We start from the raw sequence: 90503 nt of genomic DNA on the forward strand, positions 1-90503 counted from the left end.
ATCGACGAACTTGCCGTCGACCAGCGTCAGGTGGGGCCAGATCAGACCGTCACAACCACCCCGGAGTGTCGCGGCCGGGGCCAGATCAGACCGTCACAGTGGGGCCAAATCAGAGTGTCATTCCCACCGGAACCCACGCATACGGCAGCGCCTGCCCACCCAGCTCGAGCCGCAGCCGTCGAAAGAACACGCCGACGTCCGCTCTGACCTGTCGCGGATCATGGCAGCCATCCCCGGCATAGGTCATCGTTCCCAGCCGGTTCAGACCATTCGCCGCGCAATACCGGCGTAACCTGCCCCGAGCCCGCCGACCCGCCTCCAACGCGGCCCGCTCCGGATCAGCAGCCGGACCACCACCACCGCCGCGCCGCCCCTCACGGGCAGCCTGGAAACAACCCCCAGCCTCACCCGCATCCGGATACAACCGCAGCACCCACGCCGCCTGGACCTGATCGCCCAAACGGTCAACAGCATCCCTGCCGCCCACTCTCGCCCCTCATGTCACGAACCCGACAGACGGCTGGAACCGACAGCAGCAGAAGAGAAGAAAGTGATGTTGACGGCCCAGCATCCCGGCCTCGCTCCGGGTGGGCCCCACATGTCAACGGCAAGCGATTAGAGCGGGGGCGCTGGCCTCCTAGCGCCGCTCGGTCCCTCTAGGCGGACCCCTCCATCAGAATCAGGCCACGACCTAGAGCGCACCGTATCGGCCTGGCACCAGTAAAGCGCCCAGAACTACACCCGTGCAATACGACCCTGGTCTGATCCCCAACCTCAAGCCCGCCGGTCCGGGCGTTCTGGCCCGTCGGGCGGCCCCCAACCGCCCTCGCTCCGCTCGGGCGGCCGGGGACCCCTCGCCGCCCGCCACGCCGGGGGTGGGAACGCCCGCCCCGACCGGCTCCACCCCACCACGCAGCCCCGACGAGTTGTGTTGCTAGTTCAAGTCAAGCGCACCGGCCGAGCCGCCGCCTCGCTCATCGCCGTCGCATGGGCACAGGGTCATCCCAGACCCATCGCCCTGATCTTTGCGAATGCCTGCAGGCCGGGATCATCCCTAGATAGGCCGAACCGATTGTTATGGCTTCCAAACATAAACACAGGAGAGGGTACAAATATCCGCTCGCCCGCAAAGAATGCGCAGCCAGCACCCTCCAAGCTAACGCCCGACACGAAGAAGTCATCGTTCTCATTCTTCAAGCCCTGCTGGTTCGTCACTGTGAAATGGTAACCATTTGCCCAGAAATCGCCTCGGACGAGCTCGATGTCCGTAGGGTCGAGCTTCATCTCTACAAGGACCCGCTGACCGGAATTGCGAAGAATCAGTCTCGATCCAGACATGCTCGCATCCCAGACGCCGGTCGAGATCCTCATCTCACCATTCCTGATCAGTAGAAACGGCAGGTTGTCTCGCGTGCAGAGCCGTACCATTAGCCCGAGATGGCCAGTCGCATCCTTGCGTACACCGAAGACCGTGCCCCCGTCTACATTGATCGCGTCCACTCGCTTGCGCGCCGGATCCTTTATCAGGTCGGAAACGATACGCACTGTGCTAAACCCGACCGAAAGATGACTCAGATCGTAGTAATTGCTCGTTTGGCCGGTCATCTGTCGACCACTGTTGTGAGGCGATAATGATTGCGCCTGGACCCTGGCAGTGCTCAGACGACCAGATGTCTTGTGTTGGTGGTGGGTCGGGCAAAGAAGCGTGATGTTGTGCTCCTCGTGCTTCTTCACAACCGAGTATTCGATTATATGGTCGTAATGGTAGACCGGGCAGCCGCAGAAGACGCATCCAAAATGGCAGCGCTTCCTGACAGCTCGTTTGATAGCTTCGGGGATGGCCGGTCGACCAGTCACAGATGAACCTCCCACGCACCAAGCGTAGGGTTTCCGTCAAGCGGTGCAGCCATGATCGGACCCAGATAGGCGAACCCGCTTCAGCCCACACGCACCGTCGGCAATGTCCGCACCTGGCGAGGGTCGACGAAAACGCCCCCCGCCAGTTCGCCCGAAAGTGGGCGTCTTCAATGCCTTCGCGTGCGGCCCTCGGGCGTGGGTGGAAGCGGGCGTATTGCGACTTGCGAGGTTGCCAGTTCATGCCAAGTGGCCAGAAGGCGGCCGGGATCCACGATGATACCGGCATGCAGACAGCCCAGTTTGAAGCAAGCGTTGTGGCCGTGGTCAACGCGCTCCGCGCCGGTTCACCAATGGAAGACGACCGCATCGAACTCAAGCGGGACTGGCCGGACCCTGAGAAGGCACGGCAACTCGCCGGGGCCGCAAACAGGGTCGCTGGAGAGTACCTCACTTACATCATTGGCATTGACGAAACCGGGAAGACCTTTCCGATTGGGAATGTTGACCCTGCGACATGGTGGTCGCAAATGCAGGCGCATTTTGACGAAGTTAGCCCCCAGTTGGTTCAGCAGTGCGCAGTCCACGTTTCGGAAAATGAGGTTGTGATGGCGCTACGGTTCTTGTCGGACCGAGCGCCCTACGTTATTAAGCTGGCAAACGCAGGTCGCTCCGAGCGGGAGGTGCCAATGCGCGACGGAACGCGGACGAGGAGCGCATTCCGTCACGAGCTATTGCGCCTCCTCTACGAGCCCTCGCTCGTGCCGACCTTGTATGCACTCGAGGGGAGGCTAAGCCTTAGCGAGCCGTCCGTCGACCCATACTCGAAGACATCCTCGCCGATGCAGATGTCCTTCAGCGCGCGCATCTACTTCGAATGCTCGCGAGACGCGCAGGTATTCATGCCACACCACCAAATGTCGATTGAGCTCGCGGGTGGCGGCATAGAGCGTAGCCTCGGAGAGGTCTTTTGGTTCTCCCCAAAGGAATTAGCGGGACAGCACCGAGGGGCCATATTGTGGCCGGACGGCATAGAACTGCGGGGCCCTGGCGTTGCCGAGATTAATGGCGTGTGGCAGTTCCCCGACTTGTCGATAGACGACTTCGCACATACCACCGTTTTGCATGTGCGGTTGTCGCTTGCCGTCGCCGGAACAAGAGCGGCCACGCTTTCGATGGAGTGCGGGAATCGCAAGGTCTCCGAACTCTTCGGCGGCAAGCGGAGCGTCAGCTGGTCACTCGCGCCCTAGGCCCCGTCCGTGTGATGCGACACATTGGGCAGATTCGCAACTAGCGAGGTTCGACAATGCCGTCGGGCCGCCCGCCCACCACGGGGTGATTCCCACTCACAGCGCAGCGCGCCACGCGAACGGCCCCAGGTGCCGGACGCGTTCCGTGGCCGCCGCCACCGCACGCTCAAGGGCGGCCACCCGATCCCGTCCGGACGCCAGCCCGTGGCAGTACGCGCCGTGCAGCACGTCGCCCGCGCCGACCGTGTCGACGGCGGCCACCGGCTCGGGAACCACGGTTCCGGACGCCTCCGCCGTCCACCACTCCAGCGGCGAGCCGCCGTTGCTCACCGCCACCAGCCGCGGCCCGGACGCGAGCAGCTCGCGGGGGGCCAGTCCGGCCGGATGCACGTAGTCCGCCGAGCAGATCACGTCCGTGGCGAACGCGAACACGTCGTCGAACACCGGCTTGTGGGAGCCCGCGTCCACCACCACCAGCACGGACCCCGCGGCCAGCGCTGCCGAGCGGCACAACGGCTCGTGGTGGCCGTCGACCAGGACGACGTCCACCCCGGACAGGTCGGGGCCCGCGATCTTCCCGAAGGCCACCTGACGCCCGGAGCCGCTCACCACGGCCCGCTCGCCGGAGCCGGCCCCGAGCAGCACCGTGGACGGGGCCAGTTCGAAGCCCGGCGGGGCGACGTCGACCACCTCGACCCCGGCCGAGGCCAGGTCGGCCGCGACGAGCCGCCCCGCAGGGGAGGTGCCGATCGCGGTCCACAGCCGGGCGTGCCCGCCGAGCGCGGCGAACGCGATGGCCGCCACCGCCGCCGGCCCCCCGGCGGCCAGCCACGACTCCCCGGCGACGGTCTTCTCGTCGGCCCCGGGCAGCCGGTCCACGCGCTGGACGACATCGAGCGTGGCCAGTCCGACGAACAGGCCGCCGACGCTCACGGCAGTTCGTCCGCCGAGATCTCGACCACGCAGAGCGCGGAGCCCCCGGGGGCCTCGAGGATCGCCTTCCCCGTCCGCACGGCGCGCGCGCGGGCGCCGGAGGACTCCAGCCGCTCCACCTCCGCGGCGAGGTCGTCGGTGGCGATGTGCAGGTGCGAGGTCACCGTGCTGGCGACCTCCGCGGGCTGGAGGCGGACGTCCAGGGGCCAGCCGGCGGCCGGACGCAGCGCGGTCTCCGGCTCGTCCACCTCGACCCACTCCCCACCGAGCAGTTCCTGGAAGAACGCGACCTCCTCGGCGTACCGCTTGCGGGGCACGTCCAGGCAGAACCGGCTCACCCGGCTGTGGTGCCCCGCCGGCCACCGGGTCACCGGCGCGACGCGGGACGAGGGGTGCCGCACCAGGCAGAACGTGAAGCCCGCCGGCGACCGCATCACCACGTAGCCGTGCGGGGACTCCTCCACGAGCTCCCCACCGGCGGCTTCGAGCGCCTCCGCCCTCGTCCACGGGTCGTCCACGTGCACGTCCAGGTGCAGCCGGGTGGCCCCGTCGCCGAGTCGCTGGACCTTCAGGAAGTCGTCGCCGGACGGCGGGACGAGCGTCGCGAACTCCCCCGCCTCCCCGCGGGGGACGGACAGCGCGTAGCCTGTCGCGGCGCGCCAGAAGCCCACCCCGGCGTCGAACTCACCGGCGGGGTAGTCCAGGAACACCGTCAGCCAGAACGGTGCCGCGCCGGACGCGGTCACGAAGACGCCAGTGCCCGGCTGCGGTCCCTGGCGGCTTCCATCGCGGTCATGAAGGCCGCCTTGACCCGGTGGTCCTCGAGCTCGCGCAGCGCGGCCGCGGTCGTCCCGCCCGGTGAGGTGACCCGTTCCCGCAGCACGGTCGGGTGCTCACCGGAATCGGCCAGCAGCTTGGCCGAGCCGTACATGGTCTGCACGACCAGCGTGGTGGAGATGTCGCGGGGCAGGCCGAGCATCACGCCGGCGTCGATCATCGCCTCGACCACGAAGAACAGGTAGGCGGGCCCGGAGCCGGAGATCGCGGTCACCGCGTCCTGGTACTTCTCCGGGACGGTGACCACCTTGCCGACCGCCGACATCAGGTCGGTCACGTGCTGGAGGTTCTCCGCCGTCGCCGAACTGCCGGCAGAGATGGCGGCCATGCCCTCGTCGACCTGGGCCGGCGTGTTCGGCATCACCCGGACGACGGCGGTGCCCTCGGGCATCGCGGCCTCGATCTGGCCGGTGGACAGACCCGCGCACAGCGAGACGACGAGCGTTCCCGGCCGGATCGCAGCGCCCACCACGGGCAGCACCTCACCGGAGTCCTGGGGCTTGACCACGATCACCACGGTGTCGGCGTCGGCGCAGGCCTGAGCCGTGTCCGCGGTGTGGATGTGGTGCCGGTTCTCCATCTCGGCCAGCCGGGGCGCGTGGCGGTCGGACGCCGTGATCTGGCCCGGCTCCCAGCCCGCGCGCAGCAGCCCGGCGATCAGGGTCTCCCCCATCACGCCGGCGCCGATGACCGCCAGCCTGGTCATCGCGCGACCAGTTCCGCGATCTGGACGGCGTTGAGCGCCGCTCCCTTGCGCAGGTTGTCGCTGGTGACGAACAGCACCAGGCCGCGTCCGCCCGGCACCGACTGGTCGGAGCGGATCCGGCCGACGTAGCTCGGGTCCGTCCCGGCGGCCTCGCGCGGGTTCGGCACGTCGGTCAGCACGACGCCGGGCGCCGTGGCCAGCAGGCCGGTGGCCCGGGTGACGCTGATCTCCTCCGCGAACTCGGCGTGGATGCTGAGGCTGTGCCCGGTGAACACCGGGACGCGGACGCAGGTGCCGGCCACCAGCAGGTCGGGGATGTGCAGGATCTTGCGCGACTCGTGGCGAAGCTTCTGCTCCTCGTCGGTCTCGAGGTTGCCGTCGTCGACGATCGACCCGGCCAGGGGGATCACGTTGAAGGCGATCGGCTTCACGTACGGCGCCGGGTCGCCGGCCGGCACGGCCGAGCCGTCCAGGGCGAGTCGTGCGGGATCCACGGCCGCGGCGGTCTGGTTCGCCAGCGCAAGGACGCCCTTCGCCCCCGAACCGGAGACGGCCTGGTAGGTCGCCACCACGAGCCGCTGGAGCCCGGCGGCGTCGTGCAGCGGCTTGAGCACCGGCATCGCGGCCATCGTGGTGCAGTTCGGGTTCGCGATGATGCCCTTGGGCGGGTTCACCGCGTCCTCCGGGTTCACCTCGGAGACCACCAGCGGGACGTCGGGGTCCTTGCGCCACGCGGAGGAGTTGTCGACCACGATCGCCCCTGCGGCGGCGACCCGCGGCGCGAACTCGCGCGACATCGTCGCACCGGCCGAGAACAGCGCCAGGTCGAGCCCGGAGAAGTCCGCCGTGGCGGTGTCCTCCACGATCACTTCGCCGCCCTTCCAGGCCAGCGCCTGGCCGGCCGAACGGGCCGAGGAGAAGAACCGGATCTCGTCCACCGGGAAGTCGCGCTCCGCCAGCAGGGTCCGCATCACGCCACCGACCTGGCCGGTCGCCCCAAACACTCCAACACGCATGGCCAGCAGCCTACCGAAGCCGGGTCCCGTCCTCGCGGTTGCGCGTGCCGGGCGTGAGACCGGTTCAGCGCATGATCTCGCGGGCGAACCCCCGGTACTGGGTGCCCTTCATGGTCACCGTCCCCCGGTCACCCACGACCAGCAGCCCGTACTCGCCGGCCGGGACCTCCAGTTCGAAGCGCTCGCCGCCGGGCTGCTCGAACGAGATGTAGTGCCGCTGGGTCACCGTGGACTCGCCCCCGCCGGAGGTCTCGATCCTCTTGTCGACGATCGCCGCCACCGCGCTGACCTCGGGCGATGCCTGGTTGCGCGCCGACTGCCGGACGCTCTTCACCACGGCGAGGACGATCGTGCCGAGCACAACGGCGAACACCACGAAGAACAGCACCATGAAGACGCCCATGAAGGCGAAGGACGGTCCCATGGGGAGAGCGTAGCCACCGGCACCCGCGGCGCAGGGGAACTACAGCCAGTCGACGTACGGGGCCAGCAGCGAGTAACCGACGAACGCCACCAGGTCCAGCAGGAAGTGGGCGGCCACGAGCGGGCCCACCCGTTTGAACCGGAGGTAGGCAAGGCCGAACACCACGCCCATCACGATGTTGCCGACGAAGCCGCCGAAGCCCTGGTAGAGGTGGTAGCTGCCCCGCACCAGCGCCGAGGTGAGCAGCACCACCCACATCGGCCAGGCGAGCTGCCGGGCGCGCACGAACCAGAAGCCGACGATCACGACCTCCTCGAGCACGGCGTTCATCGCGGCTGCGCCGATGAGCACGGGCACCGTCCACCAGTTCTCGCCGAGATTCGCGGGGGCGACCGTCGTGTTGAGGCCGAACGTCCGCGCAACCAGGTACAGGCCGAGGCCGGGGATGCCGATCGCCGCGGCCAGGGCGAAGCCCCAGCCGAGGTCGAAGCGCGGCCGGCGCAGGTCGAAGCCGATCGCGTGACGGTCGGCGGTGCGCTGGAGCAGGTAGAGCGCCAGCAGCGCCGGCACGAGCGGGAACGCGATGCCGGCCAGCTGGTAGGCGAGGTCGAGCCAGGGACGGTCGGGAACCACCTGGTTGTTGATCGTGGTGGTCTGCTGGTTCAGCGCCTGGCCGCGGGTCAGCTTCTCGATGATCGACAGCACCGAGTAGACCGCCGACTGCCCGAGCGAGACGCCGAGCACCAGCAGCAGCTCGATCCCGGGCCGGACGCGGTCGGTGGCCGGCAGGACCGCTGTCGGTGCGGTGTCGCCGCTCACCGTGCCTGCCCGACCGGGGACGCCAGGTGCTCACGGGCGAAGGCGAGGCTGCCGGCGAGGGCGGTGCGGCGCTCGGCGCGGGTCAGCCCGCGGGTGCCCACCTCGACGACGACGTGCCCGCCGAAACGGAGGGCCGCGAGCTCGGCGAGCACGCCGGCGGCGTCCTGGTCGCCCTCCCCGGGCAGCAGGTGGTCGTCCGCTGCGCCGTTGGTGCCGTCGGTGAGGTGCACGTGCGCGAGGCGCTCGCCCCAGTCGCGCACCAGCTCGACCGACGACTGCCGGGCCGTGGCCGCGTGGGACAGGTCGAGGGTGAGGTGCTCGCAGTCGAGTTGCGACACGTCCCAGCTGGGCGAGTAGGCGCGGACGTCACCGCCGCCCGGACCCCTCCATGGGTACATGTTCTCCACCCCGATCGTGATGCCGGTGGTGGCCTCGAGCCGCCGCACCCCCTCGGTGAAGCCGGACGCGTAGCCGCGCTGCCACCGGAACGGCGGGTGCACGACGACCACGTCCGCCCCCAGCTGGTGGGCCGCCATCGCCGCCCGGTCGAGCTTCTCCCAGGGGTCGGGGCCCCACACGCGCTGGGTGAGCAGCAGCGTGGGCGCGTGCACTGCGTGCACCCGCACCTCGTGGTAGTCGGACAGGCGTTCGACCGCGTCCACATCCGCGGACGTGGGGTCGGTGCCCACCATGAGCTCCAGGCCGTCGTAGCCCAGCTCCCGCGCGAGGCTGAACGCCGCGGCGGTCGACTCCGGGTAGACCGAGGACGTCGACAGCAGCACCCGCGGCGAAGGGGCTGGTCGGTGCGGCACGCGTCCATGGTAGGCGGCGTCGACGGGGCCCGCCGGGGTCCGTCCGCGTGGGACGGCCCCGCCCCGATTCGCGTCTGGAAAGGCAGATCGTCACAATGGGGGCATGCACGTCGATCATCTGACCTTCGCGGTGGGATCGGCCGGGCTTGCCGCGGAGACCGAGCGTCTCGGTGCCCTGCTCGGTGAGCGGTTCCGCGACGGCGGTTTCCACCCCAGGTTCGGCACCCGTAACCACATCCTCCCGCTGGCCGATGACCGTTATCTCGAGGTCGTCGAAGTGCTGGAGCACCCCGCGGCGGAGAAGGCCGCGTTCGGCCAGGCCGTGCGCGCGCGCTCGGAGATGGGCGGCGGCTGGCTCGGCTGGGTGGTGTCCGTCGACGACCTCGCCCCCTTCGAGGAGCGGCTCGAGCGAGAGGCCGTCACCGGCTCCCGCCACTTCCCCGACGGCCGCCTGCTCGAGTGGCGCCAGCTCGGGGTCAAGGGCCTCATCAGCGACCCGCAGCTGCCGTACTTCATCAAGTGGGACTCCGACCCGTCCGTGCTCCCGAGCGCGCTGAAGGGCGACATCCGGCTCGACCGGATCGAGATCTCCGGCAGCCGCTCGCGCGTGGAGGAGTGGCTCGGCCACGAGGTCGGCGACGAGTTCGACGGCGTCCGCATCAAGTTCAGCTCGCAGAACGGCCAGCCGGGCATCATGTCGGCCACCTTCATCACGCCGAACGGCAAGATCAAGATCTAGCGTCCTCGCCCGGGCACAGCACTGTCAGTGCCCGCCCCTAGCGTGGGGCCCATGGCGAAGAACGCGAGTGCCCCCTACCGCTGCTCCGAGTGCGGCTGGACGGCCCCGCGCTGGGTCGGGCGCTGCGGGGAGTGCCAGGCGTGGGGCAGCGTCGCGCAGTCCGGGGCACCCACCACCACCCGCGTCGCCTCCTCCGCCCCGACGGAGTCCGCGCTCCCGATCGGGCGCGTCCCGCTCGACGACGCCCGCGCCGTCCCCACCCGCATCGGCGAGCTCGACCGGGTGCTGGGAGCAGGGATCACGCCAGGGGCGGTGATCCTGCTGGCCGGCGAACCGGGTGTGGGCAAGTCCACCCTCCTGCTCGAGGTGGCCAACCGCTGGGCACGGACGGGGCGGCGCACCCTCTACATCACGGCAGAGGAGTCGGCGGCCCAGGTGCGGCTGCGGGCCGAGCGCACCTCCGCGGTGGTCGAGGGGCTGTACCTCGCGGCGGAGGACGACCTGGGGACCGTGCTCGGCCACGTCGAACAGCTGGAGCCCGAACTGCTGGTGCTCGACTCGGTGCAGACCGTGCAGGTGCCCGAGGTGGACGCGGTCGCGGGCGGGGTCGCCCAGGTCAAGGAGGTCACCGCTGCGCTGGTGCGGGTGGCCAAGCGGCGCGGCATGCCGGTGGTGCTGATCGGGCACGTCACCAAGGAGGGCACGGTCGCCGGCCCACGCACGCTGGAGCACCTCGTCGACGTCGTGCTGTCCTTCGAGGGCGACCGCAACGGGGGCTTCCGGATGCTGCGGGCCACCAAGAACCGGTTCGGCCCGGCCGACGAGGTGGGCTGCTTCGAGATGGTGGAGTCGGGGATCCGGGAGGTCACCGACCCCAGCGGGCTGTTCACGTCCCACCACGGCGAGCCGACGCCGGGCACCTGCCTGACGATCTCGCTCGCGGGACGCCGTCCCCTGCTCACCGAGGTGCAGGCCCTCGTCGCCCCGAGCGCCGCGCCGGTGCCACGACGGGTCACCCACGGCGTGGAGGGCACCCGCGTGGCGATGATCCTCGCCGTCCTCCAGCGGCGGGCCGGCGTGCGCCTGCACACGAGGGAGGTCTACGTCTCCACCGTGGGCGGGGCGCGGATCTCCGACCCCGCCACCGACCTGGCCACGGCCATCGCGGTCGCCTCAGCCGCCCAGGACCACGCCTTCGACCGCCCGCTGGTCGCCCTGGGCGAGGTCGGGCTGTCGGGCGAGCTGCGCCGTGTGCCCGGCCTCGACCGCCGCCTCGCCGAGGCGGCGCGCCTGGGGTTCCCGGTGGCCATCGTCCCGCCCGGGGTGAGCACGCGCGTGCAGGGCATCCAGGTGGTCGAGGCGGCCAGCGTCGCGGCCGCGCTCAGCATGCTCGGCCTTCGTCAGCGCGGCGGTGCGCCGGAGCGGGCCGACGGCGTCCGCCCCCGCTTCACCGTGCTCGACGGCGGCTGGCTCGAACCCGGGGCGTGACCGGGCTCAGGAGGCCTTGCTGACCACGAACACCTGGCGCGCCTTGGCGTTGTCCGCGAAGGCGGCCGAGGCCACGTAGGTGCCCGTCCCCAGCACAGCCTTGGCCGTCTTGCAGCCGGCCGCGGACCGCGCCACCGGCCAGGTGATGCTGAACTCGTAGGACTTCTTCGACTTCAGGGTCGTCTTGTGGGTCGGCACCCACTTCGCGCAGTGCTCGGTGGTCCAGATGCGGTCGGTGCCGCTGGTCACGGTCAGGCTGAGGGTGGAGGCCGAGAGGTTGAGCACGCAGGGGTCGCCGCCGTTGTTCGTCACGGCCAGCCGGAACGGCTGCTGCGCGTCCTGCTTCACCTTCTGGTAGCCGGCGAGCGTGAGGCTCGAGTTCGTGGCGTCGCAGGCCAGCGGCCCGGACGGCGTCGGCGAGGCGCTCGGTGAGGCCGATTCTGTCGGCGTCGGCGCGGTGGTGACCGGGGCACTCGGGCCGGCCGGTTCGGCCGCGACGGGGCCGGGCGCCTGCGGGCGGAACACCCAGATGCCGGCCGCGATCAGCGCCACCGCTGCCAGCACCAGGGCGCCGCGCCGCGCCCAGTAGACCCAGGCCGGCTGGGAGCCGACCGGATGGAACAGCGAACCCATGGCCTCAGGCTAGGTTGCCGGGCGCCCGGCCCGGCCGCACCACGCCGGGGCAGGGCTGCCTGCGCCGAGCACGGACCGGGTAGCGTGGGTCCGACCACAGACCGATTCGCGGAGTGACGAATGACCGACACCAACGCCGGCCAGGCAGGCGGCAGCCCGGCGGAGCAGACGATCCCGCTGGTACCCGACGCCGGCTTCGCCCAGCCCGCCCTCCCGCCGCTGCCGGAGGAGACGCTCGTCGACCCGATGGCCACCGTCGACCCCTGGGCCTCGGGCCCCGGCCTCGGCCAGGAGCGGGCCGCCGAGCCCACCCGCCCGCTCCCCGACATCGTGGCAACCCAGCCGATCCCTTCTGTCCCGGCGGCTCCGGCCCCCGTGGCTCCGGCGCCGCCCGCTCCTGCCGGGCCGGCCTTCCCCGCGCAGCCCTCCGTCGGCGGGTACGGCGCGCCGGCCGACTACCCCCGTCCCGCCCCGTCGTGGACGGCGCCGCCCACCGTGGCACCCACCCGTCCCGCGGCCACCTACGCGCAGCCGCCGTACGCGGACGCCTACCCCGAGCCGAACGGCCCCGCCGCCAGCATCGGGAACCAGCCGTACCCCACGTACGCCGCGAGCGGCTACGCCGGACAGGCGTGGCAGCCGGCGATCATCGACCCGGTCGCCCACGACTACGGCTACCGGGGCGCGCCGGCGTCCCCGCACCCCAACGCGGCCATCTCCATGGTGCTGGGGATCCTGGGCATCGTGGCCTTCGGCCCGCTGGCCCCGATCGCCTGGTACCTCGCCGCCCGCGGTCGCAGGGAGATGTCCTACGACCCGGCGCGCTGGCGCCCCAGCGGCATGCTCACCGCCGGGCTGGTCCTCGGCATCATCGGCACGGCCCTGCTGGGCCTCGGCGTGCTGTTGGTCCTGCTGATGATCGGCGCGCTGGCCACCTTCGGGCCGTAGACCGGCCGACGCCTCCCCGGACGCGACGAGGGCCCGACCATCACCTGGTCGGGCCCTCGTCCGTCTCGGGTCAGCTGGACTGGCCGAGATCAGCCGTGTCCGGCAGCGGCGCCTTGGCCACACCGTTGAAGGTGAAGGCCATTTCCGAGCCCTCGGGCGCGACGTCCACCACCACGATCTCGCCGGAGTGCACGTCGCCGAACAGGATCTTCTCGGCGAGGATGTCCTCGATGTCGCGCTGGATCGCGCGACGCAGCGGACGGGCGCCGAGCACCGGGTCGAACCCGCGCTTGGCGATCAGCGCCTTCGCGGCAGGGGTGAGCTCGATGCCCATGTCGCGGTCCTTCAGCCGGACCTCGATCTCGGACACCATCAGGTCGACGATGCGCTCGATATCGGCGTTGGTGAGCTGGTGGAACACCACGATCTCGTCCACGCGGTTCAGGAACTCGGGACGGAAGTGCTGCTTCAGCTCGTCCGACACCTTCGCCTTCATCTTTTCGTAGCTTCCGGCCTCGTCGGAACTCTGGCTGAAGCCGAGGTTGACCGACTTGGAAATGTCGCGCGTGCCCAGGTTGGTGGTCATCACGATCACCGTGTTCTTGAAGTCGACCACGCGACCCTGGGCGTCGGTCAGGCGACCTTCGTCGAGGATCTGGAGCAACGAGTTGAAGATGTCCGGGTGGGCCTTTTCGATCTCGTCGAACAACACCACGCTGAAGGGCTTGCGGCGCACCTTCTCGGTGAGCTGGCCGCCCTCTTCGTAGCCCACATATCCGGGCGGCGAACCGAACATCCGCGAGGCGGTGTGCTTCTCGGAGTATTCGCTCATATCGAGGGTGATCAGGGCGTCCTCGTCACCGAACAGGAACTCGGTCAGCGCCTTGGTGAGCTCGGTCTTCCCCACGCCCGACGGGCCGGCGAAGATGAACGAACCGCTGGGACGCTTCGGGTCCTTCAGCCCGGCGCGGGTGCGCCGGATCGAGCGGGCGAGCGCCTTGACCGCGTCGTGCTGGCCGATGTAGCGCTTGCCGATCTCCTCCTCCATCTTCATCAGCCGCGAGGACTCCTCCTCGGTCAGCTTGAAGACCGGGATGCCGGTGGAGCTGGACAGCACCTCGGCGATCGCCTCCTCGTCGACCTCCGCCGGCATGTCGGAGTCGCCGAGCTTCCAGGCCTCCTCCTTCTCCGCGCGGGCGATGGTGAGCTTGCGCTCGTCGTCACGCAGCCGGGCGGCCAACTCGAAGTCCTGGGCGTCGATCGCGGCCTCCTTCTGGAGCCGGACGGCGGCGATCCGCTCGTCGAACTCGCGCAGGTCGGGCGGGGCGGTCATGCGACGGATCCGGAGCCGCGCGCCCGCCTCGTCGATCAGGTCGATCGCCTTGTCGGGCAGGAAGCGGTCCGAGATGTACCGGTCGGCCATCTGGGCGGCGGCGGTGAGCGCGCCGTCGGTGATGGTGATCCGGTGGTGCGCCTCGTACCGGTCGCGCAGGCCGCGCAGGATGTCGATCGTCAGCGCGATGGACGGCTCGGCCACCTGGATCGGCTGGAACCGCCGCTCCAGGGCCGCGTCCTTCTCGATGTACTTGCGGTACTCGTCGAGCGTGGTCGCGCCGATGGTCTGCAACTCGCCCCGGGCCAGCATGGGCTTCAGGATCGAGGCCGCGTCGATGGCTCCCTCGGCAGCCCCCGCACCCACCAGGGTGTGGATCTCGTCGATGAAGAGCACCACGTCGCCGCGGGTCTTGATCTCCTTGAGTACCTTCTTCAGGCGCTCCTCGAAGTCGCCGCGGTACCGGGAGCCGGCCACCAGCGCACCCAGGTCGAGGGTGTAGATCTGCTTGTCGCGCAGGGTTTCGGGGACGTCGCCGCGCACGATTGCCTGGCTCAGGCCCTCGACGACAGCTGTCTTGCCCACGCCGGGCTCGCCGATCAGCACCGGGTTGTTCTTGGTGCGGCGCGACAGCACCGTCATCACCCGCTCGATCTCCTTCTCGCGCCCGATGACCGGGTCGAGCTTGTTCTCGCGGGCGGCCTGGGTGAGGTTGCGTCCGAACTGGTCGAGGATCGTCGCCGCTGCGGCCGACTGGCCGGCCTCGGGCGCCCCGGACGTGGCCGCCTCCTTGCCCTGGTAGCCGGACAGGAGCTGGAGCACCTGGTTGCGGACGCGGTTGAGATCGGCGCCGAGCTTGATCAGCACCTGGGCCGCGACCCCCTCGCCCTCGCGGATGAGGCCGAGCAGGATGTGCTCGGTGCCGATGTAGGGATGGTTGATCTGGAGCGCTTCGCGCATCGAGAACTCGAGCACCTTCTTCGCCCGTGGGGTGAAGGGGATGTGGCCGGTCGGGGCCTGCTGGCCCTGGCCGATGATCTCCTCGACCTGCTCGCGCACGGCCTCGAGCGAGATGCCCATGGACTCCAGCGCCTTGGCCGCCACGCCCTCACCCTCGTGGATGAGACCGAGCAGCAGGTGCTCCGTGCCGATGTAGTTGTGGTTGAGCATGCGCGCCTCGTCCTGGGCGAGCACGATGACTCGCCTGGCGCGGTCGGTGAACCGATCGAACATGCTGGGACTCCTTCATTCCGGCGGAGCAAGCGCAGCGTGAATCGGTGGATTCCGGCCTGGCTCGCCTCTTCAGCTTAGTCAACGCAGGCCCCCACCCATTCGTTCCGCTGTTCGCCCGCGGCTCAATCGGTGCGGCGGACCCGTCCACTGCCCGGCCGGTGGACGCAGCCCGCCCCCGGCTCGACGATGCGAGCCGGGGGCGGAAGGGCGGGTTGCTGCGACTTCTCCGGGTCAGCTGTGAGCGCGCTCGTAGGCCTCGCGGACCTCGGCGGAGACGCGGCCACGCGCGGAGACCTGCATTCCCTGGGCTGCTGCCCAGGCGCGGATATCCGTGGCGGCGGTGCCGGAGGACTTACGGCGGCTGGAGCCGGCGCGACGGGCGGAACTGTTCCGGTCGCGCTCGCCGGCGGCGATGAAGGGCGCAAATGCGTCCCTCAGCTTCTTGGCGTTCTCTGTGGAGAGATCGATGCTGTAGTTGATTCCGTCGAGGGCGAAGGCGATCGTCTCGGCGGCTTCGCTCCCATCGATGTCGTCAGTGTGGATGACCTGCACCCGCTTGGCCATGTCGGTCCTTTCGAAGAAGTCGTCGCAGCGCGACTTGGTTATTGGCTGCCCCAATAGCGACGCCAGCATATACCTGGGTGCACTTCCCGCAAACTGACCGGGGTCTATTCCCCATTTATCGCCGCGCAAACCCCACGCCTGCGCCGGCGGAGCCACCGGGCCTCACCGATCGAATCGCGGGGACGCCGGCACCCAATTCCGCACGCCGGGAATCAGGGCATCACCGGGCGCGGATAAGCACTATTGCACCGGCGTGCCCCGTCGCGCTCGGGAGGGGGCTCAGGCGTGCTGGCGCTGCTCGCCGGGGAACTCCGGCGGGTTGGCCAGCGCCTGCAGTTCGACCACGGTGGGGGCGGCGTCGCCGTCCCACAGGTCGACCGCGTCACCGCGTCCGGAGACCCGGCGCGGCAGGGCAAGGACCTCCGCCTCCGCCGCGGCCTGGTGCTCGGAGAGCTGCACCTGGAGCGCGGCCTTGTCGCCGCGCAGCTGGGCGGCCTCCTGCGCCAGCCGGGCGGACTCCGCCCGGGACATCGTCAGCTTGCTGCGCAGCTCGCCGTTGCGGGCCTGGAGCACCTGGAGCAGCCGGACGTGCTGGACGCGCTCGGCGTGCAGCTTCTCCCCAGCCCGCCGGGAATCGGCGGACTGCTGGGCCATCATCGTGGTTCGCGTCACCCGGAGTTCGCGCCAGGCGAAACCACAGGCGAGGAAGCCACCGATCACGGCAACCGCGACCCCTGCACGAACCATCCAGACCCCGCCGAAAGCGGCGGCAACTGCGACGACGGCCGTGGAGAGCAACGAGAGCCACGCGTAACGGCGCAGCGGGGAAGGATTCGCTTTTCTCGGCGTGACGGCGGTATTCACGCCCCGGAGTCTAGCTAGGGGTATCCGCACTTCCCGGAATGTCGGGCGGCGTGGCGTCCTCGTCCGGGGGACCCGGAATTCGGCACGCACGTTCGAGGAACGCGCCGGCGACGCCGAGCGCGACGCTGGCCACCACGGCCGCGGCGGAACTCACGACGATCTCCCGGGGCAGGCTGGCCTCCAGGCGCGACCAGAAGTAGGCCGCCACCGCGGCATAGCCGCCGGCGAGCCCCGCACCGGCCAGCAGGCAGGACTTGCCCAGCACGAGGAGGGCGACCGCGCGTCCGGGGGCGACGGGCTGGCGCCGCACCTGGATCATCCGGTGGGCCAGCACGGCCTGCGTCCCCACCACGGCGGCGAGGACGGCGATCGCCAGGGTGACCATCAGCGGGAGGCGCGGCAGCTCCGCCCCGAACTTGTCCAGGGCGGTGAACAGCGACCAGCCGACGCCGGCGCCGACCACCACGGCCACGCCGACCGCCTGCCAGCCGGTCGGTCGCACCGTCCCCGGGCTGCGATCGGACGGGGGCATCACTCCACCCGGAGGTCGTCACGCCGGCGCACGCCGGTGGCGTCCAGCCCGGCGAGCAGGTCGGCCACCCGGCCGTGCCCGACCAGCTCCGCGTCCGGCTCGACCTCGAGCCAGGGCGCCAGCACGAACGCCCGCTCGTGGGCCCGCGGATGGGGAAGCGTGAGGTTCTCGCCGTTCAGCACCCGGTCGCCGACAGCGATCAGGTCGACGTCGACGGTGCGCGGCCCCCCGGGCACGACGCGGACGCGCGAGTACGCGTCCTCGATCGCCAGGGCGCGCTCGAGCATCACCATGGACGGCAGGGTGGACTCGGTGACCACCACGATGTTCAGGAAGTCGGGTTGTTCGACCAGCCCGACGGGCGTGGTCTCGTAGACCGAGGACACGCCGGTGATCTTCAGGCCGGGGGTGGCGCGCAGGGCGCCGACGGCGCCCTGGAGGTACTCGAAGCGGTCACCGAGGTTCGACCCCAGGGAGAACACCGCGACCCTCAGCGGCGCCATGCCGGACAGGGTGTCGACGTCGAGGTAGGTCATGCGGGCTTCCTCCTGGTGATGCTGACGGCGACGTCCGCCACCGGGACCGGCAGCGGCGCCTGCGGCTTGTGGACGGTCACCTCGACCGCCGCGACGAGGTCCTCGGCCAGGCAGGTCTGGGCGACCCGCTCGGCGAGGGTCTCGATCAGGTCGAGCGATCCCTCCCCGGCGACGCGGGCGACCCGCTGCGCGAGTTCGGAGTAGTCGACGGTGGTGGCCAGGTCGTCGGTGTCGGGACGGGGACGCAGGCTGCAGCACAGGTCGATCACGAACAGCTGCGGAGTGACCTTCTCCTCCGCGTACACGCCGTGGCGCGCGGTCACCTCCAGGCCGGTCAACCTGATCTGGTCGGGACGGTCCATGCAGCCACCTCCTCTGCGCCGACCCTACCGTCCGGCGCGTCCCTCCCGCTGGGGCTCCGTCGCCAGGCGCCCGGCGACGGCGATCGCGTCCCGGTGGGGCCGGGCCGTGTGCGTCCGCACGCCCCAGGCGCCGGCCGCCGCGACCAGCGCCGTGATGGCGACGCCGGCGTCCTCACGCTCGCGGACAGGGCGCGGCTCGTCGCCCTCGGCGAGCAGGGCACCGAGGAAGCGCTTGCGGGAGGCGCCCACGAGCAGGGGCTGGCCGAGGGCCGCGAGGGCGTCCAGCCGGCGCAGCAGGGCCCAGTTGTGCGCGGCTGTCTTGGCGAAGCCGAGGCCCGGGTCGAGGACCACCCGGTCGCGCCGGATGCCCGCGGCGAGCGCGGCGGCGAGGCGTCCGGAGAGCTCCGCACAGACGTCGGCCACGACGTCGTCGTAGACGGCGAGGTCGGACATCGTCTCCGAGTGGCCGCGCCAGTGCATGGCGACGTACGACGCCCTGAGGTCGGCCACGGTCGGCAGCATCGCGGGGTCCGCGAGCCCGCCGGAGACGTCGTTCACCAGCACGGCGCCGGCGTGGACGGCCGCCGCGGCCACCGCCGCGCGCATGGTGTCGACCGAGACCGGCACGCCGGCGGCGGAGAGCCGCTCGACGACCGGGACGACCCGCGCGAGTTCGGTCTCCACGTCCGCGCGCTGGGCGCCGGGACGGGTGGACTCGCCCCCCACGTCCACGATGTCGGCCCCCTCTGCGTGCAGGGCCAGCCCGTGCGCGACCGCCGCCTCCACGGCCAGGAACTCGCCACCGTCGGAGAACGAGTCCGGGGTGACGTTGAGGATGCCCATCACCAGGGTGCGTCCGGGCTGCGGCAGCGTGGTCACCGCGAAAGCCTAACGAACCCCACCCTCGCCCGCTCCTCCGGCCGCTCCCCGCCGTCCGCCCCCGTCCGCGGCCCGCGGCCGCCCCACCCCGGCCCGCCCCCCAGGTCCGCGTTCGCCCCCGAGTGCAACTCCCGCTACCGGAATTCCGGTAGCGGGAGTTGCGATCGGCAGCAAACGCGGGGGTGGGGACGTCAGCCGATGATCAGGCTCATCGCCTCTGCGCGGGTGGCGGGGTTCGCCATCACGCCGCGGACGGCGCTGGTGACGGTCTTCGCGCCGGGCTTGCGGACGCCACGCATCGTCATGCACAGGTGCTCGCACTCGATCACCACGATCACGCCCTGCGGGCTGAGGTGCTTGACCAGGGCGTCCGCCACCTCGGACGTCAGGCGCTCCTGCACCTGCGGCCGCTTGGCGAAGGCGTCTACGAGCCGCGCAAGCTTGCTGAGCCCGGTGATGCGTCCGTGCGAGGGGATGTAGCCGACGTGGGCCACGCCGGTGAACGGCAGGAGGTGGTGCTCGCACGTGCTCCACACCTCGATGTCACGCACCAGCACCATCTCGTCGTGTCCGAGGTCGAAGGTGGTCGAGAGCACCTCCGCCGGGTCGGACCGCAGCCCGCTGAACATCTCGCCGTACGCCTTCGCCACCCGCATCGGGGTGTCGCGCAGGCCGTCGCGGTCAGGGTCCTCCCCGACGCCGATCAGGATCTCGCGGACGGCTGCCGCCACCCGCTCCAGGTCGATGCCCACCTCAGGCTCCCGGCTTGTCCTGTGCGCCACCGTCCTTGCCGGTGGATTCGGTGGACGGGGCCTGCGGCGGCGCGAACGGGTGCCCGCCGTGACCGTTGCCCTGCGGGTCGCCGGCCACGGGCTGCTGACCGTAGGGAGCCTGGCCATAGGGGGCCTGGCCATAGGGGGCCTGGCCATAGGGGGCCTGGCCGGACGGCGGCTGGGGCGGGTAGGGACCGCCCTGCGGCCATCCGCCGTAGGGCGGCTGGCCCGGGTAGCCCTGCTGCGCCATGGGCGGCTGCCCCATCGGCGGCTGCGCGTACGGCGGCTGGCCGTAGCCGAAGCCCGGCGGCAGCTGCTCGGGGCCGCCCGCCGGCACCGGGACGGGTGCGGGCTCCGGAGGGAGCACCCGCTCGGGCGGGTCCACCGGAGGGATCGAGCTGGGCTTGCGGGTCTCGGACCCGGTCCAGGCCGGACGCTTCGGCCAGCGCTTCATCGGCTCGAAGATCTTCGCGACCTGCTCCTTGTCGAGGGTCTCCTTCTCGAAGAGCTGGCGCACCAGCTCGTCGAGCACCTCGCGGTTGGCCTCCAGCACGTCGAACGCCTCCTGGTGGGCGTTGGCGATCAGCCGCGCCACCTCGGCGTCCACCTTGGCCGCGACCTCCTCGGAGTACTCGCGTGAGGACCCGGCGCCGTAGCTCATGCCGAGGAACGGCTCGTGGTCGCCGGAGCCGAGCTTGACCGCGCCGAGGGCCTCGGTCATGCCGTACTCGGTGACCATCGCCCGGGCCAGCTTCGTGGCCTTCTCGATGTCGTTGCCGGCGCCGGTCGTCGGGTCGTGGAAGACCAGTTCCTCCGCGGCACGACCGCCCAGCATGTAGGCCAGCTGGTCGAGAAGCTCGCCTCGGGTCTGGGAGTACTTGTCGTCGTCCGGCATCACCATCGTGTAGCCGAGCGCGCGGCCGCGAGGCAGGATCGTCACCTTCTGCACCGGATCGGTGCCGGGCATCGCCGCAGCCACCAGGGCGTGCCCGCCCTCGTGGTAGGCGGTGATGAGCAGCTCGCGCTCGTTCATCACCCGGCTGCGCTTCTGGGGCCCGCCGATGACCCGGTCGATGGCCTCGTCGAGCTGCGGCTTGCCGATGAAGCGGAGGTTCATGCGCGCCGTCAGCAGTGCCGCCTCGTTGAGGACGTTGGCCAGGTCGGCACCGGTGAAGCCCGGCGTCCGCTTGGCCACCGACGACAGGTCGACGTCGGGCGCCAGCGGCTTGTTCGCGCCGTGGACGCGCAGGATCTGGAGGCGTCCCTTCATGTCGGGGGCCTCGACGGGGATTTGCCGGTCGAAGCGGCCGGGACGCAGCAGCGCCGGGTCGAGCACGTCGGGACGGTTCGTGGCCGCGATCAGCACGACGCCGCCGTGGACGTCGAACCCATCCATCTCGACCAGCAGCTGGTTCAGCGTCTGCTCGCGCTCGTCGTGCCCACCGCCCATGCCGGCGCCGCGGTGGCGTCCCACGGCGTCGATCTCGTCGATGAACACGATCGCAGGCGCCGCCTCCTTGGCCTGCTCGAACAGGTCGCGGACGCGGGACGCGCCGACGCCGACGAACATCTCGACGAAGTCGGAGCCGGAGATCGAGAAGAACGGCACCCCGGCCTCGCCCGCAACCGCACGGGCCAGCAGCGTCTTGCCGGTTCCGGGCGGCCCGTACAGCAGCACGCCCTTGGGGATCTTGGCGCCGACAGCCGTGAACTTGGCCGGCTCGGAGAGGAACTCGCGGATCTCCTGGAGCTCCTCGATCGCCTCCTCACAGCCCGCGACGTCGGTGAAGGTGGTCTTCGGGGTGTCCTTGCTGGCCAGCTTCGCCTTCGACTTGCCGAAGCCGAGCACGCGGTTCCCGCCGCCCTGCACGTTGTTCAGCATGAAGAAGAACAGCACGCCCAGCACCAGGAACGGCAGGACGCTGAACAGGAACGTGCTCCACAGGTTCGGCTGGGCGGGCTGGCCGTTCCACGAGTCGAGGGTGCCGGCCGCCTTGCGCTCGTTGAGCGCCTGGATGATCTGCTGGCTCTGGTCGCCCACCCAGTACGCCCGCAGCTTCTGCGGCGGCGTGTCCTTCGTCGTCACCCTGATCGACTGCTCGCCGTCGGTGAGCACCACCTCCGCCAGCGGGGTGTTGCTGTTGATCAGGGCGACCACGTCGGAGGTGGGCTTGTCGGTGTAGCCGCCGACGTTGCCCCAGGCCTCGATGACGAGGACGATCGCCACGATCCCGAGCACGGCCCAGGTGAGCGGGGAGCGGAAGAACCGGTTGGGTTTCATTACCTGCCTTCGTCAGCGGCGCGGTTGCGCACATAGGACGATACCGAAGCGCGCAACCGGCTCCGGCGGTCCCGCCCGCTGGTCGGGGCGGGGTCAGCTGTAGACGTGAGGGGCCAGGATCCCGACGTCGGTGAGGTTGCGGTAGCGCCCCGCGTAGTCCAGGCCGTAGCCCACGACGAACTGGTTGGGCAGGTCGAAGCCGATGTACTTCACGTCGATCTCGGCCTTCATGGCGTCCGGCTTGCGGAACATCGCCATGATCTCCAGGCTCGCCGGGTTGCGGGACGCGAGGTTCTGCATGAGGTAGGTCAGCGTGAGCCCGGTGTCGATGATGTCCTCCACCACCAGCACGTGGCGTCCCTCGAGATCGGTGGAGAGGTCCTTGAGGATGCGCACCACGCCGGAGGACTGGGTGCCCATGCCGTAGGAGGAGATCGCCATCCAGTCCATCGCGCAGTCGATGTGCAGCGTGCGGGACAGGTCGGCCATGACCATCACCGCGCCGTTCAGCACGCCCACCAGCAGGGGGTTTTTGCCCGCGTAGTCGCGGTCGACCTGCGCGCCGATCTCGGCGAGGCGGGTCTCGATGTCGGCCTTGGTGTAGAGGACCTCGGACAGGTCGGCGGTGATGTCAGCGGAATCCACGCGGAGACCTTACCCCCGTGACGAAGCCGGCGGTCGCCCCGGCCCCGGCGGTGAAACCCGCAGCCGGCCGTCGACGCGCCGCACCCGCAGCCCGGGCACGTCCGCCCCGCGCTGGCCGTGCCAGGCGGTGACCAGCGCGTCCACGGCCGCGACGTGACCCGCCGTCACGTCGGCGGCGCCGGCCTCGCGCAGCCAGTCCCGCAGGACGCGTCCCCGCAGCGCGGGCGGCAGCGACGCCAGCCAGTCGCAGGCCGGTTCCGGCTCCGGGTGGGACGCCCGTTCGGCGGCGGCGAGGGCGTCCAGGAGGTCGGCGTCGGCGCGGACGAGCGTGGCGGAGCGGGCGAGCGCCTCGGCGATGCCCGGCCCGAGCTCGGCCTCGAGCAGGGGCAGCACGCGCGCGCGGACCCTCACCCGCGTGAAGCGGTCGTCCGCGTTGTGCGGGTCGAGCCACGGCTCGAGGCCCAGTTCCGCGCAGGCCCTCCGGGTGGTCTCGGCGCGCACCCCGAGCAGCGGACGGACGACGCGCCCGCGGCGCGCCGGCATCCCGGCGAGCGACCGTGCGCCCGACCCCCGGGCCAGCCCCAGAAGGACGGTCTCCGCCTGGTCGTCGAGAGTGTGGCCCAGCAGCAGGTCGTCACCACCGGCGGCCTCCTCCAGCGCCGCGTAGCGGGCCTGGCGCGCTGCGGCCTCCGGACCCTCGCCGGAGGCGTCCACCTCGACCGTGAGCACCAGGGCCGGCAGTCCCAGCCCGGCCAGCCGCTCGGCGACCAGCGTGGCCACCGCGTCCGAGCCCGGCTGGAGGCCGTGGTCGACCACGGCCGCGCGCACGACGACGCCCGTGCGCCGCGCCACCACGGCGGCCGCCGCGGCCAGCGCCAGCGAGTCGGGTCCGCCGGAGCAGGCGACGAGGGCCGGGCCGGTGAGGGCGGCCTCGACCGCCCGCACCACCTCGAGGGTCGCGGGTCCGAGCGCCCGGCGGGCCATCAGATCCGGTGCAGCCACAGCTGCGGGTCGTGCACCTCGTGGAGCGTCGGCAGCAGTCCGGGCGCCTCGAACGCCCGGTTGAGGGTCTCGACGCCGGCGGCGTCGATCACCTGGCGGCAGAACCCCGCACCGTCGCGGTACTGCTCGCGCTTGAGGTCGAACCCGAGGAGCCGGCGCACCCAGCTGCCCCACCCCTTCTGGTCACGGCGCGACTCGAAGGCCCTGCGGATCGCCGGGTAGCTCGGCACGACCGCCGTGCCGACGCGGTCCATCATCACGTCGGCGTGGCCCTCCATCAGCGACATGACCGCCGTCACCTGATCGAAGGCCTCCCGCTGCGCGGGGTTGGCGATGAGGTCACGCACGCTCGTCGGGCGTCCGGCCTCCGGCCAGCCGAACCGCAGCTCGTCACCCTCGAGGAGCTCGGCGAACAGGCCGAGCAGGTGGCCGCGCAGCCACGGGGCGTGCCCGAACTGGAATCGGTGGGTCTCCTCGTGCAGGCACACCCACAGCCGGAAGTCGGACGGGACCGCGCCGAGCTCGCGCTCGACCAGCAGGACGTTGGGGGCGACGAGCAGCAGCCGAGACGGGTCGGAGAACGGGTCGAACTGGCCGAGGATGCGCGCCGCGACGAGGGCGAACACGCCACCGGCCTGGGCGCCCAGGGCACGGGCGCGGACGCGGGCCACCGCCGAGTCGGGCTCGTGGGCGCCGACTCCGGCCAGCATGGCACTCGCCGAGCCGCACACCGCCGTGACCCAGCTGGCCCGGTCGACCACGAGCACCTCCGCCGGCGCGGGACGATCCAGGCGGGTCACCTCCGCGATGTGGCCGGTCGCCCGGGACGCGGCGTCCCGCAGGTCGGCGACCAGGCCGGCGATCTCGGACGGGCCGGCGTCCGGCCCCGGATGGACGAGCGCCCTGCCGGTGCTCGCTGCGAAGGGCCAGTCGACGACGGGCAGGTGCTCCATGGCTCCACCCTACGGCGCGGCCGGGAGCCGCAGGAGGACGCGCGGGGTCAGCGGCAGCCGCAGCGCACGAGCGCGGCGGCGGAGCGGTCGAGCCAGTTGTAGGCGGTGTTCTGCCCCGCGGTCCCGTTGGCCATCGCGGCGAAGACCAGCCGGGCGCCGTCCGCCGTGGTCAGGTAGCCGGCCAGGCTGGCCACACCGACCAGCGTCCCGGTCTTCGCGCGGACGTTGCCCCGGGCGATCGCCTCCGAGCTGTCGTCGAACCGGTCCTTCAGCGTCCCGTTCTCTCCGGCCACCGGGAGCCCGTCGGCCACGGCGCGGAGCTCCGGCGTGTGCACGGCGAGCAGGAGGGCCCGGGCCAGCACGGACGGCGTCACGCGCGAGCGGTCGGACAGGCCGCTGCCGTCGCGCAGCACCATGCCGTCGTCCCACAGGTCGTGGTCCTTCAGCCAGGCCGTGATCGCGGCGGTGGCGCCGGCGAAGCTCGGCGTCCGGCCGGTGGCGAGGGCCACGTGGCGCGCGAGGACCTCCGCCGCGGCGTTGTCGCTGAGCCGCAGGGTGCGCGCGATGACGGCCGACAGCGGCGCCGAGGACACCGACGCCACCGTTGCCGCCCCGTCGGGAGCCTCCTGCGGCCCGACGACGGTGACCCGGATGCCCTGCTTCTGCAGCCGCTTCGCGAAGGCGGTGGCCGCGGTGCGGGCCGGCTGCGGGTCGGAGCGCCACTGGTCGAAGCGGCCCTCCCCCACCATCAGCGGGGTCACCCGGGACAGGTAGCCGCGCCAGCGCGACTTCCACGCCGGGTTGAAGTCGGGGCCGGAGAACAGCGTGTCGTCGTAGCCCAGGCGCACCTTCGTCACCCCGGACGCCGCCAGCGCCTCCGCCGTGTGCACGGCGAGCGTCTGGAGCGAGGCGGGCTTGGTGGCCGAGGTGGAGGTCTTGTCCGTGAGCAGCGGGTCGCCGCCCCCGACCAGCACGATCCGTCCCTTTGACGGGCTGACCACGCTCGTGGTGAAGGTGTGGTCGGCGCCGAGGGTGTCCACGGCGGCGAGGGTGGTCAGCAGCTTCAGCGTCGAGGCCGGGGCCAGGGGACGGTCGGCGCCACGGTCGGCGAGCACGGCGCCGTCATCTGCCAGGACGGCGATCCCGCTCCGGGCGATGCCGGTCCGTGAGACCTTCGCCAGCCGGGCGGCGAGCTTCTCCGGATCGGGGACGGGGGCCGGCGTCGCGGACGCCGGGGAGGCGTCCGGGGCGGTGGGCCGGACGACGGCCGGGCCCTGCGCAGGACCGGCGGAGGCGGGGGTGCAGCCGACGAGGAGGACGGCGCACACAGCGGCGGCGATCACGCCGGGACCGGCCCGTCCGGGACGTCGCCGGGGTGACCCCACCCTTGTCGGGGCCCCGGCTAGCGATAGGCTCGGCTCACACATCGAGAACCCATCATGACAGAGAGGCTCAGATGACTCCGACGGAACGCCCCAGCTTTGCACGCCCCAAGATTCAGCCGAGCCTCCACTTCGACGTCACGATCGAGATCCCGAAGGGCACCAAGAACAAGTACGAGATGGACCACCACACCGGCCGCATCCGGCTGGACCGGACGCTGTTCACCTCGACCCAGTACCCGAACGACTACGGCTTCATCGAGGGAACCCTCGGCCAGGACGGCGACCCGCTGGACGCCATGGTGCTGGTTCCCGAGGCCACTTTCCCCGGCGCCCTCATCGAATGCCGCGCGATCGGCATGTTCCGCATGAAGGACGAGATGGGCGGCGACGACAAGGTGCTGTGCATCCCGGTCGCCGACCAGCGCCAGCAGAACCTCAAGGAACTCACCGACCTGGCCAACCTCGCCCTGCTCGAGATCGAGCACTTCTTCTCCGTCTACAAGGACCTCGAACCCGGCAAGTCCGTCGAGGGTGCGGTCTGGGTCGGCCGCGCCGAGGCCGAGATGGAGATCCGCTCCAGTTGGGAGCGCGCCCGAGGAACCTCCTACGAGAACGAGTTCACCAGGGACTGAGCCCGGCGATCTCGATGGCCACCCGCGGCGAACCGAAGGCACACCGGCTGTACCTGCTGCGCCACGCGGACGCCGCCAACCACGGCCTGGACGCCCGGGACGTCTCCCGGGAGCTCAGCCCGAAAGGACGGACGCAGGCGCGCGAGGTCGGTGAGGTGCTCGGCCCGCAACGGGTCGAGCTCGTGCTCAGCTCGTCCGCCACCAGGGCCCGCCAGACCACGGAGCTGCTGAACCTGCGCGCCCCGATCCGCTACCTCGACCGGCTGTACAACGCCGGCACCCGCCAGCTCCTCGCCGAACTGTCCGGGGTGGAGGACCGGGTACTGACGGTCCTGGTGGTCGGCCACGCGCCCGGCATCCCGGCCCTTGCCAGCAGCCTCGCCGACCGCCGGCACTCCAGCGGTGAGGCGTTGTCGATGATCCGGTACAACTTCCCCCCGGCCACGCTGGTCGGGCTGGAGTTCTTCGGCGGCTGGTCGGCGCTGGCGGAGGCCCGGCTGTTCACCGCCCGCCACCCCTGAGCTACTCGAAGAGCCCGCGCGCGATCCAGTCGCCCTTGCCGAACCCGCCAGGGATCGCGAACACCGCCGAGCCGACGGCGTGCGTCCAGTCGTTGAGGGCGTCGCCGGCATCCAGCCGGTTCTGGATGGGCACGAACTGCTGGGCGATGTTGGCGCAGAAGGCGAGGAACACCAGACCCGCGGAGGTCGCGGGGCCGTCCCCGGAGGCCTCGGTGAGGGTGTAGTTCAGGCCGCGGCGCAGGATCCGGCGGCCGTTGTTCTCCAGCGGGTGCGAGCGGCGCGCGTGCGCGTCGAGGGCGATCACCGGCGCGCCGGCGGCGTCCGTCGCACCCAGGTCGAGCGCGTCGGTCTCGAGGGTCCCGGTGAGCGGGGCGCCGGTGTCCAGCCGCCGTCCGATCACCTTCTCCTGGCGGTCGCGGGTGGTCCGGTCCCAGAAGTCGAGGTCCATCTCGATGCGGCGCACGACCAGGCAGGTGCCCCCGGCGAACCACGGCAGGGGGTCGTCGGCCCACACCGCGGCGTCGAGGTCGGGGCCGGTGGGGTTGCCGGTCCCGTCGAGCTGGCCGAAGAGGTTGCGCCCCGTCACCGGCGCCCCGCTGGCGTCCGTGCCCCGCCAGGAGCCCTCCTGCACCCAGGCCGGGCGTGCGAAGGTGGCCGCGTCGCGGGTGAGGCGACGGGCGACGTAGTCCACGGTGGTGGCGTCGTCCGCGGCCACGATCGCGAGCACGTCGCCGCCGTTCCAGCGGTCCTGGAGCCGGTCGTGACGCATCGCCGGGATCTCGACGAAGCCGTCGGGACGCCGCCGCAGCAGGCCCGGCAGGGTGAACACGCGCGGCCCCAGCCCCACCGTGACGCTCAGCGAGACCCCTGAGCGGGCCAGCTCGGGCGTGGGATCGCCCGGCACCGGCGTGCCGGCCATGGCGGACTGGATGTCGCCGCTCCACAGCTTGAGCAGCTTCACCAGGGGCTCCACGGCCAGGTCGTGCAGGCTGAACGCCAGCAGGCGGGTGACCGCGGGGGTGGGGGTGACGATCCCGGCCTGGTGCACCTCGTGCGGTGAGTAGTCCCTGCCGACGACCGTCTCGACCGGCGCGGACGCAGGGGCGCCCGCACGCGCGAGGGCGGCACCGGCGAGGCCGCCGGCCAGCGCCCCGGCACCGGCCGCTCCGGCGTAGCCGAACAGCCGTCGGCGGCCGAGGCCGGGCTCCATCCCGTCCCCGGCCGGCGGCACGCCCGGCTCGTCCGGCATCAGGCCGACGGGCTCATGCTCGGCATCGGGGAGTGGTAGTGGTCCTCCTCCTCGACGAACTCCTTCACCGGCGCGGTGACCGGCAGCGAGCTGCCGTCGGAGAAGTGCAGGGTGAGGTTCACCTCGTCGCCGACCGCCAGCTCCTTCTTCAGCATCATCAGCATCACGTGGTAGCCGCCCGGGGCGAGGTGGAGGTGGCTGCCGGCGGGGACGACCGCGCCGTCCTTCGCCTCCTGCATCACCATGGCGCCGTCCTTCATCACCATCTCGTGCACCTGCACCATGCCGGCGTCCGCGTAGTCGGCGCCGACCAGCTTCACGTCCGTCTCGCCGGAGTTGACGATGGTCATGAAGGCTCCGGTCATGCTCGCGTCCTTGGCGCCGGTGGTGGTGCGCACCCACGGGCTCTCGACGATGAGCATGGACGTGGCTCCCGCGGACGCCGTCCCGGCCGCCGACCCCATCGGCGCCGGTGCCCCCGGGGTGGAACTCGCGCAGCCGGTGGCGCCCGCGAGGGCGACCAGGACCGCCACGCCGGTGATCAGCCTTCGCATCACATCTCCCTCATCTCTGTGCGGTCATTCTTGCCGACTCCCGCCGTGCGTGCCCAACGACGAGTCCACCGAACCCCCGGCGCGCGACGCCGGTCGCCACTAGCGTGGGAGGAACGGAGGCGGGCTCGTCTCGACGCACGGACAGGATACCCCCTAGGGTATGCTTCGGTCGTCGGCGGAGCTGCCGGCAGAAGGAGTGGTAATGGCAGAGGTCGTCATTCTGGGAGCGGGGGTGTCAGGCCATACCGCCGCACTGCACCTCCGTCGCCTGTTGGGCAGGCAGCACACCGTCACCGTGGTGTCGCCGAACTCCCAGTGGAACTGGATCCCGTCCAACATCTGGGTGGGCGTGGGCGAGATGGGCAAGTCCGACGTGGTGTTCCCACTCGCCCCGGTGTACGCGAGGAAGGGCATCGGCTTCCACCAGGCGAAGGCGGTCGCGATCCGGCCGAAGGGCGACCGGGACGACTCCCGCGGCGCGGTCGACATCGAGTTCACCTCGCCGGACAAGGCGGGGACGACCCAGCGGATCCGCTACGACTACCTGATCAACGCGACCGGCCCGAAGCTGCGGTTCGAGGCCACCGAGGGCATGGGTCCCGGCGGCTACACCCAGTCGGTGTGCACGGCCGACCACGCCGTCGAGGCCAACGAGAAGCTGCGCGAGGTGATCGCGGTGCTGAAGACCGGCACCCCGCAGACCCTGGTGATCGGCATGGGGCACGGCACCTGCACCTGTGAGGGCGCGGCGTTCGAGTACGTGTTCAACGTCGACCACGAACTGCGCGAGGCCGGCGTCCGTGACCTCGCCCGGGTGGTCTACCTGACCAACGAGGCGGCCCTGGGCGACTTCGGCGTCGACGGCATGGTGTTCGACCAGCAGGGCTTCCAGACCACGAGCGAGCTGTGGACGGGCTCCCTGTTCCGCGAGCGCAACGTCGAGGCGATCCTCGGGGCGCACGTGTCCAGGGTCGAGGACGGGCTGATCCACTACGAGACGCTCGACGGCACCACGCACACGCTCGGCTTCGACTTCGCGATGCTCATTCCGCCGTTCGGCGGCGTGCCGCTGAAGGCGTTCGACGCCGACGACAACGACATCACCGCCGAGATCTTCGCCCCGTCCGGCTTCATGAAGGTGGACGCCGACTACACCGCCAAGCCCTACGAGGAGTGGCGCGCGGAGGACTGGCCCACCACCTACGCCGCGCCGGGCTACGACAACGTCTGGGCGGTCGGGATCGCGTTCGCTCCTCCCCACCAGATCTCGCGGCCCAGGAAGTCGGCGAACGGGACGATGATCGCGCCCTCCCCGCCCCGCACGGGCATGCCGTCGGGCGTGATGGGCAAGACCGTCGCCATGACCATCGCCGACCGCATCAAGAACGGCCCCGGCGCCCCGGCACACACCGCCTCCATGGCGCGGATGGGCGCGGCGTGCGTCGCGTCGGCCGGCACCGGCCTCACGAAGGGTTCCGCGGCGGCGATGACCATGCTGCCGGTCGTGCCCGACTACCAGCGCTTCACCACCGGACGCGACGAGCGGGAGACCCGCGGCGAGCTCGGCCTGCACGGCCACTGGGTGAAGCTGATGCTCCACTACCTCTTCCTCTACAAGGCCAAGGCCCGTCCGGGCTGGCAGCTGATTCCGGAGTGACCATGACACACCTGACCATGCACGAGCCCACCGGCGGCGGCGACCCCGTGGTCGACCTCTCCGGTGCCCCCCTGCCGACGAAGAAGACCCTGGACATGCGGCGCAACCTGCCGTTCCAGTTCACCCGGTTCCTGGCGTTCAACTCCCGGATCATGCGGATGGTGATCAAGGGCCACCACTAGGCCCGTCCGGACGACGAACGAGGCTGCCACCCGTGCGGGTGGCAGCCTCGTGTCGCGTCGGGTGCGGGCCGTTCAGGCCAGCGAGAGGAAGAGCTTCTCCAGGGAGGCGGTGTCGACGCCGCCCTCGGGGCCGGATTCGGTGATGCACTGGCGCAGGCCCGCCGCGATGACGGCGAAGCCGGCCCGGTCGAGGGCCTTGGAGACCGCGGCGAGCTGGGTGACGATGTCGGCGCAGTCGCGTCCGTCCTCGATCATGCGGATGATGCCGCCGATCTGTCCCTGCGCCCGCTTCAGCCGCTTGAGCACTCCGCTGAGCTCGTCGGTGTCGAGTTGCATGCTTGCGGCCCCTTCGGTCTGGCGGATGAGAGCGATCATACCGGCCGGAGTATGGGCCGAGGGGCTCATGCGGTCGTCTCCGCCGCCTGCTGTTCGGCCAATTCGGCGCGAACGGCGTCCATGTCTGCGGCGCGGACGGCGCCGATCAGCTCCTCCAGCGCGGGCGCGGGCATCGCGCCGGGCTGGGCGTAGACGAGGATGCCCTCGCGGAACACCATCAGGGTCGGGATGGACATGATCCGGGCGGCACCGGCGAGCTCACGCTCCGCCTCCGTGTCGACCTTGCCGAACACCAGGTCGGGGTGCTGCTCCGAGGCCGCCTCGAACACCGGCGCGAACATCCGGCACGGTCCGCACCAGGCGGCCCAGAAATCGACGAGCACGATGTCGTTGTCCGACACGGTCTGCTCGAAGTTGGCGGCGGTCAGGGTGGTGGTGGCCATGCGAACTCCTTCTCTGTATACCCCCTAGGGTATCACGAACGCTGCGTCGCCCGCCGGTCAGGGCCGTGCGGGACGACCCGGAAGCTCGATCCAGAACGTCGAGCCCTGACCGGGGACGGAGTCCACACCGTAGCGCCCCCGGTGCGCGGTCACGATGGCCGCCACGATGGCCAGGCCCAGGCCGGACCCACGCTCACCGGTGTCCCGCACCCGGTAGAAGCGGTCGAACACCCGGGGCAGCTCCTGGGGCGGGATGCCGCGACCCCGATCGGCAACCAGGACGCGGACCACGGGTCCCCGCTGCTCGGCCGAGAGGGTGACGGGCGTGCCGTCGTCGGAGTACTTGACCGCGTTGGCCACCAGGGCGGTGAGCGCCTGGCGAAGACGGTCGGAGTCGGCCAGCACGCCGGTGGCCCCCGACCGCTGGACGGTCACCCGGCGTCCCGGCTCACGCACCCGCAGGTCGGCGGCCAGGTCCTCCAGTACCTCCCCCAGTTCGAGCGGACGCAGGTCCAGCGCTGCGCCGTCGCTCAGCGCCGTCAGGTCCAGCAGGTCGTCGACGATCCGTCCCATGCGACCGGCCTCCGCGTTGATCCGGCGCATCGCGTCCGCCACCTGATCCTCGCCGACTAGGCCGCCCTGGGCGTAGAGCGAGGAGTAGCCCCGCAGGGTCGTCAACGGCGTCCGCAGCTCGTGGCTGGCGTCGGCGACGAAGCGGCGCAGCTGCTCCTGGCCGGCGGACGTGGTGGTGACCATCGCGTTGAAGGCCGCCCCCAGCCGTCCCGCCTCCGTCGCCGGGTGGTCGGTCTCGACAAGGACGGGGTCGCGTCCACCGGTGGCGGTGACGTGCTCTGCCGCCGCGGTCAGCCGGGCGATCGGGCGCAGCCCCAGCCGGTCCACCCAGTAGCTCACGAGCAGGGTGATCGCCGCCACCGCGAGCCACGCCAGCGCCAGGGCGATGACCAGCCGGCGCGAGGCCGCCTCCACCCCGCCCATCGACAGCGCGACGACCACCGTCCGCTGGGCCAGCGGCGCCTCGACCAGCCGGACCCGCTCGCCCGACCCCCCGGTCGTGGCACGGGTCACCGGGCCGGCGTCCCGCTCGTTGCCCAGCAGCACCGGCACCAGGCCGGGCTCCGCGTCGGGGGCGAGCACGGTGTTCAGCGTCCCGTTCAGCTTGTGGATGCCGACGTAGACGTCGGTGAGCAGGTCGGCTGCGGCGCCCGTCCCTGCCTCCGCCCGGGTCGAGACCGCGACCAGCGCCTTCGTGTTCGCCGAGAGGACGCGGAGGCGCTCGTCCACCTGCGAGACGAGGTACGACCGCTGCACGAGGGCCACGCCGGCGAAAGCCAGCGCGACGACGACCAGCAGCGTGCTGATCGCCACGACGAGCCGGCGGCGCAGGGTCATCACGACTCCCGGACGGCGTACCCGATGCCGCGCACCGTGTGGATCAGCCGCGGCTCCTGGGCGTCCACCTTCTTGCGCAGGCTGGAGATGAAGGACTCGATGATCGCCGACTCGCCACCGAAGTCGTACTGCCAGACCTGGTCGAGGATCTGGCCGCGGGTCACCACGCGTCCGGCGTTGGCCATCAGGCAGGCGAGCAGCTTGAACTCGGTGGCGGACAGCGTGAGCTCGCGCCCGCCCCTCCAGACGCGGTGCGCGTCGGCGTCGAGCACCAGGTCGGCCACCTGCCAGCGGGACGGCTCCGGCTGGCCGCCGCGGCGTCGCAGCGCCACCTGGACACGCGCGACCAGCTCTTCCAGCGCGAAGGGCTTCACCACGTAGTCGTCGCCGCCGGAGGTCAGCCCGCGCACGCGGTCGGACGTCGTCCCGCGCGCGGTCAGGAAGATCACCGCCGCCTGGCTGCCCGCGGCGCGCAGCCGGCGCAGCACCTCGTAGCCGTCGAGGTCGGGCAGCTGGATGTCGAGCACGACGACCTGCGGGTCGAGCGTGGCGGCCGCGGCCAGCGCCGCCGCTCCGGTGGCGGCGGACTCCACCGTGCAGCCCTGGAGCCGCAGCGCTGCGCCGACGAGGAACGAGATGTTCTCCTCGTCGTCGACCACGAGCACGCGAGGGCCGGCTGTCTCCACGGGTACAAGATGCCAGCAACCGCCACCGCGGACGAGCCGACCCGCACCGGCTTCCAGCAGATCTCCAGCTTTCCTTGACGCCGCCTCCAGCCCGGCCCGCCAGTCTCGTCACGAGAGCACACCGGGAGGGGAAGTCATGAGGTTCGTCCGGTCCATCGTCGCGGGAGCCGCCGTCGTGGTCGCCGGAGGCGTCCTGTACGCCGGCCAGGCCGCAGCGGACCCGTCCACGCCGACACCGTCGCCCACCGCGTCCACGGCCGTGGGGACGGCGGCGGCCCGGGGCGCGGGCGTGGCCTGGTTCTACCGTGCCCTGACCGTTGACCAGCGCCGGTGCCTCGCCGACGCGGGACTCCAGCGTCCCAAGGGTGCGCTGAGCGATGCCCAGCGCACCGAGCTCGCCGGCCAGGTGCGCGCCGCGCTGAAGGAATGTGGGGTCGAGCTTCCCGACAAGCTCGCCGGGCGCGACCGCCTGGGCTTCGGCTGGGCGTCCCTGAGCGTCGAACAGCAGCGGTGCCTCGCCGGCACGGAGCTCACCCGTCCATTCGGACGCCTCACCGACGCCCAGCGCGCCGCCCTGAAGCAGTCCCTGGTGGACGCCGCCGCCGCGTGCGGCGTCGCCCGCTGAGGCGGCCCGCGTCCCGCCCTGTCGCCGCGCGCCCGCCCCGCCGAGGGCCAGCCTTCCCCGCCGAAGGCCAGCCTTCCCCGCTGAAGGCCAGCGTTACGGCCGAGGGCCAGCCTTACCCGCCGAGGGCCAGCGCTACGGCCGAGGGCCAGCACCGGTGCACTGGCCCTCGGCGTCAAGGCTGGCCCTCGATGCGAATGATCCGTATCGGCGAATCAGGGCCTCCATCCGACGGACGAGCCGCCGCCGTCCACGACCTGCGTGCGTCGGCCGTCGCCGCCCGGTCCGTCACGCCCCAGGGCCAGCGTTACGGCCGACGGCCAGCACCGGTGCACTGGCCCTCGGCATCAAGGCTGGCCTTCGACACGAGAGGCTGGCCCTCGACACCAGAGGCTGGCCCTCGACGCCGGAGGCCGGCCGTCGGCGGGGGAGGCGGGCCCTCGACGTCGGAGGCGGGCGCTCGGCGGTGCGGGCTCGCCGACGACGGCGGGAGCTGCGCCCGACCCACGGACGCCGGGCGACGGAGTCCGGAAACGGCAGGTGCCGGGCCCCCGAAGGGACCCGGCACCGTGCGTGCGGGACGATCAGCCCTTGGTCAGCGGACCGAGGGTGGCGTCGTTGGCGTAGACCTCAGCAGCGTTGTCCTTGGTCACGATCACCGGGGCGATCAGGTAGGACGGGACGACCTTGACACCGTTGTCGTAGGACTTGGTGTCGTTGACCTCAGGGGTGCCACCGGCCTGCAGCGCCTGGACCATCTTGATGGACTGGGCGACGAGGAGGTTGGTGTCCTTGAAGATGGTCGAGTACTGCTTGCCGGCCATGATCGACTTGACCGACTCCACCTCGGAGTCCTGGCCGGTCACGACGGGCAGCGGCTTGCCGGCGGCGTCCACCGAAGCCATGGCCGCGCGGGCCAGGGTGTCGTTCGGGGAGAGGATGCCGTCGAGGTCGGCCTTCTGGTAGAAGCCGGAGAGCACGGTGTCGAAGCGCTTCTGCGCGTTCTCGGCCTTCCAGCCCTGGGTGACGACCTGCTCGAAGCTGGTCTGCTTCGACAGGACGGTCAGCGTGCCGTCGTCGATCTTCGGCTGGAGGACGCTCATGGCGCCCTCGAAGAAGACCTTGGCGTTGTTGTCGTCCGGCGAGCCGGCCATCAGTTCGACGTTCCACTTGGTCTTGTCGCCCTTGCGAGCCTTGAGGCCATCGAGCAGCGCGGTGCCCTGGAGCACGCCGACCTTGTAGTTGTCGAACGCGACGTAGTAGTCGACGTCCGGGGTGTTGGTGAGCAGGCGGTCGTAGGCGATCACGGTGATGCCGGCCTGCTTCGCCGCGGCGAGCTGGGTGCCCAGCTGGGAGCCGTCGATGGCGCCCACGATCAGGACCTTCGCGCCCTTCTCGATCATCGCGGTGATCTGGTTCTGCTGCTCGGTCACGCCGCCGTTGGCGAACTGCACCGTGCCCTTGAACCCGGCAGCGGTGAGGCCGTCGTTGAACAGCTTCTCCGCGAGGACCCAGTTCTCGGAGGTCTTCTGCGGCATCGCCACGCCGATGACGGCGTCCTTGGCGAACCCGGCTGCTGCACCCGATGCACTGCCACTGGCGGCCGGGGTCTCGGTGCGACCCCCGCCACAGCCGGTCAGAGCCAAAGCGCCCGCGGCCGCGAGCACAACCGCAGCCTTAGCGAACTTCTTCATCCCTACCTCTTTCTTCTTCCGGCAGCCGACTTGGCTCTCCCGGTTCCACCCGGCCACCCCTGCGTGGCCGGGAAGTCTTGCGTGACCGTCAGCTCAGCGCATCTCGGTCGGGTTGGCGCCCGCCTGCTCCTCGAGCAGGCCGGCCTCGGCCGGCGTGGTGGTCGCGGCCTCCTTGTTGCGGGCGAACATCCCGGTGATGGACGCCTTGCCCTGGCGCTTCTGCCACACGTCGAGCGCGACGGCGGCCAGCAGGACCAGGCCCTTGATCATCTGGGTGACGTCGGAACCGGCGCTCATCAGCTGCAGGCCGTTGTTGAGCACGGCCATCACCAGGCCACCGATGATCGACCCGATCACCGTGCCCACGCCGCCGGAGACCGCCGCGCCACCGATGAACACGGCGGCGATCGCGTCCAGCTCCCAGCCCACGCCGTCGAACGGGCCGGACGCGGTGGAGCGGCCGACGAACATGATGCCGGCGAACGCCGCCAGCACGGACATGTTCAGCATGACCAGGAAGTACGTGCGCCGGGTGTTGACGCCGGAGAGCTCCGCCGCGAGGCGGTTGCCACCGACGGCGTAGATGTGGCGACCGGTGACGGTGCGCTGGGTGACGAACGTGTAGAGGATCACCAGCGCGGCCAGGATCAGGCCGGGGACGGGGAAGGAGGTGCCCGGACGGCCGGAGCCGAACATCCAGGTCAGCCAGCCGACCACGACGGCCAGCAGCGCGATCCGGACGATGGTCACCCAGAACGGCGGGACCTCGGCGTTCACCTTGATCAGCGCACGGCGGTTCCGCAGCTGCATCCACACCAGGACGGCGATCGTGATCAGGCCCAGCAGCAGCGTGGAGTTGTTCATGCCGGTGTTCGGGCCCCACTCCGGCAGGTAGCCCGCGCCCAGGTACTGGAAGTCCTTGGGCACCGGCACGGTCAGCGACTTGCCGATGAACTGGTTGGCGCCGCGGAAGAACATGTAGCCGGCCAGGGTCACGATGAAGCCGGGGATGCCCATGTAGGCCACCCAGAAGCCCTGCCAGGCGCCACACAGCGCACCGATGGCGAGGCCTAGCAGGACGCCGGCCCACCACGGGATGCCCCAGTCGCGCATGGCGATCGCCACGACGATGCCGACGAAGGCCGCCACGGAGCCGACGGCCAGGTCGATGTGGCCGATGACGATGACCATGACCATGCCGATGGCCAGCACCAGCACGTAGCTGTTGCCGTTGATGAGGTTCATGAGGTTGGTCGGCGTGATGACCAGGCCGCCGGTCATGAGGTGGAAGAAGATCGCCAGCGCGACCAGGACGAACAGCATGCCGAACTGGCGCAGGCTGCCACCGAACAGTTTCTTCAGAGCTTCCATCGTTGTCTCTCCCCGCAGCTCAGGCTGCGCTCTTGGTGGTGTTCGGGATGAGGGTCATCAGCCGCATCAGGTCCTCCTGGGTGGCCTCGGCCACGTCCAGGCACCCGGTGATGGCACCCTGGCTGACCGTGTAGATGCGGTCGCACGTGCCCAGCAGTTCGGGCAGCTCGGAGGAGATCATCATGATCGCCTTGCCCTGGTCGGCGAGGGCGTTCATGATCCCGTACATCTCGTACTTGGCCCCCACGTCGATGCCGCGGGTGGGCTCGTCGAGGATCAGCACCTCGGGCTCGGTGAACAGCCACTTCGCCACGACGACCTTCTGCTGGTTCCCGCCGGAGAGCTTCACGACGCCCTCGTTGACGTTCGGCGTCTTGATCCGCAGTTCCTTGCGGTACTTCTCCGCGGCCATGAACTCGGCGTTGCGGTCGACCACCCCGTTCGGCGAGATCTGGTGCAGCTCCGCAGACACCACGGTGGTGCGGATGTCGTCCAGGAGGTTCAGCCCGAGCACCTTGCGGTCCTCGGTGACGTAGGCCAGGCCCAGCTCGATGGCCTGCTCGACGGTCTTCGGCGAGATCTCCTTGCCGTCGAGGAAGATCTGGCCCTTGACGTAGGTGCCGTAGGAGCGACCGAAGAGCGAGCGGGCCAGCTCGGTGCGTCCAGCACCCATCAGGCCGGCGAAGCCGACGATCTCGCCGCGCCGGAGGAAGAAGTTCGAGCCCTTGCAGACCAGCCGCTCGGTGACCTCCGGGTGCCGGATCGTCCAGTCCTTGACCTCGAACATGACCTCACCGGCGTGCGAGGTGTGCTCGGGGTAGCGGGACGTGAGCTCGCGGCCCACCATGCCCCGGATGATGCGGTCCTCGTCGACCCGCTCCCCCGGCGGCACGTCGATGGTCTCGACGCTCCGGCCGTCGCGGATGATCGTGATCGAGTCGGCGATGGCGGCGATCTCGTTCAGCTTGTGGCTGATCATGATGCAGGTCATGCCGTGGCTCTTGAACTCGCGGATCAGGTCGAGCAGGTGGGCCGAGTCGGTCTCGTTGAGCGCGGCCGTGGGCTCGTCGAGGATCAGCAGCTTCACGTCCTTGCTGATGGCCTTGGCGATCTCGACCAGCTGCTGCTTGCCGACACCGATGCTCTTGATCTGGGTGTCGGGGTCGTCCTGGAGCCCAACCCGCTCCATCAGCTCGCGCGCGCGCTGGCGCGCCGCGACCCAGTCGACCCCGAAGCGGCCACGGACCTCGTTGCCGAGGAAGATGTTCTCGGTGATCGACAGCTCCGGGATCAGCGCGAGCTCCTGGTGGATGATCACGATGCCCGCGTGCTCGCTGCTGCGGATGTTGTTGAAGGTGGCGAGATGCCCGTTGTAGAAGATCTCGCCGGTGTAGGTGCCGTGCGGGTGGACGCCGGAGAGGACCTTCATCAGGGTCGACTTGCCGGCACCGTTCTCGCCACAGATGGCGTGGATCTCACCCCTGTGGACCCTCAGCGAGACGCCGTCGAGGGCCTTGACGCCGGGGAACTCCTTGGAGATTTCCCGCATCTCCAGGATCAGGTCGGACTCGTTGGCCAACGGTTCCTCCGGTTCTGGTGGCGGACTGCACCACCGGTCGACGACGCTGTTCGGACGGAGGGCCCACTCTCGTGGAATGAACCGCTCTTTCCGCAGACTATGAACCCTCTTTATCCCTGTCAACGGTCGTTTCCGCCTCGTTATCGAATCGTTTTCATTCCATGATCGGTCGAATCAGCGCCCCAGAGGCGTTGAATCGCACGACGACGGGGCCTATGCTCCCCCTATGTCGCCGTCGACGGGCCGCACCTCCCTGCGGGATCGAACCCGGGATGAGGTCTTTGCCCTCATCCGCGACCACCGCGACCTCACCCGCTCGGCGCTTGTCGAGCTCACCGGCCTCCCCAGCAGCACCGTGGGCCATGCGGTGGCCCGGCTGCTGACCGAGGGACGGATCTCCGAGTCGGCCCTCGTGGCGAAGGGACGGGGATCGGGCAGCGGGCGTCCCGGCTCGATCCTGAACGCCGTGCCGACCGGTACCCGCACCGGCGCGATCGACTTCGGCCACCGCCACCTCACCGTCGGGCTGGGCGACGACACCGGCGCCCTGGTCGACCAGATCACGATCCCCGTGAACGTCGACCTCTCCCCCACCCGCGGCCTGGACGAGTCCGTCCGGCTCCTGGAAGAACTGTGCGCCCGCAACGGCGTCACGTCGCTGTCGTGCGTCGCCGCCGGCGTCCCCGGCCCGATCGAGGACGCCACCGGCCTGGTGTGCTCGACCACGACGCTGTCCAACTGGGCCGGCATGTTCCCGGTGCAGGAGCTCGAGCGGCGACTGGGCGTGCCCGCCGTCGTGGGCAACGACGCGAGCGTCGGCGCTCTCGGCGAGCTGCACCGGGGGGCCGGACGCGGGCACCGCGACTTCCTCTACATCAAGGCGTCCCACGGGATCGGCGCAGGCCTGGTCGTGAACGGACAGCTCTACCAGGGCGGGTCGGGGTTCGCCGGAGAGATCGGCCACATCATCATCGCCGGGCGCCCCGAGCTGTGTCGCTGCGGCAACCGGGGTTGCCTCGAGGCCGTCATCTCCGTGCCGTCCGTCCGCGAACAGCTCAGCCACACCCATCCCCACCTCGATCCGGAGACGATCGACCTGGCCACCCTCGACGACCCGATCTCGGCCCGCATCCTCAACGAGGCGGGTCGCTCGCTCGGCGCCGTCCTCGCCGGGCTGTGCGACCTGTTCAACCCGACGGCCCTGATCATCGGCGGCGAGCTGGGTTCCTCGGGCAAGCCGCTGATCGACGGCGTCCGCGCCTCGGTCAACCGTTTCGCCCAGCCGGCCACCTCCGGCGCGGTGCAGGTCATGCCGGCGGGCCTGGGGCGTCGCGCCGAGATCGTCGGGGCCGCCCAGCTGGCCGGCATCCACGCCCGCGCCTGACGGTCTCCGGCGCCGTCGGGGACGCCTCCCCGACGGGTCCGCGCACGCCGTCCACAACACCGCCGGGGTTGCCCCGAAGGGGCATGATGGGGGCATGAGCACAACGCGTGCCGCGTCCGGACGCCGGACCCTGTGGATGCTCCTCGCGGGAGTGCTGGCGGTGGCCGGGATCACCGGCTTCCTCGCCCGCGGGGCCGTCGCGGATCCCGTCCTTCCGCCGCTGACCCCGTCCGAGCTGCTGACGAAGGTCGCCACGGCGAAGGTCGACGCCCTGTCGGCCACCTTCGAGCAGCGCAGCGACCTCGGCCTGCCCGCGCTGCCCACCGGCTCCCTGCCGGACGGCGACGCCGTGCAGTCGGCACTGGCGATGCTCACCGGCGACCACACCGCCCGGGTCTGGCTCGACGGGCCGGACCGCGCGAAGGTCGCACTCGTCGACGGCGCCACGGAGACCGCCGTGATCCGCAACGGCGACCAGCTGTGGACGTGGTCGAGCGAGAAGCAGCGCGCCGGCCACGCCACCATCAGCCCGGGCGAGAAGCCGGCGCCCTCGGCCACGCCGGTCTCGCCCAGCGAGGCCGTGCAACGCTTCCTCGACGCGATCGGACCCAGCACCGACATTGCGACCTCGGGAACCGGCTACGTCGCGGGACGCGCGGTGTACCAGCTCGTGCTCAGCCCCACCGACGACGCCAGCCTGGTCGGCCAGGTGCGGCTGTCCGTCGACGCGGAGACCTTCGTGCCGCTCGGGCTGCGGGTGATCGCGGACGACGGCAGCGACGCGGTGAGCGTGGCGGCCACGTCGGTGGAGTACACCCGCCCGGACGCCTCGATCTTCGCCTTCACCCCACCGCCGGGCGCGGAGGTCACGGAACTGACCGCTCCCGAGCGGCCCGCCGGCACCCCGACAGCAGGGCAGGAGAAGAAGCCCACCGTCGTCGGGTCCGGCTGGACGGCCGTCGCGGTGACCACCGTCGCTGGCGCCCCGGACAAGGCCACGTCCACCGTGCTGGAGTCCCTGCCCGAGGTGTCGGGCAGCTGGGGACGCGGCCGGCTGGTGAGCACGACCCTGCTCACCGTGGTGATCACCGACGACGGCCGGGTGGCCGCCGGGGCCGTCACCCCGGACCGGGTGTACGCCGCGCTGGCGAAGAGGTGAGCCCCGACTCGCCCGCCATCTCGTCCACGGGGCTGGCCAAGCGGTTCGGCCGCCAGCAGGTCGTGGCCGAGCTCGCCCTCGACGTCCCCCGCGGCTCCTGCTACGGCTTCATCGGGCCCAACGGCTCGGGCAAGACCACCACGATCCGGATGCTGCTGGGCATGGTGCGTCCGGACGCGGGGACGTGCGCGCTGCTGGGCGAACCGATGCCGGCCGCCGCGGCCGCCGTCCTGCCCAGGGTCGGCGCCCTCGTCGAGGGCCCGGCCTTCCACCCGTACCTCTCCGGCCTGGCGAACCTGCTGCGCGTGGACGCGGCGGACGCCACCAGTGACGCCGCCACCGCACGTTCCCGGGTGGGCGCGGCGCTCGACCGCGTGGGCCTGATCGCCGCCGCCAACAAGCGCTATCGCGCCTACTCCCTCGGCATGCGCCAGCGCCTGGCGATCGCCGCGGCGCTGCTCCAGCCCCGCGACCTGCTGGTGCTCGACGAGCCCACCAACGGCCTCGACCCGCAGGGCACCCGCGAGGTGCGCCACCTCGTCGCGGACCTCGCCGCGGAGGGCCGGACGATCTTCGTCTCCAGCCACCTGCTCTCCGAGGTCGAGCAGCTGTGCGACCACGTCGGCGTGATGCGCGAGGGCCGGCTGGTGGCGCAGGGACGGATGGACGAGCTCGGCGGGCTGCGGGCCCGCCGGTTCCGGCTGCAGACCGCCGACACCGCGGCGGCCCACCTCGTGCTCAAGCGCCTGGGGGTCGGCGACGCCGTCGAGGGCGTGGACGGCATCGTCGGCAGCCTCGGCGAGCTGGAACCGTCCCGGATCGTGGCGGAGCTGGTGGGCGACGGCGTCGCCGTCCGCTCGTTCGCGCCGGTGCGCCCGACGCTGGAGGAGGCGTTCGTCGAACTCACCGGGGAGGGCTTCGATGTCAGTGGCTGAGGCGGGCGCGACGATCCGTCCGCGCCGGCGCGGGGCGTGGGCGCGCCTTTTCGCGTCCGAGCTCGGGCTGGTCTTCGGGAGGCGCCGCAACCAGATCGGCCTGGCGGTCCTCGCCGGGCTGGTGGTGATGCTCGGAGTGGCGCTGAAGGCGTCCTCATTGCGCCACCCGGGAGAGCGGGGCGGCGACCTCATGTCTGCCGTGGCGGGCAACGGCGTGTACCTCGGCTTCGCCGGCCTCACCATCGAGATCGCCCTGTTCCTGCCGCTGGCGGTGTCCGTGCTGGCCGGGGACGCGATCGCCGGTGAGGCCAACCTCGGGACGCTGCGCTACCTGCTGGCCGCACCCGTCGGACGGCTGCGGCTGCTCGGCGTGAAGGCGGCGTCCCTCGCCGTCGGGGCAGTCACCGGGGCCGCGCTGGTGGCGGTCACCGGGGTGCTGGTGGGGACGGCGCTGTTCGGCGCCGGTCCGCTGGTGACCCTCTCCGGCAGCCGGATCAGCGTCGCCGACGGCCTGGTGCGGCTGCTGCTGGCGACCCTGTACGTCGCCGCGGGCCTCGCCGCGCTGGGCATGATCGGGTTGTTCATCTCCACGCTCACCGAGCAGCCGATCGCGGCCACCGTGGCGACGGCGATGGCGAGCACGGTGCTGTGGATCCTGGACGCCGTCCCCCAGCTCGACTGGCTGCACCCCTGGCTGCTCGTCGACCGCTGGCCCGCCTTCGTCGACCTGTTGCGGGATCCGGTCTTCCCCGACCGGATCCTCAGCGGGCTCTGGGTGGACGCGGCCTACGCCGCAGTCTTCTTCTGCGCGGCCTGGCTGAGGTTCCGGAGCAAGGACATCACCAGCTGATCCGGCATCGGAGCCGCCTTGGGGAATCGAACCCCAGACCTACGCTTTACGAGAGCGTCGCTCTACCGACTGAGCTAAGGCGGCGCGGCCGTCGACCGGCCGAGGCACAACTATAGGGGGTCCGGGCGCCCGGTACTCACTCGGGCCCGCCGCTCACCGGCAACGGACGCCGTCCGCGGGCATGGTGCCCTCCACCAGGTAGTCGATGACGATCTCGTCCACGCATGACGACTTGCCGCCGTAGGACCCGTGGCCCTCGCCCTCGTACGTGACCAGCACGCCCGACTCGAGCTGTTCGGCCATGTCGACCGCCTGCTGGTAGGGCGTCGCGTTGTCGCCCGTCCCGCCGATCACCAGCAGCGGCGCCGCCGCGGCGCCACGGATCGTCAGGGGCGCAGCCGGGCGCACCGGCCAGAGCGCGCAGTGGTAGTCCGGGCCGAAGTAGCGGCCGAAGATGGGGGCCTTCTGCTGGTCCTTCGCCCAGGTGGCGTCCGCGTCGAGGATGCCCTTGTCCTGATCGGTGTCGAGGCAACCGATCGCAGGGAAGGCGTAGAACATCGTGCCGTAGGCGCCCTTGCCGTTCCGGTCGTTCAGGGAGTCCGCGGCCGCCAGCAGCGGCTGGCCGCTGCCGTTGTCGGCCGCGGCGACCATCGCGGTGAGGGTGGGCCACGCCTGCGTCCCGCCGTACAGCATCGCGGCCACGCCGGTCACCGCGAGGCTCTGGGTGAGCGCCCTCTGGCCGACCGGCAGCGCGCCGCCGTCCAGCCGGTCGAGCAGGCCGGTGACGGCGTCCAGCACGTCCTGCTTCGTGTCGCCCAGCACGCAGCTGCGCTGCGCGCACCACTGCGCGTAGTTGCCGAGGGCCAGGTCGAAGCCCATCGCCTGGATCACCTCGCTGTCGTCGGTGATGTCGACCGCGGCGTCCAGCACCAGCCGGCCGGTGTTCGGGCCGAACAACTCCGCGTAGGTCGCGCCGATCTGCGTCCCGTACGAGTAGCCCAGGTAGTGCAGCTTCGCGTCCCCCACCAGCTGCCGCAGCAGGTCGAGGTCGCGGACCGTCTCGGTCGTGGAGATGTGCTCCAGCAGTTCCCCGCTGTGCTCCCAGCAGGACGCTCCGAACGCGTAGTAGCCGCGGATCAGCGCCGCCCGCTCCGCTGCGTCGTCGGGCGAGGAGTCGAGGTTGTTCAGAGCATCGGTCTCCGCGGGCCCGTAGCAGACCACGGGCGTCGAGTCCCCCGTGCCGCGCGGGTCCCACCCGACGATGTCGTACTGCTCGAGACCGATGCGCTCGAACCGTGCGGCGAGCTCCTTGCCGGAGGCGCCGGGGCCGCCGGGGTTCACGAACAGGGTGCCCAGCCGTGGCTCCCTGGTCGCGGGCACACGCCGCATCGACAGGGTGACCGCCCGCCGGCCGGGGTTCGCGTAGTCGAGCGGGGCGAGCACGTCCGCGCATTCGGTACCCCCGCCGCAGTCGTCCCAGGACACCTTCTGGGCGAGGTACGCGCCCAGGTCGTCCCCTTCGAGGCCGGGCACGAGGCCCTCGACGGCGGGTTCCACGGGCGGCAGCACCGGACGGTCGACCGCCGGGCCGGGCACAGAGGAGATGCGGATCTGGGCCGCATCGGGGTTGGCCGCGGGGACGCAACCGGCCAGCGTCAGCCCAGCGACGATCGCTGCCAGACCGCTGCGGACGCCCGAGTGCACGCGCACAGCCTAGTTGCTCCTCCGCTGCCGCCCTCGTGCCGTCGTGCCGCCCTCGTGCTGCCCTCGTGCTGCCACTCGCGTTACGCCGCTCACGCCGCCACTCGCGTCACGCCGTGAGGCCGCCACTCGCGTCACGCCGTCAGGCCGTCACTCGCGTTACGCCGGTCACGCCGTCACGCCGTCGGCGGCGGCCCGGAGCTGGTCGCCGTTCAGCCGGCCCTGCGTCGCGGACGGTCCGTGCGTCCCGCATCGAGGGCCAGCCTTCCGGTCGAGGGCTCGTGCACCGGGGCTGGCCGTCGGCCGTAACGCTGGCCTTCGGCGAGGAAGGCTGGCCCTGGGCGGTCGGGCTGGCCCTCGGCGGGGGAGGCCGGACGGCGGTGCTCAGGGATGCGGTGCCGCTGGCTCGGGCGCCCCGGTGGGCCGCGGCGGGTGGACGCGGGCGAGGGGACACGTGAGGCGCTCCTGCTCGAGCTGCACCACCACCGCGTCCTGGGGAACGCTGTGCGCCACCACCACGCCCTGCCCCCGGTCGGTGTCGACGCGGGTGCCCAGGCCGGGAGCCCGCTTCTTGAAGTCGACGTAGAGCGTGTTCTCGTAGGTCAGGCAGCACATCAGCCGTCCGCAGGTGCCCTGCAGCTGGGACGGGTTGTTGGGCAGCGCCTGCTCGCGTGCCAGCCGCGGCGGGACCGACTCACGCGGCGGCCCCATCACCGCGCAGCAGCACTCGCGCCCGCAGGGCCCGAAGCCGCCCAGGATCGCCGCGGCGTCACGCGTGCCGACCTGGCGGAGGTCGATGCGGGCCTGCAGCGCACGGGCGAGGTCAGTGAGCAGCCCGCGGAAGTCGACGCGTCCGGGCGCCTCGAAGTAGACCACCGCCTGCTGGTCGAAGTGGTCGCTCTGGTCGACGAAGTCGACGCCGACCACCCGCATGGGCAGGTCGTGGCGGGCGATCAGGCGCCGCGCGACGGCGGCGATCTCCGCCCGGCGCCGGCGGTTGTCCGCGTCCCGCTTGCGGTGCTGGTCCCCGGCCGGGCCGAGGCACTCCAGCAGGGCTCCGGCCCACTCGACCTCCGCGGGGCCCCACACGCAGCGGGCGACCTCCGCGCCCTCGCCGGTGGCGACGACCACTGCCTGGCCGTAGGCGTAGTCGGCCGCACCGGGGTCGACGTAGTAGAGCCGGCCCAGAGGCTCGAACGACACGGCCATCACCCGGGGCATGAAGGCACTCTAGGGGACGCCGGTCCCGCGGCGTGACCGTGAGGCCAAAGCGGAAGCCCCGGCCGGGGGGTCCGCGACGCTCACTGGGCGGTGGCGGCCCGTTCGCGCTTGTCACGCTCACGACCGGCCCGGAAGGCCCGGTCGAGGCTCCAGCCGCCGCCCCCGATCAGCAGCAGCAGGAGGCCGACGGTGGCCAGCAGCAGCTCGTACTCGCCGAGGAAGCCGGGACGGCCTGACACGAAGACGCTCCAGGTTCCCCAGTAGACGAAGGCGAGGGCGCCGCCGGCGATCAGCGCGATGCCCAGCCCGGCTGCGCGGGTGAGCAGGCCGAGCAGCAGGGCGAGCGCGATGAGTTCGCACGCCACCCCGGTGACGATCGCCATGATCCCCGGCTCGGGGATGATCGTCGTCGCGAACTGGGCCTGGGCTGCAGGGATGTCGGTCAGGATGTTCAGGCCGCGGACGGCGAAGATCCCGGCCAGCACGAGGCGCAGCAGGAACAGCCCCAGGGACCCCCAGAACTTGTCGTTGGTGCGCTTGTGGACCACCACCGGGGCCGGGGCGACGACCGGCATCGGCGCCGGGGCGGCCAGGGCCGCGACGCGGGCGTCCCGGCGCGCGGCACGCTCGGCGGCCAGCTTCTGCTCCTCCTCCGACAGCTGCTCCAGGCGGGTGGGCTCGGGGCTCGGGCCCGACGTCGGGGTCGGCGGACGGAAGATCGCGTCCGCCGGCGCGGGGCTGGGGACGGGCACCGGCTCGTCTGCGATCACGAGGCGCTGGGTCTCTGCGGTCTCGGGCTGGGCCACCGCGACCGTGGGCTCCTCCGGGTACGCGCTGAAGTAGGTGGGGCCGGACGATGACGACGGGGCGGGAGGTTCGACCGCCTCCGGAGCCTCGACCGGAGCGGGCTCCTCAGCCGCTTCCGGAACCTCTGCCGGCGCGACATCCTCGACCGGTTCTTCCGCTTCCGGAACCTCGGACGGCGCGGGCTCCTCGGCCGGCGCGACCGCTTCCGGAACCTCGGGCTCCTCGACCGGCGCGTTCGCCTCCGCGCCCTCGATCGGCGCCGCGACGGGGTCGGTGCGCTCCTCAGCGACAGGCACCACGGCCTCCTCTGCCGGCTCGGGGGCCGCCTCGGTGGGCTCGTCCACCACCGGCGCGGGTGTCTGGAGGACCTGGGTGGCCTCCTCGGACGGCGAGGCGGCCGGCCGGGTCAGCGCGACGGTGTCCTCGGCGGGGGCGGGCGTGACGGGGTACCAGTTCCCGGTGTCGGGCCTGGGCGGGTCGTCCAGCTGTTCGGGTTCGCGCGGCTCGGTCACGGGGGAAGTCCTCTCGATGCACACTGACGTCAGTCCATGCTGGCATCCGCGACAGGCTTACCCTCTCAGCGACACGGCGAAGCCGTGCCTCGCGTCAGCCCGGCCCGCCGAGGGTCAGCATCAGCGACTCCATGGCCAGCAGGGGCGCGACGTTGGTCTCCAGGGCCGTGCGGCAGGCGAGGATCGCGTCCAGCTTGCCGACGGTCGCCTCGGGCGTGGTGCGCCGGGCCAGTTCGGCGATGTCGTCGGCGAACTCGGCGTTGATCGGTTCCGCCCCGGCCCCGGTCTGGAGCGCCAGCACGTCGCGGTAGAACGAGGTGAGTTCGGTGAGCACGCGGTCCAGCGCGTCCCGCTGGATCCTCTTGGCCCGGGCCTTCTGCTGGTCCTCGAGCTCGCGCAGCGCAGCCTGCGCGTTGCGCGGGCGGACGCCGCGGGTGGTGAGGCCGAGGGCCTCGGAGAGCTCCGTCCGCTCCCGCGCGTCCAGCTCGGCGGTGAGCACGGTCGCCTCCTGGGTGGCCGCCTCGACCAGCGTCGCCGCGGCGTCCAGGCAGGTGCCGAGCGAGCGGAGGCGGCCGGGAAGCCGCAGCACCTCCTGGCGGCGCTCGCGCACCGAGGGGTTGCGGGCCAGCGCGCGGGCGCGTCCGATGTGACCCTGCGCCACCCGTGCCGCGAACGCGGCGAGTTCGGGGTCGACGCCGTCCCGCCGCCGCAGGAGCTCGGTGATCGCGGCCGTGCTGGGGGTGCTCAGTTCCACCCGTCGGCACCGGGAGCGGATCGTGGCGACCACGTCCTCCGCCGTGGGAGCGCACAGCAGCCACACGGTCCGCGCGGCCGGCTCCTCGATGCTCTTCAGCAGCGCGTCCGCCCCGCGCTCGGTGATGCGGTCGGCGTCCTCGACGACCAGCACCTGGTAGCGGCCCATGGTGGGCGCCATCGCCGCCCTCCGGACGAGCTCGCGCACCTCGTCCACGCCGATGCTCAGCGCCTCGGTGCGCACCAGGGTGACGTCCGGATGGGCGCCACTGAGGGACGTGGTGCAGGTGTTGCACTCCCCGCAGCCGCCCACCGCGCACTGCAGCGCGGCGGCGAAGGCCCGCGCGGCGTTCGAGCGGCCCGACCCCGGCGGGCCGGTGAGCAGCCACGCGTGGCTCATGGCGTGCCGGTTGCCGCCGGCCCCCGCGGCGCGCACCGCGCGCTGGAGGGTCTCCACCACCCGGTCCTGGCCGATCAGGTCGGCCCAGACCCCCGTGGTTCCCGCGGTCGTCGTCACGGTGCCACTGTGCCACCGGGCACTGACAGCAGCGGGGCCACCCGCGCACGAACCAGCTCCGCCAGCTTCCGGACGCCGGTCCGGGCCGGCAGCACCAGGTAGTGCTCGGGGTCGCGGGCAGCCAGGTCGAGGAAGAACTGGCGCGCGCGCAGGTGCAGGTCGGCCCCGGCGTCCTCCAGGCGGTCCTTGTCCCGGATGGTCGCCAGGCCCCGGTCCGGATCGAGGTCGAGCAGGACGGTCAGGTCCGGCAGCAGGTCGTCGGTCGCCCAGCGGGCGATCTGCTCGACCCGGTCGGGGTCGAGCACCCGGCCCGCACCCTGGTAGGCCAGCATCGAGTCGACGTACCGGTCGGAGATCACCACGGCACCGCGTCGCAGGGCCGGCATCACCACCTCGTGGACATGCTGGGCCTTGTCCGCGGCGTACATCAGGGCCTCGGCCCTCGGGGAGACGTCGCCCCAGGTCGGGTTGAGCACCAGGTCGCGCAGCGTGGCGCCGATCGCGGTGTCGCCGGGCTGGAAGGTGAGCACGACCTCGCGTCCCTGCTGGCGCACCCAGTCGGCGAGCCGGCGGGCCTGCGTGGACTTGCCCACGCCGTCCCCGCCCTCGAACACGATGAAGACGCCGTCGGGGGCCGTGTTCTGCGGTGGGACCGGTGGCATCGTCGGGCCTACTTCTTGCGGGTGGTGGTCTTCTTCGCCGCGGTGGTGCGACGGGTGGTGCGCTTGGGCGCAGGGCCCTTCGCGCGCTTCTCCGCGAGCAGCTCGGCGGCCCGCTCCAGCGTCATGGCCTCCACCGAGTCGGTCCGGCGCAGCGTGGCGTTGGTCTCGCCGTCGGTGACGTACGGGCCGAAGCGTCCGTCCTTGATCACCACCGGCTTGCCGTTGGCCGGATCGGCACCGAGCTCCCGCAGCGGGCCCGCGGACGCCGCAGCTGCGCGTCCCCGGGTCTTCGGCTGGGCGTAGATCGCCTCCGCCTCCGCCAGCGTGATGTCGAAGATCTGGTCCTCCCCGGCCAGCGAGCGGGAATCGGTGCCCTTCTTCAGGTAGGGACCGTAGCGCCCGTTCTGGGCCGTGATCTCCTCACCGTCCGCGGCCGTGCCGACCACGCGGGGCAGGCTGAGCAGCTTCAGCGCGTCCTCGAGGGTGAGCGTGTCGATGCTCATGGACGCGAACAGCGAGCCGGTGCGCGGCCTGGCCGACTTGGGAGCGTCGTCCGGAAGCACCTCGGTGACATAGGGCCCGTAGCGGCCCGCCTTGGCGACGATGGCCAGCCCGGTACCCGGGTCGGTGCCGACCTCGCGCTCCTCGGCGGCCGGGCGGGACAACAGCTCGCGCGCGTGTTCCAGCGTGAGCTCGTCCGGCGGCAGCTCCGGGTCGACGTTGGCGCGGCGGCCCTCCGCGTCCTCGATGTAGGTGCCGTAGCGGCCCACCCGCACGTCGATGCCGTCCCCGAGGGGGAAGGTGGACAGGGCGCGCGCGTCGATCTCGCCGAGTTCGTTGACCAGTCGCTCCAGGCCCTCGTGCGGCGCGCCGTCCGGGCCGAAGTAGAAGTCCCTGAGCACCCCGACCCGCGCCACGTCGCCGCTGGCGATCTCGTCGAGGGTCTCCTCCATCTCAGCGGTGAACTTGTAATCGACGAGCTTGCTGAAGTGCTCCTCCAGCAGCCGGGTCACCGCGAACGCCAGCCAGGTCGGCACCAGGGCCGAACCCTTCTTGAACACGTAGTCGCGCGAGGTGATCGTGCGGATGATCGCCGCGTAGGTGGACGGGCGGCCGATCTCGAGCTCCTCGAGCTTGGCCACCAGCGACGGCTCGGTGTAGCGGGCCGGCGGACGGGTCTCGTGGGCGAGGGCGGTCAGCCGCTCCGCGTCCACGCGCTGGCCACTGGCCAGCTGCGGCAGCCGCGCCTGCGCGTCGTCGGAGGACTCGTCGTCGTCCACGCTCTCCACGTAGGCCTTGAGGAAGCCGAGGAAGGTGATCGTCCGGCCGGAAGCGGAGAAGGTGGCGCGCCCCGACTCCACGACCTCGCCGGTCGCGACATCGGTCACCGACGCCCGCTCGGGCAGCGTCGCGCCGATGCGGACGCTGACGGTCTCGCCCTCGGCGTCCTTCATCTGTGACGCGATGGTGCGCTTCCACACCAGCTCGTACAGCCGCAGGTGGTCGCCGTGCAGGCCGGTCTGCTGCGGGGTCCGGAAGTGCTCGCCGGCCGGGCGGATGGCCTCGTGCGCCTCCTGCGCGTTCTTCACCTTCGAGGTGTAGACGCGCGGCTGCGCCGGGAGGAACTGGCCGCCGAACAGCTGCTTCACCTGGTCGCGCGCCGCGGCGATGGCGGTCGTCGACAGCGTGACCGAGTCGGTTCGCATGTAGGTGATGAAGCCGCGCTCGTACAGGTCCTGGGCCACGCTCATCGTGCGCTGGGCGGAGAAGCCGAGCTTGCGGCCCGCCTCCTGCTGGAGGGTCGTCGTGCGGAACGGCGGGTAGGGACGCCGGGTGTAGCCCTTCGCCTCCACCGAGCCGACGGCGTAGGAGGCGCCGGCGAGCAGGTCGGCCAGCGACTGGGCGGACTCGAGGCTGAGCTGGAGCAGGTCCTTGCCGGTCAGGCCGCCGGTGGCGTCGAAGTCGCGGCCGGAGGCGATGCGACGGCTGTCGAAGGTGGTGAGCCGGGCGGTGAAGGTGCGCGGCTCGGCGTCCTCACCGGCGTCCAGCACAGCCTCGATGTCGGCGTACGCGGCCGCGCGGAACGCGATCCGCTCCCGCTCCCTGTCGACGACCAGCCGCGTGGCCACCGACTGAACCCGGCCGGCCGACAGCTTCGGCATGACCTTCTTCCACAGCACCGGCGAGACCTCGTAGCCGTACAGCCGGTCGAGGATGCGTCGGGTCTCCTGGGCGTCCACGAGGTCGGTGTCGAGCTCGCGGGTGTTCTGGACGGCTTCGAGGATCGCCTCGGGAGTGATCTCGTGGAAGACCATCCGCTTGACCGGAACCTTGGGCTTCAGCTCGTCCAGCAGGTGCCACGCGATGGCCTCGCCCTCGCGGTCCTCATCAGTGGCGAGCAGGAGCTCGTCCACGTCCTTCAGCTTCGCCTTGAGGTCGCGGATGGTGGCCTTCTTGTCCGCGGCCACCACGTAGAGGGGCTCGAAGTCGGCCTCGATGTTCACCCCGGTGCGGGCCCACTTCTCGCCCTTGTACTTGGCGGGCACCTCCGCGGCACCGGTCGGCAGGTCGCGCACATGGCCCCGGCTCGACTCCACGACGTAGCCGGCGCCGAGGAACTTGGCCAGGCTGACCGCCTTCGTCGGGGACTCGACGATGACGAGCCGGCGTTTGCTAGCTGTGGCCACGGGGCTTCTTCCTGGCGTCGGGGACGATCGGTCGCTCACTCTAGCGCCGTCGCCGGGCAGGGTGAGGCGCCCATTGTCCACCACGGGTGGGAACGGCCCGGGCGCGGCGCCGCCGCGGCGGACAGCTGCCGGCGGCGGCAACGTGCCCCGCACCAGCGAGGACGGGTGCGGGGCACGGGGCGCCGGTGGCGAACCCGGCGGCTGGGGGACGCGGTCAGTTGACGGGGCTGCTGCCCAGCGTGACCGTGGCCTGCTTGTGGGTGCCGTTGGGCGCCGTCCACTGGATCGTCACCTGCTGGCCGGGCTCGAGCGCACGGATGACGGTGGCCAGGTTCGTCGTGGCCCTGATGGTGGTGTCGCCCACCCTGGTGAGACGGCTGCCGGCGACCACGCCGGCCTTGTCGGCCGGGCTGCCGGCGACGACGGCGGTGATGGTCTTGCCTGTCGAGGTCTGGTCGGCGTCGGCCACCTTGATGCCGAGGTAGCCCGCCGGGCCGACCCGCACCGTGCCCGCGTCCTGCCCGGACTCGACCTGCTGGACGACGGCGAGCGCGGTCGCAATCGGCACCGCGTAGCTGGTGCGCTCGCGGGTGGAGCCGGCGGTGGTCATGCCGACCACCTCGTTGTCGGCGTCGAACATCGGGCCGCCGGAGTCACCGGGGACGGCGCGCGCATTGGTCTCGATCAGGCCGGAGAGGTCCTCGGAACTGCCCCAAGGGGAGTCGGAGGAGACCGTGAGGCTCTGGTCGGTGGCCGTGACGGTCCCGGCCGCCTTCACCAGCTCGCCGCCACCCTCGGCGTTGCCCACCGCGGCGACCGCCGTCCCCGTGGACGGGACGACCGTGTCGGTCTTCACCGTGGTGAGGTCGCGGGCGTCCGTGAGCTGGAGCAGCGCGACGTCCCTGGTCTGGTCGAAGCCGAGGACGGTGGCGGCGTAGGTGTCGCCGCTGTCGGCGATCGTGACCGCGACGGACTCCGACCCGGCCACCACGTGGTAGTTGGTGAGCACCTTGCCGTCGGGGCTCAGCACCATGCCGGTGCCGGCGGCGGTGCCGGAAGAGGTCTTCGCGGCGATGAGCACCACCCCGGCCGACTGCGCCGAGGTGACGGCGCTGCCGGTGGTCGTGCCGCCCTGGCTGCCGGGGCCGGCGCCGCCCTGCTGGGGGTCGCCCTGCCCGCCCTGGCCCGGGTCGGCCTGCGGCTGGGTGGTCTGGGCAGACTGGGGCAGCGCCCCGGTGAGCGCGTTGGCCGCCCAGAGGAAGCCCGAGCCGCCGAGGACGAGCGCGACCAGCATCGCCACCAGGGCGAGCGGCCAGCGCTTCTTCGTCTCCACCGGCTGCGGCGGGTAGTAGTACTGGCTCGGGGCGTAGTAGCCGGGGTGCTGCGGATAGCCCTGGCCCGACGGGCCGTAGGCCTGGGACGGCTGGCCGTACTGCTGGCCGTAGGGCTGCCCGCCGTAAGGCTGTTGGCCGTAGGCGGACGGCGCGGGCTGGCCGTAGGGGTGGGGCTGGCCGTAGGGGTGGGGCTGGCCGTAGGACTGCTGGCCGTAGGACGGGGCCGTGTGCGCGGCCTGCGGGCCGTACGACGGCGAACCCTGCGCTGGCGCGCCCTGTGCCGGTGAACCCTGTGCCGGTGAACCCTGTGCCGGTGAACCCTGTGCCGGCGCACCGTACGCGGGGGAACTCCACGGCTGGGCGCCGTAGGCCTGCGGGGCGCCTCCCTGCGGGCCGGTCAGGGGGCCCGGGTACCGCGCCCCCGGGGTGGCGCCGGACGCCGCGCCGAGGTCGGCGGGACGGGCCCAGCCTTCGGTCGGGAGCGGGAGCGTGGGTTCCGGGACGGCGGCCCCGATGACCTGCGTGGGCTCGGGACGGTCGGGCGGCGGGAGCACCCGGGTCGCGTCGTCCCCGGCCGTGGGCAGTGCCTGGGTGGGCTCGTTCGCGGCCTGGTCGCCGGTCGCGTCCCAGGGACGCCCTTCGTCGTTCTCGGCCATGTCTGACTCCTGTGTGATCTGGACTGGCTCCCAGTCAAGGCACTCAGCCCATGGGGAGGCTGTTCGGTTCCTGTGAGTTCCTGTGAACCTCACCCGTCCAGGAGGTAACCCTCTTCCACCAGCCTACGAACCTGCGGAAGGACATCCGCGGCGAGGTCGTCCGGGGCCACCTCCAGCAGTCCCGCGACCGCCCCGACGAGCAGGCCCAGCGGCAGGTCGCCGTCGCAGGCACCGACGACGGCGGCAAGGGCCGTCCCCGCCTCGACGGCCCGGCCGAAGCCGAACTGCTGGCGCAGCACGATGTGCTGGGGGTCGGCCGCGCCCGGTCTGCCGATGGTCTCCTGCACCACGCCGGGGTGGAGCAGCCAGGAGCGGGCGAGCACGTCCGCGTCCGGCAGCCGGGAGGCCGGGACGGCGGCGAAGAAGTCGGCGAACGCGGCGCCGACCGGCTGATGGACCGCGTGCGGCCACTCCTCGATCCGCACCACCGGCTCGCCGCGACCGGACGCGCGCAGCGCGAGCCAGCCCATCCCGACGCCCCGGATGCCGGCGGCGTCGAAGTAGTCCAGCCACTCGGCGTAGCGCCGGTGGTACTCCGGGGCGCCCGCCAGCCCGGCGTCCGCCAGCCACAGCTCGACGTACTCGAAGGGGTCGAGGACCTCCCGCTGGAGCACGAGGGCATCGCAGCCAGTGGGACGCAGCCACCCCGCCAGCCGCTCGTCCCACGGCTCTGCGGTGATCGCCCAGTTGCCGAGGACGACCAGCACGCCACCGTCGGCGAGGTGGCGCGGGGCGCCGGTGACGACCTCGCGCATCAGGTCGTCGCCGCCGAAGCCGCCGTCGCGGTAGACGAGGCGGTCCGGTGTGGGCGGGCTGATCACGTACGGCGGGTTGGTCACGACCAGGTCGAAGCGCTCGCCGGCGACCGGCTCGTAGAGCGAGCCCAGCCTGAGGTCGGCGTCCACCCCCGACAGTCCCAGGCTGATCCGTGCCAGTTCCAGGGCGCGCGGGTTGAGGTCGGTCGCGACGACCTCTCCCGCGTCCAGGTGAAGGGCCTGGATGCCGCACCCGGTGCCGAGGTCGAGGGCCCGCCCGACCTGGCCCGGCGGCACGAGCTGGGTCAGGGTGGTGGACGCCGGGGAGGCACCCAGCACGAAGTCGGTGCGAGGCCGGGTGACGCGGCCGTCGAGCGGGGTCTGGTCGGAGCAGATCCAGCCCTGCCGCCGTTCCGAGCCGTGCGGCTTCAGCTCCACGGTCGCACCCAACTGCTCGCCACCGGCGACCAGGCCCGCGGACCGGAGCGCCGGGAGGCTCGACCACGACGCCAGCCGGCGTCCGGGCACCGGCTGCTGGAGGAGCCACAGGCGGATCGCGTCGGCCTGGGCGTCATCGGCGTCTCCGAGCGCCCGGGAGGCGGGCACGGTGGAGTTCCGCGCCAGCCCGGCGAGCCCCGCCTCGCCCAGCCTCGCGGACACCGCGTCGAGCGTGAAGTCCGCCGCGAGCAGGTCGTCCCGCAGGTGGTCGATATCGGCCGGTTCGAGCATGGACCCAGCCTTGCACACGGCCCGTCCCCGCCCGGCGCCCGGTCCGGGGCGGTGCGCCGCTGTCGCCGGCAGGTGGCAGGCTGTGCGCGTGGCGGTACCGGACTGGCTGGCGGCGGATCCTCGGGTGCGCCACCACTACCATCGGCCGGCGGTCGCCGGGGTCACGGCCCCGTTCCCCGGCTGGGTGGGGGACGACGTGCGCGCGGCCGTCCAGCGGTCCGGGGTCGCCGAGCTGTGGCAGCACCAGGCCGTCGCGGCCGACGCCGCCCACGCCGGGCGCCACGTGGCGCTGGCCACCGGCACCGCGTCGGGCAAGACGCTCGGCTACCTGCTGCCCGTGCTGGCCGCCGTCGTCGACGACGAGGTCGGGTTCGAGGTCGCGCGGCGGGGGCCGCTCGAGCTGGGCCGCGGGCACAGCGCGCTGTACCTCGCCCCCACCAAGGCCCTCGCCCACGACCAGCTGCGGGTGGTCAACGGGCTGGAGCTCACCCGGGCGCGGGTGTGCACCCTCGACGGCGACTCCGACGCGGTGGAACGGCGGTACGCCCGCGACTTCGGCCGTCTCGTGCTCACGAACCCGGACATGCTGCACCGCTCGGTGCTCCCCCGCCACCAGAACTGGACCCGCCTCCTGTCCACCCTGCGCTACGTCGTCGTGGACGAGGCGCACCGCTACCGCGGCGTGTTCGGCGCCCACGTCTCTGCCGTGCTGCGCCGCCTGCGCCGGCTCGCCAACCACTACGGCGCCGACCCCGTCTTCCTCTCCGCCTCCGCCACGGTCAGCGGCGCCGGCGACCTGCTCACCCGGCTCGCCGGGGTGGACGACGTGGTCGAGGTCGCGTCCGACACCTCCGCCCGTCCCGCCCTCGACTACCTGCTGTGGCAGCCGGAGGGTGATCCGCACCACGAGGCCGCGGACCTGCTCGCCCGGCTGGTCGGCGAGGGGCGCCAGACGCTGGCGTTCACCACGTCCCGGGTGCAGGCGGAACTCGTCGCGCTGCGGGCCCAGCGCCAGGTGGCCGACCCCTCGCGGGTCGCGTCCTACCGCGGCGGCTACCTGGCCGAGGACCGGCGCCTGCTGGAGGCGGGGCTGCAGTCGCGGCGCCTCGCCGGCGTCGCCTGCACCAACGCTCTGGAGCTGGGCGTCGACATCTCCGGCGTGGACGCCGTCATCACCTGCGGCTTCCCCGGCACCCTCGCCGCACTGTGGCAGCAGGCCGGCCGCGCGGGCCGCGCCGGCCGCGACGCCCTCGGGATCCTGCTGGCCCGTCCCGACCCGCTGGACGCCTTCCTGTGCGAGCACCCCGACCTCGTCTTCGAACGCCCCGTCGAGCGGACCGTGCTGCACCCCGCCAACCCGCACGTGCTGGCTCCGCACCTCGCCGCCGCCGCCCAGGAGCTCCCCCTCACCCTCGAGGACGTGCGGTACTTCGGTGACACCCTGCCCGCGCTCGCCGACGGCCTGGCCCGGGCCGGCCACCTGCGCCGGCGCGCGTCCGGGTGGTTCTGGACACGGCCGGACCGTGCGGTCGACGCCATCGACCTGCGCTCGGCCGGCGGCCGCTCGGTGGAGGTCGTGGAGGACGCGACCGGCCGGGTCATCGGGCAGGTCGACGCCGCGTCCGCCGACCGGACGGTGCACGAGGGCGCGGTCTACCTGCACCAGGGCGAGCAGTGGCGTGTGCTCACCTACGACCGCGAGGCGGGAGCGGCGCTCGCCGCCCCGGACCGCCCGGGCTACTTCACCCAGCCCCTCGGGGAGTCCGACGTGCGCGTGGTCGAGGGACTGCGCGAGCGTCCCTTCGGCGCGACACGCGTGTGCCTGGGCACCGTCGAGCTCACCAGCCAGGTCACCGGCTTCCTGCGCCGCGACGAAGCCAGTGGCAAGGTGTGGGACAGCCATCCCCTCGACCTGCCCCGCCGCGTGCTGCGCACGCAGTCGGTCTGGGTCACGGTGCCCGCCGTCCTGCTGGGCGGGATCGCACAGAGGGACCTCGCCGGTGCCGCCCACGCTGCCGAGCACTGCGCCATCGGCCTGCTGCCGATGTTCGCGCCGTGCGACCGGTGGGACATCGGCGGACTGTCCACCACCCTGCATCCCGACACCGGAGAGCTCACGATCTTCGTCCACGACGGCCACCCGGGCGGGGCCGGGTTCGCCGAGCGCGGCTTCGAACTGGCCGAGGACTGGTGGTCGGCGACGCTCGACCGGCTGCGCACCTGCTCCTGCGCCGCCGGGTGCCCCTCGTGCGTCGTCTCCCCCAAGTGCGGGAACGGCAACCAGCCCCTCGCCAAGGACGCGGCCGCCCTCCTGGTCTCGCGGTTCCTCGGCGGTGACTGAGGCCCACCAGCGGCGCAGCGGCCCACCCCAGTGCTCCGGCCCGGCACGGCCGGGCGCCGCCCGCCCGACGTCCGTCACGGCAGGAGTCCGATCCGGCCCGCATGGGCCGTGGCGGGCACCACGGCCGGCAGCATCGGCGCCGGCGCCCGTACCGGTTGCTCGACGGTGACCGACACCACGAAGTCGAAGCTGTCGCCACGCACGCGGCAAGCCCTGAGGCGGACGGCGTTGGTCTCCGCCACGGCCGCGGCCGCCCGGCAGGCGTCCTGGCCTCGCAACTGGCGTGCTGCTGCCGACACGGCGACGAGGTCGGCGGCGGAGCGCGCGTGGTGCACCGCGGCGAGGTAACCCCGCACCACGAGCACGAGCCCGGCGAGGACCGCGGCGACGAGCACGGCCGCGACCATCAGCACGGTGCCCGCTCCTCGTTCGTCGCGATGCCGACGGCCACCGGCCCGGCGCCCGCTCACGCCGGCTCCCTGAGCACCACGGCCCGGGCGCTCACCGGCAGCGCGGGCAGCCACGACGCCCAGGGCCGCGCGATCAGTTCGACCGTCACGGTGACCTGCTCGGCGTCCCCCCTGACGCTGACCGTCGCCCCCGCGGGCCGGTCGGCGATCGCCCGGGCCACCGCCGACCGGTCGGTGCGCGCCTCCTGGCGCGCCACCTCCGCAGCCGTGTCCTGGCACCGCACGGCCAGGCCCAGCACCGCGAGCACCCAGGCCAGCGCGATGCACGCCAGCGCTGCGGCGAGCGCCCCGAAGGCGATCTCGACGGTGACCATCCCGTGCTCGGCCCGCGGTGGCCCCGGCGGCCGGCAGCGTCCGCCCTCCGCGGCGCAGGGGGCCACCGGCCGGCCGGGATTGACCCGGCCGGCCGGCTTGTGCGGGCCTCGGCTCACGCGACGCCCATCGCCTGGATCACGGCCTTGATGATCGCCGCCAGGACCTCCCACATCGCCTTCTGGAACTCCGGGTTGTTGATGATCGCGATGATGATGCCGACGAAACTCACCGTCGCCACCGTGCCGACCGCGTACTCCGCGGTGGTCATGCCCACCTGGTCGCGGACGCGCGCGGCCTTCACCAGTCCACCTGCCATGCCTGACTCCTTCCCTCGGCGCCCGTTCGGACGCACCCTCACCTTCCGGAGGAGACGGCCCGCGCCGGTCACGCCGACCCGCCGCCTGTGGACAGTGCTCCGGGACGCTCCCCGGCTGTGGACGACGCCATCGGGACGCATCACGGGAGGAGGTGCCGGGCGACGCCCCCGATGATCGGCACGACGCCGAGGAGGAGGAAGGCGGGCAGGAAGCACAGCATCAGCGGCAGCACGCTGCGCACGCCCACCCGGCGGGCACGCACCTCCGCCGCCGACGCCGCGGCGCGCCGCGCCTCCACGCCGAGCGATCGCAGCGACAGCGACAGCGCCACCCCGGAGTTCACCGCCCGGCCGACCTCCCGGGCCAGCGTGGCGAGCACGGGCTCGGCACGCCCGGCCTCCCGCCAGGCCCGGTCCTCGTCCGCCCCGAGGTCCACCACCGCGCAGAGCTCGGCCAGCACCTCGGACAGCGGTGCCTCCACCGCTCCCGCGATCACCTCGGTCGCCCGGCGCAGCGGCAGCCCGGCCTCGAGGCAGACCGCGAGCAGGTCGCAGGCCTGCGGCAGCTGCGCTGCAAGGCGCGCCCGGCGCCGCTCTGCCCGGGCAGCGTCCCGGCGTCCCTGCGCGACCGCGCCGGCGACGCCGAGCCCGATCGCCGCGGCCAGGCCCCACCAGCCGAGCCCGACGACGAGCAGCAGGCCGCTCGCGGACGCCGCCACCGGCACGAGCCAGCGGTCCCGTCCTGACCCGGTCGCGCCCGGGCGGCCCCTGGCACGCACCGACTGCGGACGCAGGCGGTCGCCGGGGGCACCGCGCCAGGCGAGCACCGCCGCTCCGGCGGCGAGAGCCGCCACCATGGCCCAGGTCATCTCAGCCCTCCTCCGCGTCGGCGAGGCGTTCGGTCCACACCACGCCCGCGCAGCCCAGGGCCACGCCCGCCACGAGGCTGGCGCGACCCGGCCAGGAGCCGGTCAGGAACGACAGCGGGTCACCCCCGAGCGCGTACCCCAGGGCGAGCCCGGCCACGGGCAGCACGGCGAGCAGCCGTCCGGTGGCCCGTGGAGCCGACAGTTCGGCCGCCACCACCCGCGACACCCGCTGGCGGGAGGCCAACCGGTCGGCCAGCGCGTCGAGGGTGGCGGTGAGCGAGGCGCCCGTCGTGCCGGCGATCTCCCAGGCAGCGGCGAGTTCGGCGAGGCCCGCCCGCCCCGGCAGGCGGGCCAGCGACCGGAGGACCGGCGGCACCTCGCCGCCGACGCGGAGCATCGCCGCGGCCTCTGCGAGCACCGGCGCATCCCGCGCGGCCACGCGCAACGCGCCGGCAGGGACGTGACCGACACGCAGCAGTCCGGCCAGCAGCTGGCAGGCATCGGCCACTTCCGCGGCACGGGCGGCGGCGGCGGACCGTCGCCGGTGTGCCCGCAGCACCACCCCCGCGGTGAGGGCGGCCAGCCCGGCCGACAACCCGATCGCGGCGCCCGCTCCCCCGCCGGCCACCGCACCGGCAACCGCGGACACTCCCACGGCGGCCACCCGGAGCACCCGCGCCCCCACGGCCCGCGGCCGGTCGCGCGGGCGTGCGGGCGCGACCAGCCGGCGGGCGACCGGCGGACCCGCCCAGAGGAACCCTGCGAGTCCGGCCGCGATCACCGCCAGCAGGATCATCGGGCGGTCTCCCCGCCCCGCCCGTTCACGGCTCCACCAGCCGCTCGAGGTCGCGGTAGCCCTCTGCGATCCGGTGCCCGTCGGCACGGAAGAGAATGGCCGGCACGGTGCGACAGGGGCCACCGTCCGGGTCGGGGCGGACCACCCGAAGCTCGTCGACCCACCGGCGGCCGTCGGGCAGCCGGCGCACGTGCACCAGCACCTGGAGGGCCGCGGCGAGCTGCGCGTGCAGTGCCGCCCTGCCCAGGCCGCCCAGCGCGGCGAGGGCCTCCAGCCGGGCGGGGACGTCGGCGGCGGAGTTGGCGTGGACGGTGCCGCACCCGCCCTCGTGCCCGGTGTTCAGCGCACTCAGCAGGTCGGCCAGTTCCGCGCCGCGCACCTCGCCCACGACCAGGCGGTCCGGCCGCATCCGCAGCGCCTGCCGGACGAGGTCGGTCAGGGTGACCGCGCCCGCCCCCTCCGCGTTCGCCGGTCGTGCCTCCAGCCGGACGCAGTGCGGGTGGTCGGGCTGGAGCTCGCGGGAGTCCTCCGCGATGACGATCCGCTCCCGCGGCGGCACCAGACCGAGCATCGCGCCGAGCAGGGTGGTCTTCCCCGAACCCGTGCCCCCGGAGATGAGAAACGCCCGGCGCGCGGCCACCAGGCCGGCGAGCAGCCCGGCGCCACGGGCGTCCAGGCTGCCGCCGGCGACCCAGTCGTCGAGGCTCAGCCGGTGCCGGTTCGGCACCCGCAGCGACAGGCAGGTGCCCGAGTCGGCCACGCACGGCAGCACCGCGTGCACGCGCACCCCACCGGGGAGCCGGGCATCGACGAAGGGCGAGCCGTCGTCGAGCCGGCGACCGACGGACGCCGCCAGGCGCACCGCGAGCCGGCGGACCTCCTCCTCCCCGGAGAAGCGGACCCCCGCCGGCTCGAGGCCGTGGCCCCGGTCGACGAACACCTGGTCGGGCGCGTTCACGAGCACGTCGGTGACGCCGGACTCGCGCAGCAACGGGTCGAGGACGCCCGCGCCCACGCTCTCCCGGCGCAGCGCGGCGACGGTCTGGCGCACGACGGCGTCGGTCACGAGCACGCCCAGCGAGCGCAGCGCCGTGCCGACCTCGACCGGGCCCGGTTCCTGGCCCCTGCGGCCGAGGACGGCACGCACCGCCTCCAGCTCCACCTCAGCCATGCGGCACCGCCATCAGTCGCCCCACGAGCGCGGCGACGTCCCTGCGGTAGCGGCGTCGGGCTCCCCGCGCGGGCGGTTCGCCCCGCTCGGCGGCGTCCGCCAGCCCTGGCTCGTCGGCCACCCTGGCGACCACCGGCCGCCCCACGGCCTCGGCCACGAGGTCGGCAGGCAGCGAAGCGCGGCGACCGCGCAGCACCAGCTCTGCGCGGTCCAGGTCCAGCGCGGACACGGCCTGCCGCGCCGCGGCGGCGCCCCGCACCCCGGGCGCCACCAGCACCAGCTGACGGGACGCCAGCCGGGCGGCCTCCCGTGCCGCCGGCGCCAGCGAGCGGCCCGGGTCGAGCACGACCAGCTCGTGCCAGGAACGCAGCGACGCGACGATGGCGGCCAACGGCTCCCGCGCCAGGTCGGGCGCCGGCCCGCGCGCCATCGCCACCACGGTCACCCCGTCGACCACGGGAAGGTAGCGGCGCAGGTCGCCGAGGTTGCCCTCGGCGGCGTTCAGGCGGGGCCAGCGCCAGCCCTCGGTGCGCTCGGCGCCGAGCAGGAGGTCGATGCCCCCGCCGAGCGGGTCGACGTCCACCAGCGCCGACCCGCCGGGACGCTCGCCCGCGAGCTGGGCGATGGCGGCGGCGAGGGTGGACGCCCCCACGCCCCCCGAGCCGCCGACCACCGCCACCACCGGCGCCCGCACCCGACCGGCGCCGTCGGCGAGCACGGAGCCCAGCCAGGCCCCGCCCTCGGGCAGCGGGATCACCTGCGCGGACAGCGGCGCGGACCACGTCGACAGCCGGTCCCGGTCCGGCCCCACGAGGAACACCGCCTCCCGGTGCGGCAGCGCCCGCGCGACGAGCCGCTCGGCCTGGTCGTCGGCCACCACCACTGTGCCCGCGGACCTCCAGTGGCCGGCGACCGCCTCGAGGTCGGCCACCACCTCCGCGTCGAGCTCCTGCGCGGCGACCGCAGAGAGGATGACGTCCTGGGTCTCCCCCGCGCGCGCCACCACCAGCACGTCCCTGCGCCTGTCCGGTACCCCCACGCCCGACACCTTCCGCCGGGCCTCCCGCGCGGCGGTCACGCCCTGTCGCGTCCTGTGGATGAACCCCGCGCGCCCGCCACCGGTTGTCCACAAGCCGGCCCGCGCCCCGGAGGGGCAGCCGGACGGGCCCGCCCGCGTCACCTAGCATGCGGGCATGACCTCCCGGACCTCCGGGTCCTTCCCCGCCGCAGCGCTCGACTGGGTCGCCCCCGAGCGTCCCGGACGCGTGCTCGCGATCGGCCGCGCCTCGACGGCGATGGCGAGCCGGCTCGCCGGCCTGGGCCACCAGGTCGTCATCGCCGACCGGTCGGCCTCCGCCGTCCGGGCCGCCCACCACCGCTACCCGGGCCTGCGCGCGGTCGGGGCCGCGGCCGACGCCCTGCCGTTCGCGCCCTGCCGCTTCGACCAGGTCCTCGTGGCCCAGGGCATGCACCTGCTCCCGCCAGGGCTCGCCCTGGACGAGTTCGCCCGCGTGCTCGCCCCGGGCGGACGCCTGACCGTGCTCTACACGGTGCGCGACGACTCCGTGCCCTGGGTGCGCCGGCTGGCCGCGATCCTGCGCACCTACGACCCCGACGCGATGACCGAGGGCGAGGAGCTGTACTCCGTCGCGGCCGTCGCCGCGTCGTCGCACTTCCCCGTCGTGGAGCACCGCGCGTTCCGGCTGTGGGTGCCCATCACCAGGGACGGGATGCTGGAGATGGTGGCCAACGCCCCGCGCATCGCCGCCCTCGACCCCGCGGACGCCGACCGCCTGCTCGACGAGGTGGGCGGGCTGTACGACACGTCGGCCCGGCAGCCCGAGCCCCTGCTCCTGCCCTACTCGGTGCTGTGCTGGCGGGCCACTGTCGACCACAGCGAGCTCACCGCCGCGCTGCGTCCGCCCGAGGACGGCCTCCAGATCACGTTGTGACCCGCCGCAGGTTTGCCGGTCCCGCGGCGCGGGCACGTTCGGGCAGGAGGACGACCGGGCGACGCCTCGCGGCACCGCCGGTCGGCGGGACGGTTTAGGCTGGCGTCAGAGCGCGCCGAAGGAGGGGGCATGGCCGAGCAGTCCGACATCGCCGAGGTGATCAAGAGCATCCAGGCCGACGTCACCACCATCGTCAAGGGCGAGCTCGAGCTCGCCAAGGCCGAGCTCCTGCCGCAGGCGAAGGCAGCGGGCATCGGCGCGGGCCTGTTCGGTGGCGCGGCCTTCCTGGGCATCACCGGCCTCACGCTGCTGCTGCTCGGGCTCACCTTCTGGCTGTCGCTCGGCTTCCAGTCGTGGTTCGGCCTGGACCTTCTCGGCGCGCTGGCCTGGGGGTTCGCCGTGATGGCCGTGGTCTTCTTCCTCGTCGCCGGCGTGCTCGCCCTTATCGGGAAGTCGCGGATGAACTTCACCGGCGTCGAGGCCACCAAGGCCAGCACGGAGGCCGCGGTCACCGCGGTCAAGGACGCGGTCGAGAAGGGCCAGCAGGACGTCGCGGCGATGTCGATCACCGGACGGCGTCCCGAGCTCGAGGCCTGAGCGCGACCGCCCGCCGGCCTCAGCCCTGCGCGAGCAGGTAGACCCGCGACTCCCAGCCGGCGAGGTCGTCGGCGGTCGAGGCATGGGTGCCCAGCAGGAGCTCCGCCCCGTCCCTCGACGGCAGGGACGCCGGCAGGGCGACCTGCCCGGAGGACCAGTTCGCCACCACCAGCAGCACCTCCTCACCGAGCGTGCGGGTGTAGCAGAACAGGCGCTCGTCTTCGGGCAGCAGCAGCGCGAAGCGCCCGTGCCGGACCACCTCCCGCTCGTGCCGCAGCGCGATCAGCCGGCGGTAGTGGTGGAACACCGAGTCGGGGTCGGCGAGCGCGGTCGCGGCGTTGACCTCGCCGTGGTTGGGCGTCACCGGCAGCCACGGTGTTCCGTCGGTGAACCCCGCGTGCGGGGACGCGTCCCACTGCATCGGCGTGCGGGCGTTGTCGCGGCTCTTGAACCCGATCACGTCGAGCACCCGTGCCGGGTCGGCACCGGCCGCCACAGCCTCGGCGTAGAAGCGGGTCGACTCCAGGTCGTTGTACTGCGCGATGGTGGTGAACCCCGCGTTCGTCATTCCGAGTTCCTGGCCCTGGTAGACGTAGGGCGTCCCCTTGAGCAGGTGCAGGGTGGTGGCCAGCGTCTTGGCCGACGGCACCCGGAACTCCGGGCTGTCGTCACCGAACCGCGACACCGAGCGCGGCTGGTCGTGGTTCTCGAAGTACAGCGAGTTCCAGCCGACGTCGGCCAGGCCGTCCTGCCAGTGCGCGAGGTTCGCCTTCAGCGCGGGGAGCCGCAGCGGCACCACGTCCCACTTCGACCCGCCGGGCGCGGAATCGATGCTCATGTGCTCGAAGGTGAACACCATGCCCAGCTCACCGGCGGCGGGGTCGGTGTGGGAACGGGCGGCGTCGACGTCCACCAGGATCATCTCGCCGACGCTGAACAGCTGCTTGTCGGCGAGCCCGACCTCACGGTTCATCTCCTGGAGGAACTCGTGCAGCCGGGGGCCCTCGACCACCAGCGACGGGTCGTAGCACAGCCCGCCGGGCCCGTTCGCCGGGCCGTCGGCCAGCGGGTAGGTCTTGGAGATCAGGTTGATCACGTCCATGCGGAAGCCGTCCACCCCGCGATCGACCCACCAGCGCATCATCTCGTGGATCTCCCGGCGCACCGCCGGGTTCTCCCAGTTCAGGTCGGGCTGGGACGCCGCGAACAGGTGCAGGTAGTACTGGTGCGACGCCGGGTCGTACTGCCACCCGGGACCGGAGAAGAACGAGCCCCAGTTCGTGGGCTCGGCGCCGGGCGTGCCCGGCTCGAAGCCCTCCCTCGCCGGACGCCAGATGTACCAGTCGCGCTTGGTCGAGGTGCGGTCGCGCGACTCGACGAACCACGGATGCTGGTCGGAGGTGTGGTTCACCACGAGGTCCATCACCAGCTTCATGCCGCGCTCGTGCAGCCCGGCGATCAGCGCGTCCAGGTCGTCGAGCGTGCCGAAGAGGGGGTCCACGTCGGTGTAGTCGGAGATGTCGTAGCCGTTGTCCTCCATCGGCGAGCGGTACACCGGCGACAGCCACACCACGTCGACGCCGAGGGCCTCGAGGTGGTCGAGGTGGCCGATGATGCCGCGCAGGTCGCCCACGCCGTCCCCGTTGCTGTCCGCGAACGAGCGCGGGTAGATCTGGTACACCACTGCGCTGTGCCACCACGTCATGGGCCCATCCTTGCCCACCGGCCACCCCGCGGGGCACCCCGTGGCGAGAACGACGGACGCCGATCCCGTGTCGCGGCGGTGCCCGGCCACTAGAGTGACGCCGATGTCCGGGCGCACGGGTGGCGGGGTGCCGGTGGCGATCCGGGGAACGGGATCGGTGACCGGCTCCGTCGTGGTGACCTCCGCAGAGCTCGACGAGCGCCACGGCCGTCCGCCCGGCACCACCGAAGCCCGATCGGGCGTCGCGAGCCGCACCTGGGCCGGCCCCGGCGAGACCTCGTCGCTGCTCGCCACCCGGGCCGTGGAGAAGGCGCTGACGGCGGCCGGGTGGGACGCCGGCGACCTGGACGCGGTGATCGTCGCGTCCGTCCTGCCCGAACAGCCGATGCCCACCACCGCAGCTCTGGTCACCCAGCGCCTGGGACGCTCGGACGGCGGCGTGACCGCGTTCGACGTCAACACCAGCTGCCTGGGCTTCCTGACCGCGCTCGACCTCTCCGGGCTGGCGATCGCCGCCGGTCGCTGGCGCCGGGTGGCTGTGGCCGCGGTCGACATCGCCTCCCCCGGGCTGAACCACGCCGACCTGGAGTCGAGCGCGCTGTTCGGCGACGGTGCCGCCGCCTGTGTCCTGGAGGCGGCCGGCGACGGGCCGGCGGCCATCCTGGCGAGTCGCTCCGGCACCTACCCGGACGGGGCGCGACTGTGCGAGATCGCGGCCGGCGGCACCCGGTGGAACGCCACCGTCCCGCCGCCCGACCCGGCCGCCTACCTGTTCCGGATGGACGGCCTGGGGGTGATGCGGCTCGCGGCGCGGCACCTGCCGGGCTTCGTCGCTGCCGTGCTGGAGGACGCGGGGGTCGGACTCGACGAGGTCGACGTGGTGGTGCCCCACCAGGCCAGCGGCCTGGGGCTGCGCTACCTGCGCGAGCGCCTCGGCGCGCCGGCCGGAGCGGTGGTCGACATCCTCCGCGACCACGGCAACCAGGTGTCGGCGTCCCTGCCCACCGCGCTGGACCACGCCGTGCGCGCGGGGCGGCTCGGGCCGGGACGGACCGCGCTCCTGCTCGGCACCGGGGCGGGGCTGTCGCTCAGCGCCGCCGTGGTGAGGTTCGGGTGAGCGTCCGCGTCCGGCTGCTGGTGGCGGGCCACAGCCTCCAGTCCGAGTGGTTCTCCCGCCGCAGCGGCGGGCTGCGCCGCGTCCGGTTCCCGGCGACGTTCGCGCTCCTCGAGGTTCCCGGGCAGGCGCCCGTGCTGTTCGACACCGGGTACTCCGCCCGCTTCTTCTCCGCGACCGGCCCGTTCCCGCAGCGGCTCTACCGCCTCCTGCTGCCCGTGGCGTTCTCGCCCGCCGAGGCGGCGACGGCCCAGCTGGGCGCGCTCGGCGTGTCGCCGGACGCCGTCGGCACCGTCGTGCTCTCGCACCTGCACGGCGACCACATCGCCGGTCTGCGCGACTTCCCGGCCGCCCGGATCGTCCGTGCGGGACCGGCCCTGCCCGCGGAGGTGGAGCCGGGCGCCCGTCCCCGGGCACGGGTCGCCCTGCGGACCACCCGGCACGGCTTCCTGCCCGAACTCCTGCCTCCCGACCTCGTCGCACGCTCCACCGACGCCGCCGGCCTGGCGACCGTGGAGACCGGGCTGCCGGGGTTCGGCGCCGGCCACGACCTCTTCGGCGACGGACGGGCCGTCCTCGTCCCGCTGCCCGGGCACGCGCCGGGGCACCTGGGCTTGTGGCTGCCCCGGACGCAGGGCCCGCCGCTGTTCCTCGTCGGGGACGCCTGCTGGCACCGGGAGGCGTTCCTCTCCGGCGACCTGCCGCCGCGTCCGGTCCTGGCGATGCTCGGCGAGCCGGCCGCGTCCGCCGCGACCGTCGAGCGGCTGGCCGCCCTCGCCCGCAGCCGCCCGGACGTGCTGGTGGTGCCCTCGCACTGCGCGGCGTCGGTGGCGGCAGCGCAGGAAGCGCTGGGCTGACCCGTGGCCCCGGGACAGGCGGCGGTGCTGGCCGCCTACCTCACCACCCGGCACCGGCGGTTCGCCGACCGTGCCGCCCTCGAGGCCTGGCAGGCGCCGCGACTGCGTCGCGCGCTGCACCGGGCGCGGACGCGGTTCCCCGCCTACGCCGGGGTCGCCGCAGACGAGCTGTCGGCCTTCCCCGTGGTCGACAAGGACGCCTGGCTGGACGGCTTCGACGGCTTCAACGACCGTGGCCTCGGCCTGGCCGAGTGCCTGGCGGCCGCGCGGGCCGAGGAGGCCGAACGGCGGTTCGACACGCGGCTGCGCGGCGTCTCGGTCGGCCTGTCCACCGGCACGTCGGGACGCCAGGGCACCTTCCTCACCAGCCCGGCGGAACGCGCCCGCTGGGCCGGCACGGTGCTGGCCAAGGCCCTCCCCGGCGGCCTGCGGGCCGGCGCGCGGGTGGCCCTCGTGCTGCGGGCCGGCGGGCCCCTGTACTCGGCGGTCGGCAACGGGCGGGTGAGCTTCCGGTTCGTCGACCTCTACGCCTCCCCGGAGCGCCAGCGGGCAGAACTGGCCGCGTTCGCTCCGACGGTCCTCGCTGCACCGCCGGTGCTGCTCGAGCAGCTGGCCGCCGAGGCCAGGGCGGGGCGTCCGGCGTGTGCGCCGTCCGCGGTGTTCTCGATCGCCGACGTGCTCGACCCCGACGTGGCGGAGCGGATCGAGGAGGGCTTCGGGGTCGCGCCCGGCCAGGTCTACCAGGCGACAGAGGGCTTCCTCGGGATCACCTGCGCCCACCGCACGCTGCACCTCAACGAGGACCTGCTCGTCGTGGAGGCCGAGCAGCTCGGCGACGGCCGGATGGTGCCGGTCGTCACCGACCTGTTCCGGCGCACCCAGGCGATCGTGCGGTACCGGATGGGCGACGTGCTGCGTCCCTCGGCCCGAGCGTGCGCCTGCGGGTCGCCGTTGCGCGCGATCGACGCCATCGAGGGCCGCGCGGACGACGTCCTGCTGCTGGCCCGCGCCGACGGCCCGCCCGCGCCGTGCTTCGCCGATCTCGTCCGCGGCGCGGTGCTGGGCGCCGACGGCGTCGCCGACTTCCGGCTCGACCAGGACGCCCCCGACCGGCTGCGCCTCGCGGTCAGCCCGGAGGCGTCGTTCCCCGCGGCCTCGGCCGCCCTCGCCGGGGCGCTGGCGCGGGCGGGGTTCGCCGCACCCCGCATCGTCGCCGCGCCGTTCAGCCCGCCCGAGGCGACCGGCAAGCGGCGTCGGGTCAGCCGGTCGTGGCGGTGACCTCGGCCACCGCGTCGAGGGCTGCGGCGAACGGGTCGCTGCGACGCACCGCCTCCCGCAGCGCAGGGACGCCGGGCAGCCCGTGCAGGACGCGGGCGAGCGCGTCGGCCGACCGCCGGGAGGCGAGGTCGCGGACGCGCAGCGCGGCTCCCCGGGCGACGAGCCGGGCGGCGTAGTCGGGCTGGTCGTAGTCGTGCGGCCACACCAGCGCGGGCAGGCCCGCGCGGAGGGTGCTGTAGGCCACGCCGGCGCCGCCGTGGTGGATCACCGCCTCGAAGCCGGGCAACACCTGGTCGTAGGGCAGGTAGGCGCTCTCCCAGACCCGCTCCGCCACGCGGCGCAGCCCGCTGCCGGCCGGGTCGCCGCGGGAGATCACGAACTCGTGGTCGGTGAACCGGGCGGCCAGCCGGGCCACCGCTGCGGGCAGGTCGTCCCTGGCCCAGCCGAGGTGGGTGCCGAGGGTGACCAGCACGCGGCGTCCCGGCCGGGCGAGCTCCGGCGGCAGCGCGCGCGGCTCCGGTGACTCGGTGACCGGCCCTACGAGCCGGAACCCGGTGGGCCAGTCCCGGGGGAACTCGAGCTCTGCCAGCCCGAGGCCGAGGATGCGGGTCGGGGAGTAGACCGCCTCCGTGCCGTCGGGCCGGTAGACGCCGGTGCCGAGCGCCCGCAGCTCTTCGGCGAACACGGCGCCGACCGTCCGCTTGAACCCGCGGACGGCGAGCCGGCCCGCGGCGTCCCGCACCCGGTGCCACGGACGGGTCGGCGGCGACCAGCCGCCGCAGTAGCTGGGGGTGCCGGTGCGGGTCTCGATCGCGAACGGCGTCGGGATGGTGGTGATCCAGCCGACCCCGGCGTCGCGAGCGGCCCAGCCGGCCACCGGGGCGGTGAAATCGGCGACCACGGCGGCGGGGCGGTGGCGGGCGATGAGCGCGTCGAGCTCGGCGCGGGCACGGGGCAGCACGGCCAGGTTCTGCCGCAGCTGGCCGACCAGCCGCAGCGGGTTGTGGCCGACCTCCCGGCCGGTGTCGGCGATCCGTTCGAGGGCGGACGGGTCGTCGGCCAGCAGTACGTCCGCGTCGAACCGGAGCCGCTCGAGCAATGGCATCGCCGCCGGCGTGGACGCGAAGCGCACCTCGTGGCCGGCCGCGCGCAGCCGCTTCCCGATCGCGACCAGCGGGAACAGGTGCCCGGCGAACGGCGGGGCCACCAGCAGCAGGCGGCTCACCAGGGGCTCCGGCAGGCGTCCTCGACGAGCCGCTCGACGGCGGGCCCCCGGTAGCCCAGGTGCCCGCACCACGGACGCACCCGGACCTCGCCGCGGTAGCCGAGCGCGGAGATCGGGTCGAGCCGGCCTTGCGCCACCCACACGTCCAGCCCCGCGGGCACCCGTCCGGCCACCGGCCCCAGTGCCACCACCCGCAGGCGCGGGCGCGGCGCATCGCCCGGCTCCGGCAGGCCCGCGGCGAGCAGCTCCAGGCCGAGCGAGCCGCACACCACCAGCAGGCGGCTCCGGGTCGTGGCGAACAGCGGACGCAGCAGCGGCGCGACCAGCGCGCGCGTCGCCGGGTCATGGCGCAGCGCGAGGTACTGGCGGGCGTTGCGCACAGAGGCCCGCGCCAGCGGCACCGGCTCCCACGGGCCTGTCCCGACGAACGGGAAGCCGCGGCGCAGCGGCACGAACCCGTGCCGGGCGGCGGCGTCGAGCAGGGCGTCCTCCGCGGGCGACAGCGCGGTGCGCCTGGGCGAGCTGCGGCCCGACAGCCAGGCGACGCGGTCGTCGACCGCCGCCAGCGCGGCCGGCCCGGACCCGCCGGCGAGGTCGTCCCTTCCCCGCGCCCCCCACCGTGCGGCCACCGTCGACACGCTCACGGCCGCACCCTGCCCTCGGCGTCCAGGCGCATCGGGCGCCCCCGCCAGGTGATCCGCCCGCCGGACGCGAGCGCTGCCGCCGCGTGGACGGGCTGGAGCAGGTCGGCCACCACCTCGGCAGCGATCGCCGCGGTGTCCTCTGTGGCGCCCAGCAGGCGGCGCCGCAGCGCGGCCATCGCGGCAGCCTTGCCGAGCAGCGCGACGCCCACCCCGACGACGAGCGGCCACGACGCCGCCAGCACCCCGGTGAGCAGCGCGAGCGCGGGCAGGACGGCGGGGACCAGCACCAGGCCCAGCATCGCCGGTCCCACCTCGTCGCGCACCAGCCGGCCGGTGAACACCATCCAGCGGCGCATCAGTCGCCCGTAGGACGCGGCGTCGGGCACGGTCGTCCGCACCCACACCGGCAGGGCGGCCTGCACCAGCCGCTGCCCGGTGCGCCGGTAGGCCAGGGCGAGCTCGTAGTCGTCGCAGACGAAGCCCTCGATGGCCCCCAGCCCGCCCGCGCGCTCGAGGGCGCCCCGCGTGGTGAGCACGAACATGCCGTTGACGCTGACCGGCGGGCCGGCAGCCAGCAACGGCAGGTAGGTGACGAGGGCGGAGCCGTTGACGAACCCGGCCACCAGTCGCGCCCAGGCGCCGCGTGCTTCCTTGTAGTACGGCAGGCCGGTGGCGAGGTCGCCGTCGGCGAGGGCGGCGCAGGCCCGGGAGAGTGTCCCGGGAGGCAGCACGGTGTCGTCGTCGAGCAGGGCCACCAGGTCGTCGGCGGGGTCGATGGCGCGTGCCAGCTTGAACACCTTGGGGTTGCTGGTCGCCGGTGCGGCACCGAACGTCCGCACCTCGACCCGCCCCGGGTGCGCGGACGCGAGCCTGGTCGCCACCCGCACGCCCTCGGCGTCCGCCTCGTCGACCAGCCACCGGAAGCGCGCCGAGGGTGCGTCGCGAGGTTGGCGGCCAGGTCGTCGGCCAGGTGCGGGTCGCCGGAGAGGATCGGCTGGAGGACGGTGACCTCCGGCTCGCCCGCCGGCGCCGGCGGGTGCCAGGCCCGCGCGGCCAGCACCAGCCGGAGGACGGTGAGCACCGCGTACGCGCCGAGCAGCGCCCAGCCGGCAGCCGTCATCCGCCCACCGCCACCAGTTCGTCCACCGCCTGCCCGACCGACACCGGCGGCGGCCCGAGGACCGCCTGCACCCGGGTGGCGTCGAAGGTCTTGGAGTGGGCGAACATCGACACGCCGTACCGCGTGATCGGCGGCTCGGCCCAGCCGCCGAAGCGGGCCGAGTACCGCTCGGCAGCACCGGCCATCGCCATCGCGACGGCCACCGGCACCCGGGGACGCCGCGGGTCGAGCCCGAGCCTGGCGAGCACGTCGTCGACGAACGGGTCGAGTTCGACGGTCTCCCCGTTGGACAGGTTGAGCTCCCCGGTGAACCGCTGCGCGACGGACTCCAGCAGGTAGTGCGAGACGGTGGCCACCGGCGTGAGGTCGGCCCAGACGCGCCGTCCGTCGGCCCGGGTGAAGCGCGGCAGCACGCCCTTGCGCGCCGCCTCCAGCACCCGCGGCAGCAGGACGGTGTCGCCGACGCCGATCACCGCGCGCGGCCGCAGCACCGCCCACTCCCCCGGATAGGCCCTCGTCAGGCGCTCGCCGGCCAGCTTGGTGCGCGAGTAGGTGTTGATCTGCTCGGCATCGGTCGGGATCGGCGACCGCTCCGACAGCGCCGTCTGGTCGGCGTCCCGGTAGAACACAGACGACGAGGAGACGTAGTGCACCGGCGGGCGGCCGTGTTCACGCGCCCAGGCCAGCACGGTGGCCGTCGCGCGCACGTTCCCGCGCTGGTAGGCGGACGGGGACGCCCACGGGCTCGCCAGTCCGGCGGCGTGCACGACGGCGTCGACGGCCTCGTCGAGGTCGAGCGGCTCGCCCAGGTCGTGGCGCACGTACCGGGTCACCGGGGCGGTGGGCGCGTCCTGCCGGCCGAGGCCGACCACCTCCCAGCCGCGGGCCAGCGCGTCGAGGGTGACCCGGCGCCCGATGAACCCGTTGCTGCCGGTGAGCAGGATCCGCACGGCCGCTGAGCCTAGTCGGACCGGACGCGCGGCGGGAGGGTCACAGCCGCTCGCTGAAGAACCGCGGAGGGATCTCGGTGGCCCGGGACGCGTCCCAGGGCAGCGTCCAGCCCAGCAGGTCGAACATGCCGTCGAGCAGGTAGGCGGTGAACCCCCACACGTACAGTTCGCCGACGGCGAAGGCCGGCCCGGAGAAGCCGCCCGGCAGTACCCAAGTACTGCGGTTGGCCGGGTCGAGCAGGTGCGCGACCCGGACCTGGTGCACGGCCGCCACCTCCTGCACGTCCACCGGCGCCAGCGGGACGGGGTTCCCCCACCACCCGACGACGGAGGTGACGTCGAAGCCGCTGCGGGGGATGTGGGCGGCCGGGAGGACGCCGAGCACCTCGACGGCGTCGGGACTCACCCCCACCTCCTCGTCGGCCTCGCGCAGGGCCGCCGCGACCGGGTCCACGTCGATCGACTCGATCGAGCCGCCGGGGAAGGCGACCTGGCCGGCGTGGGAGCGCAGGTCGGCGCGCTTCTCGATCAGCACGACCTCGTAGTCGTCGTCCCCCGCCCGGCTGAGCAGGATGAGCACGGCCGCGCGCCGCGTCCCCCGGGGCTCGCGGGCACCGGAGATGAAGCTGAGGGCGTCCGGACGCGCGAAGCGCCGCTGGGCGTCCCTGAGTTCCTCGGGGACGGGGGCGCTCATCCGCCCAGTCCCTGCTCCACCCACTGCTGGACCTCCTCGAACGAGGAGAACGCGCCGGGGTGGCGGGCGACGATCCGTCCGCTCTTGTCGAGCAGCAGGGTGTACGGGATGCCGGCCACCGCCAGCGGGGCCTTCAGCACGTGCTCCTCGTCGGCCAGGTGCGGGTAGGTCATGGCGGTCAGCTGGGCGAACTCGATCGCGAGTTCCGGCTGCGGGTCGGAGTAGTCGATGCCGAGCACGCGGACGGACTTCTGGATCCGGGCGAACGCGGCCAGGTGGGCGGCCTCCGCGCGGCACGGGCCGCACCACTGGGCCCACAGGTTCACCATCAGCGGGCCCCGCAGCCCGGCGAGCCGGACGCTGCTGCCGCCGCCGAGGCACTCCAGGGTGACGTCGGGCAGGCCGCCCGGCACGGCGGGTGCGTCGCTGCTCGGCGGGCAGTCCTCGATGCCGGCCGCGCGGCGCGCGGCGACGAGGTCGGACGCGGTGGGCGACGGCTCGGGCGCGGCGGCGGTCGTGACCGGCGCGGGCGCCACCGGCGTCACCGTGGCGGCGGGGGGACGCTGCCCGCCCACGCCGGGAAGCATGCCGGCGCACCCCGACAGGAGCAGGCCCACGGCCAGCCACCCGCCCAGGGCGGTGCGAGCGGGGCGTCGGGAGGCGGTCATCCGCGGGGCTCCCGGACGAGCTTCGCCGCCACCGCCGGGTCGGTCGGGCCCTCGCCGAACGCCGGGCACAGCCGGGCGACCGGGCAGGCGCCGCAGGCCGGACGACGGGCGTGGCACCGCCGGCGCCCGTGCCAGATCACGCGGTGGTTGAGGCGGATCCAGTCCGCCTTGGGGAAGAGCGCGCCGACCTCGGCCTCGATCGCCTCCGGCTTGACCTGGTCGGTCCAGCCGAAGCGGCGGGAGAGCCGGATCAGGTGGGTGTCGGTCGTGATGCCGGGCACCCCGAAGCCGTCGGTGAGCACCACGTTGGCCGTCTTGCGGCCGACGCCGGGCAGCGTCACCAGGTCCTCCAGCCGTCCGGGCACCTGGCCCCCGAAGCGCTCCACGAGCGCCGCGCCGAGCTTGAGCAGCGCGTCGGTCTTGGCCCGGAAGAAGCCCGTGGGCGTGATCAGCTGCTCCAGCTCCGCGCGGTCGGCGGCGGCCAGTGCCGCCGCGTCCGGGTAGCGGGCGAACAGCACCGGCGTGACGGTGTTCACCCGGCGATCGGTGGACTGGGCCGAGAGGACGGTCGCGACGAGCAACTGCAGCGGGTCGGCGTGGTCGAGCTCGCAGTGCGCGTCGGGGTACAGCTCGCCGAGTTCTGCGTTGATCCTGCGCGCCCGCCGCACGAGCGCCGTCCGCGATTCGCCCGGGACCATCAGAACGACGCGGCGTTCGCCTCGACGACGAGCTCGACCTCCACCGGGGAGTCCAGCGGCAGCACCGCCACACCGACGGCGCTGCGGGCATGCGCGCCACGGGCACCGAACACGTCCCGCAACAGTTCGGACGCACCGTTGGCGACCGCGGGCTGGCCCGTGAAGGACGGGTCGCTGGCGACGTAGACGACCATCTTCACCACCCGGCGGATGCCGTCCACCCCGCCGGTGACGGACGCGGCCGCGGCGACGGCGTTCAGCGCGGCGATCCGGGCCAGCTCCGAGGCCCGCTCGGGCGTCACCCGGGCGCCCACCTTGCCCTGCTCGGGCAGCGTCCCGTCGACGAACGGCAGCTGGCCGGCGGTGAACACCTGGCCGGCGGAGACCACCGCGGGCTGGTAGGCCGCGACCGGCGTGGGCACGGCGGGCAGCACGAGCCCCTGCGCGGCCAGCCGGGCCGAGGCGGGGGTCTCTGCGAGTTCCTCGTTCATTCGGCGACCGGGCGCTTGAGGTAGGCCACCAGGTTCTGCGGGTTCGGCCCCGGCACCACCTGCACCAGCTCCCAGCCGTCCGCTCCCCAGGTGTCGAGGATCTGCTTGGTGGCGTGCACCAGCACGGGGACGGTCACGTACTCCCATTTGGTCATGGGCCCAGTATCGGTGATGCGGAAGGGTCGGCGCAGCGGGGACGTCCGGCGCCGGTCACGCGCCCGCGGGCGCGTCCACCCCCGCCCGTGGCCCGGGGACGACGGTCAGTCGCAGCGGCGGGCCTTGGGGCACAGGATCGACGTCCACGACGTGATGTCGGTGCGTTGGCGCAGCAGCTGCCGTCGCTCGCGCTCGGTGAGGCCACCCCACACGCCCCACTCGATCCGGTTGTCCAGGGCTTCGGCCAGGCACTCGTTGCGCACGGGGCAGGTGAAACAGACCGATCGTGCGCGCTTCTGGTCGGCACCCTCGGGGAACAGTTCGTCCTGCAGGCCACGGCACTTCGCCTGGAGGGTCCAGTCGTCGACTCCGAGCGTCATTGCTCTCATCCTTTCCCGGGGGCACCCCGCCTTCGCGGTATACGCAATTGCTAGGTGTATGGGTGAGGGTATGTCAAGAAGCTGCCGTTGGCTAGGGGGGATCCGGCCAGGAACCGGCGCACGGCCCGGCTCGGGCGTCCGCTGGGGCACGTAACGTACGCTTGAACCCATGCGCATGGGGAAACGGCTCTACTCGTTGGTCATGCTCGGAGTCGTGGCGATCCTCGGTGGGCTGCTCGCTGCGGGCCTGATCGTGCCCGTCGTGGGCATGACCGCGGCCACGGGCAAGGACGCCCTGAACAGCCTCGACACCCTGCCCACAGAGCTGGACACGCCGGACCAGTGGGAGCGGTCGAGGTTGCTGACCGTCGACGGCAAGGTGCTCGCCTACTTCTACGACGAGAACCGCGTCTACCGCCCGCTGTCGGAGATCGCGCCGATCATGCAGAAGGCCCAGGTGGCCATCGAGGACCACCGCTTCTACGAGCACGGCGCCATGGACCTCACCGGCACGCTGCGCGCGCTCGTCTCCACCAGCCAGGGCAACACCCAGGGTGGCTCGAGCCTCACCCAGCAGTACGTCCGCCTCGTCCTGGTGGAGACTGCCGAGGAGAACAACGACCCGGCCGCGCGCGCGGCGGCCACCGAAAACACCCTGGCCCGCAAGGTGCGCGAGCTGCGCTACGCGATCGCCGTGGAGAAGAAGTTCACCAAGGACCAGATCCTCGAGCGCTACCTGAACATCGCCTACTACGGTGACGGCGCCTACGGCGTCGAGGCAGCGGCGATGCACTACTTCGGCGTCCACGCCAAGGACCTCAACCTGGCCCAGGCGGCCATGCTCGCCGGCCTGGTGCGCAACCCGGTGGCGACCAACCCGGTGAAGTTCCCCGCGCTCGGCATCCAGCGCCGCAACGACGTGCTCACCCGCATGGCGAGCCTCGAGGTGATCACCCCGGAGGAGGCGGCCGCGGCGAAGGCGGAGAAGTTCGACCCGAAGAAGATGAAGCTGTCGCTCAAGGGCTGCGCGAACTCGGAGTTCCCGTTCGTCTGTGACTACGCCCTCGAGGTGCTCAAGCAGCAGGCCACCGCCCTGGGCAACACCGAGGAGGAGCGCCTCGAGCGCGTCTACCGCGGCGGCCTGACCATCACCACGCAGATCGACCCGGCGGCCCAGCGCAACGCGCAGAAGGTGCTCAGCCGGAGCGTCGCGGCCAAGGACCCCGTGATCGGCGTCATCACGATGATGGAGCCGAGCACCGGGCTGATCCGGGCGATGGTGCAGAGCCGCCCGACCATGGGCGACAACGACGGCGGCAAGAAGTGGAAGGGCGAGACCTTCTACAACTACAACGTCGGCCAGGACTACAACGGCTACAACGGGTTCCAGGGCGGGTCGACGTTCAAGATCTACGTCGCCGCCGCGGCCCTCGACAACGGCTTCGGCGTCCGGACGAGCTTCAAGGTGCCCTACAGCAGGAACTACGAGGGCCAGGTGTTCCCGTCCTGCAACGGCAGCGTGAAGGTGAACAAGCGCTGGGTGGTCGACGGGCCCGAGAAGGGCATGTACGACATGTGGCGCGGCACGTCGCAGTCGGTCAACAACTACTTCGTACCGCTGGAGCAGGCCGTCGGCATCTGCCCGGTGGTGAAGATGGCCAAGAAGGTGGGCCTGGAACTGGCCAGCGGTGAGGACCTCACCACGGAGGCGTTCCCCGCGTTCACGCTGGGCGCCGCCGACGTGACGCCGCTGTCGATGGTCACCGCCTACGGCACGTTCGCCAACCGTGGCGTGCGCTGCAACCCGATCATCATCAAGTCGATCGCGACCAAGGACGGCACGAAGGTGCCGGTGCCCAGCGCCGGCTGCAAGCGCGTGATCGACGCCGACGTCGCCGACGCGGTGAACAAGGTCTTCCAGGGCCCGATCAACAGCGGAACGCTGCGCGGCGCGCGCATCTGGGGCTACGACATGGCGGGCAAGACCGGCACCGTGCCGCTGAACAAGGCGGAGTGGTCGGTGGCCTACACCCCCGACCTCGTGGCCGCCGCCGGCATCAGCTTCGACAACGGCCCCAAGTTCAAGAAGTTCTGGAAGAACCGGGGCCAGCGGTTCCTGCGCTACCTGCGGCTGAAGACCGGCGTCACGCTCACCGGCTTCGGCGCGGACGCCGGCCAGCGCATCCTGCGCCCGGCGATGCAGAAGGCCCTCGCTGACATCGGCAAGAACACCAAGTTCGTCGATCCGCCCGCGTCCGTGCTCAACGGCCAGTCGGTGGACGTGCCGAGCTGCTCGGGCATGGGCCCGTCCGCCTGCAGCCTGACGCTGGCGAAGGCCGGCTTCTCGACCTACACGACCAAGGAGTACTCCGACATCGTGGGCGAGGGCGGGCTGATCGGCCTCACCCGATCGGGCTCGGCACCGAAGGGCAGCGCGATCGGCATCCGGGTGTCGAAGGGCCCCGAGCCGCTGCCGGATCCCACGCCGACGCCGACCCCCTCCACGCCGACCAAGAAGCCACGAAAGCCGTGATCGGCAAGGTCACCGGCCGGCTCGCGCTGGCCGGTGCGGCCTGCGTCGCGTACGGCTTCGCGGAGGCGCGGGCGTTCCGCGTCCGCCGGGTCAGCGTCCCGGTGCTGCCGTCGGGGTCGGAGAAGCTGCGGGTGCTGCACGTCTCCGACATCCACCTGACGCGGGGCCAGCACGCGAAGCACCGCTTCGTGTCGGCGCTGGCGGGCCTGGAGCCGGACCTCGTGGTGAACACCGGCGACAACATCGCCCACGCCAACGCACTGGAGCCGCTGCTCCGGGCCTACGGGCGCCTGCTCGACGTGCCGGGCGTGTTCGTGTTCGGCTCGAACGACTACACCGCGCCGAAGTTCACCAACCCGCTGTCGTACCTGGCACGCTCGACGTCCCACCACGGCCTGCCCGAGGACCGGGAGCACCTGCCCACCCAGGAGTTGCGGGCGGCCCTGGCGTCCGGCGGCTGGCAGGACATCAACGAGCAGCGGGCCACCATCGAGGTGCGCGGGGTGCGACTGGAGTTCCGCGGCACCGACGACCCGCACCTGCACCACGACGACTACGCGAAGGTCGCCGGGCGTCCGGCGAAGGGCACCGACCTGGCGATCGGCGTGACCCACGCGCCGTACGCGAGGGTGCTGGACGCGATGGCGGTGGACGGGCTACCGCTGCTGCTCGCCGGGCACACCCACGGCGGCCAGGTGTGCCTGCCCTGGTGGGGGGCGCTGACCACGAACTGCGACCTGCCGCCCGCCCAGGCCAAGGGCTTGAGCCGCTACCACGCCGGGGATCACACCTCGTGGCTGCACGTGTCGGCGGGCGTCGGGACCTCCCCGTTCGCCCCGTACCGGTTCGCCTGCCCGCCCGAAGTGACCCTGCTCACGCTCACTCCTGGCCCGAATGGCTGAGGCGGTGGAGTTCGGCTAGACTGCCACTCGGCCCTGACCCAGTCAGGGCTGTTCGGGGTGTGGCGCAGCTTGGTAGCGCGCATCGTTCGGGACGATGAGGTCGCAGGTTCAAATCCTGTCACCCCGACCAGCGGAAAGCCGCTCTGGCTAGGAGTTTCACTCCGAATCGGGGCGGCTTTCGGCGTCTTGCATCCCCCGTGCATCCTAAGCACGGCAGGCTCTTGCGCGCTTCTGCGCACTCTGTCACCCCGAGAGCCGGACCGACCGAACCGAGTGACGCAGCGTCGTTGAGACCCTTCTCGGAGTCAGCGCTCAGCAAGATCCAGTCCGTGGGTTGCCTCGTGGCCAAAGGAGCGCACAGGTGCAGGAGAGTCGATCATGAAGGCCCGATGTCCCTGCCTCTAGCCAGCCAGTGGTCACTTCCGTGGCGGCGCTCCAGTTCACCCTAAGGACCCGCTAGCGTTTGGGGGTGAGATCTGACGAACGGCGACCGGCGTGTCCCGCCTGACGGATCTCCTTCAGCAGGCCAAAGCAAGGGATCCCCAGCTCGGCGAAGACCTGGAGGATGAGTACCGCGCCCTCGCCTCACGACGCCAGTTCGGACTGAACTTCGAACGACACCGCCCCGAGGCCGTTCACCTCCCCCAACGGCAGATTCGCCGCGGCGACAAGGTGCGCATCTTGCCGGCGCGCGGATCTACGATCAAGGGAGACCCGCGGTTGTGGCGGGTCGAGGCCATCAAGGATGGCACCGCGACTCTGTATCTCGACGACGTCGACCAGCCCGAACTGGACGCCCGACCGTTGGCCGACTTGGTAGTTGTAGCAGAGTTCCGCGACACCATCTATCCGGGCCTGGTATCCACCGGTCGAGTTGACCGAGGCAGCGACAGACCGTTTCATACCGTCATCAACGGCGAGAACTTTCACGTACTCAAGGCACTTACGTATACGCACCGCGGCAAGATCGACGCGATATATATCGACCCCCCCTACAACACTGGCGCACGCGACTGGAAGTACAACAACGATTACGTTGAAGGGGACGACTCGTACCGCCACTCGAAGTGGTTAGCATTCATGGAGCGCCGGCTCTTCCTGGCAAGGGAGCTGCTGAATCCCCTCGACTCCGTACTGATCGTCACGATCGACGAAAAGGAAGTTCACCGACTGGCGCTGCTGCTAGAAGATATCTTCCCGGAGTCAAGAGCACAGATGGTCACGGTGGTGATTAACGCTCCGGGACAGGCGCGCCTGCACGAGTTGGCTCGGGTTGAGGAGTACGTGTTCTTCTTGTTCTTCGGAGACGCCCAGCCCGCGTCGGTTTCGGATGATCTCCTTAACGCGAGAACATCACATAACCCGGAAACAGTTCGCTGGGAGTCCCTCTTGAGGAGCGGCACCAACTCGCGGCGAGCGGACCGACCCGCGCTCTTCTATCCCGTCTTTGTGGACCCATCGACCCGCCGCTTGGTTGCCGTAGGCGACTCGAAGCCCTTGACGGCGGCTCGCTCCGACTGGGCGGCACCTGACGGAACGGTGGCAATCTGGCCCTTGAAATCGGATGGGAGCGAAGGCAACTGGCGCGCTTCACCGGACTACCTGCGTCGCCTTCACGAGCAGGGCTATGTGAAGCTCGGCGACTACAAGCAGGGCGCCGAGCGGGGGACAGTCTGGTACCTCGGCAAGGCCGCTATCTCGAAGATAGCCTCAGGCGAGATTGTCGTGACGGGAGAGTCTGAAGATGGCGCGGTAGTCGTCGTCCCTGGCGCGGGAGGGCCGAGCCTGCGAACCACCACGGCCAAGACTGTGTGGAACCGATCCGCACATCACGCCGGATGGTACGGGAGTGCGCTGGTCCGCGCGCTACTGCCTGGCCGGAGCTTCCCCTTCCCAAAGTCTCTATACGCCGTCGAAGACGCCCTCCGCATCGTCGTGGCGAACAAGCCAAACGCGATTGTCCTGGACTACTTTGCTGGATCGGGAACGACTGCGCACGCCGTAATGCGCCTCAACCATAAGGACGGCGGAAATCGCCAATGCATCTTGATCACTAACAACGAGGTGGCTGCCGACGAGCAGACGGCCTTACGGGAAGCCGGCTTGCGTCCCGGCGATCCGGAGTGGGAACGTTGGGGAATCTGCGACTACGTCACCAAGCCGCGCGTCCAAGCCGCGATCACGGGGCTCACGCCAAGTGATGAACCCGTCAAGGGCGACTACAAGTTCGTTGATGAGTTCCCGATGGCCGAAGGGTTCGAGCAAAACGCCGAGTTCTTCACACTCACTTACGAAAACCCATTGGCGGTCGGCCATAACCGCGCCTTCGAGAGAATAGCACCGCTGCTGTGGCTAAGGTCCGGCGGATCAGGCAGGCGCATATGTACCGTGACGGACCAGGGCTGGGACATCGCGGACACCTACGGCATTCTCTTCGACCTCGACAAGGCGGCGGGGTTCGTCGGCGCGATCGACCGGCGGGTCGGGGTGAGGACGGCGTTCATTGTGACCGACGATGACAGGCGCTTCCAGGCAGTGTCGCGCGAACTGCCCGACGCCGTTGAGCCCGTCCGGTTGTACGAGTCCTACTTGACGAACTTCCAGCTCAACGGGGGCGAGCGGGAATGAAGTTCACACTTAAGGATTACCAAGAGGACGCGCTGCGCGAAATCCTGCGCAACTTGGCCGAGGCCAAGCAAGACTGGCACACCAGACACCGCCGCAGCGCGTTTGCCCTCTCCGCGACGACGGGCGCCGGCAAGACGGTCATTGCCGCCGCAGCGATCGAGTCGATCTTCTATGGCAACGACGAGTACGACGCGGAAGCAGACGACGGCGCCGTTGTGCTGTGGTTCTCTGCCGATCCGACGCTGAACGAACAGACCCGGTTCAGGCTCATTGAAGCTTCGGATCGCATCAGCCACTCGGATCTGGTCGTGGTCAAACCGACGTTCAACGCCGAACGTCTGTCGCCCGGCAAGGTCTACTTTCTGAACACACAGAAGCTGTCTCGAACAAGCATGCTCGTCCGTGGGTATCCAGCAGATGACGCACTCCCCTTGGGCTACGACACCCGCCCTGACCTGCGCAGTCACACTATGTGGGACACAATCCGAAACACGATCGAGGATGACCGCCTGACCCTGTACCTGATCGTTGACGAAGCCCATCAGGGGATGGGTACCACCAAGCGGCAGCAGGCAGAGACCGACACCATTGCCCGGAGGCTGATCTCCGGTCAGACCGACGTACCGGCAGTGCCTGTCGTGTGGGGAATCTCCGCAACCGTCGATCGATTCAACACCACGATGGCGACCCTGCCGACGCATGCGGTCCTCCCTCAGGTGTGGGTTGACCCGGTGAAGGTGCAGGCGTCGGGGCTCCTGAAGGACGCGATCGTCCTCGACATTCCTACCGAGACAGGCACCTTCGAGACCGTTCTGCTGCGGCGCGCCACGGTGAAGCTGAAGGAGTCGTCCGACGAATGGGCGGCGTACGCGCGCGAGCAAGGACGGGATTCATTTGTCGCGCCTCTAATGGTGTTTCAAGTGCCGAATAGCCCCCACCCGGAGGATATTCGTGCATGGCTCGAGACGATCTTCGACACGTGGCCCGAACTTAGCATCACGCATGTCGCGCACGTGTTCGGCGAACACCGTGACCTTGCGGTGGGTCCCTGGAGCATTCCGTACCTATCGCCGGAGCTGGTGCAGGACACCGACAACATCCGGGTGCTGCTCGCAAAGGACGCCATCTCCACTGGCTGGGACTGCCCTCGGGCAGAGGTCATGGTGTCACTGCGCGGCGCGAAGGATCGAACACACGTCACTCAGCTGCTCGGCCGCATGGTGCGCACCCCTTTGGCTAGGTCGATCCCCGGAAACGACAAGCTCAACTCAGTTGACTGTCTGCTCCCGCACTTCGACCGCACGCAGGTGCAGGTCGTAGTCCACGACCTGCTGCACGGAGCTGACGACAAGGACGACCTGCCCGGACGCCGCGTCCTGATCGACCCGGTTGAGCTCGCGCCGAACCCAGCCATTCCAAGTGCGCTGTGGGACCAGTTTCTAGCCTTGCCATCCCTGACGATCCCACGACGTTCGACCAAGCCCGTCAAGCGACTCACGCTGCTCGCTCACGAACTCACGCAGGATGGGCTGCTCGCAGATGGCGGCAAGTGGGCACACAGGCAACTGCACGGGGCACTCGACGCGGCTCAGAACCTCAACCGCGACGCGCTGGAGCGGGCAACCGCTGCGGTCTGGACAGTGGAAGGAACCTCCCTTCGGTACTCGATGGCGAGTGGCAAACAACAGTCCTATGCCGACTTCGTAGCGAGAGCAGATGTGACGGTCATCGAGGATGCATATCGGCGGGCAGCCCGACTCATCAGCCCCGATCTCGCTCGCACCTATGCTGAGCACCTCGCCCAGGCCGCGGCCGACGCTGACGAGTTCGAGGATAGGTTGCTCGACGCTCACGCAGTCATAGGCGCGTTCTGGCTCGTGCCCGAGGTCACCGAGTTTCTCGACCGCCAAGCTGACGCATCGGTGAAGGATCTGCTTACCAAGAACCGAGTGGCCATCCGGGGGCTATCCGATCAGCGCCAAGCGGTCTACCGCAGCATTGAAGAGATGAGCACTGACCCACAGCAGACCGACCTGGTGAAGCCAACAACGTGGCTCGCTCCGTCGAACGTGCAAACCAACGATGGCAAGGTTGCTCCCTTGGCACGGTTCGCCAACCACCTGATGTGCGACGCGCAAGGCGCCTTTCCCGCCACGTTCAACGATCTGGAAACCGACGTCATCAGGCGCGAGCACAGCCGCGACGGATTCGTTGCCTGGTACCGCAACCCTGGCAGAGGGACTCTGGAATCGCTGACAGTTCCCTACCGAAAGGGTGAGCGCTGGACGCCTCTTCACCCCGACTTCTTGTTCTTCCACCGCAAGGCGGATCAATCGATCGGAGCCAGCATCGTCGATCCACACGGTCACTACTTCGCGGACGCCGTTCCTAAGCTGCGCGGCATGGCCGACTACGCTGAACGTTACGGGGATGCGTTCGTACGCATCGACACCGTGGATGTGGTCGGGGGACAGATGCTAGTCCTCGACCTGAAACGGGACTCTGTTCGCAAGTTGATCAGGACGGCGCCGGACGCCGACTCGACATCGATCTACCTTCAGGCCGGGGAGGCGTTCTAGCTGCCGAGCCCTGGTAAGGATCGAGGCTTCGACCTGTGCCGCTCCCCGGGGCTACCGTTGACTTGTGGGATTGGGCGAACTCACAGTGGAGCAGCGCGTCGAGCTGCTCGACCAGACTTACGACCACCTTCGCCGATCCCAGAACGGGGCAGCCATCTGGCTGATCGGAGGTCCTGAAACTGACCGCCTCTGGGACGCCACCATCTCCGCCTTCGCGCACGCCAACTGGGTCGCCACCATTCTGTGCGCCCAGGCCACCTGCGAGCGCACATTGGCGTCCCTTCTACAGATGGTCTATGCCACGAGCGCTGCTCCGTCCGGATGGGAAGGTTGGGGCCTCGGCCGTCTCATCGCCCACTGCCGAGACCAGCATCTCGTTGACCCGCTGCTTCTGGACGATGTCCAGACGCTCTGCGACGAGCGCAAGCCGTACGGGCACTGGCGACAACCCCTCGCTGAGGGAGCGCTCCAACGGGTGGTGTTCGACGCTCAGGACCGAGGCGACAATCGCCACCCCGATCTTGTGATCGAGGATCACCTCGGTGACCTGGCACTCCGATCCGCAAGAACCGCACTGCGGGTGCACTACGGCGATCTGCTCGACCCGCGCAAGTTCGACGCCCTCGGATCGCAGGTCGACACAGTCGGCCCGTGACGTAGCTGCTCATTGGGCGAGGTTTCCCGTCCAGCCGAGCGGCTGGGATCGCGACTCATCCAACTCCCTCCGATTTGCACCGGGTGTATGGGTTGGTGACATTGAGGTGTCGAGGCTGTCTTGACGATGGCGCTCGGACGGCCGGTGGTCGTGGTGTTGAGCGCAGGGGTCGGTGCGGTCGTGTCGGCTCGCTGACGAAGAGGGCAGGCTGGACTCGCCCTCGGTTGGCTGGGCCCGCCGGAGCTGGAGTCGGCCAGGAGTCGGTCGGCATCGAGCGCTCCTATCGTCGCCAGGTTGCCCAGTGCAGCATGGCGGGCCTTCGGCGTCAGCATGGCGGTTGGTACGCCTGGCGATGACGAAGCCCCCGATCAGCGCCGTGACTGCTGACCACGACCCGGCTCGCCTGAGTCGACGCCGTCCGAGAGGCTGCCGACCTCGTCAGTTCCACCGGTGGATCAGGGGCCGCCCCGGCTCAAAACCTGCATGCCTCCGTGCCCGCACTCCCGCTGCCACCGCTCTGCAACTTGGCGGAGTCTCTCGCTTCGGCGTCCTGATCGCCGTGTCGTTTGGCCTAGGGATCGTGAGAGGTCCACGCGGCGCGCCGCCGACCCGTTCTTCGCGATCTCGTGGCCCGATCGCGGACTTTCTGGGCCTAGGGAGGTGGCGGGCGGAAGTCGTGGTGGGCAGGCGCGTCCCGATCGGTGCTCGGTCGGGCTTAGGGAGGTTGCGGAGCAAGAAGTCCGGGTCGGGATGTCCGGAAAGGGCCGGTGTTGCGGCTTAAGGAAGTAGCAGCACCGTGGGTCCCGAATCGGGGCCGCTCGTCGGTCTCGTTGGGTGGACGGAGGTGAGTGGGGTGGCGATCGGCTTGGTGAAGCTGGCGGCCGGATCGGGCTACGAGTACCTGGTGCGGCAGGTGGCGCTGCAGGACGCGACCGGCCTCGGCCGCGCTACCCTGGCCGACTACTACTCCGCCAAGGGAGAGTCGCCCGGCACCTGGTGGGGCCACGGACTCAATGGGCTGGACCTGGAGCAGGGCTCGGTGGTGTCGGCCGAGCAGATGAAGCTGCTGTTCGGCGCCGGGCTGGACCCCACGACGGGGGCAAAGCTTGGCCGGGCCTTCTCGGTGTTCGGCAACACGCCGACCCCGTTCGAGGCCGAACTCGCCCACCGCTCTGACTCTTGGCGCCTCAGCCAGGATCTGGACGAAGGCGTGTCGGTGCCGAAGGCCGTCCGGGAGGAGTTGCGGACCGGCCTGGCGCGGGAGTGGTTCATCGCACGGTACGGTCGGCCACCCGAAGGACCGCGGGAGTTGCACGGCTTCATCGCCAAGAACACGCACAAGCCGCGGACGGCGCTGGCCGGCTGGGACGTGACGTTGTCACCGCCGAAGTCGGTCTCAAGCTTGTGGGCGATCGCTCCCCCAGCTTTGGCGGCGTCGATCCGACAGGTACACGAGGCGGCCGTCACCGACGCTCTGGCCGAGTGTGAGCGGCGGGCGTTGTTCACCCGGCAAGGCCATGAGGGTGCCCGCCACGTGCCGGTGCGCGGCATGGTCGCAGCCCGGTTCACCCACCGCGACAGCCGCGCCGGCGATCCGGATCTGCACACCCATGTGGCGATCTCGAACAAGGTCCAGACCCTTGAGGGTGCGTGGATGGCGATCAACGGCGAGCTCATCTACGACGCGAAGGTCACCTTATCGGAGGTGTATCTGACCACCCTCACCGCACGCCTCCGCTCGCTCGGGCTGACCATGGTGGCGGTCGGCCGGGAGGGCAAGCGGCCCGTCTTCGAGGTCGCCGGCGTCGACCCGGCCCTCAACAAGCGGTGGTCCACCCGGCGGGAGTCGATCACCGCACTCACCGGTCGGCTCGTCGCCGAGTTCGAGGACCATCACGAACGTCCCCCAACCGCAGCGGAGAAGCTCGACCTCGAGCAACAGGCCACCTTGGCCACGCGGGAAGCCAAGCACCCGCCGCGCTCCGAGGCGGACCAGCGCCGCGCCTGGGCCGGCCAGGCCACCCGGCTCCTCGGGCCGGACGGCATCGACAGCACCCTGCACGGCGTGTTCCGCCACCAGCCTTCGCAGCCGATCCATGTCGACGACGCGTGGATCAGCCGGGCGGCCGCCGCGGTGATCACTGTCGTGGAGGGCAAACGGTCGTGGTGGACGTCGTTCAACGTCCGCTCCGAAGCTCTTCGCCAGGTTCGTGCCGCCGCGCTCCCCCTCGACCAGATCGACCAGGCGGTCGACGCCGTGGTCGACAAGGCGTTGGGCCCGGCGCATTCGGTTCCGATCCGCACCACCCGGGCAATGCCGGTCGAACCCGAGCTGCTGCGCCGCCCGGACGGTGCCTCGGTGTACGAGCGGCCCGACGCGACTCGCTACACCTCCCACCGCATCCTGTGGGCTGAGCGCCGCCTGGTCGACACTGCCGGCCGAAGCGGCGGCCGCGTTGCCGATCACAACTCGGTCTCGCTGGCGGTGCTGCAGTCGATGGCGAACCGCGAACCCCTCAACCCGAGCCAACAGATCCTCGTCCGGGAGATGGCAACCTCCGGCCGTCGCCTGCAGCTGGCGATCGCTCCAGCCGGGACCGGGAAGACCACCGCCATGCGCGCCCTTGCGACCGCCTGGACCAACAGCGGCGGCACCGTCCTCGGGCTCGCCCCCTCGGCGACCGCGGCCGAGCAGTTGCGCGGCCAGCTCGGCGCCCGGGCGAGCGCGGACAATCTGGCCAAACTCATGTGGGCGATCAGCCACCATGAGGCCCTCGCCGAACGGGTCGGCCCCAGCACGCTGGTGATCATCGACGAGGCTGGAATGGCCGACACCCTCACCCTCGACCACGTCGTCACCTGGTGCCTCGACCAGGGTGCCAGCATCCGACTCGTCGGCGACGACCAACAACTGGGCGCGGTCGGCGCCGGTGGCGTGCTGCGCGACATCGCGACCACCCACGGCGCCCTCCACCTCGACCAGGTCCTCCGGTTCGCTGACCCGGCCGAAGCCGACGCCTCCCTCGCCCTCCGCGCCGGCGACACCGGCGCCCTCGGCTACTACCTCGACCACAACCGGGTGCACGTCGTCGACCGCGACACCGCCACCACCCAAATCCTGAACGCCTGGCTCGCCGACACCCAGGCCGGGCTCGACGCGCTCATGCTCGCCCCCACCCGCGAACAGGTCGCCCACCTCAACGCCGCCGCACGACACGCTCGCCTCGCCAGGGCCCGGCCTGGCCGGGAAGTCGAGCTGAGTGACGGTAACCACGCCTCGATCGGCGATGTGGTGTTGACCCGGCGCAACAACCGGACCCTCACCACCGGTGAGACGGCGTGGGTCCGCAACGGCGACCGCTGGGCCGTCACCGCCATCCACCGCGACGGCTCCCTCGACGTGAAGCACCTACGCAACCACCACCACCTCACCCTGCCCGCCGGCTATGTCGCCGAGAGTGTCGAACTCGGCTATGCCACCACCATCCACACCGCCCAAGGCGTCACCGCCGACACCTGCCACGGCCTGCTGACCGGCACCGAGTCCCGCCAGCTCGCCTACACCATGCTCACCCGCGGCCGGCACGCCAACCATGCCTGGATCGAAGTCAACGACACCCAGGACCACCTCGCACCCACAGCCACCGACCTGCTCCAACCCGCAACCGCGACCCAGCTTCTCGAGCAGGTCGTGGGCCGCGACGACGCGCCCGCCTCCGCCACCACCCTGCTCAGTCAGGCCGACCAGCCCACCAGACTCCTCGGACCTGCCGTTAGCTGCTACCTCGACGCGATCACCTTCGCTGCCGAAAAGCACCTGCCCAACGAGACGAAGCAGGTCATCGACTGGGTCGGCGAACGGTACGGCCTGACCGAGGCTGCTGCCTGGCCGGCCTTGCGCGGCCAGTTGATGCTCGTCGCGGCCAACGGTCACAAGCCGGTGGCCGTGCTGAGCCAGGCGATAGCCATCGGCGGGCTCGACGACGCCCACGACCCGGCCGCCGTCCTGTGCTGGCGAATCGACCTCACCCAAGCCTCCAACGGCCGGACCCGCGGACCCCTGACCTGGGTGCCGGGCATCCCGACCCAGCTCCTCGACGACCCCGAATGGAAGACGTATCTCAGCGCCCGGTACATCCTCGCCCGCCAACTCGGCGAAGAAGTCCACAAGGCAGCCGACAGAGCTGAGGACACTCCACGCTGGGCCGCGCAGCTCCCCGGCCTCGACCCCGAACTGGTCGCCGACATCCAAGTGTGGCGGGCCGCCCAGCGCGTCCCCGACCACGACCTGCGGCCCACCGGGCCCACGAGCAGCAGCCCCGCCGAGCGGCGCGCCCAGCGTGACCTCGACCACCAGCTCGAACACGCGCAAGCAGGCATCCGTGAATGGGCACCCCGCATCGCCCAGGCCGCACCAGCCACCGCCGGCGACCCGCGCCTGTCCGTCCTCGCCGCCCGCCTCGCCAGACTCACCGACCGTCGCTATGACGCCGAGGGCCTCCTCGCCCGCGCCACAGCACAAGGCGCCCTGCCCGACGACCACCCCACCGACGCCCTCAACTATCGGATCACCGGGCTCATCAGAACCCAACGTGAAGCCGAGCGCCGAGTCTGGGAGACCATCACCCCCACCGCTCCCCGGCCGTATCCCGAACACCCGCGATCCCACAGCCCCGACCGCGGCATCAGCATCTGACACCCGATGGAGAGGAACAGAATGGCCAGCGATCTCGCCGAGTGGAGCCAGCCCGTCCCCGAATGGCTCTCTCTTCAACAAGCCGCCCAACTCCTCGGGGTCAGCGTCGACACCATCTGAGTATGTCAACTCGACTTGGCCCCACCAGGACGGCTTGAGTTGGCCCCACCTGCTCGGGTGTGGGCGAGGCGGTAGCTGGTCGTGCCGGTTTCGATGATGGTGGCGTCGTAGGTCAGGCGGTCGA

General features: G+C 71.8%; 82 protein-coding genes and 2 tRNA genes. 26 read left to right on the forward strand and 58 right to left on the reverse strand.

From position 1 onward, the window contains the following. Positions 1-999: 999 nt before the first annotated feature. A complete protein-coding gene (locus tag ACFQQJ_RS03010) occupies positions 1000-1734 on the reverse strand; it encodes a hypothetical protein (RefSeq protein ID WP_377103968.1) in 735 nt (244 codons plus the stop codon). A 407-nt stretch (positions 1735-2141) separates the two neighbouring features. On the opposite strand from ACFQQJ_RS03010, the gene ACFQQJ_RS03015 reads away from it, so the two are divergent. Then, positions 2142-3104: a hypothetical protein gene (locus tag ACFQQJ_RS03015; protein WP_377103970.1), complete on the forward strand. Its 963-nt coding sequence runs from the start codon at positions 2142-2144 to the stop codon at positions 3102-3104. 96 nt (positions 3105-3200) lie between these two features. On the opposite strand, the gene ACFQQJ_RS03020 is transcribed toward ACFQQJ_RS03015, so the two are convergent. The 7 genes from ACFQQJ_RS03020 to ACFQQJ_RS03050 form a co-directional block, all read right to left on the reverse strand. Next, entirely contained in the window at positions 3201-4037 is an 837-nt protein-coding gene (locus tag ACFQQJ_RS03020) for a PfkB family carbohydrate kinase (protein WP_377103972.1), read from the reverse strand. Further along, positions 4034-4783, reverse strand: coding sequence for a VOC family protein (locus tag ACFQQJ_RS03025; protein ID WP_377103974.1), 750 nt, complete (start codon positions 4781-4783; stop codon positions 4034-4036). The genes ACFQQJ_RS03020 and ACFQQJ_RS03025 overlap by 4 nt, the downstream gene beginning before the upstream one ends. Beyond that, a complete protein-coding gene (gene proC, locus ACFQQJ_RS03030) occupies positions 4780-5580 on the reverse strand; it encodes a pyrroline-5-carboxylate reductase (RefSeq protein WP_377103976.1) in 801 nt (266 codons plus the stop codon). The genes ACFQQJ_RS03025 and proC overlap by 4 nt, the downstream gene beginning before the upstream one ends. Beyond that, positions 5577-6596, reverse strand: a complete 1020-nt coding sequence (locus ACFQQJ_RS03035; RefSeq protein WP_377103978.1) for an aspartate-semialdehyde dehydrogenase — start codon at positions 6594-6596, stop codon at positions 5577-5579. The genes proC and ACFQQJ_RS03035 overlap by 4 nt, the downstream gene beginning before the upstream one ends. Positions 6597-6660: 64 nt before the next feature. Further along, the gene (locus tag ACFQQJ_RS03040; RefSeq protein ID WP_377103980.1) at positions 6661-7020 is read right to left on the reverse strand and encodes a DUF2500 domain-containing protein; all 360 of its coding nucleotides are present in this window, start codon (positions 7018-7020) and stop codon (positions 6661-6663) included. A 39-nt stretch (positions 7021-7059) separates the two neighbouring features. Continuing rightward, the gene (locus ACFQQJ_RS03045; protein WP_377104123.1) at positions 7060-7809 is read right to left on the reverse strand and encodes a CPBP family intramembrane glutamic endopeptidase; all 750 of its coding nucleotides are present in this window, start codon (positions 7807-7809) and stop codon (positions 7060-7062) included. A 26-nt stretch (positions 7810-7835) separates the two neighbouring features. After that, positions 7836-8651: a sugar phosphate isomerase/epimerase family protein gene (locus ACFQQJ_RS03050; protein ID WP_377103982.1), complete on the reverse strand. Its 816-nt coding sequence runs from the start codon at positions 8649-8651 to the stop codon at positions 7836-7838. A gap of 103 nt (positions 8652-8754) precedes the next feature. Between ACFQQJ_RS03050 and ACFQQJ_RS03055 the strand changes: the two genes are divergently transcribed. Further along, on the forward strand, positions 8755-9390 hold the full coding sequence (locus ACFQQJ_RS03055) for a VOC family protein (RefSeq protein ID WP_377103984.1): 636 nt from the start codon (positions 8755-8757) through the stop codon (positions 9388-9390). A 51-nt stretch (positions 9391-9441) separates the two neighbouring features. Continuing rightward, complete coding sequence (gene radA, locus ACFQQJ_RS03060; RefSeq protein ID WP_377103986.1) at positions 9442-10878, forward strand: DNA repair protein RadA; 1437 nt, start codon at positions 9442-9444, stop codon at positions 10876-10878. A gap of 6 nt (positions 10879-10884) precedes the next feature. Here the strand turns inward: radA and ACFQQJ_RS03065 are convergent, their stop codons facing one another. Further along, on the reverse strand, positions 10885-11511 hold the full coding sequence (locus tag ACFQQJ_RS03065) for a hypothetical protein (RefSeq protein ID WP_377103988.1): 627 nt from the start codon (positions 11509-11511) through the stop codon (positions 10885-10887). A 120-nt stretch (positions 11512-11631) separates the two neighbouring features. Here ACFQQJ_RS03065 and ACFQQJ_RS03070 point away from each other — a divergent pair, with 120 nt between their 5' ends. Further along, positions 11632-12459: a hypothetical protein gene (locus tag ACFQQJ_RS03070; RefSeq protein WP_377103990.1), complete on the forward strand. Its 828-nt coding sequence runs from the start codon at positions 11632-11634 to the stop codon at positions 12457-12459. Positions 12460-12529: 70 nt separating this feature from the next. Here the strand turns inward: ACFQQJ_RS03070 and ACFQQJ_RS03075 are convergent, their stop codons facing one another. The 13 genes from ACFQQJ_RS03075 to dacB form a co-directional block, all read right to left on the reverse strand. After that, on the reverse strand, positions 12530-15025 hold the full coding sequence (locus ACFQQJ_RS03075; RefSeq protein ID WP_377103992.1) for an ATP-dependent Clp protease ATP-binding subunit: 2496 nt from the start codon (positions 15023-15025) through the stop codon (positions 12530-12532). A 231-nt stretch (positions 15026-15256) separates the two neighbouring features. After that, complete coding sequence (locus ACFQQJ_RS03080) at positions 15257-15589, reverse strand: Lsr2 family protein (RefSeq protein WP_377103994.1); 333 nt, start codon at positions 15587-15589, stop codon at positions 15257-15259. Positions 15590-15868: 279 nt separating this feature from the next. Then, a complete protein-coding gene (locus ACFQQJ_RS03085) occupies positions 15869-16453 on the reverse strand; it encodes a hypothetical protein (RefSeq protein ID WP_377103996.1) in 585 nt (194 codons plus the stop codon). A gap of 10 nt (positions 16454-16463) precedes the next feature. Further along, positions 16464-16985, reverse strand: a complete 522-nt coding sequence (locus tag ACFQQJ_RS03090) for a DUF3180 family protein (protein ID WP_377103998.1) — start codon at positions 16983-16985, stop codon at positions 16464-16466. Then, a complete protein-coding gene (gene folK, locus ACFQQJ_RS03095; protein ID WP_377104000.1) occupies positions 16985-17521 on the reverse strand; it encodes a 2-amino-4-hydroxy-6-hydroxymethyldihydropteridine diphosphokinase in 537 nt (178 codons plus the stop codon). Before folK ends, ACFQQJ_RS03090 begins: the two co-directional genes overlap by 1 nt. After that, positions 17518-17883, reverse strand: a complete 366-nt coding sequence (gene folB, locus ACFQQJ_RS03100) for a dihydroneopterin aldolase (RefSeq protein WP_377104002.1) — start codon at positions 17881-17883, stop codon at positions 17518-17520. The genes folK and folB overlap by 4 nt, the downstream gene beginning before the upstream one ends. Before the next feature lie 24 nt (positions 17884-17907). Next, positions 17908-18726, reverse strand: coding sequence for a dihydropteroate synthase (folP, locus tag ACFQQJ_RS03105; protein WP_377104125.1), 819 nt, complete (start codon positions 18724-18726; stop codon positions 17908-17910). Positions 18727-18953: 227 nt separating this feature from the next. Continuing rightward, complete coding sequence (gene folE / locus ACFQQJ_RS03110) at positions 18954-19544, reverse strand: GTP cyclohydrolase I FolE (RefSeq protein ID WP_377104004.1); 591 nt, start codon at positions 19542-19544, stop codon at positions 18954-18956. Continuing rightward, positions 19516-21816, reverse strand: coding sequence for an ATP-dependent zinc metalloprotease FtsH (gene ftsH / locus ACFQQJ_RS03115; RefSeq protein WP_377104006.1), 2301 nt, complete (start codon positions 21814-21816; stop codon positions 19516-19518). The genes folE and ftsH overlap by 29 nt, the downstream gene beginning before the upstream one ends. A 93-nt stretch (positions 21817-21909) precedes the next feature. After that, positions 21910-22461 (reverse strand): hypoxanthine phosphoribosyltransferase, encoded by a 552-nt coding sequence (gene hpt / locus ACFQQJ_RS03120; RefSeq protein WP_377104008.1) that lies wholly within the window; start codon positions 22459-22461, stop codon positions 21910-21912. Between the two features lie 9 nt (positions 22462-22470). Further along, the gene (tilS, locus tag ACFQQJ_RS03125; protein ID WP_377104010.1) at positions 22471-23463 is read right to left on the reverse strand and encodes a tRNA lysidine(34) synthetase TilS; all 993 of its coding nucleotides are present in this window, start codon (positions 23461-23463) and stop codon (positions 22471-22473) included. Then, complete coding sequence (locus tag ACFQQJ_RS03130; protein ID WP_377104012.1) at positions 23445-24416, reverse strand: zinc-dependent metalloprotease; 972 nt, start codon at positions 24414-24416, stop codon at positions 23445-23447. Before ACFQQJ_RS03130 ends, tilS begins: the two co-directional genes overlap by 19 nt. 47 nt (positions 24417-24463) lie before the next feature. Beyond that, positions 24464-25759 (reverse strand): D-alanyl-D-alanine carboxypeptidase/D-alanyl-D-alanine-endopeptidase, encoded by a 1296-nt coding sequence (gene dacB, locus ACFQQJ_RS03135; RefSeq protein ID WP_377104014.1) that lies wholly within the window; start codon positions 25757-25759, stop codon positions 24464-24466. Positions 25760-25872: 113 nt separating this feature from the next. Between dacB and ACFQQJ_RS03140 the strand changes: the two genes are divergently transcribed. Next, positions 25873-26433 (forward strand): inorganic diphosphatase, encoded by a 561-nt coding sequence (locus ACFQQJ_RS03140; RefSeq protein ID WP_377104016.1) that lies wholly within the window; start codon positions 25873-25875, stop codon positions 26431-26433. Positions 26434-26447: 14 nt separating this feature from the next. Beyond that, positions 26448-26954 (forward strand): SixA phosphatase family protein, encoded by a 507-nt coding sequence (locus tag ACFQQJ_RS03145; protein WP_377104018.1) that lies wholly within the window; start codon positions 26448-26450, stop codon positions 26952-26954. Position 26955: 1 nt separating this feature from the next. Here ACFQQJ_RS03145 and ACFQQJ_RS03150 read toward each other — a convergent pair whose 3' ends face one another. Continuing rightward, positions 26956-28203 carry a Dyp-type peroxidase gene (locus ACFQQJ_RS03150; protein ID WP_377104020.1) on the reverse strand — a complete coding sequence of 416 codons (1248 nt, stop codon included), beginning with the start codon at positions 28201-28203 and terminating at the stop codon, positions 26956-26958. Further along, a complete protein-coding gene (locus tag ACFQQJ_RS03155; RefSeq protein WP_377104022.1) occupies positions 28203-28757 on the reverse strand; it encodes a copper chaperone PCu(A)C in 555 nt (184 codons plus the stop codon). Before ACFQQJ_RS03155 ends, ACFQQJ_RS03150 begins: the two co-directional genes overlap by 1 nt. A 202-nt stretch (positions 28758-28959) precedes the next feature. Here ACFQQJ_RS03155 and ACFQQJ_RS03160 point away from each other — a divergent pair, with 202 nt between their 5' ends. Next, positions 28960-30414: an NAD(P)/FAD-dependent oxidoreductase gene (locus tag ACFQQJ_RS03160; RefSeq protein WP_377104024.1), complete on the forward strand. Its 1455-nt coding sequence runs from the start codon at positions 28960-28962 to the stop codon at positions 30412-30414. A 2-nt stretch (positions 30415-30416) separates the two neighbouring features. Then, positions 30417-30596, forward strand: coding sequence for a hypothetical protein (locus ACFQQJ_RS03165; RefSeq protein WP_377104026.1), 180 nt, complete (start codon positions 30417-30419; stop codon positions 30594-30596). 72 nt (positions 30597-30668) lie between these two features. Here ACFQQJ_RS03165 and ACFQQJ_RS03170 read toward each other — a convergent pair whose 3' ends face one another. The 4 genes from ACFQQJ_RS03170 to ACFQQJ_RS03185 form a co-directional block, all read right to left on the reverse strand. Beyond that, positions 30669-30932, reverse strand: coding sequence for a metal-sensitive transcriptional regulator (locus tag ACFQQJ_RS03170; protein ID WP_377104028.1), 264 nt, complete (start codon positions 30930-30932; stop codon positions 30669-30671). A 65-nt stretch (positions 30933-30997) separates the two neighbouring features. Beyond that, positions 30998-31375, reverse strand: coding sequence for a thioredoxin (gene trxA / locus ACFQQJ_RS03175; protein ID WP_377104030.1), 378 nt, complete (start codon positions 31373-31375; stop codon positions 30998-31000). 57 nt (positions 31376-31432) lie between these two features. Next, entirely contained in the window at positions 31433-32785 is a 1353-nt protein-coding gene (locus tag ACFQQJ_RS03180) for a sensor histidine kinase (protein ID WP_377104032.1), read from the reverse strand. Next, positions 32785-33471: a response regulator transcription factor gene (locus ACFQQJ_RS03185; RefSeq protein WP_377104034.1), complete on the reverse strand. Its 687-nt coding sequence runs from the start codon at positions 33469-33471 to the stop codon at positions 32785-32787. Before ACFQQJ_RS03185 ends, ACFQQJ_RS03180 begins: the two co-directional genes overlap by 1 nt. 136 nt (positions 33472-33607) lie before the next feature. On the opposite strand from ACFQQJ_RS03185, the gene ACFQQJ_RS03190 reads away from it, so the two are divergent. Further along, the gene (locus ACFQQJ_RS03190) at positions 33608-34096 is read left to right on the forward strand and encodes a hypothetical protein (protein ID WP_377104036.1); all 489 of its coding nucleotides are present in this window, start codon (positions 33608-33610) and stop codon (positions 34094-34096) included. Between the two features lie 581 nt (positions 34097-34677). Here the strand turns inward: ACFQQJ_RS03190 and ACFQQJ_RS03195 are convergent. The 3 genes from ACFQQJ_RS03195 to mmsA all read right to left on the reverse strand — a co-directional run bounded on the left by ACFQQJ_RS03195 (position 34678) and on the right by mmsA (position 38737). Beyond that, positions 34678-35787, reverse strand: coding sequence for a substrate-binding domain-containing protein (locus ACFQQJ_RS03195; protein WP_377104038.1), 1110 nt, complete (start codon positions 35785-35787; stop codon positions 34678-34680). A 93-nt stretch (positions 35788-35880) separates the two neighbouring features. Continuing rightward, entirely contained in the window at positions 35881-37158 is a 1278-nt protein-coding gene (gene mmsB / locus ACFQQJ_RS03200; protein ID WP_377104040.1) for a multiple monosaccharide ABC transporter permease, read from the reverse strand. A gap of 19 nt (positions 37159-37177) precedes the next feature. Further along, positions 37178-38737, reverse strand: coding sequence for a multiple monosaccharide ABC transporter ATP-binding protein (gene mmsA / locus ACFQQJ_RS03205; RefSeq protein ID WP_377104042.1), 1560 nt, complete (start codon positions 38735-38737; stop codon positions 37178-37180). Positions 38738-38963: 226 nt separating this feature from the next. On the opposite strand from mmsA, the gene ACFQQJ_RS03210 reads away from it, so the two are divergent. The 4 genes from ACFQQJ_RS03210 (at position 38964) to ACFQQJ_RS03225 (ending at position 43065) form a co-directional block, all read left to right on the forward strand. Next, positions 38964-40121 (forward strand): ROK family protein, encoded by a 1158-nt coding sequence (locus tag ACFQQJ_RS03210; protein ID WP_377104044.1) that lies wholly within the window; start codon positions 38964-38966, stop codon positions 40119-40121. 94 nt (positions 40122-40215) lie between these two features. Further along, entirely contained in the window at positions 40216-41280 is a 1065-nt protein-coding gene (locus ACFQQJ_RS03215) for an outer membrane lipoprotein carrier protein LolA (protein WP_377104046.1), read from the forward strand. Beyond that, positions 41277-42215 carry an ABC transporter ATP-binding protein gene (locus tag ACFQQJ_RS03220; RefSeq protein WP_377104048.1) on the forward strand — a complete coding sequence of 313 codons (939 nt, stop codon included), beginning with the start codon at positions 41277-41279 and terminating at the stop codon, positions 42213-42215. The genes ACFQQJ_RS03215 and ACFQQJ_RS03220 overlap by 4 nt, the downstream gene beginning before the upstream one ends. Beyond that, positions 42202-43065, forward strand: a complete 864-nt coding sequence (locus ACFQQJ_RS03225) for an ABC transporter permease (RefSeq protein ID WP_377104050.1) — start codon at positions 42202-42204, stop codon at positions 43063-43065. The genes ACFQQJ_RS03220 and ACFQQJ_RS03225 overlap by 14 nt, the downstream gene beginning before the upstream one ends. An 11-nt stretch (positions 43066-43076) precedes the next feature. Here ACFQQJ_RS03225 and ACFQQJ_RS03230 read toward each other — a convergent pair. From ACFQQJ_RS03230 to ACFQQJ_RS03270, 9 genes are all read right to left on the reverse strand, one after another. Next, positions 43077-43149 (reverse strand) — tRNA-Thr (locus ACFQQJ_RS03230). A 69-nt stretch (positions 43150-43218) separates the two neighbouring features. Continuing rightward, the gene (locus ACFQQJ_RS03235) at positions 43219-44769 is read right to left on the reverse strand and encodes an alpha/beta hydrolase (RefSeq protein WP_377104052.1); all 1551 of its coding nucleotides are present in this window, start codon (positions 44767-44769) and stop codon (positions 43219-43221) included. A 381-nt stretch (positions 44770-45150) separates the two neighbouring features. Continuing rightward, the gene (locus ACFQQJ_RS03240) at positions 45151-45987 is read right to left on the reverse strand and encodes a stage 0 sporulation family protein (RefSeq protein ID WP_377104054.1); all 837 of its coding nucleotides are present in this window, start codon (positions 45985-45987) and stop codon (positions 45151-45153) included. 80 nt (positions 45988-46067) lie between these two features. Then, positions 46068-47306 (reverse strand): DoxX family membrane protein, encoded by a 1239-nt coding sequence (locus ACFQQJ_RS03245; protein ID WP_377104056.1) that lies wholly within the window; start codon positions 47304-47306, stop codon positions 46068-46070. Positions 47307-47400: 94 nt separating this feature from the next. Beyond that, on the reverse strand, positions 47401-48576 hold the full coding sequence (locus ACFQQJ_RS03250; protein ID WP_377104058.1) for a DNA polymerase III subunit delta': 1176 nt from the start codon (positions 48574-48576) through the stop codon (positions 47401-47403). After that, complete coding sequence (tmk, locus tag ACFQQJ_RS03255) at positions 48573-49238, reverse strand: dTMP kinase (RefSeq protein ID WP_377104060.1); 666 nt, start codon at positions 49236-49238, stop codon at positions 48573-48575. Before tmk ends, ACFQQJ_RS03250 begins: the two co-directional genes overlap by 4 nt. An 8-nt stretch (positions 49239-49246) precedes the next feature. Continuing rightward, positions 49247-51925 (reverse strand): type I DNA topoisomerase, encoded by a 2679-nt coding sequence (gene topA / locus ACFQQJ_RS03260; RefSeq protein ID WP_377104062.1) that lies wholly within the window; start codon positions 51923-51925, stop codon positions 49247-49249. Between the two features lie 214 nt (positions 51926-52139). Beyond that, complete coding sequence (locus tag ACFQQJ_RS03265; protein ID WP_377104064.1) at positions 52140-53915, reverse strand: trypsin-like peptidase domain-containing protein; 1776 nt, start codon at positions 53913-53915, stop codon at positions 52140-52142. An 89-nt stretch (positions 53916-54004) separates the two neighbouring features. Beyond that, positions 54005-55459, reverse strand: coding sequence for a methyltransferase (locus ACFQQJ_RS03270; RefSeq protein WP_377104066.1), 1455 nt, complete (start codon positions 55457-55459; stop codon positions 54005-54007). 88 nt (positions 55460-55547) lie between these two features. On the opposite strand from ACFQQJ_RS03270, the gene ACFQQJ_RS03275 reads away from it, so the two are divergent. Then, positions 55548-57800 carry a DEAD/DEAH box helicase gene (locus ACFQQJ_RS03275; RefSeq protein ID WP_377104068.1) on the forward strand — a complete coding sequence of 751 codons (2253 nt, stop codon included), beginning with the start codon at positions 55548-55550 and terminating at the stop codon, positions 57798-57800. A 74-nt stretch (positions 57801-57874) separates the two neighbouring features. Here the strand turns inward: ACFQQJ_RS03275 and ACFQQJ_RS03280 are convergent, their stop codons facing one another. From ACFQQJ_RS03280 to ssd, 7 genes are all read right to left on the reverse strand, one after another. After that, positions 57875-58324, reverse strand: a complete 450-nt coding sequence (locus ACFQQJ_RS03280) for an Rv3654c family TadE-like protein (RefSeq protein WP_377104070.1) — start codon at positions 58322-58324, stop codon at positions 57875-57877. Continuing rightward, complete coding sequence (locus ACFQQJ_RS03285; RefSeq protein WP_377104072.1) at positions 58267-58701, reverse strand: TadE family type IV pilus minor pilin; 435 nt, start codon at positions 58699-58701, stop codon at positions 58267-58269. The genes ACFQQJ_RS03280 and ACFQQJ_RS03285 overlap by 58 nt, the downstream gene beginning before the upstream one ends. Next, positions 58698-58901, reverse strand: coding sequence for a DUF4244 domain-containing protein (locus ACFQQJ_RS03290; protein ID WP_377104074.1), 204 nt, complete (start codon positions 58899-58901; stop codon positions 58698-58700). The genes ACFQQJ_RS03285 and ACFQQJ_RS03290 overlap by 4 nt, the downstream gene beginning before the upstream one ends. 140 nt (positions 58902-59041) lie before the next feature. Next, positions 59042-59770, reverse strand: a complete 729-nt coding sequence (locus tag ACFQQJ_RS03295; RefSeq protein WP_377104076.1) for a type II secretion system F family protein — start codon at positions 59768-59770, stop codon at positions 59042-59044. A 1-nt stretch (position 59771) separates the two neighbouring features. Continuing rightward, complete coding sequence (locus tag ACFQQJ_RS03300) at positions 59772-60566, reverse strand: type II secretion system F family protein (RefSeq protein ID WP_377104078.1); 795 nt, start codon at positions 60564-60566, stop codon at positions 59772-59774. A gap of 25 nt (positions 60567-60591) precedes the next feature. Continuing rightward, positions 60592-61737: a TadA family conjugal transfer-associated ATPase gene (locus ACFQQJ_RS03305; RefSeq protein ID WP_377104079.1), complete on the reverse strand. Its 1146-nt coding sequence runs from the start codon at positions 61735-61737 to the stop codon at positions 60592-60594. Further along, positions 61730-62776 carry a septum site-determining protein Ssd gene (gene ssd / locus ACFQQJ_RS03310; protein ID WP_377104082.1) on the reverse strand — a complete coding sequence of 349 codons (1047 nt, stop codon included), beginning with the start codon at positions 62774-62776 and terminating at the stop codon, positions 61730-61732. The genes ACFQQJ_RS03305 and ssd overlap by 8 nt, the downstream gene beginning before the upstream one ends. A gap of 154 nt (positions 62777-62930) precedes the next feature. Between ssd and ACFQQJ_RS03315 the strand changes: the two genes are divergently transcribed. Beyond that, positions 62931-63689 (forward strand): class I SAM-dependent methyltransferase, encoded by a 759-nt coding sequence (locus ACFQQJ_RS03315; protein WP_377104084.1) that lies wholly within the window; start codon positions 62931-62933, stop codon positions 63687-63689. Between the two features lie 129 nt (positions 63690-63818). Further along, positions 63819-64286, forward strand: a complete 468-nt coding sequence (locus ACFQQJ_RS03320) for a phage holin family protein (RefSeq protein ID WP_377104086.1) — start codon at positions 63819-63821, stop codon at positions 64284-64286. Between the two features lie 19 nt (positions 64287-64305). Here the strand turns inward: ACFQQJ_RS03320 and ACFQQJ_RS03325 are convergent, their stop codons facing one another. Then, entirely contained in the window at positions 64306-65991 is a 1686-nt protein-coding gene (locus ACFQQJ_RS03325) for an alpha-glucosidase (RefSeq protein ID WP_377104088.1), read from the reverse strand. A 103-nt stretch (positions 65992-66094) separates the two neighbouring features. Here ACFQQJ_RS03325 and ACFQQJ_RS03330 point away from each other — a divergent pair, with 103 nt between their 5' ends. The 3 genes from ACFQQJ_RS03330 to ACFQQJ_RS03340 are packed head-to-tail and all read left to right on the forward strand — an operon-like array spanning position 66095 to position 69240. After that, complete coding sequence (locus ACFQQJ_RS03330) at positions 66095-67108, forward strand: 3-oxoacyl-ACP synthase III family protein (protein WP_377104090.1); 1014 nt, start codon at positions 66095-66097, stop codon at positions 67106-67108. Then, a complete protein-coding gene (locus tag ACFQQJ_RS03335) occupies positions 67105-67962 on the forward strand; it encodes an MBL fold metallo-hydrolase (protein ID WP_377104092.1) in 858 nt (285 codons plus the stop codon). Before ACFQQJ_RS03330 ends, ACFQQJ_RS03335 begins: the two co-directional genes overlap by 4 nt. Positions 67963-67965: 3 nt before the next feature. Beyond that, positions 67966-69240, forward strand: a complete 1275-nt coding sequence (locus ACFQQJ_RS03340) for a F390 synthetase-related protein (protein ID WP_377104094.1) — start codon at positions 67966-67968, stop codon at positions 69238-69240. On the opposite strand, the gene ACFQQJ_RS03345 is transcribed toward ACFQQJ_RS03340, so the two are convergent. The 10 genes from ACFQQJ_RS03345 to ACFQQJ_RS03390 form a co-directional block, all read right to left on the reverse strand. Further along, entirely contained in the window at positions 69221-70465 is a 1245-nt protein-coding gene (locus tag ACFQQJ_RS03345; protein WP_377104096.1) for a glycosyltransferase, read from the reverse strand. The genes ACFQQJ_RS03340 and ACFQQJ_RS03345 overlap by 20 nt on opposite strands. Continuing rightward, positions 70462-71109 (reverse strand): hypothetical protein, encoded by a 648-nt coding sequence (locus ACFQQJ_RS03350; RefSeq protein WP_377104098.1) that lies wholly within the window; start codon positions 71107-71109, stop codon positions 70462-70464. The genes ACFQQJ_RS03345 and ACFQQJ_RS03350 overlap by 4 nt, the downstream gene beginning before the upstream one ends. Further along, positions 71106-72215: a glycosyltransferase gene (locus ACFQQJ_RS03355; protein WP_377104127.1), complete on the reverse strand. Its 1110-nt coding sequence runs from the start codon at positions 72213-72215 to the stop codon at positions 71106-71108. Before ACFQQJ_RS03355 ends, ACFQQJ_RS03350 begins: the two co-directional genes overlap by 4 nt. A 10-nt stretch (positions 72216-72225) precedes the next feature. Next, positions 72226-73179 (reverse strand): NAD-dependent epimerase/dehydratase family protein, encoded by a 954-nt coding sequence (locus tag ACFQQJ_RS03360; protein ID WP_377104100.1) that lies wholly within the window; start codon positions 73177-73179, stop codon positions 72226-72228. A 40-nt stretch (positions 73180-73219) separates the two neighbouring features. Further along, the gene (locus ACFQQJ_RS03365) at positions 73220-73873 is read right to left on the reverse strand and encodes an NUDIX hydrolase (protein WP_377104102.1); all 654 of its coding nucleotides are present in this window, start codon (positions 73871-73873) and stop codon (positions 73220-73222) included. Next, positions 73870-74541 carry a TlpA family protein disulfide reductase gene (locus ACFQQJ_RS03370; RefSeq protein ID WP_377104104.1) on the reverse strand — a complete coding sequence of 224 codons (672 nt, stop codon included), beginning with the start codon at positions 74539-74541 and terminating at the stop codon, positions 73870-73872. Before ACFQQJ_RS03370 ends, ACFQQJ_RS03365 begins: the two co-directional genes overlap by 4 nt. Beyond that, positions 74538-75239 carry an endonuclease III gene (gene nth / locus ACFQQJ_RS03375; RefSeq protein WP_377104106.1) on the reverse strand — a complete coding sequence of 234 codons (702 nt, stop codon included), beginning with the start codon at positions 75237-75239 and terminating at the stop codon, positions 74538-74540. The genes ACFQQJ_RS03370 and nth overlap by 4 nt, the downstream gene beginning before the upstream one ends. Further along, complete coding sequence (locus tag ACFQQJ_RS03380) at positions 75239-75730, reverse strand: RidA family protein (protein ID WP_377104108.1); 492 nt, start codon at positions 75728-75730, stop codon at positions 75239-75241. Before ACFQQJ_RS03380 ends, nth begins: the two co-directional genes overlap by 1 nt. After that, the gene (locus tag ACFQQJ_RS03385; RefSeq protein WP_367343348.1) at positions 75727-75885 is read right to left on the reverse strand and encodes a DUF4177 domain-containing protein; all 159 of its coding nucleotides are present in this window, start codon (positions 75883-75885) and stop codon (positions 75727-75729) included. The genes ACFQQJ_RS03380 and ACFQQJ_RS03385 overlap by 4 nt, the downstream gene beginning before the upstream one ends. A 105-nt stretch (positions 75886-75990) precedes the next feature. Beyond that, positions 75991-76266: a WhiB family transcriptional regulator gene (locus tag ACFQQJ_RS03390; RefSeq protein WP_367343347.1), complete on the reverse strand. Its 276-nt coding sequence runs from the start codon at positions 76264-76266 to the stop codon at positions 75991-75993. Between the two features lie 169 nt (positions 76267-76435). Between ACFQQJ_RS03390 and ACFQQJ_RS03395 the strand changes: the two genes are divergently transcribed. The 7 genes from ACFQQJ_RS03395 (at position 76436) to mobF (ending at position 90259) form a co-directional block, all read left to right on the forward strand. After that, on the forward strand, positions 76436-78799 hold the full coding sequence (locus ACFQQJ_RS03395; RefSeq protein WP_377104111.1) for a transglycosylase domain-containing protein: 2364 nt from the start codon (positions 76436-76438) through the stop codon (positions 78797-78799). Next, positions 78796-79701: a metallophosphoesterase gene (locus tag ACFQQJ_RS03400; RefSeq protein ID WP_377104113.1), complete on the forward strand. Its 906-nt coding sequence runs from the start codon at positions 78796-78798 to the stop codon at positions 79699-79701. The genes ACFQQJ_RS03395 and ACFQQJ_RS03400 overlap by 4 nt, the downstream gene beginning before the upstream one ends. Positions 79702-79754: 53 nt before the next feature. Then, positions 79755-79831: transfer RNA gene (locus ACFQQJ_RS03405), tRNA-Pro, on the forward strand. A gap of 365 nt (positions 79832-80196) precedes the next feature. Next, complete coding sequence (locus ACFQQJ_RS03410; protein WP_377104115.1) at positions 80197-82329, forward strand: site-specific DNA-methyltransferase; 2133 nt, start codon at positions 80197-80199, stop codon at positions 82327-82329. After that, positions 82326-84908 carry a DEAD/DEAH box helicase family protein gene (locus ACFQQJ_RS03415; protein WP_377104117.1) on the forward strand — a complete coding sequence of 861 codons (2583 nt, stop codon included), beginning with the start codon at positions 82326-82328 and terminating at the stop codon, positions 84906-84908. Before ACFQQJ_RS03410 ends, ACFQQJ_RS03415 begins: the two co-directional genes overlap by 4 nt. A 70-nt stretch (positions 84909-84978) precedes the next feature. Then, the gene (locus ACFQQJ_RS03420; protein ID WP_377104119.1) at positions 84979-85563 is read left to right on the forward strand and encodes a hypothetical protein; all 585 of its coding nucleotides are present in this window, start codon (positions 84979-84981) and stop codon (positions 85561-85563) included. Between the two features lie 853 nt (positions 85564-86416). Further along, positions 86417-90259 carry a MobF family relaxase gene (mobF, locus tag ACFQQJ_RS03425; RefSeq protein WP_377104121.1) on the forward strand — a complete coding sequence of 1281 codons (3843 nt, stop codon included), beginning with the start codon at positions 86417-86419 and terminating at the stop codon, positions 90257-90259. Positions 90260-90503: the final 244 nt, after the last annotated feature.

Origin of the sequence: Propionicimonas sp. T2.31MG-18, assembly GCF_964266745.1 — a bacterium.
In the GTDB taxonomy this organism is placed as follows: domain Bacteria; phylum Actinomycetota; class Actinomycetes; order Propionibacteriales; family Propionibacteriaceae; genus Propionicimonas.

Excerpts from the sequence above, each read along its gene's own strand:
- ACFQQJ_RS03015 (WP_377103970.1), top strand. The coding sequence starts at position 2,142 with ATGCAGACAGCCCAGTTTGAAGCAAGCGTTGTGGCCGTGGTCAACGCG.
- proC (WP_377103976.1), bottom strand. The coding sequence starts at position 5,580 with ATGACCAGGCTGGCGGTCATCGGCGCCGGCGTGATGGGGGAGACCCTG.
- ACFQQJ_RS03035 (WP_377103978.1), bottom strand. The coding sequence starts at position 6,596 with ATGCGTGTTGGAGTGTTTGGGGCGACCGGCCAGGTCGGTGGCGTGATG.
- ACFQQJ_RS03040 (WP_377103980.1), bottom strand. The coding sequence starts at position 7,020 with ATGGGACCGTCCTTCGCCTTCATGGGCGTCTTCATGGTGCTGTTCTTC.
- ACFQQJ_RS03055 (WP_377103984.1), top strand. The coding sequence starts at position 8,755 with ATGCACGTCGATCATCTGACCTTCGCGGTGGGATCGGCCGGGCTTGCC.
- radA (WP_377103986.1), top strand. The coding sequence starts at position 9,442 with ATGGCGAAGAACGCGAGTGCCCCCTACCGCTGCTCCGAGTGCGGCTGG.
- ACFQQJ_RS03065 (WP_377103988.1), bottom strand. The coding sequence starts at position 11,511 with ATGGGTTCGCTGTTCCATCCGGTCGGCTCCCAGCCGGCCTGGGTCTAC.
- ACFQQJ_RS03070 (WP_377103990.1), top strand. The coding sequence starts at position 11,632 with ATGACCGACACCAACGCCGGCCAGGCAGGCGGCAGCCCGGCGGAGCAG.
- ACFQQJ_RS03075 (WP_377103992.1), bottom strand. The coding sequence starts at position 15,025 with ATGTTCGATCGGTTCACCGACCGCGCCAGGCGAGTCATCGTGCTCGCC.
- ACFQQJ_RS03080 (WP_377103994.1), bottom strand. The coding sequence starts at position 15,589 with ATGGCCAAGCGGGTGCAGGTCATCCACACTGACGACATCGATGGGAGC.
- ACFQQJ_RS03090 (WP_377103998.1), bottom strand. The coding sequence starts at position 16,985 with ATGCCCCCGTCCGATCGCAGCCCGGGGACGGTGCGACCGACCGGCTGG.
- folK (WP_377104000.1), bottom strand. The coding sequence starts at position 17,521 with ATGACCTACCTCGACGTCGACACCCTGTCCGGCATGGCGCCGCTGAGG.
- folB (WP_377104002.1), bottom strand. The coding sequence starts at position 17,883 with ATGGACCGTCCCGACCAGATCAGGTTGACCGGCCTGGAGGTGACCGCG.
- folP (WP_377104125.1), bottom strand. The coding sequence starts at position 18,726 with ATGGGCATCCTCAACGTCACCCCGGACTCGTTCTCCGACGGTGGCGAG.
- ftsH (WP_377104006.1), bottom strand. The coding sequence starts at position 21,816 with ATGAAACCCAACCGGTTCTTCCGCTCCCCGCTCACCTGGGCCGTGCTC.
- ACFQQJ_RS03130 (WP_377104012.1), bottom strand. The coding sequence starts at position 24,416 with ATGGAGCACCTGCCCGTCGTCGACTGGCCCTTCGCAGCGAGCACCGGC.
- ACFQQJ_RS03140 (WP_377104016.1), top strand. The coding sequence starts at position 25,873 with ATGACTCCGACGGAACGCCCCAGCTTTGCACGCCCCAAGATTCAGCCG.
- ACFQQJ_RS03145 (WP_377104018.1), top strand. The coding sequence starts at position 26,448 with ATGGCCACCCGCGGCGAACCGAAGGCACACCGGCTGTACCTGCTGCGC.
- ACFQQJ_RS03150 (WP_377104020.1), bottom strand. The coding sequence starts at position 28,203 with ATGCCGGACGAGCCGGGCGTGCCGCCGGCCGGGGACGGGATGGAGCCC.
- ACFQQJ_RS03155 (WP_377104022.1), bottom strand. The coding sequence starts at position 28,757 with ATGCGAAGGCTGATCACCGGCGTGGCGGTCCTGGTCGCCCTCGCGGGC.
- ACFQQJ_RS03160 (WP_377104024.1), top strand. The coding sequence starts at position 28,960 with ATGGCAGAGGTCGTCATTCTGGGAGCGGGGGTGTCAGGCCATACCGCC.
- ACFQQJ_RS03165 (WP_377104026.1), top strand. The coding sequence starts at position 30,417 with ATGACACACCTGACCATGCACGAGCCCACCGGCGGCGGCGACCCCGTG.
- ACFQQJ_RS03170 (WP_377104028.1), bottom strand. The coding sequence starts at position 30,932 with ATGCAACTCGACACCGACGAGCTCAGCGGAGTGCTCAAGCGGCTGAAG.
- trxA (WP_377104030.1), bottom strand. The coding sequence starts at position 31,375 with ATGGCCACCACCACCCTGACCGCCGCCAACTTCGAGCAGACCGTGTCG.
- ACFQQJ_RS03180 (WP_377104032.1), bottom strand. The coding sequence starts at position 32,785 with ATGACCCTGCGCCGCCGGCTCGTCGTGGCGATCAGCACGCTGCTGGTC.
- ACFQQJ_RS03190 (WP_377104036.1), top strand. The coding sequence starts at position 33,608 with ATGAGGTTCGTCCGGTCCATCGTCGCGGGAGCCGCCGTCGTGGTCGCC.
- ACFQQJ_RS03195 (WP_377104038.1), bottom strand. The coding sequence starts at position 35,787 with ATGAAGAAGTTCGCTAAGGCTGCGGTTGTGCTCGCGGCCGCGGGCGCT.
- mmsB (WP_377104040.1), bottom strand. The coding sequence starts at position 37,158 with ATGGAAGCTCTGAAGAAACTGTTCGGTGGCAGCCTGCGCCAGTTCGGC.
- ACFQQJ_RS03210 (WP_377104044.1), top strand. The coding sequence starts at position 38,964 with ATGTCGCCGTCGACGGGCCGCACCTCCCTGCGGGATCGAACCCGGGAT.
- ACFQQJ_RS03215 (WP_377104046.1), top strand. The coding sequence starts at position 40,216 with ATGAGCACAACGCGTGCCGCGTCCGGACGCCGGACCCTGTGGATGCTC.
- ACFQQJ_RS03225 (WP_377104050.1), top strand. The coding sequence starts at position 42,202 with ATGTCAGTGGCTGAGGCGGGCGCGACGATCCGTCCGCGCCGGCGCGGG.
- ACFQQJ_RS03240 (WP_377104054.1), bottom strand. The coding sequence starts at position 45,987 with ATGCCCCGGGTGATGGCCGTGTCGTTCGAGCCTCTGGGCCGGCTCTAC.
- tmk (WP_377104060.1), bottom strand. The coding sequence starts at position 49,238 with ATGCCACCGGTCCCACCGCAGAACACGGCCCCCGACGGCGTCTTCATC.
- ACFQQJ_RS03265 (WP_377104064.1), bottom strand. The coding sequence starts at position 53,915 with ATGGCCGAGAACGACGAAGGGCGTCCCTGGGACGCGACCGGCGACCAG.
- ACFQQJ_RS03270 (WP_377104066.1), bottom strand. The coding sequence starts at position 55,459 with ATGCTCGAACCGGCCGATATCGACCACCTGCGGGACGACCTGCTCGCG.
- ACFQQJ_RS03290 (WP_377104074.1), bottom strand. The coding sequence starts at position 58,901 with ATGGCAGGTGGACTGGTGAAGGCCGCGCGCGTCCGCGACCAGGTGGGC.
- ACFQQJ_RS03295 (WP_377104076.1), bottom strand. The coding sequence starts at position 59,770 with ATGACCTGGGCCATGGTGGCGGCTCTCGCCGCCGGAGCGGCGGTGCTC.
- ACFQQJ_RS03300 (WP_377104078.1), bottom strand. The coding sequence starts at position 60,566 with ATGATCCTGCTGGCGGTGATCGCGGCCGGACTCGCAGGGTTCCTCTGG.
- ACFQQJ_RS03305 (WP_377104079.1), bottom strand. The coding sequence starts at position 61,737 with ATGGCTGAGGTGGAGCTGGAGGCGGTGCGTGCCGTCCTCGGCCGCAGG.
- ACFQQJ_RS03315 (WP_377104084.1), top strand. The coding sequence starts at position 62,931 with ATGACCTCCCGGACCTCCGGGTCCTTCCCCGCCGCAGCGCTCGACTGG.
- ACFQQJ_RS03320 (WP_377104086.1), top strand. The coding sequence starts at position 63,819 with ATGGCCGAGCAGTCCGACATCGCCGAGGTGATCAAGAGCATCCAGGCC.
- ACFQQJ_RS03325 (WP_377104088.1), bottom strand. The coding sequence starts at position 65,991 with ATGACGTGGTGGCACAGCGCAGTGGTGTACCAGATCTACCCGCGCTCG.
- ACFQQJ_RS03330 (WP_377104090.1), top strand. The coding sequence starts at position 66,095 with ATGTCCGGGCGCACGGGTGGCGGGGTGCCGGTGGCGATCCGGGGAACG.
- ACFQQJ_RS03365 (WP_377104102.1), bottom strand. The coding sequence starts at position 73,873 with ATGAGCGCCCCCGTCCCCGAGGAACTCAGGGACGCCCAGCGGCGCTTC.
- ACFQQJ_RS03370 (WP_377104104.1), bottom strand. The coding sequence starts at position 74,541 with ATGACCGCCTCCCGACGCCCCGCTCGCACCGCCCTGGGCGGGTGGCTG.
- nth (WP_377104106.1), bottom strand. The coding sequence starts at position 75,239 with ATGGTCCCGGGCGAATCGCGGACGGCGCTCGTGCGGCGGGCGCGCAGG.
- ACFQQJ_RS03380 (WP_377104108.1), bottom strand. The coding sequence starts at position 75,730 with ATGAACGAGGAACTCGCAGAGACCCCCGCCTCGGCCCGGCTGGCCGCG.
- ACFQQJ_RS03385 (WP_367343348.1), bottom strand. The coding sequence starts at position 75,885 with ATGACCAAATGGGAGTACGTGACCGTCCCCGTGCTGGTGCACGCCACC.
- ACFQQJ_RS03390 (WP_367343347.1), bottom strand. The coding sequence starts at position 76,266 with ATGACGCTCGGAGTCGACGACTGGACCCTCCAGGCGAAGTGCCGTGGC.
- ACFQQJ_RS03395 (WP_377104111.1), top strand. The coding sequence starts at position 76,436 with ATGCGCATGGGGAAACGGCTCTACTCGTTGGTCATGCTCGGAGTCGTG.
- ACFQQJ_RS03415 (WP_377104117.1), top strand. The coding sequence starts at position 82,326 with ATGAAGTTCACACTTAAGGATTACCAAGAGGACGCGCTGCGCGAAATC.